General features: G+C 60.4%; 77 protein-coding genes (1 of these 77 only partly in view). 36 read left to right on the forward strand and 41 right to left on the reverse strand.

The genetic code is table 11. The annotated features are described in order from the left end of the window. A protein-coding gene (locus NKH42_RS20370; RefSeq protein ID WP_352507185.1) for an alcohol dehydrogenase family protein crosses the window boundary here: on the forward strand, positions 1 to 1,012 show its 3' portion. Its footprint begins 83 nt before the window's first position; only the last 1,012 of its 1,095 coding nucleotides appear in the window; its start codon lies beyond the left edge, outside the window; its stop codon occupies positions 1,010 to 1,012. Positions 1,013 to 1,021: 9 nt separating this feature from the next. Here the strand turns inward: NKH42_RS20370 and NKH42_RS20375 are convergent, their stop codons facing one another. Then, positions 1,022 to 2,398, reverse strand: a complete 1,377-nt coding sequence (locus NKH42_RS20375; protein WP_352974376.1) for an aspartate aminotransferase family protein — start codon at positions 2,396 to 2,398, stop codon at positions 1,022 to 1,024. A gap of 166 nt (positions 2,399 to 2,564) precedes the next feature. On the opposite strand from NKH42_RS20375, the gene NKH42_RS20380 reads away from it, so the two are divergent. Both NKH42_RS20380 and ftsZ read left to right on the forward strand, forming a co-directional pair. After that, positions 2,565 to 3,683 (forward strand): NAD(P)/FAD-dependent oxidoreductase, encoded by a 1,119-nt coding sequence (locus tag NKH42_RS20380; RefSeq protein WP_352507187.1) that lies wholly within the window; start codon positions 2,565 to 2,567, stop codon positions 3,681 to 3,683. 220 nt (positions 3,684 to 3,903) lie between these two features. Next, entirely contained in the window at positions 3,904 to 4,911 is a 1,008-nt protein-coding gene (gene ftsZ, locus NKH42_RS20385; RefSeq protein WP_023677189.1) for a cell division protein FtsZ, read from the forward strand. Between the two features lie 112 nt (positions 4,912 to 5,023). Here the strand turns inward: ftsZ and NKH42_RS20390 are convergent, their stop codons facing one another. From NKH42_RS20390 to NKH42_RS20415, 6 genes are all read right to left on the reverse strand, one after another. Then, positions 5,024 to 6,394 (reverse strand): alpha-glucosidase/alpha-galactosidase, encoded by a 1,371-nt coding sequence (locus tag NKH42_RS20390; RefSeq protein ID WP_352507188.1) that lies wholly within the window; start codon positions 6,392 to 6,394, stop codon positions 5,024 to 5,026. 21 nt (positions 6,395 to 6,415) lie between these two features. After that, positions 6,416 to 8,083 carry an ABC transporter ATP-binding protein gene (locus NKH42_RS20395; protein ID WP_352689631.1) on the reverse strand — a complete coding sequence of 556 codons (1,668 nt, stop codon included), beginning with the start codon at positions 8,081 to 8,083 and terminating at the stop codon, positions 6,416 to 6,418. 10 nt (positions 8,084 to 8,093) lie between these two features. Beyond that, positions 8,094 to 9,227, reverse strand: a complete 1,134-nt coding sequence (locus NKH42_RS20400) for an ABC transporter permease (RefSeq protein ID WP_352507189.1) — start codon at positions 9,225 to 9,227, stop codon at positions 8,094 to 8,096. Position 9,228: 1 nt separating this feature from the next. After that, the gene (locus tag NKH42_RS20405; RefSeq protein WP_352974378.1) at positions 9,229 to 10,236 is read right to left on the reverse strand and encodes an ABC transporter permease; all 1,008 of its coding nucleotides are present in this window, start codon (positions 10,234 to 10,236) and stop codon (positions 9,229 to 9,231) included. 105 nt (positions 10,237 to 10,341) lie between these two features. Further along, positions 10,342 to 12,426: an ABC transporter substrate-binding protein gene (locus tag NKH42_RS20410; protein WP_352507191.1), complete on the reverse strand. Its 2,085-nt coding sequence runs from the start codon at positions 12,424 to 12,426 to the stop codon at positions 10,342 to 10,344. Positions 12,427 to 12,551: 125 nt separating this feature from the next. Next, entirely contained in the window at positions 12,552 to 14,018 is a 1,467-nt protein-coding gene (locus tag NKH42_RS20415) for an alpha-glucosidase/alpha-galactosidase (RefSeq protein ID WP_352507192.1), read from the reverse strand. A gap of 277 nt (positions 14,019 to 14,295) precedes the next feature. Here NKH42_RS20415 and NKH42_RS20420 point away from each other — a divergent pair, with 277 nt between their 5' ends. From NKH42_RS20420 to NKH42_RS20440, 5 genes are all read left to right on the forward strand, one after another. After that, the gene (locus NKH42_RS20420; RefSeq protein ID WP_352507249.1) at positions 14,296 to 15,093 is read left to right on the forward strand and encodes an AraC family transcriptional regulator; all 798 of its coding nucleotides are present in this window, start codon (positions 14,296 to 14,298) and stop codon (positions 15,091 to 15,093) included. Between the two features lie 495 nt (positions 15,094 to 15,588). Beyond that, positions 15,589 to 16,026 (forward strand): CBS domain-containing protein, encoded by a 438-nt coding sequence (locus tag NKH42_RS20425; protein WP_352472517.1) that lies wholly within the window; start codon positions 15,589 to 15,591, stop codon positions 16,024 to 16,026. Between the two features lie 113 nt (positions 16,027 to 16,139). Next, a complete protein-coding gene (locus NKH42_RS20430) occupies positions 16,140 to 17,066 on the forward strand; it encodes an NADP-dependent oxidoreductase (RefSeq protein ID WP_352507193.1) in 927 nt (308 codons plus the stop codon). A 360-nt stretch (positions 17,067 to 17,426) separates the two neighbouring features. Next, positions 17,427 to 19,118 carry an FAD-dependent oxidoreductase gene (locus NKH42_RS20435; RefSeq protein ID WP_352507194.1) on the forward strand — a complete coding sequence of 564 codons (1,692 nt, stop codon included), beginning with the start codon at positions 17,427 to 17,429 and terminating at the stop codon, positions 19,116 to 19,118. Next, a complete protein-coding gene (locus NKH42_RS20440) occupies positions 19,115 to 19,426 on the forward strand; it encodes a UBP-type zinc finger domain-containing protein (RefSeq protein ID WP_352507195.1) in 312 nt (103 codons plus the stop codon). Before NKH42_RS20435 ends, NKH42_RS20440 begins: the two co-directional genes overlap by 4 nt. Before the next feature lie 221 nt (positions 19,427 to 19,647). Here NKH42_RS20440 and NKH42_RS20445 read toward each other — a convergent pair whose 3' ends face one another. The 3 genes from NKH42_RS20445 to NKH42_RS20455 all read right to left on the reverse strand — a co-directional run bounded on the left by NKH42_RS20445 (position 19,648) and on the right by NKH42_RS20455 (position 23,975). Beyond that, positions 19,648 to 20,817: a GNAT family N-acetyltransferase gene (locus NKH42_RS20445; protein ID WP_352507196.1), complete on the reverse strand. Its 1,170-nt coding sequence runs from the start codon at positions 20,815 to 20,817 to the stop codon at positions 19,648 to 19,650. Then, entirely contained in the window at positions 20,814 to 21,809 is a 996-nt protein-coding gene (locus tag NKH42_RS20450; RefSeq protein ID WP_352507198.1) for a sterol desaturase family protein, read from the reverse strand. Before NKH42_RS20450 ends, NKH42_RS20445 begins: the two co-directional genes overlap by 4 nt. Before the next feature lie 237 nt (positions 21,810 to 22,046). Beyond that, entirely contained in the window at positions 22,047 to 23,975 is a 1,929-nt protein-coding gene (locus NKH42_RS20455) for a heparinase II/III family protein (protein ID WP_352752837.1), read from the reverse strand. A 116-nt stretch (positions 23,976 to 24,091) separates the two neighbouring features. On the opposite strand from NKH42_RS20455, the gene NKH42_RS20460 reads away from it, so the two are divergent. Further along, a complete protein-coding gene (locus NKH42_RS20460) occupies positions 24,092 to 25,333 on the forward strand; it encodes a glycoside hydrolase family 5 protein (protein WP_352752839.1) in 1,242 nt (413 codons plus the stop codon). 166 nt (positions 25,334 to 25,499) lie between these two features. Further along, positions 25,500 to 27,425, forward strand: a complete 1,926-nt coding sequence (gene asnB / locus NKH42_RS20465; RefSeq protein ID WP_352752841.1) for an asparagine synthase (glutamine-hydrolyzing) — start codon at positions 25,500 to 25,502, stop codon at positions 27,423 to 27,425. On the opposite strand, the gene NKH42_RS20470 is transcribed toward asnB (NKH42_RS20465), so the two are convergent. Continuing rightward, a complete protein-coding gene (locus NKH42_RS20470) occupies positions 27,399 to 28,517 on the reverse strand; it encodes a glycosyltransferase family 4 protein (protein WP_352752843.1) in 1,119 nt (372 codons plus the stop codon). The two genes, asnB (NKH42_RS20465) and NKH42_RS20470, sit on opposite strands and share 27 nt — an antisense overlap. Positions 28,518 to 28,686: 169 nt before the next feature. Between NKH42_RS20470 and NKH42_RS20475 the strand changes: the two genes are divergently transcribed. Next, complete coding sequence (locus tag NKH42_RS20475; RefSeq protein WP_352752845.1) at positions 28,687 to 30,126, forward strand: lipopolysaccharide biosynthesis protein; 1,440 nt, start codon at positions 28,687 to 28,689, stop codon at positions 30,124 to 30,126. Between the two features lie 44 nt (positions 30,127 to 30,170). Here the strand turns inward: NKH42_RS20475 and NKH42_RS20480 are convergent, their stop codons facing one another. From NKH42_RS20480 to wecB, 3 genes are read right to left on the reverse strand one after another with little or no spacing between them, the layout of a single operon-like run. Further along, a complete protein-coding gene (locus tag NKH42_RS20480; protein ID WP_352507204.1) occupies positions 30,171 to 30,974 on the reverse strand; it encodes a WecB/TagA/CpsF family glycosyltransferase in 804 nt (267 codons plus the stop codon). Beyond that, positions 30,971 to 32,302: a UDP-N-acetyl-D-mannosamine dehydrogenase gene (gene wecC, locus NKH42_RS20485; RefSeq protein WP_352752847.1), complete on the reverse strand. Its 1,332-nt coding sequence runs from the start codon at positions 32,300 to 32,302 to the stop codon at positions 30,971 to 30,973. The genes NKH42_RS20480 and wecC overlap by 4 nt, the downstream gene beginning before the upstream one ends. Next, the gene (gene wecB, locus NKH42_RS20490; RefSeq protein WP_352507206.1) at positions 32,295 to 33,449 is read right to left on the reverse strand and encodes a non-hydrolyzing UDP-N-acetylglucosamine 2-epimerase; all 1,155 of its coding nucleotides are present in this window, start codon (positions 33,447 to 33,449) and stop codon (positions 32,295 to 32,297) included. The genes wecC and wecB overlap by 8 nt, the downstream gene beginning before the upstream one ends. Before the next feature lie 522 nt (positions 33,450 to 33,971). On the opposite strand from wecB, the gene NKH42_RS20495 reads away from it, so the two are divergent. Then, positions 33,972 to 35,093, forward strand: coding sequence for a glucosamine inositolphosphorylceramide transferase family protein (locus tag NKH42_RS20495; protein WP_352752849.1), 1,122 nt, complete (start codon positions 33,972 to 33,974; stop codon positions 35,091 to 35,093). A gap of 19 nt (positions 35,094 to 35,112) precedes the next feature. On the opposite strand, the gene NKH42_RS20500 is transcribed toward NKH42_RS20495, so the two are convergent. Beyond that, positions 35,113 to 36,558, reverse strand: coding sequence for a VpsF family polysaccharide biosynthesis protein (locus NKH42_RS20500; protein ID WP_352752851.1), 1,446 nt, complete (start codon positions 36,556 to 36,558; stop codon positions 35,113 to 35,115). Here NKH42_RS20500 and NKH42_RS20505 point away from each other — a divergent pair. Together NKH42_RS20505 and NKH42_RS20510 are read left to right on the forward strand one after the other, a co-directional pair. Further along, positions 36,557 to 38,107 carry a GumC family protein gene (locus NKH42_RS20505; RefSeq protein WP_352752853.1) on the forward strand — a complete coding sequence of 517 codons (1,551 nt, stop codon included), beginning with the start codon at positions 36,557 to 36,559 and terminating at the stop codon, positions 38,105 to 38,107. The genes NKH42_RS20500 and NKH42_RS20505 overlap by 2 nt on opposite strands. 8 nt (positions 38,108 to 38,115) lie before the next feature. After that, entirely contained in the window at positions 38,116 to 39,222 is a 1,107-nt protein-coding gene (locus tag NKH42_RS20510) for a glycosyltransferase (RefSeq protein ID WP_352752855.1), read from the forward strand. A 93-nt stretch (positions 39,223 to 39,315) separates the two neighbouring features. Here NKH42_RS20510 and NKH42_RS20515 read toward each other — a convergent pair whose 3' ends face one another. After that, positions 39,316 to 40,176, reverse strand: coding sequence for an alpha/beta hydrolase (locus NKH42_RS20515; RefSeq protein WP_352507211.1), 861 nt, complete (start codon positions 40,174 to 40,176; stop codon positions 39,316 to 39,318). A gap of 239 nt (positions 40,177 to 40,415) precedes the next feature. On the opposite strand from NKH42_RS20515, the gene minC reads away from it, so the two are divergent. Genes minC through minE form a run of 3 tightly spaced genes read left to right on the forward strand, consistent with a single transcriptional unit; the run spans position 40,416 to position 42,239 of the window. Beyond that, entirely contained in the window at positions 40,416 to 41,135 is a 720-nt protein-coding gene (gene minC / locus NKH42_RS20520; RefSeq protein ID WP_352507212.1) for a septum site-determining protein MinC, read from the forward strand. 19 nt (positions 41,136 to 41,154) lie between these two features. After that, on the forward strand, positions 41,155 to 41,970 hold the full coding sequence (minD, locus tag NKH42_RS20525; RefSeq protein WP_254819515.1) for a septum site-determining protein MinD: 816 nt from the start codon (positions 41,155 to 41,157) through the stop codon (positions 41,968 to 41,970). Continuing rightward, the gene (gene minE / locus NKH42_RS20530) at positions 41,967 to 42,239 is read left to right on the forward strand and encodes a cell division topological specificity factor MinE (RefSeq protein WP_023677151.1); all 273 of its coding nucleotides are present in this window, start codon (positions 41,967 to 41,969) and stop codon (positions 42,237 to 42,239) included. The genes minD and minE overlap by 4 nt, the downstream gene beginning before the upstream one ends. A gap of 183 nt (positions 42,240 to 42,422) precedes the next feature. On the opposite strand, the gene NKH42_RS20535 is transcribed toward minE, so the two are convergent. The 6 genes from NKH42_RS20535 to NKH42_RS20560 all read right to left on the reverse strand — a co-directional run bounded on the left by NKH42_RS20535 (position 42,423) and on the right by NKH42_RS20560 (position 49,383). Then, positions 42,423 to 43,742 carry an ABC transporter substrate-binding protein gene (locus NKH42_RS20535; protein WP_352475706.1) on the reverse strand — a complete coding sequence of 440 codons (1,320 nt, stop codon included), beginning with the start codon at positions 43,740 to 43,742 and terminating at the stop codon, positions 42,423 to 42,425. A gap of 94 nt (positions 43,743 to 43,836) precedes the next feature. Then, a complete protein-coding gene (locus tag NKH42_RS20540; protein ID WP_352507214.1) occupies positions 43,837 to 44,685 on the reverse strand; it encodes a carbohydrate ABC transporter permease in 849 nt (282 codons plus the stop codon). After that, on the reverse strand, positions 44,682 to 45,617 hold the full coding sequence (locus NKH42_RS20545; RefSeq protein ID WP_352507215.1) for a carbohydrate ABC transporter permease: 936 nt from the start codon (positions 45,615 to 45,617) through the stop codon (positions 44,682 to 44,684). Before NKH42_RS20545 ends, NKH42_RS20540 begins: the two co-directional genes overlap by 4 nt. 1 nt (position 45,618) lies before the next feature. Continuing rightward, positions 45,619 to 46,710 carry an ABC transporter ATP-binding protein gene (locus NKH42_RS20550; RefSeq protein ID WP_352507216.1) on the reverse strand — a complete coding sequence of 364 codons (1,092 nt, stop codon included), beginning with the start codon at positions 46,708 to 46,710 and terminating at the stop codon, positions 45,619 to 45,621. Between the two features lie 49 nt (positions 46,711 to 46,759). After that, positions 46,760 to 48,271, reverse strand: coding sequence for an arabinosylfuranosidase ArfA (gene arfA / locus NKH42_RS20555; protein WP_352507217.1), 1,512 nt, complete (start codon positions 48,269 to 48,271; stop codon positions 46,760 to 46,762). Positions 48,272 to 48,456: 185 nt separating this feature from the next. Continuing rightward, positions 48,457 to 49,383, reverse strand: coding sequence for an ArsR/SmtB family transcription factor (locus tag NKH42_RS20560; protein ID WP_352507219.1), 927 nt, complete (start codon positions 49,381 to 49,383; stop codon positions 48,457 to 48,459). Positions 49,384 to 49,635: 252 nt separating this feature from the next. On the opposite strand from NKH42_RS20560, the gene NKH42_RS20565 reads away from it, so the two are divergent. Genes NKH42_RS20565 through NKH42_RS20580 form a run of 4 tightly spaced genes read left to right on the forward strand, consistent with a single transcriptional unit; the run spans position 49,636 to position 53,665 of the window. Next, positions 49,636 to 50,514: an ABC transporter permease gene (locus NKH42_RS20565; protein ID WP_254819522.1), complete on the forward strand. Its 879-nt coding sequence runs from the start codon at positions 49,636 to 49,638 to the stop codon at positions 50,512 to 50,514. After that, the gene (locus tag NKH42_RS20570; RefSeq protein ID WP_352507220.1) at positions 50,511 to 51,332 is read left to right on the forward strand and encodes an ABC transporter permease; all 822 of its coding nucleotides are present in this window, start codon (positions 50,511 to 50,513) and stop codon (positions 51,330 to 51,332) included. Before NKH42_RS20565 ends, NKH42_RS20570 begins: the two co-directional genes overlap by 4 nt. A 22-nt stretch (positions 51,333 to 51,354) precedes the next feature. Then, positions 51,355 to 52,497, forward strand: coding sequence for an extracellular solute-binding protein (locus tag NKH42_RS20575; RefSeq protein WP_254819524.1), 1,143 nt, complete (start codon positions 51,355 to 51,357; stop codon positions 52,495 to 52,497). After that, on the forward strand, positions 52,490 to 53,665 hold the full coding sequence (locus NKH42_RS20580; RefSeq protein WP_352507221.1) for an ABC transporter ATP-binding protein: 1,176 nt from the start codon (positions 52,490 to 52,492) through the stop codon (positions 53,663 to 53,665). The genes NKH42_RS20575 and NKH42_RS20580 overlap by 8 nt, the downstream gene beginning before the upstream one ends. Positions 53,666 to 53,684: 19 nt before the next feature. Here NKH42_RS20580 and NKH42_RS20585 read toward each other — a convergent pair whose 3' ends face one another. The 7 genes from NKH42_RS20585 to NKH42_RS20615 all read right to left on the reverse strand — a co-directional run bounded on the left by NKH42_RS20585 (position 53,685) and on the right by NKH42_RS20615 (position 59,065). After that, complete coding sequence (locus NKH42_RS20585) at positions 53,685 to 54,662, reverse strand: branched-chain amino acid ABC transporter permease (protein ID WP_352507222.1); 978 nt, start codon at positions 54,660 to 54,662, stop codon at positions 53,685 to 53,687. A gap of 1 nt (position 54,663) precedes the next feature. Further along, entirely contained in the window at positions 54,664 to 55,551 is an 888-nt protein-coding gene (locus tag NKH42_RS20590) for a branched-chain amino acid ABC transporter permease (RefSeq protein ID WP_352507223.1), read from the reverse strand. Positions 55,552 to 55,558: 7 nt separating this feature from the next. After that, the gene (locus NKH42_RS20595; RefSeq protein ID WP_352507224.1) at positions 55,559 to 56,269 is read right to left on the reverse strand and encodes an ABC transporter ATP-binding protein; all 711 of its coding nucleotides are present in this window, start codon (positions 56,267 to 56,269) and stop codon (positions 55,559 to 55,561) included. Next, positions 56,262 to 57,035 carry an ABC transporter ATP-binding protein gene (locus tag NKH42_RS20600; protein ID WP_352974381.1) on the reverse strand — a complete coding sequence of 258 codons (774 nt, stop codon included), beginning with the start codon at positions 57,033 to 57,035 and terminating at the stop codon, positions 56,262 to 56,264. Before NKH42_RS20600 ends, NKH42_RS20595 begins: the two co-directional genes overlap by 8 nt. Positions 57,036 to 57,046: 11 nt before the next feature. Beyond that, a complete protein-coding gene (locus NKH42_RS20605; RefSeq protein WP_352507226.1) occupies positions 57,047 to 58,255 on the reverse strand; it encodes an ABC transporter substrate-binding protein in 1,209 nt (402 codons plus the stop codon). Positions 58,256 to 58,567: 312 nt separating this feature from the next. Further along, positions 58,568 to 58,648 carry a hypothetical protein gene (locus tag NKH42_RS31285; protein ID WP_502895561.1) on the reverse strand — a complete coding sequence of 27 codons (81 nt, stop codon included), beginning with the start codon at positions 58,646 to 58,648 and terminating at the stop codon, positions 58,568 to 58,570. Positions 58,649 to 58,843: 195 nt separating this feature from the next. Then, the gene (locus tag NKH42_RS20615; protein ID WP_352507227.1) at positions 58,844 to 59,065 is read right to left on the reverse strand and encodes a hypothetical protein; all 222 of its coding nucleotides are present in this window, start codon (positions 59,063 to 59,065) and stop codon (positions 58,844 to 58,846) included. A 305-nt stretch (positions 59,066 to 59,370) separates the two neighbouring features. Here NKH42_RS20615 and NKH42_RS20620 point away from each other — a divergent pair, with 305 nt between their 5' ends. From NKH42_RS20620 to NKH42_RS20645, 6 genes are all read left to right on the forward strand, one after another. Continuing rightward, on the forward strand, positions 59,371 to 59,619 hold the full coding sequence (locus NKH42_RS20620) for a hypothetical protein (protein ID WP_352507228.1): 249 nt from the start codon (positions 59,371 to 59,373) through the stop codon (positions 59,617 to 59,619). 260 nt (positions 59,620 to 59,879) lie between these two features. Next, positions 59,880 to 62,618, forward strand: coding sequence for an AMP-binding protein (locus NKH42_RS20625; RefSeq protein ID WP_352689627.1), 2,739 nt, complete (start codon positions 59,880 to 59,882; stop codon positions 62,616 to 62,618). Then, a complete protein-coding gene (nadE, locus tag NKH42_RS20630; RefSeq protein WP_352507250.1) occupies positions 62,615 to 63,598 on the forward strand; it encodes an NAD(+) synthase in 984 nt (327 codons plus the stop codon). Before NKH42_RS20625 ends, nadE begins: the two co-directional genes overlap by 4 nt. Before the next feature lie 3 nt (positions 63,599 to 63,601). Then, the gene (gene asnB / locus NKH42_RS20635; RefSeq protein WP_352507230.1) at positions 63,602 to 65,623 is read left to right on the forward strand and encodes an asparagine synthase (glutamine-hydrolyzing); all 2,022 of its coding nucleotides are present in this window, start codon (positions 63,602 to 63,604) and stop codon (positions 65,621 to 65,623) included. Beyond that, a complete protein-coding gene (locus NKH42_RS20640; RefSeq protein ID WP_352507231.1) occupies positions 65,620 to 67,176 on the forward strand; it encodes a class I adenylate-forming enzyme family protein in 1,557 nt (518 codons plus the stop codon). The genes asnB (NKH42_RS20635) and NKH42_RS20640 overlap by 4 nt, the downstream gene beginning before the upstream one ends. 56 nt (positions 67,177 to 67,232) lie before the next feature. Next, positions 67,233 to 67,499 (forward strand): acyl carrier protein, encoded by a 267-nt coding sequence (locus NKH42_RS20645; protein WP_352974383.1) that lies wholly within the window; start codon positions 67,233 to 67,235, stop codon positions 67,497 to 67,499. A gap of 85 nt (positions 67,500 to 67,584) precedes the next feature. On the opposite strand, the gene NKH42_RS20650 is transcribed toward NKH42_RS20645, so the two are convergent. Continuing rightward, entirely contained in the window at positions 67,585 to 68,277 is a 693-nt protein-coding gene (locus tag NKH42_RS20650) for a N5-glutamine methyltransferase family protein (protein WP_352480482.1), read from the reverse strand. Positions 68,278 to 68,683: 406 nt separating this feature from the next. Between NKH42_RS20650 and NKH42_RS20655 the strand changes: the two genes are divergently transcribed. Further along, entirely contained in the window at positions 68,684 to 70,435 is a 1,752-nt protein-coding gene (locus tag NKH42_RS20655; RefSeq protein ID WP_352507232.1) for a type I secretion system permease/ATPase, read from the forward strand. A 242-nt stretch (positions 70,436 to 70,677) separates the two neighbouring features. After that, complete coding sequence (locus NKH42_RS20660) at positions 70,678 to 71,976, forward strand: HlyD family type I secretion periplasmic adaptor subunit (protein WP_352507233.1); 1,299 nt, start codon at positions 70,678 to 70,680, stop codon at positions 71,974 to 71,976. 37 nt (positions 71,977 to 72,013) lie between these two features. Here the strand turns inward: NKH42_RS20660 and NKH42_RS20665 are convergent, their stop codons facing one another. From NKH42_RS20665 to NKH42_RS20690, 6 genes are all read right to left on the reverse strand, one after another. Further along, a complete protein-coding gene (locus tag NKH42_RS20665) occupies positions 72,014 to 73,276 on the reverse strand; it encodes a polysaccharide biosynthesis/export family protein (RefSeq protein ID WP_352507234.1) in 1,263 nt (420 codons plus the stop codon). Continuing rightward, a complete protein-coding gene (locus NKH42_RS20670; protein ID WP_352507235.1) occupies positions 73,263 to 74,537 on the reverse strand; it encodes a hypothetical protein in 1,275 nt (424 codons plus the stop codon). Before NKH42_RS20670 ends, NKH42_RS20665 begins: the two co-directional genes overlap by 14 nt. Continuing rightward, positions 74,534 to 75,538, reverse strand: coding sequence for an SDR family NAD(P)-dependent oxidoreductase (locus NKH42_RS20675; RefSeq protein ID WP_352752857.1), 1,005 nt, complete (start codon positions 75,536 to 75,538; stop codon positions 74,534 to 74,536). Before NKH42_RS20675 ends, NKH42_RS20670 begins: the two co-directional genes overlap by 4 nt. A 74-nt stretch (positions 75,539 to 75,612) precedes the next feature. Further along, positions 75,613 to 76,287, reverse strand: a complete 675-nt coding sequence (locus NKH42_RS20680; RefSeq protein ID WP_352507236.1) for a sugar transferase — start codon at positions 76,285 to 76,287, stop codon at positions 75,613 to 75,615. Beyond that, positions 76,284 to 77,420 (reverse strand): DegT/DnrJ/EryC1/StrS family aminotransferase, encoded by a 1,137-nt coding sequence (locus NKH42_RS20685; RefSeq protein WP_352480475.1) that lies wholly within the window; start codon positions 77,418 to 77,420, stop codon positions 76,284 to 76,286. The genes NKH42_RS20680 and NKH42_RS20685 overlap by 4 nt, the downstream gene beginning before the upstream one ends. A gap of 47 nt (positions 77,421 to 77,467) precedes the next feature. Continuing rightward, positions 77,468 to 78,190 (reverse strand): nucleotidyltransferase family protein, encoded by a 723-nt coding sequence (locus NKH42_RS20690; protein WP_023675619.1) that lies wholly within the window; start codon positions 78,188 to 78,190, stop codon positions 77,468 to 77,470. Positions 78,191 to 78,701: 511 nt separating this feature from the next. Between NKH42_RS20690 and NKH42_RS20695 the strand changes: the two genes are divergently transcribed. Then, positions 78,702 to 79,376: a LuxR C-terminal-related transcriptional regulator gene (locus NKH42_RS20695; RefSeq protein ID WP_352480474.1), complete on the forward strand. Its 675-nt coding sequence runs from the start codon at positions 78,702 to 78,704 to the stop codon at positions 79,374 to 79,376. Positions 79,377 to 79,557: 181 nt separating this feature from the next. Here the strand turns inward: NKH42_RS20695 and NKH42_RS20700 are convergent, their stop codons facing one another. Continuing rightward, positions 79,558 to 81,297, reverse strand: coding sequence for a PAS domain S-box protein (locus NKH42_RS20700; protein WP_352507237.1), 1,740 nt, complete (start codon positions 81,295 to 81,297; stop codon positions 79,558 to 79,560). Between the two features lie 287 nt (positions 81,298 to 81,584). Between NKH42_RS20700 and NKH42_RS20705 the strand changes: the two genes are divergently transcribed. The 5 genes from NKH42_RS20705 to NKH42_RS20725 all read left to right on the forward strand — a co-directional run bounded on the left by NKH42_RS20705 (position 81,585) and on the right by NKH42_RS20725 (position 87,501). Further along, positions 81,585 to 82,295 carry a helix-turn-helix transcriptional regulator gene (locus NKH42_RS20705; RefSeq protein WP_352507238.1) on the forward strand — a complete coding sequence of 237 codons (711 nt, stop codon included), beginning with the start codon at positions 81,585 to 81,587 and terminating at the stop codon, positions 82,293 to 82,295. A 243-nt stretch (positions 82,296 to 82,538) separates the two neighbouring features. Next, the gene (locus NKH42_RS20710; RefSeq protein ID WP_352974386.1) at positions 82,539 to 83,621 is read left to right on the forward strand and encodes an NAD-dependent epimerase/dehydratase family protein; all 1,083 of its coding nucleotides are present in this window, start codon (positions 82,539 to 82,541) and stop codon (positions 83,619 to 83,621) included. A 447-nt stretch (positions 83,622 to 84,068) separates the two neighbouring features. Further along, positions 84,069 to 85,319 (forward strand): lipopolysaccharide biosynthesis protein, encoded by a 1,251-nt coding sequence (locus tag NKH42_RS20715; protein ID WP_352507239.1) that lies wholly within the window; start codon positions 84,069 to 84,071, stop codon positions 85,317 to 85,319. Then, complete coding sequence (locus NKH42_RS20720; protein WP_352507240.1) at positions 85,316 to 86,359, forward strand: glycosyltransferase family 2 protein; 1,044 nt, start codon at positions 85,316 to 85,318, stop codon at positions 86,357 to 86,359. Before NKH42_RS20715 ends, NKH42_RS20720 begins: the two co-directional genes overlap by 4 nt. Before the next feature lie 95 nt (positions 86,360 to 86,454). Then, complete coding sequence (locus tag NKH42_RS20725) at positions 86,455 to 87,501, forward strand: class I SAM-dependent methyltransferase (protein WP_352507241.1); 1,047 nt, start codon at positions 86,455 to 86,457, stop codon at positions 87,499 to 87,501. A 315-nt stretch (positions 87,502 to 87,816) separates the two neighbouring features. Here NKH42_RS20725 and NKH42_RS20730 read toward each other — a convergent pair whose 3' ends face one another. Genes NKH42_RS20730 through NKH42_RS20745 form a run of 4 tightly spaced genes read right to left on the reverse strand, consistent with a single transcriptional unit; the run spans position 87,817 to position 94,507 of the window. Further along, the gene (locus NKH42_RS20730) at positions 87,817 to 90,033 is read right to left on the reverse strand and encodes a GumC family protein (protein ID WP_352507242.1); all 2,217 of its coding nucleotides are present in this window, start codon (positions 90,031 to 90,033) and stop codon (positions 87,817 to 87,819) included. A 1-nt stretch (position 90,034) separates the two neighbouring features. After that, positions 90,035 to 92,029, reverse strand: coding sequence for an asparagine synthase (glutamine-hydrolyzing) (gene asnB, locus NKH42_RS20735; protein WP_352507243.1), 1,995 nt, complete (start codon positions 92,027 to 92,029; stop codon positions 90,035 to 90,037). A gap of 4 nt (positions 92,030 to 92,033) precedes the next feature. Further along, positions 92,034 to 93,242, reverse strand: coding sequence for an O-antigen ligase family protein (locus NKH42_RS20740; RefSeq protein ID WP_352507245.1), 1,209 nt, complete (start codon positions 93,240 to 93,242; stop codon positions 92,034 to 92,036). A gap of 44 nt (positions 93,243 to 93,286) precedes the next feature. Then, positions 93,287 to 94,507, reverse strand: a complete 1,221-nt coding sequence (locus NKH42_RS20745; protein WP_352507247.1) for a glycosyltransferase family 4 protein — start codon at positions 94,505 to 94,507, stop codon at positions 93,287 to 93,289. An 888-nt stretch (positions 94,508 to 95,395) separates the two neighbouring features. On the opposite strand from NKH42_RS20745, the gene NKH42_RS20750 reads away from it, so the two are divergent. Further along, the coding region (locus NKH42_RS20750; RefSeq protein WP_352754661.1) for a calcium-binding protein at positions 95,396 to 97,037 on the forward strand (1,642 nt) is incomplete at its 3' end.

Below are 97,037 nucleotides of genomic sequence, written 5' to 3' on the forward strand. Positions count from 1 at the left end.
CCGCACCGACGTCAAAGTGCCCTCGCCCGCTCCGGGCGAGGTGCTGGTCAAGGTCACCGCTTGCGGCATGAACAACACCGATGTCTGGGTGCGCCAGGGCGCCTATGGCACTGAGGAGGATGCAGCCGCCGTCTCGACATGGCGGCGGCAAGGCAACACACTGACCTTCCCGCGCATCCAGGGCACCGACACGGTCGGCAACATCGTTGCCGTCGGCGACGGCGTGTCGCCGGCCCGCATCGGCGAGCGGGTGATGGTCGATTTCTCCATCTACAATCGCGACGACGATTCACTCGCCGACATCGACTATATGGGCCACGGCCGCGACGGCGGCTATGCCGAGTACCAGACAGTGCCGGCCGAGAACGCCCATGTCGTCAGCACCGATCTGAGCGACGTCGAACTTGCCACTTTCTGCTGCGCCTATCTCACCGGCGAGCAGATGCTGGAACGCGCCGCATTGAAAGCCGGCGAGCGCGTGCTGGTCACCGGCGCCTCGGGCGGCGTCGGCTCAGGCATCGTGCAGCTGGCGCGGGCACGCGGCGCCATTCCCTATGCGGTTGCCGGCAAGGGCAAGGAACAGGCCGTGCGTGACATCGGCGCCGAGGCGGTGATCACCCGCGGCGTTGCCGATCTGCCGGCCGCCGTCAACGAGGCGACCGGCGGCCGGCCGATCGACGTGGTGGCCGACCTCGTCGGCGGCGCGATCTTCAACGACCTGCTGCGCATCCTCAGGCCCGAAGGCCGCTACACGACGGCGGGCGCGATTGCCGGCCCGGTCGTGCAGCTCGATCTGCGCACCATGTATCTGAAACAGCTCCAACTGCATGGCTCGAGCCAGGGCACACGGGCGGATTTCCGCCGCATCGTGCGCTACATCGAGGAGAAGAAGATCCGGCCGCTGGTCGGCGGCGTCTACAAGCTCTCCGATTTCCATCGCGCCCAGGCCGATTTCATCGCCAAGGATTTCGTCGGCAAGCTGGTGGTCGTACCGGATGCCATCGGCCGCTGAATAGCCTGATCAGCTTTGTGGTCGCACCTGCTTGGCGGCGGCCTCGAGCGACCGTTCAAACGCGTCGATCACCTGGTCGACCTGCGGCTCGGTGATGATCAGCGGCGGGCAGAAAGCCAGCGCATCGCCCATATTGCGCGAGATGACGCCGTTCTGCTGCATGAAGCCGTTGACGAGCCCGCCCAGTTCACCGGTCTTCCCCCACGGCGCCTTGTTCGCCTTGTCGCCGACCAGTTCGACCGCCGCGATCAGGCCGATGCCACGCACCTCGCCGACAAGCGGGTGCGAAGCGAGCGTGCGCAGCCGCTTCTGCATATGCGCGCCGACCGCACGCGCATTGCCGACAAGGTCGCGCTCCTCGATCAGCTTCAGGTTCTCGAGCGCGACCGCTGCCGCAACAGGATGGCCGCCGCCGGTGAAGCCGTGGTCGAAGGTGCCGATACGATTGCTTTCGTCGGCAATCGGCTCGAACACCTTGTCGTTGATCAGCAGGGCTGAGATCGGCAGATAGGACGAAGAGATCTGCTTCGACAGCACCATGATGTCGGGCCTGATGCCGAAGGTCTGCGAGCCGAACATCTCACCTGTTCTGCCGAAGCCGCAGATCACCTCGTCGGCGACCAGCAGGATGTCGTATCTCGACAGCACCGCCTGTATCTTCTCCCAGTAGCCGGAAGGCGGAACGATGACGCCGCCGGCGCCCATGATCGGTTCGCCGAAAAAGGCGGCGATGGTTTCCGGTCCTTCGGCGAGGATCAGCGTTTCCAGCTCGTCGGCAAGCCGCGTCGAAAACAGCTCTTCGCTTTCACCCGGCAGCGCCTCGCGCCAATGGTGCGGCGTCGAGGTATGCAGCACATTGGCAATCGGCAGGTCAAAGGAGGTGTGGTTGTTGGGCAGTCCGGTCAGGCTTGCCGAGGCGATGGTGACGCCGTGATAGCCCTTCTTGCGGCTGATGATCTTCTTGCGCGCCGCCTGGCCGAGCGCATTCGACCGGGACCAGATCATCTTCATGGCCGTATCGTTGGCCTCGGAACCGGAATTGGTGAAATACGCCTTGCTCATCGGCACCGGCGCCATCTGCACCAGTCTCTCGGCGAGATCGATCAGCGGCGAATGCGATTTGGAGCCGAAATCGTGATAGTAAGGCAGCTTCGACATTTGCCGTACTGCCGCATCGACCAGCCGCTTCTCCGAAAAACCGACCGCGACGCTCCAGAGCCCCGCCATCGCCTCGATATAGCGGTTGCCGGCAAGGTCCTCGACATAGATGCCGTCGCCCTTCTCGATGACGAGCGGCCCCGACTCCTGATGCTTGCGCGCATTCGTATAGCCATGCATGTGAAAGCTTATGTCGCGGGCTTCGGGTGAATTCGGTCGTGCGTCCATGACGGCTCCTGTGCTGCACGCGGAACAGTCCTGCCCCCGGTCCGGCTCGGCAGGTCCCCGTGCGTTATGCCGTTTGATGCATCTTTCTCGAACGGTATAGTGTCAAGCGCTTTCGACAGGGCCAGCGGATGGGTGGACGCATGCAGAACTTCGGCTTGACCTAACCGTGGACCATGTCGACTGCATTGTCGCCGGCGCCGGTGTTGTAGGCCTGGCGATCGCGCGAGAGATGGCGCAGCGCGGCATCGATACGCTGGTCCTGGAAGCCGAGAACGCTATCGGCACCGGGACAAGTTCGCGCAACTCCGAGGTCATCCATGCCGGCCTCCACTATCCGGTTGGATCGCTGAAAGCCCTGTTCTGCGTGGCCGGCCGGGAAAGACTCTATCGCTATTGCGAGGAGCGGGCGATCCCGCACGCGCGCTGCGGCAAGCTCATCGTTGCCACAAATGCCGAACAGGAGCCGGTGCTCGCCTCAATCCGGGCCAATGCACGCGCTTGCGGCGCCGGCGACCTGGTGCCGTTGCGCGAAGCCGAGGCGCATGCGCTGGAGCCCAGCCTTAGGTGTACGGCAGCGTTGCTGTCGCCGGCCACCGGGATCATCGACAGCCATGCCCTGATGCTCGCCTTGCTGGCTGATGCCGAAGCGCACGGGGGGGCACTTAGTCTCAACACGCGCATCGCCTCCGGCCGCATCGAAGCGGGCCGCGTCGTGCTCGAGACGGTGGACGCTGCAGGCGGCGAGCGCTTCGAAATCACCACTCCGCGTTTCGTCAATGCCGCCGGGCTTGGCGCGGCAGCACTTGCAGGTTCGCTAGAAGGGCTCAATCAGCAATTCGTGCCAAAGCTCCATTATGCCAAGGGCAATTATTTTTCGGTGATCGGCCGGGCACCGTTCTCGCGATTGGTCTATCCGGTGCCCGAACCCGGCGGGCTCGGTGTTCATCTGACGGTCGATCTCGACGGCGTCACCCGCTTCGGGCCGGACGTCGAATGGATCGATCAACTCGACTATCGCGTCGACCCGGCTCGTGGCGAGCGCTTCTACAGCGAGATCCGCAAATACTGGCCGGACCTGGCCGATGACAGCCTGCAGCCCGCTTACAGCGGCATCCGGCCAAAACTGTCCGGTCCCGGTGAGGCCAATGCCGACTTCTTCATCCAGGACGTGGCGGTGCACGGCGTGGATAGCCTGGTCAACCTGTTCGGCATCGAAAGCCCCGGCCTGACCTCCTGCCTGGCGATTGCCGACCATGTCGCGCAGTGCCTCGCGCCGAACTTGTAGCGTGCGGCGCCCGCGCAACGATCTGCACTGTATCAAGGCGCATTGCGTGAACTTTCAGGCGCAAGTCGCCTATGAGGCACATCGCGCACTTGCAGCCCGCTCCGCGCTCTGATTCCCTGCATTCTGGGCTGTCCTGATTCGCACTGCCCGGTTCAAAGTTTTCGCAGTGCGCCCGGAACAAGCTTCCAGCGACCACTCGGCGTATCCAGGGAGAACGGCAATGAACACCGCGACGAGGCCGGTAATCTCGGAGATGAGGCCCAAGATCACCGTCGTCGGGGTCGGCGGCGGCGGCGGCAACGCCGTCAACAACATGATCGCCGAAGGCCTGCAGGGCGCGGAGTTCATCGTCGCCAACACCGATGCCCAGGCCCTTGCCATGTCGAAGGCAACGAGGCTGATCCAGTTGGGCGCTCATATCACCGAAGGTCTCGGCGCCGGGTCCCTGCCCGAGGTCGGCCGTGCCGCGGCCGTGGAATCCATCGACGAGATCATGGATCACCTTGCTGGAACGCATATGTGCTTCGTGACCGCCGGCATGGGAGGCGGAACCGGCACCGGTGCCGCGCCTGTCATAGCGCAGGCAGCACGGGCAGCCGGAATACTGACCGTCGCCGTCGTTACCAAGCCATTTGTCTTCGAAGGCAGGCGCCGCATGTACGCTGCCGACGAGGGCATCGAGCGCCTGCGCGAAAGCGCCGATACCGTCATCGTCATCCCCAACCAGAACCTGTTCAGGATCGCCGACGCCAGAACCACGTTCGCCGACGCCTTCGCCATGGCCGACCGGGTTCTTTATGCGGGTGTCGGCTGCATCACCGATCTGATCGTCAAGGAAGGCCTGATCAATCTCGACTTCGCCGATGTAAAGTCGGTGATGCGCGACATGGGCCGCGCCATGATGGGAACCGGAGAAGCCGCAGGAGAAGGCCGCGCCAAGAAGGCGGCGGAAGCGGCAATCGCCAACCCGCTGCTCGACGAAGCTTCGATGATGGGCGCCAAGGGCGTCCTTGTCTCGATATCGGGCGGCATGGACATGACGCTGTTCGAGGTCGACGAAGCCGCTACCCGCATCCGCGAGGAGGTCGACAACGATGCCGACATCATCGTCGGCGCCATCTTCGACAAGGCACTCGCCGGAAAATTCAGGGTATCGGTCGTAGCGACCGGCTTGCGGCGTGGCCTGGAGATTCCGCTGCTGGCCGAACCGGAAGTTCGCATGAACTGAACGCGTATCGCGTGCAACTCGCTCAGCCGACTGCCAGCCTCGCGTCACCAGGGCCGCGCGCCGTCGATGACTTCCTATCAGCCGACGGTTGCTCGCGAGCTGTATCCGATACTCAGGCCGCCCGAACGCTGCGCGCTCCACGCGCCCAGGCCGGCAGCCAATTGCCATGCGCAACCAGCAAATCATCGACCAGCGACCATATCTGGTCGAGGTCGAGCTCGGCCGCCGTGTGCGGGTCCATCATCGCCGCGTGATAGATGTGCTCGCGATTCTCGGTCATCAGCGCCTGGACCGTCAGCTCCTGGACGTTGATATTGGTGCGGATCAGCGCGGTGAGCTGCACCGGTAGGTCGCCGATGAGGGTGGGTTGAATGCCGGAGGCGTCGACGAGGCATGGCACCTCGGCCGCGCAATTATATGGCAATGACGTGATGCAGCCGTTGTTGCGGACGTTGCCGTAGATCACCGACGGCTCGCCGGTCCAGACCGAGTTCATGATCGAGGACGCATATTCCTTCGACTGCTCCACTTCGATCTTGTCAGCCGAGCGATAGGCTTCCGCTTGCCCCTTCCAGCGTTCGATCTGCTCGATGCAGCGCTTCGGGTATTCGTCGAGCGGGATACCGAATTTCTCGATCAGGTCGTCGCGCCCGTCCTTGATGAAATAGGGCGTGTATTCCGCGAAATGTTCGGAGCTCTCGGTGACGAAGTAACCGAGGCGCTTCAGCATCTCGTAGCGCACTCTGTTCGGGCAGCGCGGATTCCATCCCGGCTTCGGCGCCCGCCCTTCGCTGTAGGCGCGCAGCAGATCCGGGTAGAGGTTGCGATAGGAGCCATCCAGCTGGCGGTGCTCGAACTTCAGGTAGAAGGCCATGTGATTGATGCCGGCCGAGCGGTAGCGAATCTCCTCGTAGGGAATGTCGAGGTCATGCGCCAGTTCCATCGCCGTGCCTTGCACCGAATGGCAGAGGCCCACCTGCTTGATGTCAGGGTATTTCTCAGCGATCGCCCAGGTGTTGATCGCCATCGGGTTGACATATTGCAGCATGATCGCCTGCGGGCAGACTGCAAGCATGTCCTCGCAGATCTTCCAGAGATGCGGCACGGTTCTCAAGCCGCGCATGATGCCGCCGACACCGAGCGTATCGGCGATGGTCTGGCGCAGACCGTATTTCTTCGGAACTTCGAAGTCGGTGACGGTGCAGGGCTCGTAGCCGCCGATCTGGAAGGCGACGACGACGAAATCGGCGCCCGCCAGCGCCTTGCGCTGGTCCGAATAGGTTTCGGCTTTGGCCCTCACGCCGAGCGTCGAGATCAGCTTGCCGACCACGATTGCGCTTTCCTCGAGCCGTTGCGGATTGATGTCCATCAGTGCGATCGTCGCGCCGGATAAGGCCGGACGCTGCAATATGTCGCCGACGATGTTCCTCATGAACACCGTCGAGCCAGCTCCGATGAAAGCGACCTTGGGATTTCTTGCCACAACGACCTCCGGCTTAAGCAATCAGGCTACCTCGAAAGCGGCCTTGACCAGCCGTTCGGTGTAAGCGGTTTTGGGATGGGACAGGACTTCGTCGACCGGCCCCTCTTCGACGATCTTGCCGTGCTGCATGACGATGACGCGGTGGCACAGCGCCCGAACGACCTTGAGGTCGTGCGAGATGAAGATGTAGCTCAGGCCCCGTTCGCGCTGCAGCTTGCGCAGCAATTCGATGATCTGCGCCTGGACGGAGAGATCCAGTGCCGATGTCGGCTCGTCGAGTACGATGAATTCCGGTTCGAGCGCGACGGCGCGGGCAATCGCAATACGCTGGCGCTGGCCGCCGGAAAACTCGTGCGGGAAGCGCGACAGGATATCGCCGGGCATGCCGGCGCTGATCAGCGCCTCGCGCACCCGCTCTATCCGATCGTTCCTGGTGGCGCCGATTCGGTTGACGACCAGCCCTTCCTCGATGATCTGGCCGATCGTCATGCGTGGGTTGAGCGACGAGAACGGATCCTGGAAGACGACCTGCATGCGCGACCGCAACGGCCGCATCTGCGAACGTGAACAGCCATGGATCGGCTGGCCATCGAAATAGATCTCGCCGCTGTCCGTGGTGTTGAGCCTGAGCAACGCCTCGCCGAAGGTGGTCTTGCCCGATCCGGATTCGCCGACGAGACCCAGCGTCTCGTGCCGCCGAAGGGTCAGGCTGAGACTGTCGACGGCGACGAGTTCGCGCAGATCCGGCCTCATGAACGTGCCATGCCGCAGCATGAACGAGACGCGCACATCCTTGGCTTCAAGAATGACGTCGGCGCCTTCCGGCAACGGATTTGCCTGGCCGCGCGGCTCGGAGGCAAGCAGGTGACAGGTGTAGGGATGCTGCGGATCGGCAAACAGCCTCTCCGTCACATTGTGCTCGCGCATCTCCCCATGCTGCATGACGTAGACATAGTCGGAGAACTGCCGCACCACGGTCAGGTCGTGCGTGATCAGGATCACCGCCATGCGCAGTTTCTTCTGCAGGTTTCGGATGAGATTGAGGATCTGCGCCTGAACCGTGACGTCGAGCGCCGTCGTCGGCTCATCGGCGATCAGCACATCGGGATCGTTGGCCAGCGCCATCGCGATCATCACACGCTGGCGCTGGCCTCCGGAAAGCTGGTGCGGGTACTGCTTCAGCCGCGCCTGGGGCTCAGGAATCTGTACCTGCTGCAGCAGCTCGAGCGCTCTTGCTTCGGCCTGCCTGCGGCTCATCTTGCGATGCACCCGTATCGCCTCGACGATCTGGCTGCCGATCGTGTAGATCGGGTTGAGCGAACTCATCGGCTCCTGAAAGATCATCGAGATGCGGTCGCCGCGCAGTTTGCGCCGCGCACGCTCGGAAAATTTCAGGATGTTCGCCCCGTTGTATTCGACAGTCGATTTCGGCGACACGACCGCGCGTTTCGACAACAGTCCCATGACGGTGCGCGCCGTCACCGACTTGCCCGATCCTGATTCGCCGACTATGGCGATCGTCTCGCCGCGATAGAGCTGGAAGGAGATGTCCTTGACGGCTTCGACCATGCCGTGCTCGACCTTGAAATCGACGGCGATGTTGCGGGCATCGATGACCGGTTTTTCCGAACGGCCGTCATGGTCGAGCCGGACAGGAGGTGCGAAGGATTTGACGAGCGCGTGTTGCATCATGTCACGCTCAATACGGATCGACCGCATCGCGCAATCCATCGCCAAGCGCGTTGAACGCGAAGACGGTGATAAGCACGAAGCCGACCGGCGAGAGGATCCAGGGATAGGTGCCGATGACCGAATAGGTCGCGGTGTCCTGCAGCATCAGGCCCCAGGAGATCAGCGGCGGTTTCACCGCGAAGCCGAGAAAACCGAGGAAGGATTCGAGCAGGACGACGCTGGGGATCGCCAATGTGACGGCAACGATGACGTGGCTCATCACGTTTGGGAAAATGTGCTGCATGATGATGCGGCCGTCGGTGGCGCCGACCGCCATCGCCGCACGGACGTAGTCGATCCGCGCCAGCGCCAAGGTCTTGCCGCGCACCTCGCGCGACATCTGCGCCCAGCCGAGAGCCGACATGACGACGATCACGAAGGCCAGGAAGACATTCGTCGGCGCCGTCACCGGAACAAGCGACGTCAGCGCCAGATAAAGCGGCAATTGCGGAAATGCGAGCACCAGTTCGACGAAGCGCTGGACCCAGACATCGAATGTGCCGCCGAAATAGCCCGACACCATGCCGACTGTCGTACCGATCACGGTGACGATGAAGACCACCGTCAATGCGATCATCAACGAGATGCGCGAACCATAGATCGCACGAGCCAGCACATCGCGGCCGAATTTGTCGGTGCCAAGGAAATGCACCGGCTGGCCGTCGGTCGAGCCGAAAAAGTGCCGGTTTGCGGGAAGCAGGCCGAGCAGTCTGTACTCCGCTCCCTTGACGAAGAAGCCGAGCAGCCGCGGATGGTCGTAGTCCGGCCCGACGACGGGTTGGAAGGTAACCGGGTCGAGGTCTTCCGAATCCGCCAGGGCATAGACGCGTGGCTGGAAGACGAAGTTGCCATCCTTGTCATGGAAGCTCATCATCTGCGGCGGGGCAAAGCCGACATCGGTCACCTTGGGATCCATCGGTGCGAAGAAGTCGGCAAACACCGCCAGCAGCACCAGAAACGCGACCAGGATGAGCCCGGCCATGCCGGTCCAGGACCGTTTCAGGCGGCGCCAGACGAGCGCGATGTAGCTCTCATTGCCGCGCGGCTTGATCTTGGCCGGTTCCTCGGCAAGTGGCGGCAGCGAGGGCTCGAAGGCAAGCATCTCAGGACCCTGCATATTGGCGCACACGCGGGTCGAGCATAACGAGCAGCATGTCGGCGATGATGTTGCCAACGATCAGCGTCGCCGACAGCACCATCATGAAGGTCGCCGTGACATAGACGTCGCCGACCGCCATCGAGCCGACGATCGCCGGGCCAACGGTCGGCAGGGCAAAGATGATCGCCGTCTCGATCTCGCCGGTCAGCATATAGGGCAGCACCACGCCCTGATACATAACCAGCGGATGCAGCGCATTGGGCACCGCATGGCGCATGACGACCGCACCGCCGCTGAGGCCCTTGGCGCGAGCGGTCTCGACATATTGCGCGTTCAGCGTGTCGAGCAGATTGCCGCGCATCACCCGCATGTTGTAGGCGAGCCCGCCGAAGGTCGCGATGGCGACCACCGGCCAGACATGCCGGACGAGATCGACGAACTTCGCCCAGGACCACGGCGCCCCGCCAAATTGCGGCGAAAAGAAGCTGCCGATCTCGGAGACGTTAAACTGGAAGACCAGCAGATAGACGATGATCAGCGCCATCAGGAAGCGCGGTACCGTCATTCCGAGGAAGGAAATCGCTGACAGCGTACTGTCGATCCAGCTGTACTGCCTGGTCGCCGCCCAGATGCCGAAGCCGATGCCCAGCACCGATGCCAACAGGTGGCAGACAAGCGCAAGCAGCAGCGTGCGCGGCAGCCGCTCGCCAACCACGTCGGCGACGGGCTTGTTGTAATACAGGCTGTGGCCGAAATCGCCGCGGGTGATGATGCCGCCGATCCAGTTCAGGTATTGGAGCGGAACCGGCTTATCGAGGCCGTGCTCCACGCTGTAAGCCTTCGCCTGAGCATCGGCCTCGGCAAAGGAGGCTCCACCCTGGTTGATGAGCTGCAAGCGGATATAGTCGGCATAGTTACCCGGCGGTGCCTGGCTGATCGCGAAGGTAACCACGCTCAAAATGGCGAGAACCGGTATTGCGCATGCTATGCGCATAAGCAGAAATCGCAGCATCGACCGTTTTGCTCCTCGCTCAGATTCTCAGTTATCCCTCACCGCTGGCTTTGTCCCGGCCGCGCCAGCAGCGCGGCCGGGAATTTTCAAGTCAGGGGAGGAAACTCAGTTCGTCGGACCCTTGTCCCCGGGCTTTCCGGGAAGCTGTTCGGGAAACAGCTCATATTTCTGCTGCTTGTCGGCGGCCACCCAGACCCGCTCGCGGACGATCGAGTCCTCGGCCCAGTTGAACATGAAGATTGGCGTTCCCTGCGGGATATTGGAGAAACGTTTGTTGATGATCAGCGCGCCGGGATATTCGGTGAGCCCGACGGTATAGACGTGTTCCGTCGAGATCTTCTGGAACTGCTTCATCAGGCTGGCCCTCTGGTCATTGTCCTGCGCCGAGACAAACTTGTTGACGATATCGACAAGGTCCTTCTCGAAGGGCATCAGATCTACCTGGCCGTTTTCCGGAGCGCGGTGGTTCCAGCTGGTGCGTGGGCCGACCGGCGCCAGTTGCTCGGTGTTCTGCACGACCGAGGTGAGTTCCGTTTCGTTGCGCCTTATCAGCCAGTCGAAGCGACCGGAGTAATTGGCCTGATCGCGCTGGGTACCGTTCAACCCGTTCAGGACAACGCGAATACCTAACTTCTCCATCTGACCGACGACGCCCTCCGCGAGGCTCTTGTCGGTGGTGTAATCGTTGTTGACGAGCATCACGATCTCGACATTCTTGCCGCCGGCGGTGCCGGCAGGAAAATTGACGAAGCCGTCGCCGTCCGTGTCCTTTAGGCCTGCCTTGGCGAGTTCCGCCTTGGCGCCTTCGAGATCGAAGGGGTAGTAGACCGTCGACTTCCGGTCGTAGAAGCTCGTGCCCGAGGAGAAGCCGCCGGGATAGATGGCAGTGAACGGACCCTTGACCAGCGAGTCGCCGAGCGCCTTGCGGTCGAGCGCCATGGTGACGCCCTTGCGGAAATCCTCGTTGCGGTTCAGCTCGCGTATCGCCTGTCCGCGCTCGTCGGGGTTACCCCAGCCATTGGCTGAGAAATTCATGCGCAGATTATAGCCGATCAGCCGCGGACCGAACGCAAGCCGTGCCGGCGCGTCCTTTTGTGCCGCGCGCTTCAGCGAGGCGACGAAGTTCTCCGGCTGCTCCAGATTGGAGAAGTCTCCCGCCCCCGATACCGCCTGAACGTCGCGGTCGGCCCAGGTCGACAATTTGTAGTGCAACTCGTTGAGATACGGCAGCTGGTTGCCCTTCTCGTCGACCTTCCAATAGTACGGATTGCGACGCATGACGATGATGTCGTCGGGGCGGTATGCCACCGGCACCCAGGCACCCATCACCGGCATGTTCATATATTCCGGCGGGAAGGCGTTCTTGAACTGCTCGTAGGTGTTCTTCGAATATTTCGGATGCTGCGGCTTGAGGATATGCGACGGGCCCGGACAGAAGGTGCCGTAAGCCATGGCGTAAAGGTATTGTTTCGGAAAGGCGTCCTTGAACGTCCACTCGACGGTGTAGTCGTCGATTTTCTTCAGCGTCGTGCCGGCGCCGAAGGTCTCCTGCGTGGCACCGTTCAGCGGCGACACATTAGGGTCGATCACCTCGTCGTCCCAGTAGAACATCACATCGTCGGCGTTGAACGGAACGCCGTCCGACCATTTCGCGCCCTCGACCAGATGCATCGTCAGCGTGTGGCCGTCCTTGGACCAGTCCCAGCTCCTGGCGAGGTTCGGCAGCGGCTCCGTGTCCTTGGCCTCGACCTGGAACAGCGGCGCGGTGCGCGTCAGGCATTCGGAAAGGCCGATGTCGATGCCGCCCCAGCCCTGCGTCTGGCCGGCACCATAGTTCCAGCCCTCCGGCCGGCCGCCGATGACATGACGCATCGTATCACCGTAGACACCGACGCCGTCCGGCATATTGCCGGTCTTGAAGACCAGCGGCTCCTTCGGTAACCGGTCCTTGACCGGCGGCAGCTTGCCTGCCTTGACGTATTTGTCGGTGACCCAATCGGGTTCGTGGTATTCCGGAAGTGCCTTGAACTCCAGGATGGAGTCGCGCGCGACGTACTTGATCTTTCCCTCGGCCGGAAATTGCGCGGGCACCGGCGGCACGGTCGGCTCGGATGCATACGCGTTCAGGGCCGAGGCCGAGACGCTAAGCGCCAGCCCGGCGAGAATGCCAATGTTTCGGAAATTCCTCATCGTCTCTCCTCTCTGTTGTTCAGGAGCGCGTTGACGCCGCTCCATTTCTCCTCGAACGAATGTACTTCCGGGTGCGGTGCCGAAAATTCCTCCCGAAAGCTTGCCGCGATCCGTCCTGGCGAAATTCAGACGGCCTGCTTGAGAGCTGTTTTTTCCGCACGTAGTTCCTCGATCGAACGGACGTCGCGCCGTGCCGCTCCGGCCCATTCACGGGTCTTGATCCTGGATTTGGAAAGCCGCTCCTTCGCGGCCGGCACCGCATCGGCATATTGAGGCAGCCAGCGGGCCTGGGCGACGACCATTTCGTCCACCATCTGCCAAACCTCTTCCGGCGTCGAAACCGCGCCGACCAGCGGATCGTGCAGGACGGCGAGCTTCAGCAGGTCGATATCGCCTGAGATCGCCGCATGAACCGACATGCGCTGGACGTTGATCGAGGAAGTGCAAGTGGCGGCGCAGGCCTCCGGCAGCGTGATGCCTGCAGCCATGTTGATGCCGAAGCGATCGACGAAGCCGGGCGACTCGATGATGGCGTCCTGCGGCAGGTTGGTGACGATGCCGTTGTTCTTGACGTTGAAATGGCCGCGATAAACGCGGTTCGTCTCCAGCGCCTCGAGAATGTGGCTGGCATGCTCGTTGGAGCGCTTGGCGGGGTCTATCGGCCTGGCGGCGGATTCCAGAAATTGCGGGAACTCCGTTTCGAACCAGTTGCGTGTTTCGGTCGAATAACGAAGGTAGCCGCCGGTCTCGCCGTGGATCCAGTCGGACATGTCTATCCAGCGGGTGATTTCGTCCGGCCGCTTGCGATACCAGGGCAGGTATTCGGAAAGATGGCCGTTGCTTTCGGTCGAATAGACGCCGAAGCGCTTCAGGACATCGATGCGCAGCTTTTCCTGCTGCGAATAGACCGGATGCGCCTCGAAGGCGGCAACCAGTTCGTCCTTACCGATCTTGCGGCCGTTGAGACGCAGGTCGATGAACCAGGTCTGATGATTGATGCCGGAGCAGATGTAGTCGAGCTCGGTGCGCGACTTGGCGCCGAGCACTTCGGCGATCTGGTCGGCGCCATGCTGGACGCCGTGGCAAAGGCCGACGGTATCGACCTTGCCATATTCGATCGCCGCCCAGGTGTTCATGGCCATCGGATTGGCGTAGTTTAGGAATTTCGCCCCAGGCTCGGCGACTTCGAGGATATCCTTGCAGAAATCGAGGATTACCGGAATGTTGCGCTGGCCATAGAGGATGCCGCCGGCGCAGATCGTGTCGCCGACGCACTGGTCGATGCCATACTTCAAGGGAATGCGGATGTCGTCCGCATAGGCTTCGAGACCGCCGACGCGAACGCAGCTGATAATGTAGCGGGCACCCTCGAGGGCGGCACGGCGGTCGGTCGTTGCCGTAACCTTGGTCGGCAGCCTGTTGAATTCGACGACCCTGTCGAGGATCGACCTGATCATCTGGAGGTTGCGTTCGCTGAGATCGGTCAGTGCGAATTCGACATCCCTGAATTCAGGAACGCACAAAATGTCGGTGAAGAGCTTCTTGGTGAACCCGACGCTTCCCGCACCGATAATAGCGATCTTGAAACTCATCAGCCTCACCTCGACCTGATCGAACGCTAGGGCAAAGGCGGCGAAAAGAGGCCTGGCCCGCCTGCCACATTATGCAGGCTGGAATCCGGCACTTCCTCCCATCCGCTCGTTGACCGCGGTTTCTTTTGCTTTTCTCGAGGGATTATGCGCCTAATTCGGCACGCGACCAGAGAAGGATTATGCTTTTAGGGGTAATTTTGTGCTGCGGAACTTGATCGACATCGGGCCGGCGGGCAGGACGGTATCGCTGCCGCGCGGGCGCCAGCGCCTACACACCATGCCGACAAGCACCGGCTATGAAGTGCGCGAGAACGAGGTCTACGACTGGGATGGGCGCAAGCGCGGCCAGACGCCGTTTACCGTGCTCCAGCATACGATCAGCGGCACCGGCCGATTGCGCTACGAGAACCGGAACTACCGTCTGCAAAAGGGCGATACGTTGCTGGTTCTCGTGCCGCACAACCACCGTTACTGGCTGGCCAAGGGCGAACGCTGGGAGTTCTTCTGGATATCGATGAACGGCGAGGAGGCACTGCGCATCCACAAGTCGATCCTTGCCGCCGTCGGTCCGGTGCTGCGGCTGCAGCCCTCGACGATCGATCATCTCGCGGATTGCAGCGTACGCCTGATCACGGGCGCGGTCTCGCCGGGAGCCGCCTCGGCCGTCGCCTATGAAGCCGCCATGGCGCTCTACGACGATGTCTTCGGCTCGCATGCCGTCACCGACGACAAGAGCGCCATGCAGCCGGTCATCGACCACGTCAGGGCCAATCTCGACGGGCCGCTCCGCGTTGCCGATCTCGCCGAGATCAGCGGCCTGAGCCGCGCGCATTTCTCGCGCTGCTTCGCCGAGAGCGAGGGACTTCCGCCCGCCGAATTCGTGCTGCAGCAGCGACTGCAGCGCGCGGCGAAGTTGCTGACCAAGGCCGATTTCCTGCCGGTCAAGGAGGTCGCCATCATGTGCGGCTTCGAGGATGCCAATTATTTTTCCAAGGTCTTCCGCCGCCTCTACGGCATCAACCCGACGCAATTCCGCACCAACGGAATGTATGCCAGCCTGGGAACCGCCCGATAGATTGGCCCCGCTTGGCACCAGGTGAGGGAACGCTTTTGCTTCCCCTCGGTTTAGGACAAGAGAGCCCGCTCGCCGCGGCCGCACTCCGCTCTGGCGGAGATCAGGCCACAGATGTCAGGGGAGTGATCGATGAACAACCCCGATCCGAATAACCCGAATCCACTGCCGGACAATCCCAATCCGGAGCCGGCCCGGCCGCCTGCCCCGCCGGAGACTCCGCCGGGAGAACCTCCAGGCGTACCCCCGCCCTCGCCGGATCCAATTCCGACGCCGGACCAGGAGCCACTTGGAGTTCCTCCTGGCACGCCTTCCGAAATTCCTTCGGAGCCGACCTTTCCCGGGCCGACCGCCTGAAGGCGGTCGGAGTGGGGGATGGCAAGGGTGATTTGGCGGAGCGCTCGAAACGGGTCTTGCCATGGAACGTTTTGCGCTGGCGCTCATTCACCCTTCCATCACGCAATTCGGCGGCGGGCCCTGCAACCAACGGAGGTTAAAATGAAAGTTGGCAACTGCATGACAAAGGACGTCGAGATCGCCAGTCCGCAGCAAACCCTGCGCGATGCGGCAGAAATGATGGGTCGCCTCGACGCCGGCGCGATGCCGGTGGGCGAGAACGATCGGCTTGTCGGCATGGTAACCGATCGCGACATCGCAATCCGCGGCGTCGCCCAAGGCAAGACACCTGACGCCAAGGTACGGGAAGTGATGAGCACCGAGGTCAGGTATTGCTTCGAAGACGAAGACGCGGAGGATGTTCTGCGCAACATGGCTGACCTGAAAGTGCGCCGCTTGCCAGTGCTAAACCGTGACAAGCGCCTGGTCGGCATCGTTTCGCTGGGCGACCTCGCCACCAACAGCGAGACCGCGACAGCAGGTGAAGCGCTGAGCGGCATCTCGCAACCCGGCGGCGAGCATTCGCAAACGATACACTGACGGCGCGCCACCGGCCGGCCTTTGCCACGACCGAACCGCCGGCTTGATAGACGCCGGCCTGCCGGCGAAACAGTTCAGAGGCGAATTGGACTCAACCCGACGAGGAGCAAGCCATGATTACTATGAAGGCCGTCCGTATCCACGATTTTGGTGGACCGGAGGTTCTTTCGCTGGACGCGGTTCCGTTGCCTCAGCCCCATGACGACGAGGTCACGCTCAAGGTCTACGCGGCAAGCGTCAATCCCGTCGACTACAAGGTTCGCAAGGGCTCTTCGGGCGCGGATCTGCCCGTCACGCTCGGCCGCGACGTGTCCGGCGTGGTGGAACTGTGCGGCACGCGGGCCCATACGCTGAAGAAGGGCGATCCGCTATATGCCATGCTGGGCAACGACCGCGGCGGCAACGCCGAATATGTCGTCGTCAAGGCAACGGAGGCGGCGGCGAAGCCGCAACGCTTAAGCCACGCCGAAGCCGCCGCGGTGCCACTTGCGGGCCTTACCGCGTGGCAAGGCCTTTTCGATCACGGCGGCCTCAAATCCGGGCAGCGGGTCCTTATCCATGGCGGCGCCGGCGGCGTCGGTCACCTGGCGGTGCAGTTCGCAAAGGCCGCGGGCGCGTTTGTCGCGACGACCGTGTCCGCGCAGGATTTTGATTTCGTCCGCGCGCTTGGCGCCGACCAGGCGGTCGACTACAAGAACCAGCGCTTCGAGGAGGTTGTCGAGGACGTCGACCTCGTCTTCGACTTGGTAGCGGGTGAAACACAGGACCGCTCGTGGGACGTGCTCAAGCCCGACGGGACGCTCGTCTCAACGCTTTCCGAACCGTCGGCGGAGAAGGCCCGCCTGCATCGGGCTCGCGGCGTTTCCTATTTTACCAAGCCTAACGCGGCGCAGCTTGCCGAGATCAGCCGCCTCATCGACGCCGGGAAGGTCAGGCCATTCGTGCAGGCAATCTATCCTCTTGAGGAAGTCGCCAGGGCAGAGGAACAGCTCGAGAAGCAGCACACGCGCGGCAAGATTGTGCTTCAGGTAGCTGCCTGAGCACTCGCCGAACAACAGGCCGCAGGCCAGTTTGCGGAGCGCTCGGACACAGGCCGTTTTCTGCTGTCCAGAAGCCCGGCGGCCGAGAGTTTGACACAGGACGGCCCGCCGGGCCTGGCCGGCTTAGGTAGATGCCGGCTGAAGCAGCATGCGCCGGGTTTGCCGGGATGCGCAAATCAAACAAATCAAGGAGATGCAACGGATTGTGAGGCACGTCGCGACGACACCGTCGCACGGCCGCCGTCAGTGAACTGCGAAGCGAAGGGCACAGCGTTTACCGACAGGCGGGCTAGGTTCCTACCGGCCGCAAGCCGCAAAAAACCGCTTCAAACTGTCGGAAACCGGCGATAGGTTCGAACCATGTCTCAACCCGCCAATCCGATCTCCATTGCCCGTCGCGATCAGATGTTTCCAGCGCTGGCTGAGGCGGACCTGGACCGCATCGGCCGTTTCGGCGAAGCCGTGTCCTATGCCGCAGGCGAACAGATCGTTAAAGCCGGCGAGCTGGCGCCCGGTCTGATCGTGGTCCTGTCCGGCAAGGTGGATATCATCCAGGGGGGCAGCTTCGGCCGGCGCGAAACAATCGTCACGCACGGTGCAGGCAATTTCGTTGGCGAGTTGGCGCAGCTTTCAGCCCGGCCCTCACTGGTGGATGTGGAGGCGATCGAGCCGGTCGAGGCGCTCGTCATCCCCTCGCAAAGGCTGAGGGACCTGATGGTGCAGGAAGCAAACCTCGGCGAGCGCATCATGCGGGCGCTGATCCTGCGCCGTATCGGCCTGCTCGAGAGCGGCACAGCCGGCCCGATCATTGTCGGACCGGTCGACAGCGGCGACGTATTGCGGCTGCAAGGTTTTCTGGCTCGCAGCGGTCAGCCGCATCGCGTTCTCGATTCGGCTGCCGATCCCTGCGCCAGGACCCTGATCGAACGCTTCCATGTCGATATCCACCATTTGCCGATCGTGCTTTGTCCAAACGGCAAGCTGCTGCTCAACCCCGGAGAGAACGAGCTTGCCCGCTGCATCGGCCTGGTGAGGCCGATCGACGCCGGCAAGCTGTACGACGTGGCCATTGTCGGCGCCGGACCGGCCGGCCTCGCTGCGGCCGTCTACGCGGCTTCCGAAGGGTTGTCGACGATCGTGCTCGATTGCCGTGCCTTCGGCGGACAGGCGGGTGCCTCCTCGCGCATCGAGAACTACCTCGGTTTTCCGACCGGCATTTCGGGAATGGCGCTGATGGCGCGCGCTTACAACCAGGCGCAGAAATTCGGCGTCGAGATGGTGATACCGGACGAGGCGAAGCTGCTGGGCAGCGCAAGCGACACGTCCGGTGCCCACTACACGCTCGCCGTCGGCGGCGGGGAGACCGTGCGGGCACGGTCAGTGGTGATCGCCAGCGGAGCGCGCTATCGCCGCCTCGACATGGCAAACCTGGCGCAATTCGAGGGAACCTCCGTGCATTACTGGGCTTCGCCGATCGAAGCGCGGCTTTGCGCCGGGCAAGAGGTAGCCCTGGTCGGCGCCGGCAATTCGGCTGGACAGGCTGCTGTCTATTTGGCGGCGCATGTGAAGAAGGTATGGCTGCTGGCGCGCGGCAGCAGCCTCGATGCGAGCATGTCGCGCTATCTGGTGGAGCGCGTCAGGGCACAGCCGAACATCGAAGTGCTGGCTGAGACGCAGATTGCGGCACTGGAAGGCGACGACGGCAATCTTGGCAAAGTGCGCTGGCGCAACCGCGACACCGAGACAGCACGTCCGATCCGCCACCTCTTCCTGTTCATCGGCGCCGATCCGAACACCGACTGGCTGGCGCAATGCGGCGTGGCGTTGGACGCGAAGGGCTTCGTTCGCACCGGGCCTGACATTGGCCAGGAACGTGGTGCGCTGGAGACGAACCGCGGCGGGGTGTTCGCCATCGGCGACGTGCGCTCCGGCTCGATCAAGCGCGTCGCCGCTGCCGTCGGCGAAGGCGCCCAGGTGGTTGCAGCGCTGCATGCATATCTCGCGCGAAACGGCAGTCTCGCCGTGGCGCAACAACTGGTCAGGAGCGTATGATGGCAGACGAATGCAGGCACGCCGGGAACATTCGCGACGTGACACCGAGCGCGCTCGGCTGCGAGGAATGCCTGAAGAGCGGTTCGCAGTGGGTGCATCTGCGGCTCTGCCGCACATGCGGCCATGTCGGCTGCTGCGACGACTCACCCAACCGTCATGCCACCAAGCATTTTCGGGCAACCGGCCATCCTGTCATCGAAGGCTACGATCCGCCGGAAGGTTGGGGATGGTGCTACATCGACGAAATCTTCCTCGACCTCGGCGACCGCACCACGCCGCAAAACGGTCCGATACCGCGCTTCATTTGAGCTTTTTGCGAGCGGGCCGCTACAGCAATTCCAGAAAAAGTGTGAACGGTTTTCGTCCGGAATTGCGTCAAAACAAAAGATGGAGCTGTTCGGCGATTCCGTGAAACGATGAACCCTTCTAAAGCATGTCGCGCAAAAGTGTGCAGCGGTTTTGCGATAACGACATGCATACAACGAGAATCTAAAGCGCGTTGCATGAGGCCGATCGAACGCGACGCGCTTTAGTCCAAGGCTGCTTCGGCTTGAGCGGGCGCATCGCGTCCCTCTGGTGGTGCCGATGACCGCTCGCGCATATGCCTGACCGTCTGGAGGACACGATCGGCAAGAAATGCAAGCGCGCCCTGTGCCGTGCGCGTCCCGATGACGGATTCCAGCGTAACCGCCTGCGTTGAGAATTTGTGTTTGAACGACTCTGCGCCACAGAGGAAATCGACCATGCTCAAACCGTGATCGATCGACCACTGCACGTAATCCATCAACAGGATCACACCCGGCGACGCCCGGCCGAAATCCGGATCGAACGTCGTCACGAAGGCCATCATCACGTCGTGCTGGACGAAATTGATCGACACCGCGACCATCACGCCATTGCATTCGAGGACGAAGATATGCAGCACGCCGGCGCGCGCCAACGCATCGACGAGCGCGGCGAGTACCGGCACGCCCTCTTCGAACAGATCTGATTCACGCATGCGCTCGGTCAGCCATTTCCGCTTCAAGGCCGCGAGGCGCTCCAGTACCGGTTGCAGCGGCTCGTCGGGGGCAAGCAGGCGAAATCTCACCTCTCCGGTTTCTTCCAGCGCTTTGATGCCGCGCCGATAGTTCTGGCGCGTCTTTTTCGACTGGTCCGCGAACCATGCCGCTCCGCTTTCCCATTGTCCGGCAACGCGATAGCTGACTTCCGTTCGGTGAAAGTGACGAAGCCTGATGCCGCCGAAAGCTCCCGGCGTGAAAATTTTGCGGGCCGCCGCATCCGGCGAGAGACGACTGATCAAGGCAAGATCGAAGCCACCTGCATCGCAGAGTTGCGTCCATAGCTCCTGCAGCGCCGATAACGAGCATTCCGGAGCAACGAGAATATCCCCATAGTCGGTATAGCTGCCGGCCGCCCATTCGAGAAACCGCAGCCCCCTGCGCCTGCCGATCGCCAGCGGAACGACAGCAACGAGTTTCTCGCCCTTCCAGACCAGGCCGATCCGCAACGCGCGCTGGTCACGGCGTTGTACGGTACTCCACCATGCCGAAATCCAGGCATGGCTTTGAAAGATCAGCCCGTCGGTACGATGCCAAAGGTCCATCCAAGCGGCTTCGACCGCAGCCAGACGATCCGCCGAACGGACGATTTCCAGGCGCTCCGCGCCTAGGACGTCGATGGAAACAACAGTGTTCATGAAGGAGAACTGTCCTGTGGCTGCGCGACTACATTGGGCCGCCTGTGAAACAGTCGCATGACATGCCTTGCCATCTTCTTGAGCGGCAGGATGTAGAGCCCAAAGAGCGACTGATAATCGCGCACATCGCGATCGATCAGGCCAAATTTCAGGTCTTCATCCGGTTCCGGGACAAATTGCGTTCCGAACAGACGATCCCAGAACGAAAAAAGCAGGCCGAAATTCTTGTCATAATGACGAGGGTCGATGCTGTGATGCACCTGGTGCCAGTGCGGACACAGGATGATGTTGTTCAACGGGCCGAACGAGATCTTGAGATGCGTATGACGAACAAAGTCCATCATCAGGATGTTACGGATGACGTAGACGTTGATGCCGAAGATAGCGACCTCTACCGGATCGAGTGCGATCAGGCTCCAGATACCGAAGCAGATGCCCGGAATGACGCCATCCCACATGCGGTTCATCAGATCGTCCAGCGGATGAACCCGGTCCTTGGTGATCCCCACCATCACTTCGGCCGAATGATGTACCTTGTGCAATTCCCACAGGAACGGGAAACGGTGCTGGGCGACGTGGTAGAGGTAGTATGAGATATCATAGGCGACCAGCATGGTTGCGGTGAAGATGACGATCGTCACTGGTCCCGCCGGGCCGCCGAGAAGCGGCGCGTGGATGTTAAGGAGCCAGCCAATTGCCTCGCGTGTGCCATAGCCCACCGCGACGACGAAGGTGACGCCGGCGGGAATAAGCAGGAAAGGCATCATCGCCCGTTTCGTGATCCAGAACAGGGCGTCAGCTCGCGCCGACGGGTGCAGGATGACTTCCTGGGGGAAGGCGAAGTCGAAAAAATCCCTGAGGGACTTATGTTCGGCAGTTCGCCAGTAGGCGATCACCGCGCTGCCCAGTGCGGTGAGGAGAAGCAGGCCGAGCGTGGTCAGATTGACGTTCGAAAGCTTTTCCACAATCGCTCTGGCAAATTCGGAAAACATCGTTGCAGCGGCTCCTGGTCGTAAGAAGGCAGTCTGGGGTCGTACGAAGGCGATCTGGCGAATAGCAAAGCACAAAATTCCCGCCAAACTTGCTACGCCGCCTGCAACCAGTGGCTGTTGCGGACGCAGCGGGCAAAGCAGGCTGGATGGTGCGAGGCTAGCAGATCAACGGTAACGAAACCGCTAAATGTCCAAACGTAATTAATGTCGAATACGGCTGGAACTCGCCCGGCAACTCTACGTTGGCGCCGGTTTTTGCCGTTGTGGCGGGTGAATTGGGGCAAGATGGATATGGATTCCGGCTTCGCCCACTTCACCGTGCCAGGCGAGGCGTTCGGCCTGCTGCCTGGTGCCAAAGCGCAGTGAAACCCAACCGCCTTGCCCCGGCATATCACCGCCGGCGCCGACGTCGAGCGCAGCGTCAGGAAAGCGGATGGCCAACAGCGCCTCGTCGCCGCGTAATACCGTGACCGTATCTTCGTGCCGGTCGGCATGGAGGCCGGCGGCCAGTTGGAAGACGATCTCGGACTGACGCCCGCCGCCGAGCAGTTGGTCGGTGATGAGGATGCCATCGGCCTGGCGCGCCAAAGTGCGCTGATGCACGACGCCGAAGCGGCTTCTATAGCCATCATGCCGGGCGCTCAGCCTCCAGTGCGGTCCCGGCTCGCTCTCCACCAGCGCTGCGACTGCCTTGTGCGACCAGTTGAAATTTCCAGCGATGGTACTTTGGCTCTTGCCCTCGATGTTCAGCGTGTTGTGCGCCGGTGTGGAGCGGAACCAGTCGCGCCATGCGCCTCCCGAGCCGTAGAGCCAGGTGCCTGGATCGACCAGCACCGGCTCACCGTCGATGCACAGGGTGAGCGACAGCGCGTCGGCATGGCCGTGCGCCGCTATCGAGAGATATCCGAGCGGTCCATGGTCGAACGTCAGTTCGACATTGCGGCCATTCATTGCTCCGCGCCAGACTGAGAGCCCGCCTTGCGGGAATGTCTGCAAGCCGTGCACCACGGGCACCGGACCCGAGGGCGTACCAAAGAAAAGCGAACGAAAGTCGTTGGGCTCCGGCGCGTTGCCCGGCGTCCCCAGTAAGCCTTGGATGGCGGACGCGACGGATCGGATATAGTTCGGCTCGTCCTCCAGCTTCAGCACGTGGCCCTCATCATCGTCGCCGAAGCGGGCGGCTTTCTGTGGCAGCCAGCCGACGAAATTGGCGAAGGCGCCCAGACGCGCTTCGACAGCCGAGGGAAACGGCGTTCCCGCCTGGCGTGCCGCGGCGGCGCACAGCAAGATGAGTTCGGCGCTGAAGGCTGCATAGGTCGGTGTTTGCTCGGCACCTGCGCCATCGGCAAGTATCTGCTTGTGCGTCTCATTCAGGAGGGCGCCGCGGGCGATTTCGGATCCGGCCCCGAGCGCCAGGCCGACCAGATATTCGCCGGCCAACTCTGCGACCAGATGGTTGTTGGCGGAGGAATATCGCGACGGAAACCGCGGCAGCCAATAGGCGCTTGCCGCTAGTATCTCACCAGCTTTCCGCAGCGTCGCTGGGTCAAGCTGGTCGCCAACGAGGTCCAGGGTGACGATCAGACTGATGGCCCGCAGCGCTACTTCGATGCCGGACGCCCAGCCGATGCCTCGGAACGGTGGATTGGCGGAGTGCCAACTACCGATTGCCGCCTCGATGGCACTCCGGGATCGATCGTCCTCGCCGAGGAGCAGGTGTGCAGCCAGTGGCGGCAATTGCTGCAGCCGGTTGATCTCCCAGACATATTTTATATCGCCAAGGTCGCCGCCGTGGCGAAAATCGATGTCGAAAGTATGAGCCTCGGGGCCAGGCCAAAGCCTGCCGGTCACCGGATCAAGACGCCAAAGCTCGGCGGGAAACAACAGTTCGGGCTCACGCTTTGGCCATGTCCGCCCGAGTGCAGAAAACCGGCCCTGAAGCATCTCTCGCGCGGCCGCCGCTATGGCTTGCCGTTGGGCGTCGGTCGCTGCCAGCGCAGCATGGCGAAATCCGGGCAGCACTGGGTGCAACCGCGGCGATGGATAGCGCTCCCACCCATCATCGCGGCGGCGCGACGCGATCCTTCGACGTTGCTCCACCAGCCGGTGCAGCACCTCGGCCGGTCCCATGCTGCGCAATCGGTTGATGTACCAGCCGATTCTCATGCACGCCCCGTCAACGTTTCGGTCCTTGTATACCATGCCGTCGAAAAGCTGCGGGCCGGCAATCTTCTTTCCCGTTCGTTGCGGTTAATATCTCCGGCGACCATACGGAGAGAGCGATGCGAAAAGCGGCGTGTGTTGTTGCCTGGGTGCTCGCCTTGCTTGTGGCGGCCGACGCAGCGCCCATCCCTCTCAAGCGCGGCATTGGCGTGCATCAGTGGCTCAACTGGTCGCCGGTGGAAAAAGACGGAACCTACGTTTGGCCGCCCTATCGCAGCGAAAAGGAGTGGCTTGCGGGAAGCAGGCCGCTCGCCGACTGGCCGTCCGGGGAGGTGTTTGCCCACATCCGATCGATGGGCTTCGACTTCGTCCGGCTGAGCGTCGATCCCGGCCCGCTGCTTGCCAGCGAGGGCGCCAAGCGGCACCAGGCGCTGGACATACTTGCCGCCGCCGTCGAGCGGATCACGTCGACCGGCCTCAAGGTGGTTTTCGACCTGCATGGCGTCACTCAGGTTCCCGACTACAGCATGGAGATGATCTATGGCGGCGCCGACAGCGAGGGCGTTGCCCGCTATCGTCAAATGGTTGTGGCGGTCGCCGGCATGCTGGTCAAGATTGGCACCGACAAAGTCGCCCTCGAACCTTACAACGAGCCCACATACTACCCTTGCGATGCGAGCGGCAGCGATGACTGGCAGCGGATCATGGCAGGGACCGTCCACGACATTCGAGCGGTCAGCAGTGAACTTACCATCGTTGCAACCGGCGCCTGCGGCGGCAGCATTGCCGGATTGGTCAACCTCAGCCCCGGCTTTGATGACCCAAACCTCTATTACAGCTTCCATATGTATGAGCCGCACAGCTTCACCCACCAGCGGCCCGATGACACAATCAGCTTTGCTTCGGGACTTCCCTGGCCGGCCGACAGCAGTACACCCGAAGTGGTGACCGAAACCCTTAGAGCGCGGATGGAGGCTGCCGGCTTGAGCAGGGTCGAGCAGGTCATGAACATGGCCACCGCGCGCCAAGCAATCGCGAGGTATTTCGAGCAGAACTGGGGCCAGAGCCAACTGGAGGCGAGCTTTCGCCAGGCTGTCGACTGGGCTGAAGGCCATGGCATCCCCAGTCGGCGGCTCTTCATGGGCGAATTCGGCGCTATCCTCATGTCCGCGGACGGCCGCATGGGCGCCTTTGAGGCCGACCGTTCGCGCTATCTCAAGGCAGTGCGCGGAGAGGCCGAACGCTTTGCGATCCCATGGTCTGTCTGGGAGTTCTCCAATCCCTATGGGATGAGCCTCATCCTGCCCGATGGCGCCCCGGTACCCGACCCGGAGATGCTGCAGGCATTGGGCCTGCCATAGGTGCCGTCACTCGCCCTCACCAGCGAACAACCGGTGGCAACCCCTGACCGCCAGGCTCCATCGAGGATGGCCCGTGGCAGCTTTCTCCCGGTCGGGTTGTGTCGGCACGAAGTGTTTAACACATTTGTTGTACTGAAGTGAGGAATGCGCGCGCCTAGGGGGAACAATGTGTGGAATTGCCGGATGGATCGGTCGAAGGGCTAAAAATCCACAAGAGCGGGCCGCCAGAATGTCAAACGCATTGCGGCATCGCGGTCCCGATGCCGAAGGCACCGAGATATTGGACCTGAATACCGGCGAGCAACAATTGGCATTGGTCCATCGCCGCCTGGCGATCATTGACTTGGCGCCTGAGTCAAATCAGCCGATGCAGATTGAGGACGGCCGTCTCAAAATAATTTTCAACGGAGAGATATATAACTACATCGAGTTGCGCCAGGAACTGATCGGCCTTGGCCATCAATTTCGAACGCGCTCCGATACCGAGGTGCTGCTCCGAGCCTACGATCAATGGCGCTTGTCAATGTTCGACCGGCTGAGCGGCATGTTCGCCTTTGCACTCTGGGATGCTCAGAGGCAGGAATTGATTCTCGCCCGGGATCCCTTCGGGGAAAAGCCGCTTTACCTCATGCAAAGCGAAAAATTGCTGCTGTTTGCCTCGGAGATCAACGCATTGCTGTCATCGCAGCAAGATGCTCAGGAACTCGATCTGGATGCCGTGCACGAGTATCTGAACTGGCGTTATGTGCCGGGACCGCGCACGCTTTTCAAACAGATCCGCAAGCTCAATCCCGGAAGCTATGCTGTCTGGTCGCAAGGGGTAGTCAAGGAAACGCGCTACTATACGCCTCCGGACCAGGCTGCCCTGACCGAGCGGATCGACGGAAAAACCGCAAAGCGGCGATTTCTGGAACTGCTCGACCATTCCGTCGAGATCAGGATGCGCAGCGATGCACCTTTTGGGGCCTTTCTCTCCGGAGGGCTCGACTCCTCGGCTATCGTCGCGCTGATGGCCAGGCACAGCGCCACGCCCATTCGCACGTTTTCTGTCGGGTTCGACGACGCAGCCTATAGCGAATTTGCATTCGCCCGACGCGTTGCCAATCATTTCAAGACCGATCATTGCGAGCTTGTAATCCAGCCGGCCGATCTGATGGATCATCTGCCGACGATGGTTCGCCAACGCGGGGCACCTGTTTCGCAAAGCAGCGATATTCCAATTTACCTGATGTCGGAGCGCGCCTCGCAAGACGTCAAGATGGTGCTCACCGGCGAAGGAGCCGACGAGATTCTCGGCGGCTATCCCAAGCATCGCGCGGAATCACTGGCCGGGATCTACCAGTCGCTTGTCCCAGCCTCGCTGCACGACAACGTCCTTTCCCCTGTGGTACGCGCGATGCCGGGCGCGTCGGCCAAGGTCGATACGTTTGCCCGCACCGCGGGCGAAAGGGACTTTGCCGCCCGGATGGTCTCCTGGTTTGGAGCCGTTTCCGCGCAGCAGCGCGCTGGCCTGATCGGTGCGTCCGCAAGTCGCCGTTATGAGCACAACGACTTTCCGTTCTCGTCAAGCGCTGCGGCCTCCCATCTTCGCCGCGTGCTGTTTTTTGATCAGACGTCGTGGCTGCCTGACAATCTCCTGGAACGAGGCGACCACATGATGATGGCGGGTTCAATCGAAGGAAGAATGCCGTTCCTCGATCGCGACCTGGTTTCGTTCGTCAGCAAATTGCCCGATCGCTACAGGCTGGGTTGGTTGCACAGCAAGCAGATCCTGCGCGACAGCATGGCCAATATCCTTCCGGAGGAAATTCTCAGCCGCCGCAAGGTCGGGTTCAAGGTACCGGTCGCCGAATGGTTTCGCGGATCGATGAGGAACTACGTGCATGACCATCTTTGCTCGCCTCACTCCGTCATTCGCAGCTATCTGAGTCCGAAACAGCTTGATCAAATCGTCTCCGAACACACCACGCGTGCCGCTGACCACGAAAAACTGATATGGGCGCTGTTGAATTTGGAGATATTCCACCGCGAATTCAGGCTCGAAGCGCCGCCGCGATCGTCGGCCTCAGCGCTTGACCGGTTGACGGCTTGACGCGGCCGACCGCCAGACATCGCAGATTGCGCCGACAAACGGGGCGAGCTCAAGCCGTTCCCGATGCACGGCCATGGCACCGGCACCAAGCCTTGCCCTCAGTGCCGGGTACTCCACGAGGCGGCTCAACGCGTCGGTCAACGCTGTAACATCGCCTGGCGGCACCAGCAGCCCGGATTGCCCGTCGGTGATTATGTCTTCGACCGCGCCAACCGGGGTCGCCACCACCGCCAAACCGGCTGCCATGCCTTCGATCACCGACATCGGCAGATTTTCGGCGAAGGAGGGAAGAACCAGAATATCGGCCGAAGAGATCAGCGATGCGACATCGTCAGGTCCCACCCAACCCGGAAAGGCGATCCGGTCTGCAATCCCCAGCGCGGCTGACTTTGTCCGTGCCGCCTCGACTTCGCCATCGCCGGCAATCGTGGCGCGCCAATTCTTGACAGGGCTCATGCGGTGCAGTGCCCCCAGCAATTGCGGTACGCCCTTGCGGTCGCCGATGCGGCCCAGGAACAGGATATGCACATGGTCGCCGCCGCCGACATGCGCCAGCGGCGGGACTTCGGTCGCATTGGGCACGATCACGATATTGCCGGCTGCACCCCGCGCCCGGCTGGCGACGAAATCGCGCCAAAGCCGACCCAAAACGATCACCCGATCGGCGTGCTCGAACAGAGCTTTGATACGGCCGCTTATGAAACCGCGGTCGGCTTTCCAGAATGTCTGATACTGCGCCCCGTGCAAATGCAGGACATAGGGTATCGACAGCAGCCGTGCCCAGGCGGCGATCACCATCTTGCGGTAGGTGCTGCCGGAAACTGAGATGTTGATGTGAATGACATCGGCACGTCCAGCCACACGCGCTTTAAGCATCCGTAAGCAAAAGCCGAGCATATAGAAGATCGAAAGTCCGACATGCCCCGGGCCACGGCTGGCAAGGAAGCACACATCGATGTCGGCGATTTCTTGCCGTTCGAACTCCTGCTTCAGCGCCCCCATGATGCGGTCGATGCCGCCCTGCCCCGAAACGCCCGACGGCGTCGCGACCAGGACATGTATTTTTCGATCGGATATGAGGCGCTGCAACATGATGGTACCCTAAATAACACAGACCGGGTAACTGCAAAGCAAACGTTCCCAATAAGGTTTACGGCAAATCTTTTAGTTCAAACTGAAACTGTTCACCCTTCGCCGTCATCGCGCTGGATTTTCCGCCAGTCGGCGGCTAGTCGAAGGTGAGTTTTCCAGGGACACGCCCTTGCTGCTCCGTTCCACGCTCATTTATGCTCCGGCGATCCTGCTGACGCGAATTTCGGCGCTGCTCCTGCTGGTCGTCGTGACGCGTTTGATCGACCAGACCGAGTATGGCCTGCTCACCCTGGTGGTGACCGTCGGTGAAATGACCGACATTGCCGTCACCAACTGGCTGCGCATCGCCTTGCTCAGGCTTGGCGGCAAGGGCGAGGTCAGCCGCGGCAGCCTGATGCTGGCGGGGCAGGTGTTGCTTGCGACCACGGCCCTGGCGCTGGTCATATCGATAGGCGCGTCGGCGGTGATCGTGCCTGAACGCTGGGTCGAGTTCGCGATCGCGGTCTGCGGCTATCTGGTCGCCGGATCCATCAGCCGCTTCGCCTTGACGGTGCTGCAGATGCAGCAGCGCCATTCGGTCTATTCAATGCTAGAAGCCCTGCGTGCGTTGCTGCAACTCGCGTTACCGATCGGCGCTATCCTTGTCTTTCAGGACAGCTTTCTGACGGTGTCGCTCGGTTCGAGCCTCGGCGCCTTGATTGCCGGCATCGTGGCGGGGATCATGGCATCCCGACGCGTTGTTACCGGTCCGCCGCGTTTCACCCACAGAGACTTCTTTGCGCTGGGTGTGCCGCTGATCATCATGGCGCTGGTTGGGTTCGGGCTCAACAGCGCGGAGCGTCTGTTCCTCAAGTTCTATTACGATGCCAGCGCCGTGGCGATCTTCGCCGCAGCCTATGCGTTAGCCCGCCAACCGATCGATATGGTCGCCAACGCCATCAACATGGGCGCCTTTCCCGAGGTGGTCAGCCGCTTCGACGAGGACGGGCCCGCGGCATCGGGTCGGTTGCTGTCGCAGTTGATGGCCTTGATGATGCGGCTTTGCCTGCCGATTGCAGCGATGCTGGTCGCGCTCAGCGGCGATATCACCGAGCTCATGCTGCCCTCGCAATATCACGGCCGCTTCGGCCTGCTGTTTCCAATCATTGCCTTCAGCGTGCTGTGCGCCAACCTCACCAGCTTCGTCTATGGCGTCGTGGTGCACGCGCACAAGCGGCCGTGGCTGCTGATCATCGCCAACCTCTTCGGCTCGGTGGCAACAATTGCATTGTCCCTGCTGTTGATCCCCCCGATGGCCGAGATCGGCGCGGCTTTGGCGCTTGCGGGCGGCTCGGTAGTGGGCTCCATAACCTGCATTGTCATCAGCGAGCGGCTCACGCCGGTGCCGGTGCCGTGGCGCGACATCGGTGTTTCGGTAATCATCTCGCTCAGCACGGGGGTGGCCGCCAAGCTTGCCAGCATGGTGGCCGGCGACGTGCCGGCGATCTTCTCGCTTGTCGCCGGCGGCACCGCCGGCGCTGCGGTCTTCTTCGGGCTGACCTCGTTGTTCCATCCTGTAGCAGCGACGCAATTCGTCGCCCAGTTGCGGGAGCGGCTGCGGATCGCGTAAGGCGAAGTCCAGGGCCGACGCCTGTTTTGTGAGGGAACGCGAATCTATAAACCGGCGTTTCGGCGCCAGCGACGCTCCCAGAACTCCCGGCAGAGCAGCCCGGCATAGGCAGTGTTGGTATCGTAGTAGCGGCGCCACAAGCGTCGCGGCTCCTGGACGACGCGGAACAGCCACTCCAGGCCGGCCGCTTGTATCAGCCTCGGCGCACGGGCAACCTTGCCGCCATAGACGTCGAAACTGCCGCCCACGCCCATCACGAAGCTTGGGGCGAGTTCATCGCGGTAGCGTTTGAGAAAGCGTTCCTTGCGCGGTGTCGGCATGGCCACCAACAGGCAGTCGGCATCAGAGGCGTTGATCGCCGCGACGATCCCGGCCTCGTCCTCCGGCTTGAAATAGCCGTTGCGCGTTCCCGCTATGCTGAGGCTCGGATGGTCATTGGCAAGTCTCGCTACGACCGCATCGAGAACGTGCTGTTCGGCCCCCAGCAGATACGGCCTGAATCCACGCATCGCGCAGAGGCTCAGCAGATTGATCATGATGTCGACGCCCGCCACCCGCTCGGGCAACGCGACGCCGCACAAACGCGCACCCCAAAGCACGCCGATGCCATCGACATTGACGACGTCCGCCCCGGCCACGTCGTCGCGCAGTTCGGCGTTCTGGCGCATGGTCACCAGCTTGGCGACATTCACCACCACATGGTGCAGCGGCCGCCGCAGGGTCATCGCCTCTTCGGCGATGGCCAGCGTCTCTGCCATGGTCAGCGCATGGATAGGTGCGCCAAGGAACTCCCGGCGCCGTGACGCCAACAGGGAATGCTGCGCCCATGCCGGGGCGTGCGCGTTCATGCGGCCTGCTCCCTTGCAAGCGGCACTTGTGCGATCTCTGGTTTCTTGCCTTCGATGCGGGCGTCCGGCTTGCGCGCCTTGCGCCACGTCCACAGGCCCCTCGTATCGACGAGCTTCTTGTCCTTGAGCGCTTCGGGGTCGACCAGATTGAATTGCCGATGGTCGACCAGGAGGACGACGATATCGGATTTGTCGATGGCCGAAAGTGCATCGGTGAACGCGATGCCCCTGCCCTCGAGCTCGTGCGGCAGCGCATTTGTGTTGGGTTCAGCCGCAATGATGTTCACATTGGGGATATCGGACAGAAGCTTCACCACTTCGACGGCCGGGCTCTCGCGCAAATCGTCGATGTTGGCTTTGAAGCTGAGGCCAAGACAGGCGATCGTCTGCTTGCGGGAGGGATCGAGCAAGGCCTCGATATCCCTGACCACCGACATGGGCCGCTCGGAATTGATCCGGCGTGCCGAAGCCATCAGCCGCGTGCTGTTGGGTGCGGCATCGATGATAAAATATGGATCGACCGCAATGCAGTGACCGCCAACGCCCGGGCTCGGCTGGAGGATGTTCACGCGAGGGTGCCGATTGGCGAGATCGATCACTTCCCATACATTGAGAGACAGATCCTGACACACTGCTGCAAGCTCGTTGGCAAAGGCGATGTTGACGTCGCGGAACGCGTTCTCCGTCAGTTTCACCAGCTCAGCACTTTCGGCCGTTGTCATGAACAGGTCGCCAGTGACGAAGGTCGCATAGAGTGCCGCGGTCCGTTCCGACGATTTGCGTGACAATCCACCGATCGAGCGATCATTGTTGATCAGCTCGGTCAGCACCTTTCCCGGCAGCACGCGCTCGGGCGAATAGGCGACCAGCACATCGGCATCTTCGCCATGCTGGACAGGAAATTTGAGATCGGGCCGCGATTCGGCAAGCAGCCCGGTCATGATCCGCGTGGTTCCGACCGGCGATGTCGACTCCAATACCACAAGGTCTCCCCGCTTCAGCACTGGGGCGATGCTTCGTGCCGCCGCGAGCACGTAGGTCACGTCCGGCTTATGGTCGTGGGTCATCGGGGTCGGCACGGCGATGATATAGGCGTCCGCCGGCTGCGGCGTGCTGTAGGCCATGAGCTTGCCGTTCGCCACGACCTTCTGGATCAGACCGTCAAGGTCCGGCTCGACGATGTGGATTTCGCCGCGGTTGACCTTCTCGACCACCGCTCCGTTGACATCGACGCCAATGACGTTGAGCCCGCGGCTGGCGAAAATGGCGCAGGTCGGCAGGCCGATATAGCCCATGCCGATTACGGAAACGGTTTTGATTTCAGCCATGATGCAGCAGTTCCTCAACAATCCGGTTACTGGCCCGGCCATCGCCATATGGGTTGTGTCGTTCCGCCATGCCGCGATAGGCAGCCTGATCGTCGAGCAGGCGATTGGCGTTGAACAGGATTTTCTCGACATCGGTGCCGACAAGACGGGCGGTGCCGGCCACGATCCCCTCGGGTCGCTCGGTATTTTCGCGCATTACCAGCACCGGCTTGCCGAGTGAAGGCGCTTCTTCCTGCACGCCACCGCTATCGGTAAGCACCAGATAGCTCTGCTTCTGCAGGTACAGGAACGGCAGATAGTCCTGCGGCTCGACCAGGTGGATGTTCGGCACGCCTTCCAGCTCTGCGTTGACCACTGAGCGCACATTGGGGTTTGGATGGACAGGGTAGACGATCTGCACGTCTCCGCGCGCCGCCAATCCCTTCAACGCCGTACAGATGCGCTGGATGCCGCCGTCGAAATTCTCGCGGCGATGGCCGGTGACGAGGATCATCTTCTTGGAAGGGTCGAGGAAAGGGAAGCGGGCAGCGAGCTTCGCGTTCATCAGCCTGTCGGCATCGATCGCGCTTGAAAAATGCAACAGTGTATCGATCACCGTGTTACCGGTCACAAAGATGGTGCTTTCGGCTTTTCCTTCGGCGATGAGGTTGTCGCGCGCCTGAACGGTCGGCGCAAAATGCCAGGTGGCGATGTCGCCGGCAATCTTGCGGTTCAGTTCTTCAGGAAACGGCGAGTTGACGTTGTGGCTGCGCAATCCTGCTTCGACATGAGCGACCGGGATACGCTTGTAGAAGGCAGCCAGAGCCGCGGCCATCGCCGTGGTGGTGTCGCCCTGCACCATGACGATATCGGGCTTGGCCTTGTCCAGCACCTCGGCCATGCCAAGGAGCACGCGCGAGGTCACGTCGAACAGCGACTGGCCGGGTTGCATGATGTTGAGATCGTGATGCACAGGCAGGCCGGTCAGCTCGACAACCTGGTCGACCATTTCGCGATGCTGGGCGGTTATGCATATTTCGGTGATGAAGCCTGGATGAGCAAGGGCGGCGCGCGCCACTGGAAAGCATTTGAGTGCCTCCGGCCTCGTGCCGAACACGATCAGCAGTTTCTGCCTCGATGGCAGTTTTGGACGTGAAAGGACGTTCATCGCTGATCCTGGTCGCCTGCAGCCTTCGGGACATGCCGACTATTGCCCGCACGAGCTATAATAGCGTCGAGAAGCGCCTTCGTGATCTCAATTCTTAATATATGATTAACAACCAAGGCCGCGTTCTCCCGGCTTAACTCTTGTGAAAGGTTGGGCTGACAAGTAGTCTACGGTAGTAGTCTTGAAAAAGAATATATTGGATTGACTAATATTTTAATCATCGGCCACGCCGACGCATCCCGGCGCTGGGAAAATGAGCTTCTGGCGCGGTTGAGTGCGGCTGGACATGCGGTTTCGAGTAGCCGCGCGCCGACGCCTGAACCCAATGCGCGCGGAATGGATAATGTGCTGGCGCTCGAGGGCCGGCGCTTCGGCCCCTCATTGGCAAGCCGTTCCGAGCCGTTGCGATCCGGCGATACCGGCCCAGTCGATCTTGTAGTCGATCTTACCGCTATCGCCGCCCGACGGGGCACGCCTGTCCTGACGCTCGAATTTTGCGGCCACAGCAGCTTTGCCGCGGGCATGACCGAGATGCTGGCGAGCGGGCGGTTGCCCGAACTCACCGCGCGCCTCGACGGCGTTGCCGTCGCCAGGGCGCGGCCGATGATCAGCGATCGGCTATGGCTCTCCCGGACCAGCAACGACCTGCTCGCCGGCGCCATCTCCCTGATCGCCCAATGTGTCGCCCGCTTTTCCGCGGGCAAACTTGCGCCGATTATTGAGAGCCCGGCGCCGCCCCTGCAGAAAGGCGGATTTATCAGGCACTATCTGCCCTTTTTCGGCAGGGGAATGGTCGACCGCGCGGTGCAAAAACTGCGACGTGGTCGGCGCCCCTTCTATTGGCAGGTTGCTTACCGGCTGATCGACGGTCCAGGCGTCGCCGAGACCGGACGACTCGACTGTAAGCCGTTCACCGTGCTTGCCGATGACGGGCAGCGCTTCTACGCCGATCCGTTCGTTCTCGAGCGCGACGGCCGCCATTTTCTGTTTGTCGAGGAATTTCCCTATGCCACGGGCCGCGGCGTGATTTCGGTAGCCGAACTCGGCACCGACGGCACTTTCGGCGTGCCGAAGGTGGTGCTGGAGGAAGCACACCACCTGTCATATCCGCAGGTGTTCGCTCGCTCCGGCGAGATTTTCATGATCCCGGAAAGCGCTACGGCGCGCGAACTGGTGCTCTACCGTGCCGTGCAGTTTCCGGATCGCTGGGTACGCGATACGGTGCTGATGACGAACAGGGATTTCAACGACGCCACGCTGCTCGAATCCGACGGCCGCTTCTGGCTGTTGGGGACTGAGCGGTTCGGTCACGGTAGCGCGTCTGACACGATGGCGGTCTATTCCGCCCCGGCGCTGCGTGGGCCGTGGGCTGCGCACGCGCTCAATCCCGTCGCGGTCGACCACTCCGCCACTCGGCCGGGCGGCGCCTTTATCCGCCAGGAGGGCTCGCTGCTGCTGCCGGTGCAAAACGGCTCAAGAGCCTATGGTGGCGGCCTGGGGTTAATGCGACTGGATCGGCTTGATGATTTCGATATCCGTTTCGAACTGCCCCGCCCAATCGATCCGGGGCCGGCATGGGCCCGCGCGGGCATTCACACGCTCAACCGCGCGGGACGTGTCGAGGTCGTGGACAGCGCCGGCTGACCGGATTTGAGGCCCGTGCTTAACGAGATCCAGCCGGCTTCAATGCCGCGACCGAAGACTGGTCCCTGTAGGCAAGCAGCAACACCACGATGATCGTCATGTCCGGCGTTTTTGACGAAAGCGCGTTGTTCGACAGCGCAGCAAGCAAGAACGTTATGGTGCCGATCCATGCCGGCAGCGGCGCCCCTCGCAGCAGCCGGAAGACAAACCAGAATATCAGCGCTGTAAACAGCAGGGCTATGGGCAGGCCGAAGAGCAAGATGATTACCACAGGCGCGCTTTCGATGTAGGGCAGATGCAGCTTCTGCCTGACGATCGCCAGCAGGTCGTCAACGTTCATGCCGAACAGGATGTCGTTCCAGCTGACTAGTCCGAACACCTGGTAAATGGTCACCCGGGCCATGAAGTTTTCGTCGAAGATGGTGTTGCTGAACCGATTCAGCAGACCGCCCGCAAACAGTACAGCTACGAGCACCGCACCACCGGCGACGGTGAACATCAGTACGACAAATTTGGCCTGCCGCTCGTATTTGAGCGATAGGCCCGGCCAGGGCACGAACAGCAGCAGAATGAGGATTTCCGCCGTCGCGAGCATCAGCGCAGCGCGAGCGCCTGACGCAGCGCAACCGATGAATAACAGCAAGATCGCCATCACCCGCGCCCAAATGCGCCAGTGCGTCAGCGGCACAAATCCGATGGTCGTGGCGCAGAGCGCGCCCAGTGCCAGCGGATGAGCCGACAGGCCAGTTGGCCTGAATTGCAGTTCGTTCAAGCCATAGGGCAACAACCGATGTTGAGTCACCGCCTCGATGGTGCCGATGACAGCGCTCAGGACCGCCATTCCAAGCACGACGCCTCCCAACGCCCGCCGCACCTCTGCATTCAATGCCAGCATCAGCAGGCCTGTGGCGCCGGCCACCAGATAGGTATCGATGATGAAGCCGGAGGAGCCCGCACGGCCGGTAACGAACAAATAAGGCACCAGCGCGAACATCAGCACCGAATAGCGGATCAACGCCTTGAATATTCCAATTTCATCGCCGTGCAGCAAAAACGGCCGGCTGAAAAGAACGATAGGAAGCAGTAGGATGATCGCATAGGTGCCGAAATGCAGCTTTTCGTAGAACGAGCCTCCCTGGGCCGTATAGTCGACGACCATGTTCATCACTTGCGGCGACACCGTAAAGCGAAGCAGGAGCGCGAACGCTGCACATAGGAAAAACAGCAGCGACAGCGCGTTCTGACGGCGCGCTCGACTGGACAACACTCGTTCCGAAGTGGCAGCGGGATAGCTCATGGCCCATCCAAATGGCGATATTCGAACGGCATTCTGGGCAACGAATCCCTTCAGCGTCCGCCAAGCGGACCGTGTGAACGGCAAAATGGGCCAACTTGGAAAATAAGATGTTAACGATGTTTCTGTAGAGCAGGCCAAGCGTAATGATTTAACAAGGGTTGTCACCATGCCTGCCGGTTCCGGCACACCCCCTATCTCCGCGACGGCTTCCAATAACAGTGCATTCGAGCGTATTGCCAATGCACGGCGCAGGGCATTGCTGCAACAGCATGGCCCAGTCGCGGCGCTAAGCTCCGCACCGGTGACGCCGCAACCTCCGGAGCCTGTCGCCACGGTGACCCTGGACAAGATCGGCGATTTTCTCGAGCTCGATTTTCGACGCCTGTTCGTCTGGCTGCGGGCCGGCCTCGCCCTGGCGTTCATGCTGGCGGTAATCGGCGGCATTGTCGGCGGCGCCTATGCATTGCTGAGCAAGCAGCGTTACACCGTCACGACGGAGGTCCTCATCAACCCTTCCAATTTGCAGGTTGTGGAAAACGACCTCTACTCGCAACCGGGCCAGGTCGATAGCCAGCTGCTCAGCACACGCAGCAAGCAGCGTATCCTGACCTCGGGCAACGTGCTTTCCCGTGTGGTGGACGAACTGAATCTGACTCACGATCCGGAATTCTTCGATCCGGACCGGAGCACATCCTCGTCTGGCGCTGTGGCGAAGCCCGACCCGAGGCTCATCGCCTTGAAGAATCTGGCGGACCGGGTAGACGCCATCGCGGACCCGACATCGTTCGTCACAACCCTCTCGGTATCTGCGGAAACCACCGCCAAGGCGATCCTGATCTCGCAGGCCCTAGTCAAAAACTTCCAGGAAGAACTGGCCAAGGCAGAAGCTGCCGGCGCCAGCCGTGCCGCGGCAGCCCTCGACAGCCGGCTTGGCCAACTCAAGAGCGACGTGCAGGCAGCCGAAGAGAAGGTCGAGAGCTACAGGCGTAGCCACAATCTGTCCACCAGCAATGGCCAGCTTGTCAGTTCGCAGACAATGACGCAGCTCAATGGCGAAATCGTCGATGCGCAATCGCGCGTCATTGCCGCGCAGGCAAGCTACGACGCCCTGGTTGCCTCCGGCATCAATGGGGCAAATCCCGACCCCACGGTTTCGGAAGCGCTCGCAGCGCTGCGCGACAGGTCAAACAGCCTGCGGCAGCAGATCGATTCACAGTCGATGACCTTCGGCCCGCGTCACCCGACGATTGTAAGGCTCAGGACGGAGCTCGAGACCGTCAACTCGCAACTCCGGGCCGAGTTCTCCCGCACCGTCGGCACGGCAAAGGCCAGCCTGGAGAAGGCCAGGGCCTCGTTGGCTTCTCTCAACGCCAGGATGAACGATCTGAAGAGCAATGTATTCACCGATAGCGAGTCCGAAGTCGCCCTGCGTGAACTTGAACGCGATGCCGCCTCGAAGAGAGCCGTCTATGAGAGCTTCCTGTCACGTGCACGCCAAATCAGCGAGCGCGAGCAGATCGACACGACAAACGTGCAGGTGATTTCGACCGCGGTGCCCCCGCCCGCGCGCTCATGGCCCCCGCGCACTGCCCTGGTGGCAGGCGCAGGAGCGTTCGCAGGCTTTGCCCTGGGCATGCTGCTGGCCATCGGCATGGGCATCATCCGCGACATGCGTCGGCCGCCGAACCGATCAGGCCTTGCCGCCAGCCGAGCCTGAAGCAAGGCATGGTGAAGCGCATCGTTTTCCACATCGCCAGCCTGAGGGGCGGCGGCGCCGAACGTGTCTTCGTCCTGATGGCAAATGAACTGGCGTCGCGTGGCCACGAGGTCACGCTTTTTACCTGGAACGCGGAAGGCCCTAACGCCGCGCTGCGTTCCGCTGCCGTGCATCTGGTCGACTTCGGCCTTCTCTTGCGCGGCGAGGGTTACGCCAAGTCGGCGACGCTGAAAGGCATCGTGCGAAGCGCAAATTTGTTCCGCCGCCTTGATCCTGATGCGGTCTATAGTGCCCCGGAATTCGCCAATCTGGTGATGGCGCTGTCACTCATGTTGGCCAGAAGCCGGGCAAAATTCTTTCCAAGTTTCCACGCCGCCGCCTCGCTGCCTGCCAGCGGCCTCGGCGCGAGACTGGCGATCGGGCTTTCCGCGCCGGTTGGCGCGCGTGCAACCAAAGCCATCGCCGTTTCGGCGGGTGTCGGCCGTGACATCATCGCCCGCGGCTTCCCCAAATCCAAGGTCGTCGTCATCAACAACCCGCTGCCGCCGGCTGAAGCACCGCAGGGGACTTCCTATGCCTGGCAGGCAGCGTTGGCGGCGATGGGCGATGGCTCGGTCATCGCCACCGCCGGACGCCTGGTGCCGGTCAAGGACCACCGGACTTTGCTGCGGGCCTTCGCTGCCCTGCGCGCCGGCCGCCCTGCCCGGCTTGTCATCTTCGGCGAAGGTCCGCTGGCTGCCGAATTGCACGCCTATGCCGAAGAGACCGGCATCGGCGCGCACGTGCTCTTTGCCGGCTACGTCAACGACCCCGCAGCTTGCTATGCCGCAGCCGATCTGTTCGTCCTTACATCCACGAGCGAAGGCTTTGGCAACGTGTTGGTCGAGGCCATGGCTGCAGGTGTCCCCGTAATTTCTACCGATGCTCCGCATGGCCCGCGCGAAATACTCGGTGACGGCCGCTTCGGCACCTTGGTACCGGTCGGTGATGCCGCAGCCCTGGCAAAGGCGATGGCCGAAATGCTGGATCACCCCATCCCTGCTGCCGTGCTGAGAAACAGGGCGCTGGATTTCACAGTCGACAAGATCGGCGATCGCTACGAAGCGTTGCTCTAGTTGTCGCGCACGGCCAGCAGATCGCTGTTGGATGCGATCGACGCGGTCGGGTTTTGATTGCCGTAATCTCTTCACAAGCTGAAGCGCAACGATTCATGGTGAGGCGTCCCGTCGTTCCTTGAGTTGCTGGGCGAGGAAGTCCTTGACGGAATCGAGAACCGCGTCCCGTTCATGAGATACGCCTGGCAGCAAATCGAAACGCACGCGCGCACCCGCCTCCTCGAACGATCGACACAATGCCCTGAGGCGTTCCGGCCGTGTTCGCCCGGCATCGTTGGCGCCTGGCATCCAATGGGTGCTGCCTTGGACATGAGTGATTTCCCAAGTCTCCAGGTCAGCGTCGCCGATGATCATCTGGAAAGGCACTTTTGCCAGCGCTGCGGCATCGACGGTGATGCCGAACTTCTCCGGCAGATCGCGAATGCCCACCCACCAGTCATGCGTCGGATCGAGTAAGGTCACCGAGCCTGGCGCGCCGATTGAGGCCGCCCAGAGCCTGTCGGGATGCAGGATAGCAAAACGATGCGTGAAATGCCCGCCGCCGGAAAATCCGAACATGGCAAAGCGGCTCCAATCCTGACTGTATTTGGCGCTGACCTCCTCAATCATGGCGAGCAGCACCTGATCGTAGCGTATGTTGCCCTCGAGCATATATTTGTACCCGCTGCGGGCATCGTCCCCGAGAACGCCGATCGGAAACAGCGGACACAACACGGCGCAGCCGTTCCAGCGTCCGAACTCGGAAAACGCGTCGCGGAATCCAAGAAAAGAGGTGCGGCCGGTGCCATGGACAGCAACCATCAGGTCGACTTTGGCCCCTTCTCCAACCGCGGGAGGCACATACAGGCAATAGTGAAAGCGCGGGTCTGATTTGGAAGCAAAGATGGCGGTCGCGCCAAGGTCATAGGTAACGCGACCGCGATCTGCGACAGACCCCCTGGCAACGCTTGTCAAACCGATAACTCCTTAATAAGCCCGGCGTTCACGGCAATCTTATACCGGTCGGCCGACCTCGTGAACTGGATGCGCCTCCAGGCAGCCGCGAGGAGGACCTCGTCGTGCACCGGAAGCAGGGCGCCGGCGGGACGATCGGAGGCAAAAAGAATGCCTCCGCCAAGGCCTCGAGAAGCCGCCATTAACTTTTCGTTAACCATGCCGGGCTAGCCTTAACCAATCAGTAAGGACTCGCCTCTGTGACCTGCGTCGCTCCCATCCAAAACAAGTCCATACGCTTTCGAGCGCGCTCGTTTGTAGCCTTCACCCTCACCCCTGAGGCCCCGCTAGGGGAATGGCTGCAAAGCCTCGATCACTGGACCGAAAACTCTCCCGGCTTCTTTGCCGGCCGCCCGGTTGTGCTCGATCTGACTATGTTCAAGCCCGAGGTGGGCGAGATGCGGGATCTGGTCTCACAACTCGCGGAGCGCGGGATTCGCATTTACGCGATCGAGGCCGATGGCAATGTTGCTCTTGATGCCGATCTGCCGCCGCTCCTCGTTGGCACCAAGGAGGCCACCGCTGATACGCTTTACGCGCAGCCGAACCCGAAGGCCGCCGCTGAGGCCAAGACGGAAGAGCCGCAGGCGCCGAACTCATTGATGATCAAGGCACCGATCCGCTCCGGCCAGTCGATCTTTCACCCCGATGGCGACGTGGTCATTGTCGGCTCCGTCAGTTCCGGATCCGAGATCATCGCCGGAGGATCGATCCACGTCTACGGCACGTTGCGTGGACGTGCCTTCGCCGGCGCCACGGGAAATTCCGCAGCTCGCATCTTTTGCCGGAAAAATGAAGCCGAACTTCTGGCGGTAGACGGCTGGTACCGCACCGCCGAGGAGATGGACGCCTCCTCGCGAGGAAGGCCGGTACAGGCCTTTCTCGAGGACGGCGCACTTTGCGTCGCACCGCTCAACTAACAACATTGGAGGCACAAATATGGGCAAGGTAGTGGTTGTCACATCCGGCAAAGGGGGTGTCGGCAAGACGACCTCGACGGCCGCTCTCGGCGCCGCGGTCGCGAAAACCGGCAAGCGGGTGGCCCTCGTCGACTTCGATGTCGGCCTGCGCAACCTCGATCTGATCATGGGCGCCGAGCGGCGCGTTGTTTTCGATATCGTCAACGTCATTCAGGGAACCGCCAAGCTCTCGCAGGCGCTGATCCGTGACAAGCGGCTCGAAACGCTGTTCCTGCTGCCGGCCTCGCAAACGCGCGACAAGGATGCTCTCACCGAGGAAGGCGTCGCCGACGTCATCGACAAGCTGCGCTCGGTTTTCGACTACGTCTTCTGCGACAGCCCGGCCGGCATAGAGCGGGGCGCGCAACTTGCCATGCGCTTTGCCGACGAGGCGGTAATCGTCACCAACCCCGAAGTGAGCTCGGTCCGCGATTCCGATCGCATCATCGGCCTGCTCGACTCCAGGACGATGAAAGCAGAGCAAGGTGAATCGATTGCCAAACACGTCCTCGTCACGCGCTACGACGCTGCCCGCGCTGCCCGCGGCGAGATGCTCAGCATTGATGACGTTCTCGAGATCCTGTCCACGCCTCTGCTGGGAATAATTCCCGAGAGCCAGGACGTGCTGCGCGCATCCAATGTGGGCGCGCCGGTTACGCTCAGCGAAAACACCAACCCCGCCGCACGCGCCTATATCGACGCGGCAAGAAGACTCGAGGGCGAGGACCTGCCGGTCATTCTGCCTTTCGAACGGAGGGGCCTCCTCGACCGGCTGTTGGGAAGGAGGGCAGCATGAACCTGCTCGATATCTTCAAGCGCCGCGGCAGCGCGCCCGTGGCGCGCGAGCGCTTGCAACTGCTGTTGGCTTACGAGCGTCGAAGCCGCAACCAGCCCGATCTCGTCTCCGTGTTGCGCGAGGAGATCATGGCGGTGATCGCCCGGCATGTTCAGGTCGACCAGGATTTCCTGCAGGTAAGCATGGATCACGGCGAAACGACGTCGAGATTGGAGATCGACATCCAGATCCCCAACAAAGTCGCAATGCCCATGGCCGCGGCGTTCTAACGAAACCCTCCGGTCAGGGCTTGCGTCGGCTGCTGCCGAAATTGCGGCGCCGTGGTTGGTGTGCTTGAGCCGATCGCCACCGGCAAGTTCTCGCAATTCGAGGACAATAACCACTCCCTCACCAAAACCCCGCGGCCGTTTCCAGCCGCGGGGCGCCTTGGGAGGGCCTTTCGAAACCCGTGGTCAAATGTTGGCGAGCAATTCGTTGACGCGGCTTTCCATGTCGGCAAGGGCGGTGTCGACGTCCTTCTGGCCACTGATTGCTGCACTCATCTCTTCGCCGATAATGTCCTGGATCGCAAACTGACGCTGTACGGCGGACGGCAGCGGCTTGCCGAGATCAGCGACCGCAGAGATCGTGTTGCGATGCGGCAGTGCCTTGAAGGCGTCCGAAGTGATGACGGCCTTATAGGCCGGCAAGTGGCCGGTGCGCGACCATTCGAAGTCGTTGTCGGCGAAGAACTTCAGGAATTTACCGATAGCCGCGATCTGTTCAGGCGTGCGGTCTTTCTGCGAAACGGCCCAGGTGTGGCCGTCGGCATATTGCGCATGGGCGCCGCCAAACAGCTGCGGATACGGATAGACCGCATATCCGCCCTTGTTGAGGGCCGTCCCCTTGGTCTCGGACTGGGCGTTGTAATCGCCGACCACCCACGTACCGTTGAGATGGACGCCACCCTCGCCGGCAAGGAAGGCGTTGATCGAGCCGCCATAGTCGAGATCCTTGGTGGTGTAGCCCTTCTCGAAGATCGCCTTGTACATCTCGACGACCTTCTTGGCTTCCGGCGTATTCAATTTCACATGCTTCGGATCGGCAAAGAAATCGGAATCCTGCTGGAAAAGATAGGTGTAGAGGTTGCGTGTGTAGAGTGCAGTCTCATTGGCCAGGTTCTGGACGAAATAAGGCTTGCCCGTCTTCTGCTTGAACTGTTCGGCCTGGGCGAGCAGTTCCTCGGGCGACTTTGGAAAAATCGGCGTGCCGTCGGCATTGACGAGGCCGGCTTGTTTGAAAAGATCCATGTTGACGTGATAGAGCATCGTCCAGCTGTCGATCGGCAGGCCATAGATCTTGCCGTCTTTGGTGGCGCCATTGCGTGCCGCGTCGGTGAAGGCGTCGGGTGTCACGCCGACCGACTTCAAGAGATCGTCGAGCGGCATCAACAGGCCCTTCGACTGATAATCCGACAGTACGGATTCATGGATCGTGACGATGTCCGGAGCGTCGCCTGAAGCGAACTGGGCGGTCAGCTGATCATAGCCGGGCCATTCCACGGTGGTGACGTTGACGTGGACATCGGGATTGTCGGCGTTGAACTTGTTGATCAGCGAGGTAATGATGCCGCATTCGCCAACGGCCTTGGTGGCATCGGTGTTGGTGCCGAAATCAGCATCGCAGGCGCCGAAAAAGCGCTGCACGCTCAGTTCCGTGGCCGCGAAGCTTGGAGCTGCGAGCAGCATTGCGCCCGCAGAGACTGCGGCAAACAGTATTTTCTTCAGTTTCATATCAGTTCCTCCTACTGAGTTTCCGCCGCTCCACCCTGGATTGGCTTTCGTGCTTCAATCGCTGCCCATTCCCCCGGCCGTCAGGCTATCTTCGTTATCTCACCGCAGCGCCGGAGACCGCCGTGACGATGTATTTCTGGAAGAACAGGTAGACGATCAGGATCGGGGCACCGGCGAACACCGCCTGCGCCATCAGGAAGCCGATGCCTTCGGACTGGGCGAAATTGGTCTGGGTCGAGGCCATGCCGACCGTCAGCGTGAACATGTCCTTCCTCGTCGCCGAAATCAGCGGCCAGAAGTAGTCGTTCCACGCGCCGAGAAAGGTGAAGATGCCGAGCGTCGCCTGCGCAGGCAGCGTGAGCGGCAGAAGCACCTTCCAGAAAATCCTGAGCCGGCTGGCGTTATCAAGCATGGCGGCTTCGTCCAGCTCCTTGGGGATGGCCTTGAAATACTGGGTCATCAGGAAGACGCCGAACGGAGCCGAAAGGCCCGGCAGGATGAGCCCTTGATAGGTGTTGTGGAACTTCAGCATGCTGAAAATCTGGTGACGGGCGACCAGCACGGCCTGTTCCGGGACCGCCAGGCCGAACAGCACGATCACGAACAGCACGTCTCGGCCGGGGAAATTCAGCCGCGCAAAGCCGTAGCCGGCGAGCGACGACAGGATCAACGTGCCGAACGTCAACCCGCCTGAGACGATGATGCTGTTGCGCACCCAGATGAACACCGACGAGGTGCCGACGGTGTTGATGTAGTTCTTCAGCGTATAGGGCGCGTGAAACACCGAGTTCGGATCGGCCATCAGCTCCGTATTGTCCTTGAGCGACAGGCCGATGACCCACAGAACCGGCGCGATCATGACGATCGAAAGCAGGATGACGAGGGCCAGCAACACATGGTCGCCAAATGCCCGTCCCTTGATGGAAGCGGCCGGAGCGCTCATGCCTGGTCTCCCCTGCTGCGCGTCACCAGGTACTGGGCCATGGCCGCGACCAGGATGAGGATGAACAGGATTTCCGATGCCGCGGCGCCCAGGCCGAGATCCCAGCGACGGAATGCGGTATCGTAGATGTAGAGCACGATCGGCTTGGTCAGGTTGTTCGGACCGCCCCGCGTCATCAGCCAGGCCTGGCCGAACAGCTGGAATTGCAGCACGATCTGGATGATGATCACCAGGATGAAGGTCCGCTTGATCGACGGCAGCGTGATCGAGCGTAGCGTCTGCCAGCGATTGGCATTGTCCAGCGCTGCCGCCTCGTAAATATCCTGTGGAATCTGCTGGAGCGCCGAGAGAAAGAGCATCATCGGCAGGCCGATGCACCACCAGACGGTGGCAATGGCGATGCCGATCATCGCAAGGCTGGGATCGGAAATGAAGGCCGGTGCGGTTGCGCCGAACCATCCGTAGATCGTCGACAACAGGCCGACATTCGGAATGAAGACGATGCGCCAGATCAGCGTGACGATGGTGACCGACAGCACCGACGAGGAAAAGAACAGCGTCCGCAAAACCGCGGCAGTGCGCGTGCGGCGGTTGAGGCAAAGCGCCAGGAAAAGGCCGATCAGCGCCAGCGTCGGCACGGTCAGAAGCACGAAGTAGAAGGTGTTCCAGATCGATTGCAGGAAGACCTTGTCGTGATACAGCCTGGCGTAATTGCCGAGACCGACAAAATTTCCGGACGAAAACGTGTCGGCCTTGTGGAAACTCAGCCACATCCCCCAGAGCAGCGGGAAGAGCAGCAGCGTGGTGAAGAAGAACAAGAATGGCGCAACGAAAATGAAGTTTCGCCATTGCGGCGCATAGATGTCGGCGGTAGGGGCTCTGACGCCGACAGCAAGCGTCGCGGTCGGGGACGTCGCCAGCCGGTCAACCATCTCAGGCCTCCCTCGCATGCCAGGCGCGGCCGGTCTCGTTGAACAGATGCGATTTCTGGCCGTCGAAGGCGAGCCCGATTCTGTCGCCGACGGCGACGCGGCTGTTGCCGGCATCGGAGCCGACGATCTGCTGGCCATCGCCCAGCCGCGCGTAGATCAGGGTGCGTTCGCCGAGCCGCTCGAGCACATCGACGACGCCGTCGGCATTGCCCTGTCCGGCGGCAACGATGCGCACGTCTTCCGAACGGATGCCGAAAGTGTAGTTGCCATCGGTCAATTGGCTGGAGGCGATCTCGGTCTGCACCGAGATGCCGTCCGCAAATCTGGCCGTGGCGTTCTTGCCCGATCTGTCGAGTGTCGCATCGACGAAGTTCATCGCCGGCGCGCCGACGAAACCCGCGACGAATTTGGTCGCCGGGCGTTCGTAGATCTCCATAGGGGTACCGATCTGGTCGATCTTGCGATTGTTCATGACGACAATGCGGTCGGCCAGCGTCATTGCTTCGACCTGGTCGTGGGTGACGAAGATCATCGTCGATTGCAGCCGCTGGTGAAGCTGGGCAAGCTCGATGCGGGTTCGGGTGCGCAGCGCCGCATCGAGATTGGAGAGCGGCTCGTCGAACAGGAAGGCCTTCGGCTCCTTGACGATCGCACGGCCGATCGCGACGCGCTGCCGCTGACCGCCGGAGAGCTGGCCCGGCTTGCGATCGAGCAGATGCGCCATTTCGAGGATGCGGGCGGCTTCGTTGATGCGCGCCTCGATGACCTTGCCTGGTACGCCGATATTCGCAAGGCCGAAGGCCATGTTGTCGCGCACCGTCATATGCGGATAAAGCGCATAGGACTGGAACACCATCGCAATGCCGCGCTTGCCCGGCGGCAGATGATCGATGCGCTCGTTGTTGATGGCAATCTCGCCGCTATCGACAGCTTCAAGACCGGCGATCATCCGAAGAAGCGTCGATTTTCCGCAGCCGGACGGCCCCAGGAACACGATGAATTCGCGTGCCCTTATGGAGAGCGACAGATGATCCAGCACCGTCATGGCACCGAACTGCTTGCTCACGTTCCTGATCTCGATATCGGCCGTCACGTCGACGCTCCTCCTCAGCGTTTGCGCTTTCTCGATGATCCGCCCGAACTCAGAGCCTCAGGCGTATGAACTGGTAGGAATACGCCGGCAGCGACAGGTTTAGTTTGCCGCCGGCGACTTCGGCGCCCTCACCCTTCCTGGGGCTGACATTGCCAGGGTTTTCGGCCGAATTGACGGCTTTCAGATCGGCGTGTGCCATCACCTGGTGATCGACGATCTCCGCCGCCCCGAAGCCGGAGAGGTCGACCACTGTTTCGATTACCTCGCTCGAATGGCGGTTGACGGCGAAGAAGGTGACGTGGCCGGTTTGCCTGTCGTGCACGCCGGCAACATCGACATAGGCGACGTCGCCCGCAACGCTGGATCTGTAGGTCGGGCTTTCCACCTTGAGATCCAGCGCATTGCCGCGGCCATAGTTGGAAGCAAACAGATAGGGATAAAAAATCGTCTGCCGCCATGCCGGACCATTCGGAACGGTCATGATCGGCGCGATGACATTGACCAGTTGTGCCAGGCACGCGATCTTGACGACGTCGGAACGGCGGATGAAGGTGTTGAGGATCAGGCCGACCTGCAGCACATCCTCGAAATTATAGATGTCTTCGAGCAACGGCGGGGCGAACGGCCAACCGTCGCTGCCGCCGAGTATCTTCTTGTCCTGCTCCTTGGAATGGTACCAGACGTTCCATTCGTCAAACGAGATGTAAACCTGCTTGTTGGAGCGCTTCTTGGCCTTGATATAGTCGATGACGCCGGCGACCGAGACAATGTAGGCGTCGAGCTTTTCGCTCATGGCGAGATAGTTCGGAGCGTCGTTGGCTTCGTTGTCGAAATACATGTGCAGCGAGATGTAGTCGACCTCGTTGTAGGTATGGTCGAGAACCGTCGCTTCCCATTCAGGGTAGGTGGGCATCTTGGCGTTCGAAGAGCCGCAGACCACCAGTTCGAGTGACTTGGAGAAGGCGCGCATGGCCTTGGCCGTCTCATGCGCCAAGCGGCCATACTCGTCCGCGGTCTTGTGGCCGATCTGCCAGGGGCCATCCATTTCATTGCCGAGGCACCAGAGCTTGACGTCGAAGGGCTCCTTGCGGCCGTTGGCGATGCGCTTGTCGCTCCATTTGCTGCCGCCGGGATGGTTAGCGTACTCCAGCAGGTTGCGGGCTTCGTCGAGGCCGCGCGAGCCGAGATTGACGGCAAGCATCATCTCGGTGTTGGCGCAGGTGCACCAATCGGCAAATTCATGCAGGCCGACTTCGTTGCTTTCCGACGTATGCCAGGCGAGGTCGAGCCGCACCGGGCGCTCTTCCTTGGGGCCAATGCCGTCTTCCCAATTGTAGGCTGAGACGAAATTGCCGCCGGGATAGCGGACGATCGGAACATTGAGTTCCCTGACGAGATCGATGACGTCCTGACGCATGCCGTTGGCATCCGCTGTCGGATGGCCGGGCTCATAGATGCCGGTGTAAACTGCCCGCCCGAGATGCTCGATGAAGGATCCGTAGAGTCTCGGATCGATCTCCGAGACAACAAAATGCGGATGTGCCGTAACGGCTGCCTTCATGCATTCCTCCCATCGATATCACAAATGATGATTTAAATCACCTTGCCCGATATCAAAGAGGAACTGGCAACCCTTCGTCAAGTCAAAAATGCCCAAATGTAGGACAATTAGACCAACGCTTTGGCACAGCAGAAAGCCAAACAGTTGAAGTTGCTGCGTTATCTTCAGAACCCGATTTCATGATATCAACCAGTTTTGATCCTGAGCAGAATGTCCTGATCGTAGTTTCCAAAGCCCTTGCCGAAAATGTTGATCCCGCCGGGGCGCTCGGCGTCGTCCTTGACGCCGATACGGACGCGGATTGAATGATGGCTCTTCAGATCGAGAGCGGCGAGGCCGGTTTCGGAAATCCTGAGACCGTCGACATAGGTGCCGTCATTGGCAATTCGCCAGTTCTTCAGCTTGCCGTATTGCGAGCCCTTGAGCTTCCACCAGGAGGGCGTGAAGACGCCGCGCTTGTCGCCGAAATCCCCCGGCGACGTCCAGGTGCCGACATCGACACCATTGATCGTCAGCGTGATGTCCGAGGGCCAATCGGCGCTGGTGCCCGGCACTTCCGAAGACAGCTCTATCGCCACTTCGAGTCCGGTGATCTCGGCATTGGCGAGCTTGGCATTGTTGGGGAACTGGTATTCGACAAAACCGCGCGTGAACCACAGCAAACCGGCTTTCATGCGATCCGGATCAAGGAAAGTGTTCGGCACATCGAGCAAGCCGATGATGCCGTCCGGCGAACAAAGGCCGCAGGGCGCGGTAACCTCAAAGCCGGTGTAAAGCCCGATCGGCATCGACACTTCGATCGCATCGTTCTTGACCGCACGGTATTCGCTCTTGAACACGACAAGCACTTCTTCGGCCGTCGGATAACAGATTTTCTGACTGCCTTTCTTCGCTTTCAGGTTCTCGGTTCGGATCAGCCCCGCATCCTCCAGCACCTGGATGTTGGTTGAGACGGTCGACTGCGGCAGCGACAGCACGGCGGCGATTTCGTTGATATTCATCGGCCCCTTTTCATGCAGCAGTTTCAGCATCGAGATCCGCGCCGAGGAGGCAAGCCCTTTGAGCACGGCAATGCCTTCCTCAGGTTCAATCACCAGAAAATTGCGACTCATGAAATTGCCCGGCCCACGCGAAATCCATATTCGAAATTTACCCTGTATATCGAGATAGCTGATTTAATCAATGCGCAGGCGGAACGCCGGGCAATTTGTTGAATCCGGCAGGGCGAGGGTCAACCGGTGGCCCTGCACAGAGTTTGTGCTGGAGTCACATGCAGAGTGGACACCTGAACGCCGATCGCCCAATCTAGTCCCGAGCCGAGCCCCGGTGATGGCGGCTTGCACATAAATTGGTGTGGACGGGTCGTGACCAAAGGGTGGAAATTATACGATCAGCGACTGGCCTGGGTCCTCGTCGCGCCTGTGCTTATACTGCTTACCCTGCTTCTGCTGCTGCCGATCGCGATGATGACGGTCTACACGTTTTTCACCTTCGTCACCGCCGGAGTTGAGTCGGCGGTGCTGACCTTCGATAACTGGAAGGAATTCCTCACCGACAGCTACTATCACGGCTTTCTTTGGAAGACCGTTCGCGTCGGCGCCATCACCGCGGTGATCTGCGCGATCCTTGGCTATTTCCCCGCCTATTTCATCTGGGCCACGACCTTCAGGCACAAATGGCTGCTGTTGCTGCTGCTCATCGTGCCGTTCTGGATCAGCTTCACCATCCGGACGTTCTCGTGGATCCACATCCTCGGCGAACAGGGGCTGATCAACGTGGCGCTCATCAGGCTGGGCGTCATCAACGAGCCGTTGCCGATGCTCTACACCGAGGGCGCCGTCATCATGGGGCTGTTGCATTTTCTGCTGCCCTACATGATCCTGAACGTCTATGTCAGCCTGGAAAGCATCGACCGCACGCTGATCGCCGCCGCGCGCTCGATGGGCTGTACCAGCGCGCAGGCGTTCCGCGAAGTGACCTTGCCACTATCGATGCCGGGGCTGGGCGCTGGGCTGCTGCTCTGCTTCGTGCTGGCGGCCGGTTCCTATGTGACGCCGCAGTTGCTCGGCGGTAGCCGCGATGCGCTGTTCGGCAACCTGATTTACGATACCATTATGGGGCAGCTCAATTGGCCGATGGGGGCAACGCTTTCCATCGTCCTGTTCGTCCTGCTCGGCGCCGCCGCGGCCGCCTACAGCCGCTATATGGGCCTGTCGCAGATCATGAAGGGCCTCAGCGCATGAGAGCGGATCATCCCGATCGCGAAGGCAGATGGGCCTGGCGGCTGACCGGCGCGATCACGGTGTGCGTCTACATCTTCATGTTTGCGCCGATCCTCGCCACGGTCGTGCTTTCCTTCAACGCCTCGATGTTCGGCGGCTTTCCCCTCACCGGCTTCAGCCTGCGGTGGTATGAGAAGCTGCTCACCAACGAGCCGGTTCTCGACGCCTTCCGGACATCGATGTGGATTGCCCTGGTAACGGCAACGGTGACGACACTGCTCGGCATCATGGCGGCATTAGCGCTGGTGCGCTTCGAGTTTCGTGGCAAGCAGGTGATCAACACGCTTGTCATTCTTCCCGCGCTGGTCCCCGAAACGATACTCGGCGTCGGCCTGCTGGTCATGATCAAAGCCGTCGACCAGCCGCGCAGCATGACGCTGCTGGTGCTCGGCCACATTCTGCTCACGCTCCCCTACGTGGTGCTGATCGTCCAGGCGCGCATGGTCGGCATAAAGCGTTCCTATGAGGAGGCGGCGCTGTCGCTCGGGGCGCCGCGTGTGTCGACATTCCGCGAGATTACGCTGCCGCTGCTCATTCCCGCAGTGCTTGCCAGCGTCCTGCTCGCTTTCACCATTTCGTTCGACAACACTTCGGCCAGCCTGTTCTGGCGGCCGGCGGGCGTCGAGACCATGCCGACGCAAATCCTTTCGATGCTGAAGATCTCGATCAGCCCCGAGGTGAACGCGCTCGGAACCGTCATGATCCTTTTGACGGTCGGCATTCCCTTGGCTGGCGGGCTCATCCTGCAAAGCCTCACCTGGTTCAAGGCAGGCAAGTGAAAATGAAAATGGGAGAACGGAAATGAAAGTGACAACCACCAAACGACTGGAACGGCTGAATGAGCGCTATGCCGATGGCGACATCAGCCGGCGATCATTCCTGACGCTGACGGCCGCCGCTGCCGCCGCCACCGGGCTTTCCATGCCCTGGATGGGACGGGCGCTGGCCGCGGTTTCGGAAGTGCGCTTCGACGGATGGGGCGGCGTGGTGCAGGAAGCGATCGATAAGTACGCGTTCCAGCCTTACACCGCCAAGTCCAAGGTCAAGGTCGTCCAGGGCACCTTTGGCGACGAGAACGAGATCATCACCAAGATCAAGACGTCGAAGCCGGGCGACTTCCAGATCGTCCATTCTTCCGGCGTCAACTACTACATCAAATACGTCAATGGCGGTTTCAATTCGGAGATCAACGAGGCGAACATCCCGAACATGGCAAATGTGCTGACCGCCATGATCGAGCCGTTCCGCAAGATCACGCCAAAGCTGTCGGCTGTGCCCTATGATTACGGCACCACCGGCATCGCCTACAACAACAAGGTCATCTCGCCGGAGGAAGCCAAGGAAAAGGGCGCCAACCTGCTTACCGACAAGAAATATGCCGGCAAGATCGGCGGCTACGCCGATATGACGACGCGCGTCTGGTATGCGGCGCTGCAGACGAAACAGGACCCCAACAACATCCAGGACATGGATGCCATCTGGGCCAAGGTTCGCGAGACCCGCGACCTGGCCAAGAAGTTCTGGAGTTCCGGCGCGGAACTGATGGACCTCCTGTCGCGAAACGAGATCGTCGTCACCGACGCCTGGTCAGGACGTGTCGCCGCCCTGCAGCAGCAGGGCCAGCCAATCGGCTATCTCGACCCTGCCGGCTCATACGCGTGGATGGAGGACATGCTGGTGCTCAAGGGTTCGCCCATGGCCGAATGCGAGGAACTGATCAACTTCATGCTGGATCCGGCAACGTCGATCGCCGTCGCCGAGGGCCAGAACTATCCGCCATCGCTTGACCCGACCAAGGTGAAGCTGACCGACAAGATCGCGGCACTTCCGGCCTTCGATCCGACCGGATCGATGAAGTCGCTGACCTTCGCCGATCCGCTCTACTGGGCGAAGAACGAAGACGCCTGGACCAAGCAATGGGACAGGGTGTCGAAAGGTGCATGACGACAACAGCCACGACCAGCAGCCCCGGCCGGCTTCGGCCGGGGCCGCTGGCGACCCGCTCGCCCAAGGTGAGAGACAGCCGACAGGAAAGCCTGCGGTCGAGTTTCGCGACATCGATATTTTTTACGGCAAGTTCGCCGCTGTGCGCGATTTTTCACTGGCGATCCGCAAGGGTAGTTTCGTCACCTTGCTCGGGCCGTCCGGCTGCGGCAAGACGACGATCCTGCGATCGATCGCGGGCCTGGTCGACATCTCCAGCGGCCAGATCTCGATCGGCGGAAAACGGGTCGACGACATCCCGATCTACAAGCGCAACATTGGTCTGGTGTTCCAAAACTACGCGCTCTTTCCGCACAAGAACGTCTTCGACAACGTCGCATTCGGCCTGAAATATCGAAACGTGCCGAAACCGGAAATCGTGCGCCGGGTCAAGAAGGCGCTGGACATGGTGCGGCTGCCCGGCAGTGAGACAAAGCTGCCATCACAGCTCTCTGGCGGCCAGCAGCAACGCATCGCACTGGCCCGCGCCATCGTCTTCGAGCCGGAAGTGCTGCTGCTGGACGAGCCTCTGTCGGCACTCGACGCCAACATGCGCGAGGACATGCGCGTCGAGATCAAGAAAATCCAGAGGGAGACGGGCATCACCGCTATCTTCGTGACGCACGACCAGGAAGAAGCTTTGTCGATGTCCGACCACATCGTCGTCATGAATGCCGGCCTGATCGAGCAGATCGGCTCCCCCGCGCAGGTCTATGACCAGCCGGCCACCGCATTCGTCGCCAATTTCCTTGGCAAGGCCAACATGCTGCCCGGCAGCGTGACTGTGATGGACGGCAAGATGGCGACGATCGCGCTGGCCAGCGGCCATGTCGTAAAGGCGGCCGCGCCGAAGGCGCTCGCGACCGGCAGCGCGGTCACCGTCGTCGTTCGCCCGCAGAAGCTTACCGTCGGTACCGTCGGTGCTGCCAACAGGCTGGCGGGACGGATAGTCTCGACCTCCTATCTGGGCGGCAATGCGGTCTACGAGATCGACATCGGCGCCGGCACGCTGGTGCGCGCCAACACGCTGATCGACGGCCAGCCGCTGCGTGAAGGCGAAATGGTCGATGTCTGCTTCGATCCTCTGGGCTGCGTGCTTCTCGACGCGCAAGGCTTACGCATCGCGTAGCGAGGCGGAACTGAGCCGTTCAGTCTTTCCCGTTACCCTTTGGCCCGAGAAACCGCGCATAGACCTCACCGACAATACCGCGCCGGAAAACCAGCACGCAGACCATGAAGGTCAGGCCGGTGGCGATGGTCACCGGAAAACTCGAGGTGGCGAGCGTGTTTTCCAGGCCGACGACCAGACTGGCCCCGATGATCGGCCCGACCATGGTGCCGATGCCGCCGAGGAGCGTCATCAGGATCACCTCGCCCGACATCTGCCAGGTGACGTCGGTGAGCGTGGCAAACTGAAAAACGATCGCCTTGAGCGCGCCGGCCAGCCCGGCCAATGTCGCCGACATGACGAAAGCCGCCAGCTTGTAGTTGGCGACGGAATAGCCCAGCGAAATGGCCCGGCTCTCGTTTTCCCGGATGGAACGCAGGATCATGCCGAAAGGCGAGTTGATGATGCGCCAGATGGCGAACACGCCGATGAGGAAGACTGCCAGCACGAAATAATAGATGTTGATCGAGACGTTCAGGTCGAGCATTCCAAGCAGCCTACCACGCGGCACGCCCTGGATGCCGTCCTCACCTCCGGTGAACGGTGCCTGCACGCAGAAGAAGAAGAACATCTGCGACAGCGCCAGCGTGATCATGGCGAAATAGATGCCTTGCCGGCGGATGGCAAAGAAGCCCATCACAAGGCCGAGCAGCGCGGCACCCAGGACGCCGAGCAGGATGCCGGCTTCCGGCGGCCAGCCCAAGACCTTGACCGCGTATGCGGTGAAATAGGCCGCTCCGCCGAAGAACGTCGCATGGCCGAAGGACAACAGGCCGGTGTAGCCGAGCAGAAGGTTGAACGCGCAGGCAAACAGCGCAAAGCACAGCATCTTCATCAGGAAGATCGGATAGACGAAGAAAGGCGCCACCAGCAGCGCCAGGATGCCGAGCCCGACCAGCGCCCATTCAAGCCGTGCGGAATTCTTGGCACGCGTCTCGCGAAGGGTCAGTTCGGCCATCTCAGGCATCCCTTCCGAACAGGCCGGCTGGCCGGACCAGAAGCACGATCGCCATGATGACGAAGACCACCAGATTGGAGGCTTCGGGATAGAAAACCTTGGTCAAGCCTTCGGCGAGGCCAAGCATGTAACCGGTGACGATCGCCCCGAGGATCGATCCCATGCCGCCGACCACGACAACGGCGAAAACGACGATGATGAGGTCAGATCCCATCAGCGGGCTCACCTGATAGATCGGCGCGGCGAGAACCCCCGCAAGCCCGGCAAGAGCGGCGCCGAGGCCGTAGGTAAGGGTCAGCAGCAACGGCACGTTGACGCCGAAAGCCTGCACCAGGCCGGGGTTCTCCGTTGCCGCGCGCAGATAGGAGCCCAGCCTGGTCTTCTCGATCAGCGCCCAAGTGCCGAAACAGACGATCATCGAGGCTACCACCACCCAGCCGCGATAATTGGGCAGGAACATGAAGCCGAGATTGGTGCCGCCGGACAGCAGCGGCGGCACGGAATAAGGACTTCCCGATACGCCATAGTAGTAACGGAATACCCCTTCGAGCACGAGCGCGAGGCCAAAGGTGAAAAGCAGCCCGTAGAGCGGGTCGATGTCGTAAAGCCTCGACAGCGCCAGGCGCTCGACCACGATGCCGAAGCCGCCGACGATCAGCGGCGACAGGATCAAAGCCGGCCAGTAGCCGATACCGAACCGGGTGAGAAGCAGGTAGCCGATGAAGGCGCCGAGCATATAGAGCGCGCCGTGAGCGAAATTGATGACGCGCAACAGGCCGAATATGACAGCAAGGCCCAGGCTCAGCATTGCGTAGAACGAGCCGTTGATGAGGCCGACCAGCAATTGGCCGAGGAATGCCTGAACGGGTATTCCGAAGATCATCGTCATGGCGCCATCATACACCCAGCACTTCATGCAGCAGCGTCATGCGATCCGGCAGTTCGCCGACCGGAAAGGCCGCCACGACCTTGCCGTGCTCCATCAGGTAGAAACGGTCGGTGACGCGGCTGGCAAAGCGGAAATTCTGCTCGACCAGCAGGATCGTCATACCGCGCTTTTTCATCGTCGCCAGCAGATCGCCGATGCGCTGCACGATGACCGGAGCCAGGCCCTCGGTCGGCTCATCGAGAAGCAGCATTTTCACGCCGGTTCTGAGCATGCGCGCAATCGCCAGCATCTGCTGCTCGCCGCCCGAGAGCCTGGTGCCGGGGCTGTTACGGCGCTCCTTCAGATTGGGGAAAAGATCGAATATTTCCTCCACGCTCATGCCGCCTTCGGCGACGATCGGGGGCAGCACCAGATTCTCGTCCACGGTCAGCGTCGCGAAGATGCCGCGTTCCTCCGGCACCAGGCCGATGCCTTGCTGCGCAGTCCGGTGCAATGGCAGGCGCATCAGATCCTTGCCGTCGAAAAAAATCTGGCCGGTCCGCTGGCGGATTAGCCCGATGATGGCGCGCAATGTCGTGGTCTTGCCGACGCCGTTGCGGCCCAGCAACGTCACAGTTTCACCTGGAAAGACCTCCAGATCGACGCCGTGCAGCGCATGGCTCTCGCCATACCAGGCGTTGAGGTCGCGGACTGCAAGAAGCGGCGCGGCGTCAGTCATCGGCGGTGCCCATATAGGCGACCCTCACCCGCTCGTCGCGGCTGACCGTGGGGTAGTCGCCGGCGGCAAGGATTTCGCCGCGCTGCATGACGGTTATCCAGTCGCAAAGATCGGCCACCACTGTCAGATTGTGCTCGACCATCAGCACGGCGCGATCCCTGGCAACCGAGCGGATGATGTCGGAAACCGTACGCACGTCCTCATGCCCCATGCCGGCCATCGGCTCGTCGAGCAGCAGCACTTTCGGCTCGAGCGCCAGCGTCGTGGCGATCTCGAGCACACGTTTCCTGCCATAGGAGAGATCGGCGGCGGGCCTGTTCTTGGCATCGTCGAGACAGACAGACCGCAAAAGCTCCTCGGCGCGCGGCGTCAATCTATCGAGCGCCGATAGCGAGCGCCAGAACTGAACGCTGAGCCCGCCCGGTCGCTGCAATGCAACGCGCACATTGTCGAGCACGCTGAGATGCGGAAACACTGCCGATATCTGGAACGAGCGCACCAGGCCCATCCGCGCGACTTTGGCCGGCGAGGTGCGGGTGATGTCGTGGCCGAGCAGTTCGATCCTGCCGCTGGTCGGCGGCAGGAACTTGGTGAGCAGGTTGAACACGGTGGTCTTGCCGGCGCCGTTGGGTCCGATCAGCGCGTGGATATTGCCGTGGTAGACGTCGAGATCGACATTCCTGACAGCAACGAAGCCGGCGAAGTCGCGCCGCAAACCGCGGGCGGAAAGCACTACCTGCGGCCGATCCGGTTCAGGCGGCGCCATCGGTCCGCCAATCACTCGCCGGCCGTGGGACAGCCGCTCTCTTTGGCGCTCAGGAACGCCTCGTTACCGGGGATCGTGGCGAGGGGTTTGTAATAGTCCCACTCCTTGGTGCTCTCACTCGGCGACTTGACCTGATAAAGATACATGTCGTGAACCATGTTGCCGTCGGGCTGCACTTTGCCGTTCGCCGTAAAGACGTCGTTCACCGGCATCGAATGCAATTCCTTGGCGACCGCCTCGGTTCCATCGGTGCCGGCTTTGTCGATCGCCTTCAAATACTGTGTCACGGCTGAATAGGTGGCGGCCTGGATCATATTCGGCATGCGGTTGGTGCGCTTGAAGAACCGCTGGGCGAACTCGCGGCTCTTGTCGTCGCGATCCCAGTAGAAGCCTTCGGTCAGCACCACGCCTTGCGCCGCCTCGAGACCGAGCCCATGCACCTCGGCCAGCGTGAAGAGAAGCGCTGCAAGGCGCTGACCGCCCTGCACGATACCGAATTCGGCCGCTTGCTTGATCGAGTTGGAGGTGTCGAGGCCGGCATTCGCCAGGCCGATGACCTTGGCGCCCGACGATTGCGCCTGCAGCAGGAAGGATGAATAGTCGGTCGAGCCGAGCGGGTAACGCACCTCGCCAACCACCTTCCCGCCATGGCTCTCGACGAACTTTGCGGTCTGCTCCTTGAGCGAATATCCGAATGCATAATCGACGGTGACGAAGAACCAGCTGTCGCCGCCTTGCTGGACGAGAGCGCCACCGGTCCCCACTGCCTGCGAATGCGTGTCGTAGGCCCAGTGGAAGCCATAGGGCGAGCACTGTTTACCAGTTAGCTCGGTGGTCGCGGCGCCGGTGACGATATCAATTTTCTTCTTTTCCTTGGAAATCCCCTGGACGGCGAGTGCCACCGAGGAGGTGGTGAGTTCCATGATGGAATCGACCTGTTCGGTGTCATACCACTGCCGCGCAATGTTGGAGGCGATGTCCGGCTTGTTCTGGTGGTCGGCGCTGACGATCTCGACCGGCGCACCTTGCACCTTGCCGCCGAAATCCTCGACCGCCATCTTGGCGGCCTCGACCGACCACTTGCCGCCGAAATCGGCATAGACGCCCGACTGGTCGTTGAGAATGCCGATCTTGACCTTGCCATCGGAAATCTCGGCGGCTGCAGCAGGCATCGCAGTCGCTGCAAGAAGCGCGGCCGAGACCAGGTACGATAGCTTCATTGGTGACTTCCTCCCTTATGGTCGACAACCGAGCAACATGTCGGCGGCTGCCTGCTGCGGCACGAAGAGCGGCCTCCCATATTCCATCCTCTCCAGCGCAAAATCACGCAGCGCTGTACGGCCACCGTCCTTCAAATCGTAACATCGCTCGGCAACGCGAGAACAGTTACTTTAGTATTAGGCATCCGCGATACCCGGCCGCCGAAGCGCAACATAGCGCCGGATCGTGCGGCGTCCAGATCGGCCTTTATTCTCGCCGAAGCAACAATTACGGCTGACGGTCCGGATATCGTTGAACGAGAATTCCCCTCGTCAACCGTCGGCTGGATGATGGCAGGCGACCAGGCGGCCCTCGCCGATGCTTTGGAGAAGCGGGCGCTCGCTGCGGCAGATCGGGGTGGCAGCTGGGCAACGGGTGTGGAACCGGCACCCCGAGGGGTGGGTTCATCGGGCTGGGCAGGTCACCCTTGAGCACCAGCCGGCCACGCCGCGCCCGGTCGATGCCGGGTATCGGCACGGCGGAACGCAGCACCGCGGTGTAATGGTCTCCCGGACATTCGCGGCAATCGAGGAAGATCCGACCGTCTATCACACCATAAATGGTCCCAATGAGTTCCACGTCATCGGCACGATGCGGGACTGGACCATCGTCGACCGCCTGCATCGGATCGAGGCGCCGACCTGGTTTTCCGCGGCTTCTACAACGAAGCGACCGAGGCCTGCGTCCAGCCCTTTCTGGATCTTATCCCCTACGTCGAAGGCCTGGTCTTCCCGAATTCCAGCCACATGCCGCATGTCGAGGAAAAGCACGACGGCCTCGCCGCCGTCGGGCGCTTCCTGGCCAAATACGATTGACGTTGCAGCACCAGGCCTTCTGCTCCAACGGATCGTCGACACGGCGCAGTGGTCATGAAGGCCGGCATGGCCGGAATCAGCCTGCCTTCACCTGTACTGGCTTCCCGTCGCTGAAAAATCTGACGGATACGGAGTGGGAGGGACCCCCGGCGCCGGTGGGTATGGAAACCATCGCCTCCAAGTTTCGCAAAACACGTTGCAACCGAATTGATTAGCCGTCGTTAAAGTGCGGGTGATCTAGCGGGGCATGGGGAGCTTTCATGCAGACGTATCTCGTCGAGCGTATGGACGGCGACGATGTTATATCGGTGCGCGTTGTCAACGCGCCGAGTCCGTTCAGAGCCGCAGCTATGATGACGGGCGGGCGTATTACCTTCCGAACGTGGGAAAAGGATTGGATTCGTGTGACCGACGAAAATCGGGGACAGATCTATGCATATTGTTTCGTCTCCGGCAGCTATTCCGACACCGAAGCATCGCCTGTATCGCCCGGGAGAACCACAGAATAGGCAATATGCCTGCGTAGCGGCAATTCCGTCTTCAACCCGCCTTGGTCTTCGATCCCGCCTTGGCATGTGTCCAACAGGTGTTGCCAACTTGGCACAAACGCCAGTGCTCGCCGTGTCATGCGCACCACGGCAGCCAGCGAGCTCGGCATGATTGGCTCGGCCCGCGGCTTGCGAAACAGGCGAAGGGCATCATCAGAATGATCGATGAAAAGATCGGGGCGGGGGGCGATAAGTGACCCTAATCTTAGCGTAGGCAACTCATGTCTTCGGCATATTTGGGATCAGAAGTCGCGGATCAGGATCTAGCGGTGGATTGTCAGACAACGACCTCCGATAATTGGTCAAGTGTCCCACAATACCCACTGGATCAGGGTGGTCCCGTACTGCGCCCATTTCAAAGATTGGGCGCCGATTTTGCCAACATTGCGGCCTTCGAGCACCTGAGAAATATCGTCCGCCAGTACCCCGACAAGCTTGCAATCAGCGACGGCGCCAATCGTCTGACCTATTCCCAGCTTCTCCGGTCAGTCGAGACGCTGTCCTACCAGATCGCGGCGGCCGTCCCAGATGGACAGGCGATAGGGATTCTTCAGGCCAACTCAGCCTGGTATCCCATCGCCATGCTGGCCAGCATGGCGGCTGGGCGCCCTTCGGTGCCGCTCAACGCACGAGATCCTGGCTCGCGGATTCTTGAAATCGTGGCCGGGGCGCGACTCTCAGCTATTCTGGGCGAGGGCAATGTCCGACCCGAACGTTTGCCTCACCGGGTCAGTTGGATCGATGTGTCGACCAGTGCGGCCTCGCAGGGTGGGCAAGTGCCTCAGTCTTATTCCGCCTCGGTCGATGCGCCCGCCATCGTGCTTTATACATCAGGAAGCACGGGCCGGCCCAAAGGCATCGTTAACAGCCAGCGCAGCTTGCTGTGCCGGGTCCAGCAATATGTCGATGCATGCCACATCAACTCGGATGATGTTTTCCTGCCATTGACCGGACCCGCCACAATCGCCGGGTGCCGGGAGATTCTTGCGGCTCTTCTCACCGGCGCCACCTTGCATCTGGTCGAAGTCGAAGCGGTCGGCTTGCGCGCCGTGCAACGTCTGGTGCGATCCGCGGGCGTGACAATCACCTATCTGGTGCCGGCACTGCTTCGCGCGCTTATGGCAGACGGACCTGCGGAAGCATTTCATTCACTCAGAGTCGCCCGGATCGGTGGCGAGAAGGTGCCGTGGAGCGACATCGCCCTGCTGCGCAAGGCCGTCTCCGATACGTGCCTCATCCAGATCGGTTACTCGTCAACCGAGACCACGGGCTCGCAATGGTTCCTGCCGCGAGACTGGCCGGAGCATGGAGATTCGGTTCCAGTTGGCTGGCTACTGCCTGGCATCACCTTTGCAATTGTCGACAAAACGGGCCGCCGCGTTCAACCAGGCCGCAGCGGAGAGCTTCTGATCAGGAGCCCCTATGTCTTGCTTGGCCATTGGGAGGACGGGGCTGTTGTGCCGACAACATCAGACCCGGACGATCCAAGCCTTCGGATTTTCGCGACGGGTGACCTCGTTAGACTTGATGACCAAGGCCTACTGCACATCGTCGGTCGCAAGGGGCGCCAGGTAAAGATCAATGGTCGACGCGTCGAGCCAGCCGAGCTCGAACGGGTGCTGCGTTGCGCACCCTCTGTTGCGGATGCTGTGGCAATCGTGGCTGCGGCGAATGAGCTTGTCGCCTTTGTTGTTCCTCGGCGCTCGGCCGAAGCGGCCTTTTCAGACGAGCTTCGCCAGCTTGTCAGGTCCAATCTGCCGCCGCCGCTGCGTCCCCTGCGGTTGCACACGATCGCCGAGATGCCGCGTCTGCCGAGCGGCAAAGTCGACATCACGACACTTGCAGACATGGATCTTTCAGCCAGAGAGACGGCAGCGATCGAGCGTCCGCTCGAGCCGCGAGGCAAGCTGACGGCGCAGCAGGTCGTCCAGCGGGCATGGACCAGCATTCTTAATACGCGGGTGGCGGCAGGGCGCTGGGACGACGCCGGAGGAGATTCACTGAAGCTGCTGCACTGCGTCATGGAAATCGAAAGCGCTATCGGGCAGGAACTCGGTCTTGAGGCCTTCACCGTCGGGATGAGCCTGGACGAAATGGTCAAGGCGGTCGTATCTGCACAGGCAGGCGACCAAAGCGCGCGCGCCGAGAAGCACGATCCTCCCATTCTTTTTCTGTTCCCGGGGTCGGTCGGCTATGGCCCGAGCCTTGCTGCCTTTGCAGCAGCGATGGGCAAGGTCACCCGCGTTGCCCCGATCAGGTATCCGGCCCTGGCTCTGATACTGCGCGGGCAAAACAGCCTCGCCGACATGGCCGATGCCGCCGTCGAGCAGATCCGCCGCACTCAACCTTCGGGTAACATACGACTTCTTGGCCATTCGCTCGGCGGCGCTGTTGCTTTCGAAGTGGCGGCGCGGCTGCTGGCCGCGGGGCGAACCATAAAGTTTGTCGGCATACTCGACACCAGCCTCGTCGGCGAGCGAAGCGCCTACTTGGAGACGTTTACGCGCACATTTAATCGAATCCGGACCAACCGCGTATCCGCTTACCGGATGGCTTGCCGCGCCCTCGCGAAAGTCGCCGTGAAAATGGGGCGAGAGGCGCAACTGGTCCGGTTTCTCGATCGCTACGCTCAGGGACAATTCAATGCGACGAGCTTTAGAACCAAACTGGAACTGCAGGAGGTTTTGCGGGCACGGGCCTTCTTCCAATGGCTGACAGAGCCGAAGCCGGCGCTGCCGATCACCGGCACCCTGTTTCGCTGTGCTCGACCCGGAATGACTCTGGCCATCGGCTGGGATCGCGTTTTCGCCCATCTGGACGTGATTCCGATCGTCGGCACCCATATCGACCTGGTCATAGAGCCTCACCTCGCCACCAACCGTCCCCTTATCGAGAAAGCGGTGGCGCAAACCTATTCGCCAACCGAGTCTCGCAAACTGGAGTACAAGCCATCGACCTGATCTCAACATTCGGCAAGGACGCGCTGGTGCTCGAGGCTGGCGCGGAAGTCGATCGTATCGTCCAGATCTTGCGCCAGCAGGTCTTTGGCACGCTGCGACGTCGAGGGGTGGTTGTCGGCCTCTCAGGCGGCATCGACAGCTCAGTCGTCGCGGCGTTGTGTGCTCGCGCCTTTGGAAAAGACAAGGTCCTCGGGATATTCATGCCGGAGCGCCATTCCTCCGGCGACTCGCTAAGGCTCGGCCGCACCGTCGCCGCGCAGCTTGCTATCGATACGGTCCTGGAGGATATAACGCCGGCCCTGGAAGCGATCGGCGCCTATAGACGGCAGATCGAAGCAATCAAGACTGTCGTTCCCGAATATGGGGACGGCTGGAAATGCAAGCTGGTGCTCGCCTCGGTTCTCGAGAGCAACGGTCTCAACATCACGCGCCTCACGGTTCAGGACCCCGAGGGCAGGACCGACACGGTGCGTCTGCCGTCGGCAGCCTATCTGCAGATCGTCGCGGCAACCAATTACAAGCAGCGCCTGCGGAAGATGACCGAATACTACCATGCCGACCGCCTCAACTACGCGGTAGCGGGCACGCCGAACCGCCTGGAGTACGACCAGGGCTTCTTCGTCAAGCAAGGCGACGGAATTGCCGACCTGATGCCAATCGTCCACCTCTACAAGACCCAGGTCTATCAATTGGCGGAATATCTTGGGGTGGAGGAAGAGGTCCGGCGAAGACCGCCCACCACGGACACCTTCTCGATGCCGCAGAGTCAGGAGGAGTTCTACTTCGCGCTGCCTTATTATTTGATGGATCTGTGCCTCTACGGCTTGAACCACGGGATAGCCAGCGAAGAGATCGCTGAGGCAACCGGCCTCACCGAGGCGCAGGTCCAGAAGGTTTTCAAGGATATCGACAGCAAGCGGCGCGCCGCACGTTATCTTCACGCGCGGCCGTTGGTGTCCTCTTCAATGGGCGAGGGCTAGGCGATGTGCGGCATCGCCGGAATTGTGTCGCTGAGCGCCGCAGCGGCGTCCCCTTCCCGGGATGCGCTGATACGTATGGCGGGCGCGCTGGCGCATCGCGGCCCGGACGAGCGCGGCCTTTACCGGGACAGACGTGCAGGATTGGCGCATGCCCGCCTGTCCGTCATCGATCTCGCAAGCGGCCAGCAGCCACTCGCCGGCGCGGACGACACAATGTGGATCGTCTTCAACGGCGAAATCTTCAATTACGTCGAGCTGCGACAAGACCTGGCCGCGCTCGGTTATCGCTTCCGCACACGCAGCGACACCGAGGTCATCGTCCATGCCTATCATGCCTGGGGCGAGGCCGCCTTCGAGCGAATGAATGGGCAGTGGGCAGTCGCCATCTGGGACTCCGTGGCTGGTCGTCTCGTCTTGTCGCGGGATCGGTTCGGCATCTGCCCGCTGCACTTTTGCGAGCATGGCGGACGGCTTTACTTCGCCAGCGAGGTGAAGGCCATTTTCGCGGCCGATGCGGACATACCCCGCGCGTTCGATCCAGCCGGCATCGATCAGACTTTTACTCTTTGGACTGTCGCGCCGCCACAAGGCGTGTTTGGAGGAGTAAGCGAACTCACGCCTGGGCATGTCCGCATTTATGACCGCGGCGTCGTTCGCGAGCGGGCTTTTTGGAAGCCTGCCTATCCAGAGGTTGACGGGCCTGGCGATGATGAATTCAGCGGCTCGCTTGATGACGCGGTGGAGGAAGTGCGCAGCGCCTTGGAGACCGCGACGGCGCTCAGGATAGTACGCGCCGACGTGCCGGTTGGCTGCTATTTGTCCGGCGGGCTCGACAGCTCACTGGTCGCCACGCTGGGGAGACGCTTCGCGGGCGAGCGCTTCCAGACTTTCTCGCTGCGTTTTGCCGACGCCGAATATGATGAGACGCATTTCCAGCGCCTGGTTGCCGGCGTGGCCGGCAGCGACCATCATGAGGTGGTTGTTTCGCGCAGCGATATCGCTGGCATCTTCCCTGAGGTTATCTACCATGCCGAGCGGCCAATCCTAAGAACCGCGCCGGCGCCGCTGTTCCTGCTCTCGAGACTGGTGCGCCAGCATGGCATCAAGGTCGTGCTGACCGGCGAAGGGGCCGACGAAATGTTCGCCGGCTACGATTTGTTCCGCGAAGGCAAGGTCCGCCGCTTCTGGGGACGCCAGCCCGCCTCGAAGCGACGCTCCCGTTTGCTGGAGCGCCTCTATCCCTATCTCAGCCGCTCGCCGGTACAGCAGCAAGCTATGGCACGCCAGTTCTTCGGGCGCGACATCCACGCCTGTGGTGCGCCTGGTTTTGCGCATGGCACGCGCTGGCGTACCACAAGCGCCATCAAGCGGCTGTTTTCGCCAGACATGCGCGCCCAAACGGAGCGCCATAACGCCGTGTCCGAGCTGCTTGCCCGCCTGCCGTCGGAGTTTTCGCGATGGGGCTCTCTTGCGCAGGACCAGTATATCGAGATCCAGACGCTGATGTCGGGCTACCTGCTGTCCTCACAAGGGGACAGGATGCTCATGGCTCATTCCGTCGAGGGGCGCTTCCCGTTCCTCGACCATGAACTCGTGAGGCTCGCGAATTCGCTTCCGGCCGCCTACAAGCTGCGCGTGCTCGACGAAAAGCATGTGCTGAAACGTGTAGCGCAACCGATCGTGCCGTCGGAAATCGTCACCCGCAAGAAACAGCCTTACCGGGCCCCCAACGCGCTTTGCTTCGTCGCAGATGGCGCTCCGGTCTACATTCGCGAAGCACTTTCGGAGGCGGCGCTGCGCGAAGCGAACGTCTTCGATCCCAAATCGGTTACCCGGCTCCTGAGCAAGTGCCAAGCCAGCGCCGGCGGCGGCGACCTGTCCAACTCCGACAATATGGCGCTGGTCGGAGTGCTGTCGACGCAGCTTCTCCATCGGCAATTTATCGCGAGCCGTCCAAGTGGGGCTCGCACGCTCAAGCTCAGCATCGATATCGACCGCGAGCATCGTGAAGAGGTGCTCGCATGATGCATGGCGCCGTACCCCTCCTGCACGACTATCTCACCAACTCTGCCAGCCGGCTCGGCGCCAAGGTGGCCCTGGTGTGCGGCAATCAACGTGTCACCTATGGCGATCTCGACATGCGCTCGAACGCCATAGCGCACCATTTGACCGAGGCTGGAATTGCGCGTGGCGATCGAGTGGTGATCTTCGCCGACAACACTGTCGAGGCCGTCGTCGCTTTCTGGGCGGTGCTCAAGGCCAACGCCGTGGTGTGCATCGTCAATCCGCTCACCAAAAGCGACAAGCTCGATTATTTGCTCAACGATTGCCGCCCGACGGCACTGATCACCGACAAACACCTGCACTCGATTTTCAGGGATCCGGCGCGGAATTGCCCATCGTTGCGCCGCATGATCGTCTCCGGGCCGATCGAACGCAACGACCTGCAAGAACTTCCGCATGCTGTGCGCTGGGATACTGCGGTCGCGGCAGCCCGCAGCACGCCGCCCGCGCGCCGCTGCATCGACATCGATCTCGCTGCGATCATTTATACGTCCGGCTCGACGGGCGAGCCCAAGGGCGTGATGCTGACGCATCGAAACATGATCGCCGCATGCGCCTCGATTTCCTCGTACCTGGCGCTTGCCGAAGACGAGGTGATCCTCAATGTCCTGCCGCTCGCCTTCGACTACGGTCTTTACCAGATGATCATGGCGTTCGGCGCGGGCGCCCGGCTGGTGCTTGAGCGCTCGTTCGCCTTCCCGGCGCAGATCCTTGGGCTGATCAAGCAAGAAAGGGTGACGGGCTTTCCCGGCGTACCGACCATCTTTGCCGCACTCGGGGAGCTCAAGTCTCTGAGGGATCAGGATTTTTCGAGCATTCGCTATGTCACCAACACTGCGGCCGCCCTGCCGCTCAAGCACATTCTCCTGCTGCAGGAGCTGTTTTCTGGCGCCCGTATCTATTCGATGTACGGCCTTACCGAATGCAAGCGCTGCACCTACCTGCCGCCGGACGATCTGGAGCGAAAGCCGTTGAGCGTCGGCATCGCCATCCCCAACACGGAAATGTGGATTGTCGACGAGCATGACAGGCGGGTCGGACCCGGCGTCGTTGGTCAGCTCGTCATCCGCGGAGCGACGGTGATGAAGGGCTATTGGGGCAAGCCGGAGGCGACAGCCAGAAAGCTCAAACCCGGACCGCTGCCGGGTGAGCAGGTCCTGTACACCGGCGACTACTGCCGGATGGACGCCGAGGGCTATCTCTACTTTGTCGGTCGCGGCGACGAGATCATAAAATCGCGCGGAGAGAAGATAGCGCCGAAGGAGGTGGAAAACGCGTTGATGAACATTGCCGGCGTACGGGAAGCCGCGGTCATCGGCGTTCCGGACGAGATGCTCGGGCAAGCAGTGAAGGCGTTTGTCGTGATGGAGCAGGGAAGCATGCTCGGCGAAAAGCAGTTGCAGAAAGAGTGCCAGAGACGGCTGGAAAACTTCATGGTTCCGAAGTCCATCGTCATCGTACCCAGTCTGCCGATGACCGACACGGGCAAACTCAAAAAAACGGCCCTGTCATGAGTCGGCACCAAAGCGAAGTTGATCAGCATTCATCTTTTGTACCGGAGGCGAAATCAATGTTATCTACCAAGGATAGAACCTATACCTTCAGTGAACAAATTCGCGCTTTCCTGGCCTCGAATTTCTATATAGCCGATCCGGACAGTCTGGAGAGCGACACCTCGCTTCTCGACCAGGGCATCGTGGACTCGACGGGGGTGCTCGAGGTTATCGGCTTCATCGAGGAGACCTTCGGCATCACGGTCGAAGACAGCGAGCTGCTGCCCGAGAACCTCGATTCCATCCAGGGAATTGCGCGATACGTCATGCGCAAGAGAAACTGATTGCCGAAAGCCCGCAGCTCTGTTTCAAATCCCCGGCTGTTTTAAGCCGCGACAGCGCGTCTGAAGCCTGCCGCGACTGTGGCGCTTATGCCTGCGCCTTTGTATGTGCCACAACCACCCGGCCCTCGCCGGCTGGATTGGTGACTGCCCGGATACTCTCATAGACCTTGGAACGCTCGAGCAAACTCATGACCTGCCGGTCCTGGCCAAGGCCGACCTCGAAAAGCAGGATGCCTCCGCGCCGCAAATAACGCGGCGCCTCCTTCAGCACCCGCATGTGGATGCTCAGGCCGTAGGGGCCGGCTGCGAATGCTTCACGCGGCTCGAGTTCGACCAGATGCGAACGGTCGCCCTCGAGCCGTTTTTCCGAAATGTAGGGCGGGTTGCAAACGACCACATCGATCGTCCCGTCAAGCTCCAGGCCGGAGAAGGCGCTGAACAAGTCGCCCTGAAGCACTGTTACCCGCTCCTCCATATCAAGATGGATGACGTTGCGGCGCGCGACCTGCACGCATCCGTCGGTAAGATCGCTTGCCCACACGCGCGCGGTGGGGGCGTGGTGCGCGATGGCGCATGCCAGATTGCCCGCCCCACAGCACATGTCGACAACGCGAGGTACCGGCAAGTTCAGTTGGCTCAGAACATCGAGAGCGGCGTTGCCGAGCAGTTCCGTTTCCGGTCGAGGAACAAGCGCACCGGGCGAGACGAGCAGCTGCAGTCCCATGAAGGTGCTGCGGCCCCTGCCATAGGCATCGGCGACATTGATCTCTTCGCTCACGACACTCACCTCCCGTTTTATCCGGCGTTGGTGGCCGACAATGGCGCACCGATAAAGTGTATCTTAAAACCGCTTAACTCTCGATCGACAAAATCAAAACCCAATCCCGCCTCAGACGCTTTGAAGCCCTGATGCTACAAAGATGACCATAAGCTTCTGCGCCGTGTCATGATTAGGAATATCTCCTTACTCGAGCCGGTTATCCCCAGGCTGGCGAGCCAGTTGCCGAATTCTCAGCCTGGCGTCACGATTTTGCTACATTTTAATCAAAGAAGGCACATATGTAAGCAATTCGTAATGTTCCAGCAGCGGGGCGGAGCTGCTGCTTCCCGGAAGGTTAAAGTTTGTCCCTCATCGAAAGAATCGACGAGATTGCGCGGCAATTTCGCGTCAACGAGCGCGCATCATGAAGTCGACCAAAGAGCGCTCGCTCGATCTACGCTCCGCAATGTTTGGCTGTGTGCACGGCCTCGTCGGCGTAGGCGTTTTCTCCGCATTGATAAATATCCTCGCCTTGACCGGCTCCGTCTACATGCTCCAGGTCTACGACCGCGTGCTGCCTTCGCAGAGCGTGCCGACTCTTATCGGATTTACCGTCGGGATGCTGGGACTTTACGCGGCCTATGGGCTCCTCGATTTCGTGAGGCTTCGCCTGTTGGTCCGCATCGGCAGCCGCCTGCATAAAAATCTGCAGCAAAAGGCGTTTGCAGCCTCGCTTTCCCTGCCCCTGGTCGCCGGGCCGGATGCGAACCGGATACACCCGCTTCGTGATCTGGACCAGCTACGTGGCTTTCTTTCCGGGCTGGGGCCGACGGTCTTATTCGATGCTCCCTGGATACCATTTTATATGGTGGTCATCTATCTGCTGCACCCCGCCCTTGGCGTGCTGGCAACGCTCGGTGCATGCGCCGTTGTTTTTTTGACGGTGGTTGCCGAGATCATCGGCCGCAAACCTGCGGCTCGTGCATCTGAAACACTCGTCGCGCAGCGGCTGCTGGCCGATTCCGGCCGCCGCAATGCAGAGGTCGTTCAGGCGATGGGCCTGTCTGCTCCGCTTAGCCGGCGCTGGAACGAGGTCAGTCATCTTTATCTGAAGAACCAGGAACGGCTTTCGGACGTCGTCGGCGCAGCGAGCTCACTGTCGAAGACGCTGCGAATGGCCTTGCAATCATGTGTGCTGGGGCTTGGTGCCTACCTTGTGATCGGGGGCGAGGCCTCGCCCGGCGTGATCATTGCATCGTCCATTTTGCTGGGCCGCTCACTAGCGCCGGTCGATGTGGCCATCGCAAACTGGAGAGGGTTTCTGGCAACCCGCAAGAGCTATTCCGAGCTGGCGGCAGCGCTGGATGCCTTTGTTAGCCAGCAAGAGACAATGGAACTGCCGCGCCCAAAGGCGGAGCTTGCGGTCGAAGATTTGACTGTCGCGCCACCAAGCCTGCAGAAGCCAACCATCTTCAATGTAAGCTTCCGCTTGGCAAGAGGCGCAGGGTTGGCGGTCGTCGGCCCGAGCGGCTCCGGCAAGACCACGCTCGTGCGCGCTTTGGTCGGGGCGTGGAAGCCGCTTCGTGGCACGGTAAGATTGGACGGCGCCTCGCTCGATCAGTGGAACTCAGAACTGCTCGGCATTCATATTGGCTACCTGCCACAGGACGTTGAGCTGTTCGACGGGACGATCGCCGATAACATTTCGAGGTTCGGTGGCAAAAGCGACGCAAAAGGCGTGCTGGCAGCTGCCAAGGCTGCGGGCGTGGACAAGATGATCATGCGTCTTCCGCAGGGTTTTCAAACACGCATCGGAGAAGGCGGCGCGGCCCTTTCGGCTGGGCAGAGGCAGCTCGTCGGGCTTGCCAGGGCACTTTACGGCGATCCCTTCCTCGTCGTTCTTGACGAACCAAATTCCAATCTGGACGCAGACGGCGATGCTGCTTTGGCCGGCGCAATCCTGGCTGTGCGTCAGCGCGGCGGTATCGTGATCGTCGTTGCGCATCGCCCCTCCGCTCTCGTCAACATCGATCAGGTACTCGTCCTGTCGAACGGGATGCTCCATTCGTTCGGCTCGCGCGAAGACGTTCTGGCAAATGTGGTCCGGCCCTTCCCGCGTCCGGACAAGCCAAACATTGTCGTTCCGCTGCAGCACGGTGCAAGCGGGCATGCGTGAGGTATTGCTTAGTGTCTAACGTGACCATGTCGTCATATGCTGCGGTTGGCGGCGAAGGCCAGCCGACCGGGGCGAAGCCGGAGTCGGATGGCATTCGAGCCAATCTACCCTGGGGTAATCTGGTCCGGAGCCTGGCAACAAATTGTCGTTCCGCCGCGCAAAGGTGCGGCCGAGCATATGCGAGGTATCGCTCCACTGTTACCGTGTCGTCATACGTCGCCGCCGGCGGTGAGAGCCGTTCGTTGGAGACGAAGCCAGATCCGGATGGCATCCGGGCCAATCTGCTCCTGGGCCTGGCAACCAGCTTGCTGTTGGTCTTTGGCGGAGGGCTCTGGTTGGGATTGACCAAGATTGCCGGCGCGGTGATTGCGCCTGCGACTGTGGTGGTCGAAAGCAACATAAAAAAAGTGCAGCATCAAACCGGCGGCACCATCGGCGGAATCTTCGCGCAGGACGGCGATCATGTGAAGGCCGGCGACGTGTTGGTCAGGCTGGACAACACCTTGACCCGAGCAAACCTGCAGATAATCACCGAGGACCTCAATCGCGCCACCATTCGTCTGGCCCGACTGGAGGCCGAGCGCCAGGGTCTGCCGGAAATGCAGATCCCGCCCGACCTTCGCGCTCAAATGGGTGATCCGCAAGTGGCGGCACTTGTCAGTGGCGAGCGTGCCTTGTTTGAAAGCCGTGCTGCGGCGCTGGCTGGCCAGAAAGCCCAATTGCAAAGCCGCTCGAAGCAGCTGGAACGTCAGATCGATGGCCTCAAATCGCAGCAGTCTGCGACGGACGAGTCTCTGGATCTGCTGACCAAGAACCTTGCAGATGTCGAATCTCTCTATGCAAAGAAGTTGGTGTCCAAGGAGAGGTTGAGCAATGTCAGCCTGGAGAAGACCCGGACTCGCGGCGAATCGGGACGCCTTGTCGCGGCGATAGCGGAGGTACAGGCTCACATCAGTGAAACGGACCTGCAGGTGCTTCAGCTCGACGAACAAATGCGGAGCGACGTGACCAACGAACTTCGCGAAACGGAAGCCAAGCAGACCGAACTCAGTGAGCGCAAGGTGGTGGCCGAAGACGAACTCGGCAGGACAGACATTCGTGCCCCGCAGTCGGGCACGGTACAAGAATCCTCGGTCCACACCGTCGGAGGCGTAATTGGCGCCGGAGAGGTGCTCATGATGATTGTGCCCGATTCCGACAACCTTGTCGTCGACGCTTCCATTCCTCCGTCGCGTATCGATGAGATTCATCCCGGACAGCAGGTATCGATCCGCTTTCCGGCGTTCGACGCCGGCACCACACCTGCTTGCGAAGGCTCGGTCAAGCGCGTCTCAGCGGATCTGATCAAGGATCAGCAACGCCAGCTTTCCTATTTTTCGGCTCGCATCGACGTCGAGAATGAAGCGACCTGCCTGACTGGAGAGAAAATACTCAAACCCGGCATGCCCGCCGAAGTCCACATAAGAACCGACGAGCGCAGTGTCTGGTCCTACTTGATGAAGCCTCTTACCGACCAGTTCTCCAGGGCCTTCAGGCAGTAAGGAGGCTGCCACACTCTCAACCGGCAGCCCGGCCGATTCATCGGGTCGCCGCGTTTTCGAGAGCGCTGCTGAACCTGACCTCGATCGTGTCTCCCGGCATGACCTCGGTGTCTTCTTGGACAAGCTGTTTCCGCCATTCTTCGCCGAGCTTGCGAATGATCGTTACCTCGGCCTGGATCCTTTCGCCGGCAACCGGCAACGGCAGGGCGGCCGCTCCCGTGGGCTGCAACTTCTGGCTGGCGGCGCGAAGTCTTGCGCTGACGTCGGCAAGGCGCACGTTGGTATCCTTCAGCTCGGTCAACAGACCGATCCTTCTTTGGTTGTCATTGCGTTCGCGCTGTCTGGCAAAATCGTCCTGCTGACGTCGTGCTCTCATAAGTTCAACCGAGGTTTCGAGTGCCCGGCTGGAAGAGAGCACCAAAGCGCGCCGGACGTCGGCGAGCCGGGTATTGGTTAGATTTCCCGACTCAAACGCTTTCCTTACGCGCGCCAGTTCGTCTTCGTCCGCCTTCACCCCATCCGCTTCGGCCCGCTCGCGCTCGAGCAAGGTCTCGGTTTGCGCTGCAGCATCCTTGCCACTTTTGTCGAGAAAGCTCTGCTCTTTCTGGAAATTGTCCAACGAGAGCTTCAGCCCTTCTGCTTCGGCCTGCGCGATCGCCGACGCAAAACCTGCCGACAACGGCGACCCTTGTGGTGGCTGCATGTCGAAAGTCGACTTACCCTGAAGTTCGGCGCGCAGACGGGCGCTGTGAAAATAGTCTCTCGTGTATTCCCCCCAAAGCGACTCATAATCGCGCCGCAGATCCACCGGATCGGGGCCAACCTGGTTTGCCCGGGACCGCAAAAGGCTGAAGCCACCTGACACCGCAATCGCCTGCCGCACGGTCATCAGCGGGCGATAGGCCTGCTGTCCGGGAGTGAGCACGTCGCCAGTCACATAGATCGGCCTGTACTCTGCAACCACGGCGGTCACGTCTGTCGGCTTGATGACGATCATTTGCTCCCGCCCGTCAGGCAGCCGCTGGTGGAATATCTTGGTTGGCAAGATCGTCTGCATGCGTGTCTGCAGTTCGGCCGGAGTCAGGCCGCCAACCGAAACCATCCCGACTTCGGGAAGCGCGATCGTGCCGTCCATCTGGACCACCGCACGTTGCGTTCGCTCAGAGATGGAGGCAATTCCTATCTCGACGGTATCGCCGGCGGAAAGTCGATAAGCAACCCGTGCTTCCGCCGCAGCGGCCGTTTCCATCGCGGCTAGCATGCCGAGCACGACAAGAAGGATTCGATTAACGAGGACCATTGGCGGCAATCTCCTTCTGGTTCGACCGCGACTCTTCCGGCCAATCGAGACGGGTGATGAATTCGTAGACTGGCCCGCCAGGCACGCCCCAGTTGCTCGACCAGATCACCTGTGAGCCGTCGGGGGACGGCGAGGCATGGGTTTCGCTCCAATAGTCGGACGGGACGTTGTGGGTTTGCGTGACTCGTCGAACCTCACCGCTGCCGTCGAGGCGCAGCGCGATCACCTCTCGCGCATATGGCGCCCAGTCGCGATTGGCAGATATCTCATCGGGATTGCCGCCATAGCTCACGAACACCCAGCCGCTCCTGTCCAGTGCCCGCGCGGACGCATGCTCCGCTTCGCCAAATTTCATAAGCGAGGTGACCTTCCCGTCAATCAGTCTCCTTTTGATGACGTGATATTTGTCAGGGTCGGATTTGCTGATGCCCACGAAAACTTCGCTACCGTCATCATCGACCGTCATATCGCCATGGCCGGGCCGATGATGGTCCGTCCACCTCTGCCGCAACGTCCCGTCGACGGAGAAAATAGCTCGCTGTTCTGTGTCTTCGTTCACGTTCTGAAAGCACAGGATGTTCGCTCCCAGCGGGGAGATCGAGCAGGCGCTGACCGTTCCGGCAAGCTGGGCAAGATCGATGTCAGGAAATTTCCGGCGCTGCTTGAGATCATAGGCAAAGGCAACCATCGCACCATCCCCACGGATCGCGCGCACTGCTATGCGGTCGCCGTCGCGGCTAGGATTGCCTTTGGACGGACCGAACTGAAGATCATGGTAATTCGGCGACACGAACAGCACGTCTTCGCGATTGGTCCGTGGCGCCCAGGTCGAAATTTTCCGGTCCTGAACGCAAATCATCAGATCGGGATTTTGCGGATGCCATTCGCATTCAGCCGATCGAGCGCGACGGAAAAGCGGGACATAGGTGTGCCCGTCGAAAAAGCACATGCCATTGCAGCCGTTGGTGATGACGAGGAGGCTCTGGTCTGAATTCCATGCCTGGGAGCTGGAATAACGGTGGCTGCAAAATTTCTTCTCGCATACGACGCCATTGCCAAGAGCGCCAGGCTTGGTGATGCGCATGAAAACTGTCCCGAAGGCTGGATCCGTCGCGGGTTGGAGATAATCGGGCAGATCCATCATCACTGGCGCGACAAACTGTGTCGGCGCGCTGTCTTGCCGGCCGCTGGCCGTGGACAAATCCAACGACAAGGCAGCCGCAATCAACAGCGGAGCCAACCCACGCGGGCGAAAGGTCATGTCATGTAGCCCATTTCGTGTCGCACCCGGCCTTCGCTGAGGCGCCCTTGCCACCATCCGATGGTCCGCTCCAAGCCTTCGCGCAGGCTGGTCTGGGCGCGCCATCCAGTCTTGCTTTCGAGGAGCGAAGAATCGGCCAGCAAGGCACGCACCTCGGAATTCTGCGGCCGCAGCCGGCGCTCGTCGCGGTGAATTGGTTTCTTGCAGCCACTCAACTCGATCACCAGATCCAATATGTCCGAGATCGTCACAGCGCGCTGGCTTCCGGCGTTGTAGGCATGGCCAAATTCGAGCTCGGCCGAACCTGCGGTCAAAAACGCCGCCGCGGTGTCTTCCACGAAAGTAAGGTCGCGGATCGGGCTTGTGTCTCCCACCATGATCGCAGGGCATTTTTTATCGAGAGCCTGACGTATGATGGTCGGTACGATGGCCCGCTCACTTTGGCGTGGGCCGTACGTATTGAAGGGCCGCATGATAACCACGGGAATGTCGAACGATCTGGCGTAGGACTCCGCCATCATGTCCGCACCGATCTTGGATGCCGAATACGGTGACTGTCCCTGCAATGGGTGGGACTCGCTGATAGGCATTGTCAGCGCGGTGCCATAAACCTCGCTTGTCGAGGTGTGCACCACACGCTCTGTCTCCCATTGGCGCGCCGCTTCGAGGACGTTGACCGTGCCCAGGATGTTGGTTTCCACACAGGACTGGGCGGCGGCATACGAATACGGGATAGCGATCAGTGCGGCGAGATGAAACACGACCGCCTGGCCGCGCACGATCCGATTAACGAACGCGCTGTCGCGAACATCGCCGCGGATGAGGTTCAACTGGCTTCGTATAGTGTCCGGTAAATCGTCCAGCCAGCCGTGGCTGTCGAAGGAATTGTAGAGAGCCACCGCGGTGACGTCGGCACCGCTGCGGACGAGCGCCTCGGTGAGATGCGAACCGATGAACCCATCGGCACCCGTAACCAGAACTTTCCTGCCCTTGTATGCCATGACCCAAGCGTTCCCCCTATGACGTGAGGCACTGACTTTGCAAATCCACGAGAGCGCCGATGTCCCATCTGCTCTCAAGTTTCGATCGGCGGCGGCGAAACGACGCCAAGCACCGCCAGCAGGCCGCGCACCATCCAGACGACATCGGAGACGATCGTGCGTTGCGGATAATAGGAAAGGTCAAGCCTGGCTTTGGCCGGAAACAAGACCTCACGGTAGAACAGTAACGGGTCCACGGATCGCGGATAAAAATGCGCTTCATTCCGGAAGAGAACCTGGGCTGGACCAAGCAAGCCTGGCTTGTATTGTAAAATACCCTCGAAGCCCCCGCGAAAACAATCGGCGAAGACAAGGCTCTCCGGGCGCGGCCCGACGATTGCCATCTCGCCCCTGAAGACGTTCCAAAGCTGCGGCAGCTCGTCGAACTTGGTGACGGCGAGGAACCGTCCTACCGGCGTCATGCGGCTGTCATCGGCCATGGTCAGCGCCAAGCCACCGGGATCGCATTTTACGCTGAACTTGCGGAACTTGTACATGCGGAATGGGCGAGCACCGGCCCCGACGCGGGTCTGCGTAAAGAAGATGGGCCGACCGCCTTCCAGCAGCAGCGCCACGGCAATCAGCAACATCAGCGGAGCAAAGACGATCGCCGCGGCCGCAGCAATGACGAGATCAATTGCTCGTCTCACAGTCCCATGGGCGGCACTTGAGACGTTAGGCCGGTGAATGGCTACGTCCAGGGCATTCATGCGGCTGTTCCTGTCTGAGCGCAACCGCTAACCGCTGCGGCAAGAGCGACAACCACCGTTTCGACCAAAGGTGCCGTGACCTGCGGATGCAGCGGTACCGTCAGCTCGCGCTGCGCGAAATCTTCGGTGCGCGGCAAATGAGTATCGGGGATAAGCTCACGATAGAGCGTCATCTGGTGCACCGGCGGGTAGTGGATAGTGGTTTGTATCCCTTGCGCGCGCAGTGCGTCGATGACGTCTTGCCTGTCGGCGTAACGTGGCAAAAGGATAGGCATGATGTGGTAGGCCGACGTCCGCGGCTCGTGGAACGGGATGGTCACGGCCGGACAATGCTTGGCTATGAGACGGCGATACAGCATGACCAGGATACGCCTGATCTCATTCCACTCCTGCAAATTTTGCAGCTGGACGAGTCCGATCGCAGCCCGCAATTCATCCATGCGATAGTTGAATCCGAGCATGGTGACATCATACTGAGGGGTGCGGCTGTTCAGCCTTTGACGTGTCCCGGTGGTCATCCCATGTCCACGCGCCTGGCGGATTGTCTCGAGCAGACCGGCATCCCTGGCGATCACAGCCCCGCCTTCCGCCGTGGTCATGTTCTTGTTGCCGTAGAAGCTGAAGGCGGCCGCGGCACCAAATGTCCCCACCTCCTTCAAGCCCGGCGCATGCGCCGCGTCCTCGACGATATGCAGCCCCCGGGCACGGGCGAACCTCTGCCATTGTTCCCGATCGGCGAGGTAGCCGGCGAAATGGACGAGAATGATTGCCTTGGTGCGGGTCGTGCATTTCGCTTCGGCTTCCACGATCGACATCAGCGGCACGTCGGCTGACTCGATGTCCACGAAGACCGGTGTCGCACCGACATAGAGGACCGCATTTGCGGTCGCCACGAAAGTCAAGGATGGCACCAGCACCTCGTCGCCCGGTCCGATGCCAAGTGCGTGCAAAATGAGATGAAGCGCTGCCGTACAAGAACCGACCGCGACGCAATCCTCCGCACCATGGACGTCGGCAAAAGCTTGTTCGAAGGCTCGTACCTGCTCCCCCATTGTCAGCCAGCCGCTGTCGATGACCTTGGTCAAAGCAGTCTTTTCCGGCACACCCAGGATCGGGGCACTGACCAAGAGCATCACAACCTCCTAGACTGATAATTGTGGGAACCGAGCTCGTGACTTCATCATGCAGCCGTCGCGGTGACCTCGATCGAGGCCGATTGGTCTTCCCAGGAAATGGTCTGTGCGTTCTGGAAGTCGTCGACGCGCCCGATATCGAGCCAGAGACCCTCATGCTTGTACACGTGCACGGTTGTGCCGTTCTGCATCATCTGCAGCATCAGGTCGTCGAACCCAAAGGGTATGCCGGATGGGATAAACTGCAGAACGTCCGGGTTCATGCAGTAAATTCCCATGCTGACCAGATGCGAGAGGGTCGGCTTCTCGCGAAAGACCTGCACGGTATTGTCGACTTCGTCGATGACGCCGAAATCCATCTTGATCAGACGACAGGCTGTTGCGATCGTCACCGGATCGGTGTGCTTACGGTGCGCTGCTACAAATCGACTGAGGCTTAGATCCGTAAGGACGTCGCCATTGAGAACGATAAACGGCTCCGTCAGTTCATCCCTGATCAAAGACAGTGGCCCGATGGTGCCAAGCGGCTCCATCTCCTGCGTATATCGAATTTTCAGGTTCCACTGCGAGCCATCTCCACACACGGTGCGGATCAAGTGGCCGAGATACCCGGTTGTAATATAGACTTCCTGAATACCGTTGCGTCGCAACCATTTCAGAAGCATCTCGAGAACCGGCCGTGCGCCGATCGGCATGAGCGGCTTCGGCAAGACCGAAGTGAAGGGGCGGAGGCGTGTTCCCATTCCTCCACATTGAATCACCGCTTTCATCCTGGTCCTCCCTTGTTCATTCGGCCTGAACGCTATCGTCACGGGCCGGCTATCCTGCCTTGGTCAGCACCCGGGAAACACGTTCTTTGCCCCTCCGAAGAACCGGTGAGATTTCCCGCAGAAGACCGGTGAGATTTCCCCACCGATCCCTGATCCGGACATTGCATCTGGATGGTATGTGGCCGTCGGGGTGGATGTCGTCGTGCATTCGAATGGTAACAATTCGGCCGTTTTGCTGTTCTATATCTTTGGATCTATGGCAGTGCTGAATGACCAGCCGGTCTGTCAGCTTTCCAAAAGGTCAGAACGTATGTTCGACGACGTTCGGCGGGTTCGCTCACAAGGGGCAAAAAAAAGAGGAGCGTTTCCCGTTATTTAAGATTATATTAGAAATTCGGCGTTTGTGGTGTTGGGGGTGCCGCGGCGTCGGCTGGATGAATCGACGAGTGAATGGCTACGACTTCAGGCCCATCACCGTTCAATCCATTCAGATACGCGTTGGGGTAGTTCAATGTATCGAATCGTCATCGCCGACGATCACGGCTTGTATCGTCGCGGCTTGCGATTGGCACTGACCGCAGGCATTCCAGGTGTAGAGATATTTGAAGCGTCTTGTTTCGACGCGGTGCTCAGTTTGCTGGCGGAGCAATCGTTCGTGGATCTCGCGATCCTGGATCTGAATATGCCAGGCCTGTTCAATCAAGAAGTGCTCGGCGGGATCCTGTCCGCCTATCCGGATACGCGATTTGCGATCGTTTCCGGAAACGATTCACGCTCGGAAATACTCACGGCTCTGTCGATCGGGCTTCACGGTTACATCGTAAAGTCGCAGACGGACGAAGAGGTTGTTTTGGCCGTCAATGAAATCCTCTCCGGGCGCATCTATGTTCCCGCACTTCTGTCACGCTCGGGTGCAACGCAAGCAACCCACGCGCATACCCACTCCGAGAAGGGCCCACAGCGACGTACCGCTGGCGTCAACCTTGGCAGGCTGACCTCGAGGCAAAAGGAAGTCCTCAAGCTGATGGCGGAAGGCTATTCAAACAAGGAAATTGCGCGCGATCTGGAAATCGCGGAGGCGACCACGAAAATCCACGCTGCTGCGGTTCTGCGTGAATTGGGGGTACGCAATCGGACCGAGGCTGCCGTTATGCTGAAGACTTGGCTTTCGAGACATGCCAGCTAGAGCGCCGCGCGTCCTTTTGGACGTGCAACGGCATCCCATGACTCCTCACGCATATTACTGCATATCCCAAAGCCACGGCGCAGCTTTGGGCCAACGACATTCTTGGAAAGAACACTGCCCATCTCAAAGGCCGCTCAGCGCCACCCGCCTTTAGATATCTGCTTCCGATTGTAGCACTGCACTACAATCCGATTTCCTTGCGCGACAGCCGCAGCGAATACCGCAACCCTTGGTCCGATATTTCCAGCCTGGGAGAGTGACCGACAAGCGGCGCTCCATCCACTCCGATTATCATGGAACCGAAGCCATGACGGACTACACTTGAGGTCCGCCGCCGCCCCGATTCCACCCACTCGAACACGACATCGCTGCCTGTGTCTTCAGCTGCGAACGTCCAGCTTACGTCGATCCGGCCTTTTGAATCGCCAAGCGCTCCGTATTTCATGGAATTGGTGGCAAGCTCGTGAACGATCATTGCAAAACTCTCGGCGGCGCCTCCCGATATCGCCACGGACGGACCGCTGACCGATATGGCGCGTGTCCCCATATAAGGGTGCAACTCTTGCGCAACGAGATCGTTTATCGCCCCCGATACGCTGCCGTTGCGTGAAAGAAGCAAATGGGTTGCCTCGAGCGCGCGTATCCGATCGATCAGCATTTCCTTGTATTTGGCGACGTTGTTTCCGGGAACATCGACCATCTTCACGAGCGCCGTGATCACCGCGAAAACATTGCCGAATCTATGACGCTGTTCGAGCATGATGCGCTCCCGCTTCTTTGCCGCGGCACGCAGCAGCGTGGTTTGTCGTCTCTCGCTCAGATCGGCAGCCACTCCAAGCCGCTGTCCACCATCATCATGTCTTTCCTCCCTTCCGCGCAGCGCAACCCAGCGGATATGTCCGTCCGGTCGGCGGACACGTATCTCAACATCGTAATTCGTGACCGATGGTGCGGCCTTTCTCGATGCCGCCAGCTTTGGCCAGTCCGCCGGATGGACGACAGCTGACAGTTCCTCCAAACTGCGGCTATTGGCCTGGGCCAGGCCGAGAATGTCCCAGAACGTGTCCGAGCCCGTGACTGTCCCGTCTTTAAGGTCGATGCGCCACGTGCCCAAGCGTCCAGCAGACAGAGCGAGGTCCAGCCATTCCTTCTGAGCCCGAAGCGCTTCGTGAACAGCGCGTCGTTCCGAAATATCGTCGACCACCACGAAGATGCTCTCCGAGAGTCCCCCCTTGGGCACGGACGAAGAAAGCGTTAGCCGAGCCCAGAATGCCATACCGTCCTTTCTTAACAGACGGACCTCGGAAACGAACGAAGAGATGTCATTGCCCAGCCTTGCCAACAATTGCGCCAAGGTATGCCGGTCGTTCGGATGGGCGAGCGTATCGAGCCGCAATTGGGCAAGCTCCTCCTCCTTGTACCCGGTCATCTCGCAAAGGCGTTTGTTGGACTGAAGCAACTCACCTTTCTCGTTGGTGTTCGCGAATCCCAGGGCAGCACGTTCGAAGGCCCAACGATAGCGGCTTTCTGTCGCTTCGACGGCAGCTAGCCTGGCCTCCGCGACTTCCAGCAACTCACGCAAGTCCTGCCGAAGGCGATGGAACGTCATGGCAATTACCCCGCCCGAAACCAGAAGCAGGATTGCGCGTGCCCAATCTCCATTTGAAATGTGATCGTGTCCTCGCGCCCACAGGCCGACAGTCACCATCAGAATGGTCGCAGCAAGCGCTGCCACGCGGTCTTCGAGATAGGCGATAATAATAATAGCCGGAATAAATTCCAGAAAACTGGCGCCTTGCCCAATATAGGCTGACGATTTGATTTCAAATATCAGTGTGGCAGCTAACACCGATGCAGAGGCAATATGAGTTAGCAATCTGCCCGACGGGTTCGAATTCGACCTGCGCGACTGCGAGCTCATGGACACAGACTACAACCTTCTGACTAGCCCGTCGAGACTAGAGCAAAAAACGTACAGCTTAGTACCACTGCCGGATTGCCATACCGCTATCATAGCGCGCATTTTATCGGACGCAGCGGGGCCTAAGAGCTGCCTTAGAACTGTCGGATCATATTAAGTTTTTCAAGGTGGCGATGAACATATTATCCGTCAGCGCATAGAAGACTAGAATCCAGCGACACATAGAAGACTACATGAATCCCGAATACTTATTTCGGGCGTGTGAAACTTTGGGTTAGGGGTAGAAAATGAATCTGATCGATAGACAGGTCAATGCTTCTTCGAGCAATCGGTACATTGCTACGAGGACCAGGTATGATTTTGAAGCGCGGAATACGCGGCCCTCTTCTGGTCACCTTGCCGATCGCGCATCGGATCTATTGGACGCAAGGTTCGGCGAACAAAAAGGCCGCAGTCTGGAATCCATAACCGGCGTGCTTGATCGCATTGGCTGTGGCTATCTCGTGCTGAATCGCGAGAGAAAGGTGGTCGAGTGGAACGCAGCCGCCCAAACCACGCTTGAGCGCCAGGGGGAAGCGGCCGACACTGCGAGCGGGCTTACGACCGCCCTAAGGCGGCTGATCGCAAATGTTCCGGGTCAATTCCTGCCGGGCTCACTATCCTGGGTGGTGATCCGCAGCAGAGGCGACCGTCCGGTGATTCTGAACGAGAACGGCGTTATCGCTCCCGACGGAACGAGCATTGTGGCGTTGCTGGATCGGGATAACAGATCTGGGCCAAATCCTCGCACGTTGCAAAGAATGTTTGGCCTGACGAGCGCAGAAACGCACCTCGCCTTGCGCCTGGCTCAGGGCGACGCTCCTTTGGAGATCGCTCGCAGCTGGCGCCTCAGCCGCACCACGATCCGTTCCCAGCTTGCCTCGCTGTTCGCCAAGACCGAAACAAAACGCCAGGCGGAACTGGTGGCCCTTCTTGGCCGCATTTCGGTCCTGCCGTAGAGGCAGGCCACTGGATACCATCGCCGGACGTCGGCATCCGCCCGGGGATTCAGACGGCGCAAGTTGGAGTGTCATGACTTGGCAGGTCGTGCACCGCATGACGGAAGCCGCAATCCCGGACCGGCCATTCGGTACTGTCGAACGGATTCGAAAGGCGACAAGTTGGACAACGATCTAGGCAGCGAGTCTGTTCTTGCCGCAGCGGAGAAGGTGGAAATCGCTCGATCGCGTTCGGACCGCGCGGTGAAGAGACTGGCACGGACCGGACCGATCGTCGTCACCGGCGCGGCAGGCTTCATTGGTTTTCACGTCGCTTTGCGGCTTTTGCGTCTGGGTGTCGAAGTCATCGGCGTCGACAATTTCTCCCCCTACTACGATCCACGACTCAAGGAAGCGCGATTTGCGCGCCTCTGTACCGAGTCGGGCTTCACTCCGATGCGAATTGATCTGGCGGATGCGGCGCGTGTCCAGTTGCTGTTTTCAGAAGTTCGACCTTCAAACGTTGTGCATCTCGCGGCTCAGGCCGGCGTGCGACATTCACTAGTTGACCCGCATGCCTATCTGCAATCGAACATAATAGCCTTTCTCAACGTTCTTGAGGGCTGTCGGCACTTCGGCGTTAGTCACCTCGTCTATGCCTCTTCGAGCTCCGTCTACGGCTCAAATCGAACCATACCGTTTTCCGAGCATCACGGCGCCGATCATCCTGTCAGTCTGTACGCCGCAACCAAGCGTTCAAACGAATTCATGGCGCACTCATACAGTCACTTGTTCGGCTTACCTATGACTGGACTGCGCTTCTTCACCGTTTATGGCCCCTGGGGCAGGCCCGATATGGCGGTCTATATGTTCACGCGTGCGATTATCGAGGGGAATCCAATCGAAGTAGCCAATGCCGGCCGCGTGTGGCGAGACTTCACCTATATCGACGATATCGCTGAGGGCGTGGTTCGAGCACTTGCTGCACCGCCGCGGCCCGATCCGCATTGGGACCCCTTCACCGCCGATCCTGCTACAAGTTCCGCGCCGCATCGCGTCTACAACATCGGCAACGACTGGCCCGAGGAGATCAACCGGCTCATTTCGATCATCGAGACCGCCCTTGGCTGCCGGGCGCTTCGCGTGGATGTGCCGTTGCCGCCTGGCGACGTTTTAGAGACACGCGCCGACGTCAGCGACCTTCGCAAGGCCGTCGGCTTCGCCCCGACGACGCGGCTTGAGGACGGAGTGCAACGCTTTGTCGAATGGTACCGGGACTTTCATGGAAGGGATGCCGCGACCAGCATACGGCAACAAACGTTGGTGCATGTAGAGGCCATCGTGTGATCCGCGCCTTGTCGGAGCGACGGATCCACGCGTCTGTTATCCTGTCGGGGCTGCTGGTCTGGTCAAAAGATCAGCTGATGCCGCACAGCGTCACGACGACATTTTCCGGTCATCGATGCCCCGCGCGATCCTCGCGCAAATCAGCTTATCGCGGGCAGTTCCAATGAGCGATCTCGATTCGGAGACTGAAGTTGCACTTGGCACGGAGCACAAAGAATTCGCCGCATCCGCGCTCTGCCGAACAATGTCATTCAGATGGATGATGGTGACGTTCGGGCTCCATCGTAAGCTCTATTCGACCGCATTTTGCCTCCTCGGAATCGCGAGCTCATGTCCCAAAGCTACTTTCTGAGATCCAGGACGGTTGCTACGGTCGAGAAAATAATCACCCGTGTTCCTCCAAGCCCGATCGGCGGTATTCTTCGCGCGGCAGGAGGCGTTTCGGCCATGGCGATTGCCGGCCAGCTGACCCTGGTCGCCGCCATTCCCGTTTTGGCCCGGCTCTATTCCCCGGCAGATTTCGGGATCTTCACGATTTACCTGTCGATCGTAAACATCCTCGGTGCGATCGCAGCATTGCGTTTCGAGGCCTCGCTTTATGGGGTCAAGGACAGTGCGCAGGCGTACGTGACCGTTAAGCTCATTCTCCTGGCTGTCTTGGTGACGAGTGTCCTGGCCTTTGGGGCAGGACTGCTGTGGGCGAGCATCGCTCCAGCGCGAGTTGGCCACCTCGCCTGGCTCATTCCACTTGGGATGGGGGGTGCCGGCCTCGTCGAAGCAATGAACTGCTGGAGTCTGCGCGTAGGCCTGCTACGCGACTTCGCCCTCGGCCGCCTGATTTTGCCGGTGACCATGGCCCTGCTGCAACTAACTTTTGGGCTCGCCCATTTCGGAGGCGACGCGATGGTGCATGCTCATATCCTGAGCCAATTCATCTTCATCGGAATCCTCGGCTCTCGGATTCTGAGCAGGAAGGACATAGGCGGCATCGCCCGAGCGCCGTGGCGGACCGTCTTTGCAGTCGCCAGGCGAGAATACAAGTTTCCATTGTTTGACATTCCGTCGGCCCTAGCGAGTTTTGCCATCATCAATCTTCCCGCAATACTCGTTGGTTCGCTGTTTGGCGCCGCTTTTGCCGGCTACCTGGGAGTTGCGTCACGGCTGGTGACTGCACCCGTCACGCTGATCGCCAACCCGCTTAGCAATGTTTTTGTATCTGAGGCGAACAAAACCAGCAGTCGCGCCCATTTGCTCGGCACCGCGCACGGCCTCTTGATGCTTTCAGCCGGCCTCACCGCATTGCCAATATTAGCGCTTGGCCTGGCCGCGCCATATATCGTCGTTCCCCTCTTGGGCGCGCCCTGGGTTCCCGCCGCAGACATTATGACCGCGCTGGCGTTCATGGGTGCCACGCAGGCGTTGTCGACACCGCTTCAAGATGTCCCGGCTCTTCTGCGGCGGCAAGAGGTACGACTTCTCGTCGACGGCGCGCGGACGGCGCTTGTATTTGGCCCGCTACTCGCCGGTGCTGAGGCAGGTTGGGAACCACTCAAAGTCATTTATCTGATGGCGGCCGGCGGCGCCGTCGGGTTTGCACTGAAAACGGCGGCCTCTCTGTATCTTCTCCGCCACTACGTCGAACCATCGGGAGCCGCCATACCAAAGCAGAGTCATCATCTCGAGGGAAAAACACCATGAAGCACTCGCAGCTTGATCAGCTTCTAACGACCGATGTGGTTGACCAACATCATCGCGCTGATGCTTCGCGACTGCGCCCTTTCATTTCAGTTGCCATCCCGACCTTTCGCCGACCGGACACGATCCGCCGGGCGATGGATAGCATTCTGAGTCAAGATTTCGCCAGTTGGGAGCTGGTCGTCAGCGACGACGAGGGCCGAGAGGGAGCGACCTGGGCAATCGTCACCGAGTATGCACGGACCGAGCCTCGCATCCGAATTGTCGAGAACGGTCGGGGCCGGGGTCAGGTCGAGAATACCAACAACGCCATGCTCGCTTGCGTCGGAAAATGGATCAAGCTGCTCCATGACGATGACTGGCTCGCCCCAGGCGCACTCAAGACCTTTGCCGAGGTTTCCACCAAGCATCCCTCGGCTGCATTTATGACCTGTGCCGCGAATATAATTGAAGACGATCGGATGAAATTCCGATTGCCACCGCAAGGGCGACAACGGATCTCCGTCTACTCGAGCCAGCAATGCCTAACGGACCTCTATCTGGTCCGTACGACGCGGAGCCTCGGGATCATCCCGTCGACGCTGTTGATCAACCGCGACGTCATTCACGCGGGTTGCCTGATGCGCGCGCACAATTCTATCCCGGCCGGAGTCGACCAGCTGTTCTTTGTTGACCTGGCATGCCACGGAGACATGGTCGCGATAAATGACGGCTTGATCTTCTACGACGCGACCAATCACCCGAGCATCACTACAACTAAGAATTTTGATGAAGTTGATCAAGTAACTCTTGCCGTCAAAGAGCTTAACTGGAATCTAATTCAGGATCGTAAACACCTCCCTCGCCCCGAGACTTTGTTACGGGCGCTGCGGGTTGCTCGTATTCCCAGCAGATTCCACCAGCAGTCATGGCGAGCGACGATCCAAGATGCCATGCAAATTCTTCGCCCATCAGTTATGAAAATTGCGAGCCAGCACATTCTTACTTACGTGTTCGCCATCCGCCCGAGACTGGGCCGGTTGCGTAGCCAGAGGCGAATTTAGCGTGGCGGCATCATTGAGGCCTGCGTTGGCCGGCTGGCACGCATTCTACACCGTCGAAGGCGGCTTTCCTTCGTCCAGGCTTCGGGGATAGCGAGATGACCATTTGTCCGGCGTGTGGCAGTGTATCAACCGCAAAATTGTTCGAAGTGACAGCAGACGAGGCCTCTCGACATTTCATCAATCCGCGTCAGGACCCCGATCGCTCCCGAAAGTTAACAAGCCACCTGTCGGATCTCTGGGGCCGTAACACTTGCGACATTCGCAAATGCGCAGATTGTGGATTCGGTTTCGCAGATCCGTTCGTCGCCGGCGGCTTTGAGTTTTATAACTTAGCCTGGGCGTACCCTTCTTATCCAACTATGAAATGGGAATATGCAAGAACAATCGAAGAGCTCGCGGGCCTGAATACTGGCGGAAAGACTGCTCTCGAAGTGGGATCGGGGTTTGGGTATTTTCTCGACCGCATCAAGAATAAATTCTTCCATACTTCGGATATTTCTGCCGTCGACTACAACGAAACGGCGCGATCAGTACTGGCGTCAAAAGGCTTCAAGACATTTGCAAATGACTTTCGAGATGGCAGCTTCAATCCCATGAAAGAGGCGTTCGATTTTATTTTCATGTTTCAGGTCTTCGAGCATATGGACCAAGTGGATGAGGTCTTTGCTCGCTTAAAATATCTTCTGAAGGCGGAAGGATCTGTTTTCATTGCCGTGCCAAATGAAAACAGAACGTACTATATGGAGTCTCACGGTTCGCTCGTAGACATGCCACCAAACCACATTGGCCGATGGACGAAAGGAGCCTTCGATGCCATATGTCGGCGGCACGGCTTGCAATTGAGCAAATGCGAGCGCGAGCCGTTCAATCTCGCCAAATTCCTGAAGCAAGACATCGTCCACAGCTTTTTGCGAAAGGGCCAAAAACCAGGTAGTCTGAGTGAGTTCGTTCGGGCCCTGCCGCGAAGCAAAGCGCAACGAATGGCGCAAGGTTTGACCGCCCTTGCGATTTCACCGTCACGCTTGCCGGCATGGGCATACGCCATCAGGAACGCATCTACGATGGGCGGGAGCGCACTCTGGGCGAAAATCGACAAAGTCTCGTCACCTGCGCCACGGATTCATCGCCAAGCCAAGCAGTAATGAGCGGTGCCACGCCGCTTGCAGCGGGAAGGTGATTTTGACACCACCAGGCTGCTGGACCTGCCAAGCAGACGAAGGATGGCATCAGGGGCGTCGCCTCAGGCGTTGCTCCCGAAATTCATGAATGCCCGTCCGGCGGCTCCTGGCCAGTAGGTTCCGTTGTGACACCTCGGCCCCACGCTCCGGACGGATCTCTCCGCGGCAACCCCGGCTACGGGCGAATGGCCCGCGCCGGCAGCCGATCGGCGCGGCGCCTAAAACGGGGATTTTCAACGGGCGGTGGTGGGAAGTAGGCAACAGTAAAAGCCGAGCTCGTCATGCTCCCTCCAGCAAGAGATCAGCGCTGTCCCCAAACCGGTAACCCGCGTGCTTCCTGAGATTAACCTTCGTGAGAACGCTTGCGACGGGAACCGAAGCTGGCGTATCGCCCGCAAGCAAGTCTAGGACGCCTCGCGCGATGCTGCGTCGCGTTTTCGCCCAGCGAATGGCGAAAAGAACCACGTCACCCCAGCCTGTCAGGAGTCTGGCCTCTGGTCCCTCAAGCCCCAGCGGCCCATTTATGATGACCACCCGATAGACCGAGTGCAGTTCATCTTTGAAAGGGGAGCCATCGACACTGGACAGTAAGGGCAGCAGATCCTCCGACGGTGCGAGCGCCATGAAATCGATTCCGATTGCCGACATTCCAGCTATCGCATCACGCAGCGCACAACGGTCATTGATATAGTCTCCAAAAAAATTGTGCGGCTTACGTGCGCTGAATTCCTTCACAAACTCGCCTGTAAGGCGGCGGTCCGTGCGGTCCAGATCAATAAAGAGTACTCGCCCTCCAAGTCTTGTGGCCGCCAAGGCCATGCTCCATGCGAGCTCGGTCTTGCCATCATCCTCACTGCAGGATGTTATCAAGATTATGTTCGAGCAATCCCTCGCCCGCTGGGGCGCTGCAGCGACAAGCAGGGCCGTCACGGCGCGGCTGTATCTTGACTCCTGCTGACCTGAAACCAGCTGCTGCAGTCGCCTCGCGTGCGTTGTGGCAGCCTGGGGTATCAGCCCGAGGCACGGAACTTTGAGCGCGGCTTCAGCTTCGGCCTCTCCGTGCAAGGTGCTATCGAAGCGTTGGCGGACAAGTATGAAGATCCCCCCAATCAGGCCAAACACAACCATGCCGGGCGGAATAAGAAATATTGGCGACAGAGTCGTTGGATTGGTAGGAGGCCACGCCGCTGAGAGAAGCCTGACTCCGGGGGATGGACTTGCGATACGCCGCATCAAGTCTTGTTGCCGGGTCAAAAGGTCGTTGTAGCGCTGCGTCAGGATGCCGACCTGGGGCTCGAGAGCGCGCAATCCGGAAAGCCGGCCGGCTGTATCGGCCACAACCGCATCCAGGACGTCCTTACGCTTTTGCAGCACCGCTATTTGGGAGCGATAGATGTTCGTCTCGGCAGCGACGCGGGCGATTTCTTGTTCGATCTCACGATCGATCGCATTTGTGACATCCTCATCTGTTGTGCCGTTGGCCTGGCGTGCCAAGAGATCGGCCAGCACGGGTGATCCGATGGTTTCGGCTACCGCGGCAACCGACGCGCCCCCCTTTCGCAAGTCCTGAATGTGTTGAAGTCGAGATTCCGATGCGGAGAGATCGGCTTTCGACAAGGAGATTTGCTGGGTGAGTTCGACTATCTCCTTGGCGGCATTATCCGCTGCACCTTGGTCGATCGCGCCATGGCTCAGCCGATACCTCTCAAGACGATCGGTCGCTTCTGCGAGACTGTTCTGTGTAGCTGGAAGTCCGGCAACTATCGATTCAAGTTCCAGTCTGTCCGATGCTTGGCTTTTCCTTGCCAGATCGCCAATATACACTTGGACAAAGGTATTGGCGATCAAAGCAGCTCGCGCCGGATCGTGATCGGTGAAGCCGACACTGATGACCCTCGATCGCAGCTCCTGGCCGATCCTTATACCCTTACGGAGTATCTTGAGTTCAGCCGCATCTGGCTCCGCCGGAGTGCTTCGCGGCCAAATTTTGGCCAGCAGATCGGCTGTACCCGAGCGCAACTTCGGCGGCTCGACGCCCGCAGGGTCAGCAGCAGAATTTTCGGTAACAGCATCAACCTTTCTAGTATTGTTGAGAGCGTCCGTTTTGCGCAGCGCTGCCACCACGCTTCGCAGATGGCCTTGCGACGAGAGCATGGTGATGTGGTCGTCAATGCTGGAATCCAGCACATCTTGAGTAGAGACCGAGCCGCCGGCAGGGGCTGCTCTACTAGGTGCGTCGACGATTACCTGTGCGGTGGCTTCATACAGGGCAGGCCGTGCAAGACCCGCAAGCGCGGCTAATACACCGCCAGTGATGACCATGGCCAGCAGGAACCATTTTTTTCTTGAGAGGGTAATGAGGAGCTGATGGAATGGGGTTTGCGTGTCCATCTGTTCGCGTAAAGGCCGTTTCATGCGCGGAGCGATTTCGCGCGCAGGCACGTGCATTTCGTTAACGTGCGGAAGGTGGATGCGGCTAACTATGGACCCTTCCATCTTAATCTCCTGTAAGTTCGGGCACGCGAGAACCCGTTGCTGTGGGCGATGGCCGCCTTGCCTCGTTGTGCCAGGCCTGGAACATCAAAGCGGGCCACAATTCACGAGAATGGTCGTGCCTGCCGTCAACGTGATCGCGCCAGCACGCATCCACCTCTGCAAGGTCGAAAATCCCGTCTCCGGACAAACGCATATCGGCGACAAGGTCGTTTGCCCAACTCAGCAGCGGGCCTCTCAGCCAGACTGCTATAGGAACATCAAAACCTTGCTTCGGCCGCTCGATCAGCCGCTGCGGAACGTACCGGCGCAACAACTGACGAAGAATCCACTTGCCTTTGCCATTACGAACTTTCGTATTCGTCGGCAGGCGCCAGGCAAATTCGACAACCCGATGATCGAGCAGCGGGCATCGCCCCTCGAGGCTGTTGGCCATGCTGGCGCGGTCCAGCTTCACCAATATGTCCCCGGGGAGGTATCCAGCCATATCGTCATACAAAAGACGGGACAGCAGCCCATCAAGCCGGTGATCGACGTGAATTGATGAGGGTGGCTGGTGGAGGCTCAGGTTCTCGTTCGATGATCCCGTAAGTCGCCGATACAACTCGTCCTCGTTGGCTGCAGCAAGCAGCTGAGCTAGGCGATTCAGCCGATCCCCCCGAAGCGCATGCCGTGCACCCTCCGAAAGCGGCAGCTTGCCGACGAGATCGTGGCGGGCTGCACGGGCCAATAACCCAGTGCCTGCCGCGAGCGCCCGACGCAGTGCTGACGGCAGAATATGCTGTCGTCGCAGGCGGGCCGCCATGAAGTGGCGGGCGTAGCCGGCGAAGCATTCATCGCCACCGTCGCCCGACAGAGCCACCGTAACGTGCCGCCGGGCGAGCCGCGCCACCAGCAGAGTTGGTATCTGCGATTCGTCAGCGAATGGCTCGTCCCAGATCTGCGGCAGTTCTGGAATGACGTCGCGCGCTACGGCAGCCGAAAGGTGGAGTTCGGTATGGTCGGTCCCCAGATGGCGCGCGACTTCCGCAGCGTGGGGAGCCTCATCGAACCCGCCCTCTCCGAAAGCGATCGTGAACGTGCGCACGGGCTTTTCCGATTGAGCCTGCATAAGGGCCACAACCGTCGAGCTATCTATTCCGCCCGACAGGAAGGCCCCGAGCGGGACGTCAGCGATCATGCGCTCCCGAACGGCAAGTCGAAGCAGGCCGTCCAGTTCATTGGTGAGTTCCTCGTCGCTGCCGGCGACCTGTTCCGCCCGCCCTTTCGTGGCGGCTTCGGCCAGCGACCACCAGTGTCGAATGCGATGCGACAGAGAGGCGACACTGCGTTCCCCGGAGAACTCAGCGGCCGTTACCGACAGGACCGAACCCGGCGGCAGCTTGAACACGCCTCGCCAAATGCAGCTGTCATCCGGTACCCATCCCTTCGAAAGCATTGCCGCGGCCGCATCGATATCGAGCTCCTGGCAAAACCCTGGAAAACGGTTGATCGCCTTCAACTCGGAAGCAAAAACAAGTGCATCGCGTGTTGAGGCGATATAAAGCGGCTTTTTACCCATTCGGTCGCGGGCGAGATGGAGCGTCCTTGTCCTAAGGTCCCACAATCCTAAAGCGAACATGCCGGCGAAACGGGTGAGTGCTTTTTCGAGGCCCCAACTCTCAATTGCGGCGAGCATGACTTCGGTATCGCTGGCGCTCCGAAAATGATGGCCTGTACTCTCCAGCTCACGGCGCAAATCACGGAAATTGTATATTTCGCCGTTGAATGTAATGACATATCGGCCGCTTTCAGAATGCATCGGCTGACGGCCAGCCTCTGACAGGTCAACTATGGCCAGCCGCCTGTGGCCGAAGGCCACCCCCGATTCACAGTTTACCCAGAATGCCTCGCCATCCGGCCCGCGGTGACGAAGTGCGGCCGTCATCTGCTCTATTGCCCTGAGCGGCCTCGTGTCGGCTGAATCGGAGGCAAGAAGAATTCCGGCAATACCACACATACCATTACCCCGGATTGTTGGAGATTGCAGAAACTGCTTTCGGCGTACCGGCGACAAGGCAGATGGTTAGCGCAAACCATACGATCGGGTGGCGGATGATCAGATGCGGCATCCCGAAGATGATGATTGACACCACGAGCGCTAACAGCGCGTCGAGCTTCGCACGCCACACCGATATGATGGCGGCGCCGACTATCCAGACCAGCGCCAGAACCGCAATGAGACCACCTTGAGTGTACAGGTCGAGGATCGTGTTGTGAGCCTCGAAGGGCCGTTCCAGAAATTGCGAGTCGAACACTGATGGGCGCTCGAGATGCGGACCTGGACCAAGGCCCAGCGACCCGGATTCGGCGCCCTTCTCCAGCGCTTCGTTCCAGAGATGCACGCGGAGTGCGGCGGTTTCGGCAGTGGCCTCGCCGCCTTTGTCCTTGGTCAGGCCCTTGGCGAAATTTTCGAAGACGCTCGCCTCAGTTACGGCGTAAGGGGTTATCGCGATCGCCAACGGAAGGATACCGACAAGCAACAGGAGGACGGCTTGCCGTGAAAAGCTGACTCTGTTGCCACCGGTCTTGAGCCATGTCCTGATCCGCAGCCCGAGGAACGTCAGGCAGGTCAGGATGCTGGTGTACAGATAGGTATCGCTCTTTGTCAGCCTCCCGACATAGAAGGTCAGGAACAAGCTGGCGATCCCAAGAAACCTGCCCCATCGATTGCTGGTGGTGGTCGCAAGATGCAAGGCTAGCGGGCCAAAGATTGCGCAGTAAAGCGCGAGCTGGTTTGGATTATGCGACCAGCCACGGAAGCGGTCCCAGTACCAGGGATCGACGCCTGCTTGGGGGATCCAGCCCCAGCCCTGTCCCAGCTGAACGGCAAGCGCGATATTCGCGATGCCCACAACCCACCAGCCAGTACGACGCAGCCGGCGATCAGCGTCGGGTTCTGCAGCGGCAAGGCAGGTGATGCTGACCAACAGCAGGTAGGCCATCGTATCGTGCATCAGGCCCGTCAGATATAGAATTGTGGTCAGATAGCCGACGACGGTGCCGATCCCGAGAGCAAGCGCCATGATCGTCCAGAAGCTCACAAGGCGTGTCAGCGCCGGCCTTGTCTCCAGGTGGCCCCCGGCGAGTACGCGCCCAATCGACAGCATGATCCAAAGTACGATGAACAGTTCGCCAACCCCTAAGGGCGACCCTGGAATGTCGAGTTGCACCGCATAGGTCGTTGCGAGGCCGCAGGCCAGGATCGCGTCCCGGATCATCGGCGCCAGTCCAATCTGCTTCTCGCAGCACCCTCTCCAAACAAGATCGGAGACGCCGGTCGGGCGAGATCGCTGTAGGGTTTGGCGCCAAGGATATTTTTGTACAGATCGCAATATTGGGCCACCACCCGCGGCAGCGCGAACTGCTCCCGGACAAGTTCGACGGAACGACCGCCCATGACCTTTCCGCGACTGCGGTCGGAAAGGATGTCAACTATTCGAGATGCAAGACCATCGGCGTCGTGCGGTTGGACAAGATAGCCGTTCCATCCATCCTCGACCACTTCATTGCAGCCGGGCATGTTCGAGGCAACGATGGGCAAACCCGCCAGCCCTGCCTCGAGCAGGACGCGCGGGATTCCTTCCCGATATTGTGTGGGGAAGGCGAACACGTCGGCCATGCCAAGAAGGGCTGAAACATCGCGTCGTGGGCCAAGCGCGATAACATGAGGAGCGTGTCGATCGATTTCCGACTTGTCGACTGCAAATGGACCTTCGGACTCCCAAGGGCCGACAAGCACGAAACGAGCGTTAGGTCTTTTGGAAAGGACGCGGGGCACTGCTTGAAGCAGTATCGGGATGCCCTTCTGGCGGGTCAGCCGGCCCACAAAAATCACGATCTCCGCTGACTGGAGCCCTAATTCCTTGCGCATTTTCGTTGCCGGCGGAGCAAGATGCCTCGCCATGGCGAACGCATCGACGTCGATGCCAGAACTGCGGATCACTCTTCCGCTGCCGGGTTCAATTAATCGAAAGCGCTTGAAGAAGGCCTCATCGTCCCGGTTCTGAAACACCGTCGCTGCCGTCCAGAAGGAAGCAAGCCACTGCAGTCCGCAAAAGATTGGACGCAAGGCCAGAGCCCGCGGTTCCAGCGAGGAGAATGTCCAGCCGAGGCCGTTGATCGTGCGTACGACCGGAACTGTTCCGCGCAGCGAAAGGGGTGCCAGCAGGTTAGGCTTGGTGTCGAAACTTTGGACAATGTCAGGCCGGAGTTCCGCAACCAGTTTCCGAATCGCTCTTACGGCGGTCCACTCGCCACCGCCGCTGGCAAATCGGTCGAAACCGTAGCCGCGATGCGGAATGCCATGCCGCAAAAACGCAGCCTCATCGCCGGTCGAAACCGCTGTGACCCGGAAGCCGCTTTCGCGCAGCGACATTAGGAACGGAATTCTCAGGGCGTGATCTTCGCCTCCCACACAAACGAGATGCGGATTCATCCCGAAGCTCCCGTCCGTGCGCCGTGTTTCGGTCGCATGAAGTAACTACCTTTCGCATCTGCTTTCATGGTTCTGCTTCGTTACTTCTGTGCGCGTGAAAGGGTACGGTAGGAGGAGGCTTGCCTACTGTCCTCGTCTGTTTGAATGAGGTAAACCGCATTGGGATCACGGCCTTACGCATAGCGCGAAGCACCTCGACGGCATCTTGTGGATACGCCGATGAATTGTGCCTCGAACTCTGGCGAGTTCTGCCAAGCCGGACTCGTCACTGATAAGCCAACCGAAGAAAGCCCTTCCGACAGTCGTGCGCTGTACGGCTGCTCTACGCTGGGATTCCTAAGCTCCCTGTCCGGTCCGCGTGTTACCAGGCATGATGATCAGCCCTCTCACCCACAATCCCTGACGCGGCTTGCCTCCTTGCGACCAGCGGGCAAGCCGATTCGACCCCTCCGATGTCGAAAACCTGATCTGCCGACCGATATCCCGCGACGAGCGGGCAGACGCTTACGAATTGTCCACAACTAATTGGTTGCGGCAATGAGACTACGAAGGGCCTTGTCCCTTAGACTAAATGTTCTTCTGATCTGTAAATTTGCAGGTTAACAGCTAAATTAACAACTCAATACCGCAACATGCAGGCTAAATTTTTTAGACAATTAATCTATCGATTTTCAATTAAATTGGATTGATCTGCATAGCTATGCGAGCTTAACTTGATTGTATACTTGATATTTATTTAATACATCTATTGGGATTTCTCCCTCTGTGCAGCATTCCTACTGGCGATCAACCATTCTATCAGAGGCTGCAGGTATGTGATTTGGCGCTAATATACACCCTCTAGTAGGCAATCCCCGGGCGCTATCGAATGAGACAAAGGAATATTGGATGGCAACTCTGCACTACGCCTCGGGTGGCTCCGCCACCGAAATCGCAACCGCCGGGTTCAATCTGGCCGACGTTCAATATGTTAGCCAGGTCAACGCATTGCCGGATGGCATGAAGGGCCTGGTGTATCTGAATGAGCACGAGGGCGTAACCTCATCCTTCATCGAGAAAATGACCCCCTTCCTCGGCAATCCGAACGTGTTCGGATTCTATCTTGTTGACGAGCCCGATCCCACCGGCAGGTGGGGCACCTACGCAACCGCTGAGAACCTGAAGGCGGAATCCGACTGGATCCATGAGCATTTTCCGGGCGCCAAGACCTTCATCACCATGATGAATATGGGATCCCCGACCAATCCGGATTTTACGAACACCTACAATCCGGCCAACACGCATATCGACTATTTCGGAATAGACCCCTATCCGGTGCGCACGGGAACGGACACGGTCGACTACGACATGATCGATCGAGCCGTGGCTGCAGCGGTGAAGTCGGGCATCCCGGTTAGCAACATCGTTCCGGTCTACCAGGCCTTTGGCGGCGGTAACTGGGAGACTTCCGATGGCGGAAGACATGTCATGCCCACCCCCGAACAGATGCAAATCATGATCGATCATTGGGCCGCACTGGTGCCGACGCCCGGCTTCGACTACACCTATAAATGGGGAACGCAGAACGGCGACACCGCGCTTGAAAGCTCCTCCGAACTGCAGGCCTTTTTCCGGGAGCACAACCTCGCTACCACCGGAACCACCCCGCCTCCCGTCGACACAAGCGACATCTTGTATGGCACCAGTGGCGACGATGTATTCCACGGAGCCGGCGGCCACACGATGATCGGCTATGGCGGCAATGATACCTATTATGTCGACGATGTCCGCGATAAGGAGATTGAGGCTGCGGGCGGCGGTACCGATAAAGTACTCGCCTCGGTCAGTCATGCGCTTGCGGCCGGATCGGAGATCGAACTTCTCGCCACCAGTAATCCGTCCGGCACGACGGCAATCAATCTCACAGGCAACGGCTTTGCTCAGACCATTCAGGGCAATGCCGGCGCCAATGTCATCAACGGCCTCGGCGGCGCCGACACGATGACCGGCTATGGTGGCAATGACACCTACTATGTCGACAATGCCGGTGACAAGGTCATCGAGGCGGTGGGCGGCGGCTCCGACCGGGTGATCACGTCAGTGAGCCATGCGCTTTCGGCGGGCACCCAGATCGAGCTTCTCGCCGCAAGATATCCATCCGACACGACGGCAATGAACCTCAGCGGCAACGAGTTCAGTCAGACCATCCAAGGCAACGCCGGCGCGAACATCATCAACGGCGGCGGTGGTGCCGACACGATGACCGGCTATGGTGGCAATGACACCTACTATGCCGACAATGCCGGTGACAAGGTCATCGAGGCCGTAGGCGGCGGTACCGATAAAGTACTCGCGTCAGTAAGTCATGCGCTTGCGGCCGGGTCGGAGATCGAGCTTCTCGCCACCAGCAATCCGTCCGGCACGACGGCAATCAATCTCACAGGCAACGGCTTTGCCCAGACGATCCAGGGCAATGCCGGCGCCAATTTCATCAACGGCCTCGGCGGCGCCGACACGATGACCGGCTATGGTGGCAATGACACCTACTATG

The organism is Mesorhizobium sp. M1142, assembly GCF_040318565.1.
Lineage (GTDB): Bacteria > Pseudomonadota > Alphaproteobacteria > Rhizobiales > Rhizobiaceae > Mesorhizobium.

Bases quoted from the DNA above. Each gene is read 5' to 3' on its own strand.
- NKH42_RS20375 (WP_352974376.1), bottom strand. From the start codon at position 2,398: ATGGACGCACGACCGAATTCACCCGAAGCCCGCGACATAAGCTTTCAC.
- ftsZ (WP_023677189.1), top strand. From the start codon at position 3,904: ATGAACACCGCGACGAGGCCGGTAATCTCGGAGATGAGGCCCAAGATC.
- NKH42_RS20395 (WP_352689631.1), bottom strand. From the start codon at position 8,083: ATGCAACACGCGCTCGTCAAATCCTTCGCACCTCCTGTCCGGCTCGAC.
- NKH42_RS20400 (WP_352507189.1), bottom strand. From the start codon at position 9,227: ATGCTTGCCTTCGAGCCCTCGCTGCCGCCACTTGCCGAGGAACCGGCC.
- NKH42_RS20405 (WP_352974378.1), bottom strand. From the start codon at position 10,236: ATGCTGCGATTTCTGCTTATGCGCATAGCATGCGCAATACCGGTTCTC.
- NKH42_RS20410 (WP_352507191.1), bottom strand. From the start codon at position 12,426: ATGAGGAATTTCCGAAACATTGGCATTCTCGCCGGGCTGGCGCTTAGC.
- NKH42_RS20415 (WP_352507192.1), bottom strand. From the start codon at position 14,018: ATGAGTTTCAAGATCGCTATTATCGGTGCGGGAAGCGTCGGGTTCACC.
- NKH42_RS20420 (WP_352507249.1), top strand. From the start codon at position 14,296: ATGCCGACAAGCACCGGCTATGAAGTGCGCGAGAACGAGGTCTACGAC.
- NKH42_RS20425 (WP_352472517.1), top strand. From the start codon at position 15,589: ATGAAAGTTGGCAACTGCATGACAAAGGACGTCGAGATCGCCAGTCCG.
- NKH42_RS20430 (WP_352507193.1), top strand. From the start codon at position 16,140: ATGATTACTATGAAGGCCGTCCGTATCCACGATTTTGGTGGACCGGAG.
- NKH42_RS20435 (WP_352507194.1), top strand. From the start codon at position 17,427: ATGTCTCAACCCGCCAATCCGATCTCCATTGCCCGTCGCGATCAGATG.
- NKH42_RS20440 (WP_352507195.1), top strand. From the start codon at position 19,115: ATGATGGCAGACGAATGCAGGCACGCCGGGAACATTCGCGACGTGACA.
- NKH42_RS20445 (WP_352507196.1), bottom strand. From the start codon at position 20,817: ATGAACACTGTTGTTTCCATCGACGTCCTAGGCGCGGAGCGCCTGGAA.
- NKH42_RS20450 (WP_352507198.1), bottom strand. From the start codon at position 21,809: ATGTTTTCCGAATTTGCCAGAGCGATTGTGGAAAAGCTTTCGAACGTC.
- NKH42_RS20455 (WP_352752837.1), bottom strand. From the start codon at position 23,975: ATGAGAATCGGCTGGTACATCAACCGATTGCGCAGCATGGGACCGGCC.
- NKH42_RS20460 (WP_352752839.1), top strand. From the start codon at position 24,092: ATGCGAAAAGCGGCGTGTGTTGTTGCCTGGGTGCTCGCCTTGCTTGTG.
- asnB (WP_352752841.1), top strand. From the start codon at position 25,500: ATGTGTGGAATTGCCGGATGGATCGGTCGAAGGGCTAAAAATCCACAA.
- NKH42_RS20470 (WP_352752843.1), bottom strand. From the start codon at position 28,517: ATGTTGCAGCGCCTCATATCCGATCGAAAAATACATGTCCTGGTCGCG.
- NKH42_RS20480 (WP_352507204.1), bottom strand. From the start codon at position 30,974: ATGAACGCGCACGCCCCGGCATGGGCGCAGCATTCCCTGTTGGCGTCA.
- wecC (WP_352752847.1), bottom strand. From the start codon at position 32,302: ATGGCTGAAATCAAAACCGTTTCCGTAATCGGCATGGGCTATATCGGC.
- wecB (WP_352507206.1), bottom strand. From the start codon at position 33,449: ATGAACGTCCTTTCACGTCCAAAACTGCCATCGAGGCAGAAACTGCTG.
- NKH42_RS20495 (WP_352752849.1), top strand. From the start codon at position 33,972: ATGACCGAGATGCTGGCGAGCGGGCGGTTGCCCGAACTCACCGCGCGC.
- NKH42_RS20505 (WP_352752853.1), top strand. From the start codon at position 36,557: ATGCCTGCCGGTTCCGGCACACCCCCTATCTCCGCGACGGCTTCCAAT.
- NKH42_RS20500 (WP_352752851.1), bottom strand. From the start codon at position 36,558: ATGGTGACAACCCTTGTTAAATCATTACGCTTGGCCTGCTCTACAGAA.
- NKH42_RS20510 (WP_352752855.1), top strand. From the start codon at position 38,116: ATGGTGAAGCGCATCGTTTTCCACATCGCCAGCCTGAGGGGCGGCGGC.
- minD (WP_254819515.1), top strand. From the start codon at position 41,155: ATGGGCAAGGTAGTGGTTGTCACATCCGGCAAAGGGGGTGTCGGCAAG.
- minE (WP_023677151.1), top strand. From the start codon at position 41,967: ATGAACCTGCTCGATATCTTCAAGCGCCGCGGCAGCGCGCCCGTGGCG.
- NKH42_RS20535 (WP_352475706.1), bottom strand. From the start codon at position 43,742: ATGAAACTGAAGAAAATACTGTTTGCCGCAGTCTCTGCGGGCGCAATG.
- NKH42_RS20540 (WP_352507214.1), bottom strand. From the start codon at position 44,685: ATGAGCGCTCCGGCCGCTTCCATCAAGGGACGGGCATTTGGCGACCAT.
- NKH42_RS20545 (WP_352507215.1), bottom strand. From the start codon at position 45,617: ATGGTTGACCGGCTGGCGACGTCCCCGACCGCGACGCTTGCTGTCGGC.
- arfA (WP_352507217.1), bottom strand. From the start codon at position 48,271: ATGAAGGCAGCCGTTACGGCACATCCGCATTTTGTTGTCTCGGAGATC.
- NKH42_RS20560 (WP_352507219.1), bottom strand. From the start codon at position 49,383: ATGAGTCGCAATTTTCTGGTGATTGAACCTGAGGAAGGCATTGCCGTG.
- NKH42_RS20570 (WP_352507220.1), top strand. From the start codon at position 50,511: ATGAGAGCGGATCATCCCGATCGCGAAGGCAGATGGGCCTGGCGGCTG.
- NKH42_RS20575 (WP_254819524.1), top strand. From the start codon at position 51,355: ATGAAAGTGACAACCACCAAACGACTGGAACGGCTGAATGAGCGCTAT.
- NKH42_RS20585 (WP_352507222.1), bottom strand. From the start codon at position 54,662: ATGGCCGAACTGACCCTTCGCGAGACGCGTGCCAAGAATTCCGCACGG.
- NKH42_RS20590 (WP_352507223.1), bottom strand. From the start codon at position 55,551: ATGACGATGATCTTCGGAATACCCGTTCAGGCATTCCTCGGCCAATTG.
- NKH42_RS20595 (WP_352507224.1), bottom strand. From the start codon at position 56,269: ATGACTGACGCCGCGCCGCTTCTTGCAGTCCGCGACCTCAACGCCTGG.
- NKH42_RS20600 (WP_352974381.1), bottom strand. From the start codon at position 57,035: ATGGCGCCGCCTGAACCGGATCGGCCGCAGGTAGTGCTTTCCGCCCGC.
- NKH42_RS20605 (WP_352507226.1), bottom strand. From the start codon at position 58,255: ATGAAGCTATCGTACCTGGTCTCGGCCGCGCTTCTTGCAGCGACTGCG.
- NKH42_RS20620 (WP_352507228.1), top strand. From the start codon at position 59,371: ATGCAGACGTATCTCGTCGAGCGTATGGACGGCGACGATGTTATATCG.
- NKH42_RS20625 (WP_352689627.1), top strand. From the start codon at position 59,880: ATGTCTTCGGCATATTTGGGATCAGAAGTCGCGGATCAGGATCTAGCG.
- asnB (WP_352507230.1), top strand. From the start codon at position 63,602: ATGTGCGGCATCGCCGGAATTGTGTCGCTGAGCGCCGCAGCGGCGTCC.
- NKH42_RS20640 (WP_352507231.1), top strand. From the start codon at position 65,620: ATGATGCATGGCGCCGTACCCCTCCTGCACGACTATCTCACCAACTCT.
- NKH42_RS20645 (WP_352974383.1), top strand. From the start codon at position 67,233: ATGTTATCTACCAAGGATAGAACCTATACCTTCAGTGAACAAATTCGC.
- NKH42_RS20655 (WP_352507232.1), top strand. From the start codon at position 68,684: ATGAAGTCGACCAAAGAGCGCTCGCTCGATCTACGCTCCGCAATGTTT.
- NKH42_RS20665 (WP_352507234.1), bottom strand. From the start codon at position 73,276: ATGGTCCTCGTTAATCGAATCCTTCTTGTCGTGCTCGGCATGCTAGCC.
- NKH42_RS20670 (WP_352507235.1), bottom strand. From the start codon at position 74,537: ATGACCTTTCGCCCGCGTGGGTTGGCTCCGCTGTTGATTGCGGCTGCC.
- NKH42_RS20675 (WP_352752857.1), bottom strand. From the start codon at position 75,538: ATGGCATACAAGGGCAGGAAAGTTCTGGTTACGGGTGCCGATGGGTTC.
- NKH42_RS20680 (WP_352507236.1), bottom strand. From the start codon at position 76,287: ATGAATGCCCTGGACGTAGCCATTCACCGGCCTAACGTCTCAAGTGCC.
- NKH42_RS20685 (WP_352480475.1), bottom strand. From the start codon at position 77,420: ATGCTCTTGGTCAGTGCCCCGATCCTGGGTGTGCCGGAAAAGACTGCT.
- NKH42_RS20690 (WP_023675619.1), bottom strand. From the start codon at position 78,190: ATGAAAGCGGTGATTCAATGTGGAGGAATGGGAACACGCCTCCGCCCC.
- NKH42_RS20695 (WP_352480474.1), top strand. From the start codon at position 78,702: ATGTATCGAATCGTCATCGCCGACGATCACGGCTTGTATCGTCGCGGC.
- NKH42_RS20700 (WP_352507237.1), bottom strand. From the start codon at position 81,297: ATGAGCTCGCAGTCGCGCAGGTCGAATTCGAACCCGTCGGGCAGATTG.
- NKH42_RS20705 (WP_352507238.1), top strand. From the start codon at position 81,585: ATGAATCTGATCGATAGACAGGTCAATGCTTCTTCGAGCAATCGGTAC.
- NKH42_RS20715 (WP_352507239.1), top strand. From the start codon at position 84,069: ATGGCGATTGCCGGCCAGCTGACCCTGGTCGCCGCCATTCCCGTTTTG.
- NKH42_RS20720 (WP_352507240.1), top strand. From the start codon at position 85,316: ATGAAGCACTCGCAGCTTGATCAGCTTCTAACGACCGATGTGGTTGAC.
- NKH42_RS20725 (WP_352507241.1), top strand. From the start codon at position 86,455: ATGACCATTTGTCCGGCGTGTGGCAGTGTATCAACCGCAAAATTGTTC.
- NKH42_RS20730 (WP_352507242.1), bottom strand. From the start codon at position 90,033: ATGGAAGGGTCCATAGTTAGCCGCATCCACCTTCCGCACGTTAACGAA.
- asnB (WP_352507243.1), bottom strand. From the start codon at position 92,029: ATGTGTGGTATTGCCGGAATTCTTCTTGCCTCCGATTCAGCCGACACG.
- NKH42_RS20745 (WP_352507247.1), bottom strand. From the start codon at position 94,507: ATGAATCCGCATCTCGTTTGTGTGGGAGGCGAAGATCACGCCCTGAGA.